Origin of the sequence: Salegentibacter flavus (genome assembly GCF_900115145.1) — a bacterium.
Classification (GTDB): Bacteria; Bacteroidota; Bacteroidia; order Flavobacteriales; family Flavobacteriaceae; genus Salegentibacter; species Salegentibacter flavus.
Genome location: NZ_FOVL01000011.1, coordinates 1 through 115,343, shown reverse-complemented (window position 1 = coordinate 115,343; position 115,343 = coordinate 1). Strand labels below are relative to the sequence as shown.

At 40.0% G+C, this 115,343-nt stretch carries 98 protein-coding genes, 2 tRNA genes and 1 rRNA gene (1 of these 101 running past the window's edge); 41 read left to right on the top strand and 60 right to left on the bottom strand.

Features of this window, described 5'->3' with window-relative positions; translation table 11 throughout:
• A protein-coding gene (locus BM266_RS10055; RefSeq protein WP_093409084.1) for a uroporphyrinogen-III synthase crosses the window boundary here: on the bottom strand, positions 1–628 show its 5' portion. Its footprint begins 125 nt before the window's first position; the window shows 628 of its 753 coding nt (coding positions 1–628); the start codon lies at positions 626–628; the stop codon falls past the left edge of the window.
• A 26-nt stretch (positions 629–654) separates the two neighbouring features.
• Entirely contained in the window at positions 655–1,314 is a 660-nt protein-coding gene (locus BM266_RS10050) for a DUF4271 domain-containing protein (protein ID WP_093409082.1), read from the bottom strand.
• Positions 1,315–1,417: 103 nt separating this feature from the next.
• On the opposite strand from BM266_RS10050, the gene BM266_RS10045 reads away from it, so the two are divergent.
• The 3 genes from BM266_RS10045 to BM266_RS10035 are packed head-to-tail and all read left to right on the top strand — an operon-like array spanning position 1,418 to position 3,994.
• Positions 1,418–2,149, top strand: coding sequence for a polyprenol monophosphomannose synthase (locus BM266_RS10045; RefSeq protein ID WP_093409079.1), 732 nt, complete (start codon positions 1,418–1,420; stop codon positions 2,147–2,149).
• Complete coding sequence (locus BM266_RS10040; RefSeq protein ID WP_093409077.1) at positions 2,149–3,492, top strand: dihydroorotase; 1,344 nt, start codon at positions 2,149–2,151, stop codon at positions 3,490–3,492. The genes BM266_RS10045 and BM266_RS10040 overlap by 1 nt, the downstream gene beginning before the upstream one ends.
• Position 3,493: 1 nt before the next feature.
• Positions 3,494–3,994, top strand: coding sequence for a DUF4296 domain-containing protein (locus tag BM266_RS10035; protein WP_139220621.1), 501 nt, complete (start codon positions 3,494–3,496; stop codon positions 3,992–3,994).
• Here BM266_RS10035 and BM266_RS10030 read toward each other — a convergent pair.
• On the bottom strand, positions 3,978–5,000 hold the full coding sequence (locus BM266_RS10030) for an SDR family oxidoreductase (protein ID WP_093409071.1): 1,023 nt from the start codon (positions 4,998–5,000) through the stop codon (positions 3,978–3,980). The two genes, BM266_RS10035 and BM266_RS10030, sit on opposite strands and share 17 nt — an antisense overlap.
• Positions 5,001–5,082: 82 nt before the next feature.
• On the opposite strand from BM266_RS10030, the gene tyrS reads away from it, so the two are divergent.
• Positions 5,083–6,378, top strand: a complete 1,296-nt coding sequence (gene tyrS, locus BM266_RS10025; RefSeq protein ID WP_093409069.1) for a tyrosine--tRNA ligase — start codon at positions 5,083–5,085, stop codon at positions 6,376–6,378.
• A gap of 222 nt (positions 6,379–6,600) precedes the next feature.
• On the opposite strand, the gene BM266_RS10020 is transcribed toward tyrS, so the two are convergent.
• The 4 genes from BM266_RS10020 to BM266_RS10005 form a co-directional block, all read right to left on the bottom strand.
• The gene (locus tag BM266_RS10020; RefSeq protein ID WP_093409066.1) at positions 6,601–7,578 is read right to left on the bottom strand and encodes a LuxE/PaaK family acyltransferase; all 978 of its coding nucleotides are present in this window, start codon (positions 7,576–7,578) and stop codon (positions 6,601–6,603) included.
• Between the two features lie 79 nt (positions 7,579–7,657).
• A complete protein-coding gene (locus BM266_RS10015; RefSeq protein WP_093409064.1) occupies positions 7,658–7,996 on the bottom strand; it encodes a T9SS type A sorting domain-containing protein in 339 nt (112 codons plus the stop codon).
• 150 nt (positions 7,997–8,146) lie between these two features.
• Entirely contained in the window at positions 8,147–10,978 is a 2,832-nt protein-coding gene (locus BM266_RS10010; RefSeq protein ID WP_093409062.1) for a TonB-dependent receptor, read from the bottom strand.
• A gap of 92 nt (positions 10,979–11,070) precedes the next feature.
• Complete coding sequence (locus tag BM266_RS10005) at positions 11,071–12,396, bottom strand: hypothetical protein (protein ID WP_093409059.1); 1,326 nt, start codon at positions 12,394–12,396, stop codon at positions 11,071–11,073.
• A 330-nt stretch (positions 12,397–12,726) separates the two neighbouring features.
• On the opposite strand from BM266_RS10005, the gene BM266_RS10000 reads away from it, so the two are divergent.
• Positions 12,727–13,410, top strand: coding sequence for a response regulator transcription factor (locus BM266_RS10000; protein WP_093409057.1), 684 nt, complete (start codon positions 12,727–12,729; stop codon positions 13,408–13,410).
• Complete coding sequence (locus tag BM266_RS09995; protein WP_093409055.1) at positions 13,410–14,507, top strand: sensor histidine kinase; 1,098 nt, start codon at positions 13,410–13,412, stop codon at positions 14,505–14,507. Before BM266_RS10000 ends, BM266_RS09995 begins: the two co-directional genes overlap by 1 nt.
• Here the strand turns inward: BM266_RS09995 and BM266_RS09990 are convergent.
• On the bottom strand, positions 14,427–15,491 hold the full coding sequence (locus BM266_RS09990; RefSeq protein ID WP_093409053.1) for a glycosyltransferase: 1,065 nt from the start codon (positions 15,489–15,491) through the stop codon (positions 14,427–14,429). The two genes, BM266_RS09995 and BM266_RS09990, sit on opposite strands and share 81 nt — an antisense overlap.
• A gap of 65 nt (positions 15,492–15,556) precedes the next feature.
• Here BM266_RS09990 and trmB point away from each other — a divergent pair, with 65 nt between their 5' ends.
• The 7 genes from trmB to BM266_RS09955 all read left to right on the top strand — a co-directional run bounded on the left by trmB (position 15,557) and on the right by BM266_RS09955 (position 20,207).
• On the top strand, positions 15,557–16,231 hold the full coding sequence (gene trmB, locus BM266_RS09985; protein WP_093409050.1) for a tRNA (guanosine(46)-N7)-methyltransferase TrmB: 675 nt from the start codon (positions 15,557–15,559) through the stop codon (positions 16,229–16,231).
• A gap of 6 nt (positions 16,232–16,237) precedes the next feature.
• Positions 16,238–16,861: a LysE family translocator gene (locus tag BM266_RS09980; RefSeq protein WP_093409048.1), complete on the top strand. Its 624-nt coding sequence runs from the start codon at positions 16,238–16,240 to the stop codon at positions 16,859–16,861.
• Complete coding sequence (locus BM266_RS09975) at positions 16,858–17,196, top strand: MGMT family protein (RefSeq protein WP_093409045.1); 339 nt, start codon at positions 16,858–16,860, stop codon at positions 17,194–17,196. The genes BM266_RS09980 and BM266_RS09975 overlap by 4 nt, the downstream gene beginning before the upstream one ends.
• A gap of 201 nt (positions 17,197–17,397) precedes the next feature.
• Positions 17,398–18,531, top strand: coding sequence for an Mrp/NBP35 family ATP-binding protein (locus BM266_RS09970; RefSeq protein ID WP_093409130.1), 1,134 nt, complete (start codon positions 17,398–17,400; stop codon positions 18,529–18,531).
• Positions 18,532–18,774 (top strand): NifU family protein, encoded by a 243-nt coding sequence (locus tag BM266_RS09965; protein WP_093409043.1) that lies wholly within the window; start codon positions 18,532–18,534, stop codon positions 18,772–18,774.
• A gap of 32 nt (positions 18,775–18,806) precedes the next feature.
• On the top strand, positions 18,807–19,868 hold the full coding sequence (locus tag BM266_RS09960) for an NAD(P)/FAD-dependent oxidoreductase (RefSeq protein ID WP_093409040.1): 1,062 nt from the start codon (positions 18,807–18,809) through the stop codon (positions 19,866–19,868).
• 3 nt (positions 19,869–19,871) lie between these two features.
• Positions 19,872–20,207, top strand: a complete 336-nt coding sequence (locus BM266_RS09955; RefSeq protein WP_093409038.1) for a 2Fe-2S iron-sulfur cluster-binding protein — start codon at positions 19,872–19,874, stop codon at positions 20,205–20,207.
• 46 nt (positions 20,208–20,253) lie between these two features.
• Here BM266_RS09955 and BM266_RS09950 read toward each other — a convergent pair whose 3' ends face one another.
• Positions 20,254–21,015, bottom strand: coding sequence for a DUF3050 domain-containing protein (locus BM266_RS09950; protein WP_175494788.1), 762 nt, complete (start codon positions 21,013–21,015; stop codon positions 20,254–20,256).
• 106 nt (positions 21,016–21,121) lie between these two features.
• Between BM266_RS09950 and BM266_RS09945 the strand changes: the two genes are divergently transcribed.
• Positions 21,122–21,322 carry a hypothetical protein gene (locus tag BM266_RS09945; protein ID WP_093409033.1) on the top strand — a complete coding sequence of 67 codons (201 nt, stop codon included), beginning with the start codon at positions 21,122–21,124 and terminating at the stop codon, positions 21,320–21,322.
• On the opposite strand, the gene BM266_RS09940 is transcribed toward BM266_RS09945, so the two are convergent.
• The 8 genes from BM266_RS09940 to rplM form a co-directional block, all read right to left on the bottom strand.
• Positions 21,319–22,494: an acyl-CoA dehydrogenase family protein gene (locus BM266_RS09940; protein ID WP_093409031.1), complete on the bottom strand. Its 1,176-nt coding sequence runs from the start codon at positions 22,492–22,494 to the stop codon at positions 21,319–21,321. The two genes, BM266_RS09945 and BM266_RS09940, sit on opposite strands and share 4 nt — an antisense overlap.
• Positions 22,495–22,543: 49 nt before the next feature.
• Positions 22,544–23,266, bottom strand: a complete 723-nt coding sequence (locus BM266_RS09935) for a tRNA1(Val) (adenine(37)-N6)-methyltransferase (protein ID WP_093409028.1) — start codon at positions 23,264–23,266, stop codon at positions 22,544–22,546.
• A gap of 39 nt (positions 23,267–23,305) precedes the next feature.
• A complete protein-coding gene (locus BM266_RS09930) occupies positions 23,306–24,286 on the bottom strand; it encodes an NAD-dependent epimerase/dehydratase family protein (RefSeq protein WP_093409026.1) in 981 nt (326 codons plus the stop codon).
• Positions 24,279–25,088: an SDR family NAD(P)-dependent oxidoreductase gene (locus BM266_RS09925; RefSeq protein WP_093409023.1), complete on the bottom strand. Its 810-nt coding sequence runs from the start codon at positions 25,086–25,088 to the stop codon at positions 24,279–24,281. The genes BM266_RS09930 and BM266_RS09925 overlap by 8 nt, the downstream gene beginning before the upstream one ends.
• Before the next feature lie 209 nt (positions 25,089–25,297).
• Complete coding sequence (gene tsf / locus BM266_RS09920) at positions 25,298–26,125, bottom strand: translation elongation factor Ts (RefSeq protein WP_093409020.1); 828 nt, start codon at positions 26,123–26,125, stop codon at positions 25,298–25,300.
• Between the two features lie 86 nt (positions 26,126–26,211).
• Positions 26,212–27,123, bottom strand: coding sequence for a 30S ribosomal protein S2 (rpsB, locus tag BM266_RS09915; protein ID WP_093409018.1), 912 nt, complete (start codon positions 27,121–27,123; stop codon positions 26,212–26,214).
• Positions 27,124–27,290: 167 nt separating this feature from the next.
• Positions 27,291–27,677, bottom strand: a complete 387-nt coding sequence (rpsI, locus tag BM266_RS09910; RefSeq protein ID WP_093409015.1) for a 30S ribosomal protein S9 — start codon at positions 27,675–27,677, stop codon at positions 27,291–27,293.
• Positions 27,677–28,132, bottom strand: a complete 456-nt coding sequence (rplM, locus tag BM266_RS09905) for a 50S ribosomal protein L13 (protein WP_093409013.1) — start codon at positions 28,130–28,132, stop codon at positions 27,677–27,679. The genes rpsI and rplM overlap by 1 nt, the downstream gene beginning before the upstream one ends.
• A gap of 380 nt (positions 28,133–28,512) precedes the next feature.
• Between rplM and BM266_RS09900 the strand changes: the two genes are divergently transcribed.
• Positions 28,513–29,088, top strand: a complete 576-nt coding sequence (locus BM266_RS09900) for a DUF5004 domain-containing protein (protein ID WP_093409010.1) — start codon at positions 28,513–28,515, stop codon at positions 29,086–29,088.
• A 79-nt stretch (positions 29,089–29,167) separates the two neighbouring features.
• Here BM266_RS09900 and BM266_RS09895 read toward each other — a convergent pair whose 3' ends face one another.
• Positions 29,168–30,772: a hypothetical protein gene (locus tag BM266_RS09895; RefSeq protein ID WP_139220620.1), complete on the bottom strand. Its 1,605-nt coding sequence runs from the start codon at positions 30,770–30,772 to the stop codon at positions 29,168–29,170.
• 281 nt (positions 30,773–31,053) lie between these two features.
• Positions 31,054–33,882, bottom strand: coding sequence for a DNA polymerase I (gene polA, locus BM266_RS09890; RefSeq protein ID WP_093409005.1), 2,829 nt, complete (start codon positions 33,880–33,882; stop codon positions 31,054–31,056).
• Between the two features lie 218 nt (positions 33,883–34,100).
• On the opposite strand from polA, the gene BM266_RS09885 reads away from it, so the two are divergent.
• Together BM266_RS09885 and BM266_RS09880 are read left to right on the top strand one after the other, a co-directional pair.
• Positions 34,101–35,324: a metallophosphoesterase gene (locus BM266_RS09885; protein ID WP_093409002.1), complete on the top strand. Its 1,224-nt coding sequence runs from the start codon at positions 34,101–34,103 to the stop codon at positions 35,322–35,324.
• A 59-nt stretch (positions 35,325–35,383) separates the two neighbouring features.
• Positions 35,384–35,680, top strand: a complete 297-nt coding sequence (locus BM266_RS09880) for a thioredoxin family protein (RefSeq protein ID WP_093409001.1) — start codon at positions 35,384–35,386, stop codon at positions 35,678–35,680.
• Here BM266_RS09880 and BM266_RS09875 read toward each other — a convergent pair.
• Both BM266_RS09875 and BM266_RS09870 read right to left on the bottom strand, forming a co-directional pair.
• The gene (locus BM266_RS09875) at positions 35,677–36,393 is read right to left on the bottom strand and encodes a polysaccharide deacetylase family protein (RefSeq protein WP_245760418.1); all 717 of its coding nucleotides are present in this window, start codon (positions 36,391–36,393) and stop codon (positions 35,677–35,679) included. The two genes, BM266_RS09880 and BM266_RS09875, sit on opposite strands and share 4 nt — an antisense overlap.
• 10 nt (positions 36,394–36,403) lie before the next feature.
• On the bottom strand, positions 36,404–39,691 hold the full coding sequence (locus tag BM266_RS09870) for a protein O-mannosyl-transferase family (RefSeq protein ID WP_093408996.1): 3,288 nt from the start codon (positions 39,689–39,691) through the stop codon (positions 36,404–36,406).
• Positions 39,692–39,915: 224 nt separating this feature from the next.
• Between BM266_RS09870 and BM266_RS09865 the strand changes: the two genes are divergently transcribed.
• The 4 genes from BM266_RS09865 to BM266_RS09850 all read left to right on the top strand — a co-directional run bounded on the left by BM266_RS09865 (position 39,916) and on the right by BM266_RS09850 (position 43,418).
• A tRNA-Gln gene (locus BM266_RS09865) sits at positions 39,916–39,988 on the top strand.
• Between the two features lie 253 nt (positions 39,989–40,241).
• Positions 40,242–41,474, top strand: a complete 1,233-nt coding sequence (locus BM266_RS09860) for a PAS domain-containing sensor histidine kinase (protein ID WP_093408993.1) — start codon at positions 40,242–40,244, stop codon at positions 41,472–41,474.
• A 52-nt stretch (positions 41,475–41,526) separates the two neighbouring features.
• The gene (locus BM266_RS09855) at positions 41,527–42,567 is read left to right on the top strand and encodes a response regulator (RefSeq protein WP_093408991.1); all 1,041 of its coding nucleotides are present in this window, start codon (positions 41,527–41,529) and stop codon (positions 42,565–42,567) included.
• An 86-nt stretch (positions 42,568–42,653) separates the two neighbouring features.
• Positions 42,654–43,418, top strand: a complete 765-nt coding sequence (locus BM266_RS09850; protein WP_093408988.1) for a universal stress protein — start codon at positions 42,654–42,656, stop codon at positions 43,416–43,418.
• 92 nt (positions 43,419–43,510) lie between these two features.
• Here BM266_RS09850 and BM266_RS09845 read toward each other — a convergent pair whose 3' ends face one another.
• The 7 genes from BM266_RS09845 to BM266_RS09815 form a co-directional block, all read right to left on the bottom strand.
• Positions 43,511–43,894, bottom strand: a complete 384-nt coding sequence (locus BM266_RS09845; RefSeq protein ID WP_093408985.1) for a group III truncated hemoglobin — start codon at positions 43,892–43,894, stop codon at positions 43,511–43,513.
• A 3-nt stretch (positions 43,895–43,897) separates the two neighbouring features.
• Positions 43,898–44,179: a hypothetical protein gene (locus tag BM266_RS09840; RefSeq protein ID WP_093408983.1), complete on the bottom strand. Its 282-nt coding sequence runs from the start codon at positions 44,177–44,179 to the stop codon at positions 43,898–43,900.
• A gap of 135 nt (positions 44,180–44,314) precedes the next feature.
• Positions 44,315–45,592, bottom strand: coding sequence for an acetyl-CoA hydrolase/transferase family protein (locus BM266_RS09835; RefSeq protein WP_093408980.1), 1,278 nt, complete (start codon positions 45,590–45,592; stop codon positions 44,315–44,317).
• Between the two features lie 4 nt (positions 45,593–45,596).
• Positions 45,597–46,175, bottom strand: a complete 579-nt coding sequence (locus BM266_RS09830; protein ID WP_093408978.1) for a YceI family protein — start codon at positions 46,173–46,175, stop codon at positions 45,597–45,599.
• 127 nt (positions 46,176–46,302) lie between these two features.
• Entirely contained in the window at positions 46,303–47,574 is a 1,272-nt protein-coding gene (locus tag BM266_RS09825) for a hypothetical protein (protein ID WP_093408975.1), read from the bottom strand.
• 34 nt (positions 47,575–47,608) lie between these two features.
• Entirely contained in the window at positions 47,609–48,181 is a 573-nt protein-coding gene (locus tag BM266_RS09820) for a YceI family protein (protein WP_093408973.1), read from the bottom strand.
• Between the two features lie 287 nt (positions 48,182–48,468).
• A complete protein-coding gene (locus BM266_RS09815) occupies positions 48,469–49,347 on the bottom strand; it encodes a cell division protein FtsX (protein ID WP_093408970.1) in 879 nt (292 codons plus the stop codon).
• 172 nt (positions 49,348–49,519) lie between these two features.
• Between BM266_RS09815 and BM266_RS09810 the strand changes: the two genes are divergently transcribed.
• The gene (locus BM266_RS09810) at positions 49,520–50,446 is read left to right on the top strand and encodes a ketopantoate reductase family protein (RefSeq protein ID WP_093408968.1); all 927 of its coding nucleotides are present in this window, start codon (positions 49,520–49,522) and stop codon (positions 50,444–50,446) included.
• Here the strand turns inward: BM266_RS09810 and BM266_RS09805 are convergent, their stop codons facing one another.
• The 6 genes from BM266_RS09805 to BM266_RS09780 form a co-directional block, all read right to left on the bottom strand.
• Positions 50,447–52,858 (bottom strand): glycoside hydrolase family 31 protein, encoded by a 2,412-nt coding sequence (locus BM266_RS09805; RefSeq protein ID WP_093408965.1) that lies wholly within the window; start codon positions 52,856–52,858, stop codon positions 50,447–50,449.
• Positions 52,859–53,007: 149 nt separating this feature from the next.
• Complete coding sequence (gene glgB, locus BM266_RS09800) at positions 53,008–54,918, bottom strand: 1,4-alpha-glucan branching protein GlgB (protein ID WP_093408963.1); 1,911 nt, start codon at positions 54,916–54,918, stop codon at positions 53,008–53,010.
• 1 nt (position 54,919) lies between these two features.
• Positions 54,920–56,188, bottom strand: a complete 1,269-nt coding sequence (locus BM266_RS09795) for a glucose-1-phosphate adenylyltransferase (protein WP_093408961.1) — start codon at positions 56,186–56,188, stop codon at positions 54,920–54,922.
• A 2-nt stretch (positions 56,189–56,190) separates the two neighbouring features.
• Positions 56,191–57,600, bottom strand: coding sequence for a glycogen synthase (locus BM266_RS09790; RefSeq protein ID WP_093408959.1), 1,410 nt, complete (start codon positions 57,598–57,600; stop codon positions 56,191–56,193).
• Positions 57,601–57,883: 283 nt separating this feature from the next.
• On the bottom strand, positions 57,884–58,114 hold the full coding sequence (locus BM266_RS17590; protein WP_139220619.1) for a type II toxin-antitoxin system RelE/ParE family toxin: 231 nt from the start codon (positions 58,112–58,114) through the stop codon (positions 57,884–57,886).
• Positions 58,114–58,335 (bottom strand): hypothetical protein, encoded by a 222-nt coding sequence (locus BM266_RS09780; protein WP_093408956.1) that lies wholly within the window; start codon positions 58,333–58,335, stop codon positions 58,114–58,116. The genes BM266_RS17590 and BM266_RS09780 overlap by 1 nt, the downstream gene beginning before the upstream one ends.
• A gap of 202 nt (positions 58,336–58,537) precedes the next feature.
• Between BM266_RS09780 and BM266_RS09775 the strand changes: the two genes are divergently transcribed.
• The 3 genes from BM266_RS09775 (at position 58,538) to BM266_RS09765 (ending at position 62,338) form a co-directional block, all read left to right on the top strand.
• Positions 58,538–61,630 (top strand): leucine--tRNA ligase, encoded by a 3,093-nt coding sequence (locus tag BM266_RS09775; RefSeq protein WP_093408954.1) that lies wholly within the window; start codon positions 58,538–58,540, stop codon positions 61,628–61,630.
• Positions 61,631–61,796: 166 nt separating this feature from the next.
• Complete coding sequence (locus BM266_RS09770) at positions 61,797–62,021, top strand: hypothetical protein (RefSeq protein WP_093408951.1); 225 nt, start codon at positions 61,797–61,799, stop codon at positions 62,019–62,021.
• Positions 62,018–62,338: a type II toxin-antitoxin system PemK/MazF family toxin gene (locus BM266_RS09765; protein ID WP_245760417.1), complete on the top strand. Its 321-nt coding sequence runs from the start codon at positions 62,018–62,020 to the stop codon at positions 62,336–62,338. The genes BM266_RS09770 and BM266_RS09765 overlap by 4 nt, the downstream gene beginning before the upstream one ends.
• 73 nt (positions 62,339–62,411) lie before the next feature.
• Here the strand turns inward: BM266_RS09765 and rimM are convergent, their stop codons facing one another.
• Positions 62,412–62,939, bottom strand: a complete 528-nt coding sequence (gene rimM, locus BM266_RS09760; protein ID WP_093408950.1) for a ribosome maturation factor RimM — start codon at positions 62,937–62,939, stop codon at positions 62,412–62,414.
• A gap of 13 nt (positions 62,940–62,952) precedes the next feature.
• A complete protein-coding gene (locus BM266_RS09755) occupies positions 62,953–63,525 on the bottom strand; it encodes a 30S ribosomal protein S16 (RefSeq protein WP_093408947.1) in 573 nt (190 codons plus the stop codon).
• Positions 63,526–63,775: 250 nt separating this feature from the next.
• Here BM266_RS09755 and BM266_RS09750 point away from each other — a divergent pair, with 250 nt between their 5' ends.
• The 6 genes from BM266_RS09750 (at position 63,776) to BM266_RS09725 (ending at position 72,158) form a co-directional block, all read left to right on the top strand.
• The gene (locus tag BM266_RS09750; RefSeq protein WP_093408945.1) at positions 63,776–64,225 is read left to right on the top strand and encodes a ferritin-like domain-containing protein; all 450 of its coding nucleotides are present in this window, start codon (positions 63,776–63,778) and stop codon (positions 64,223–64,225) included.
• A 373-nt stretch (positions 64,226–64,598) separates the two neighbouring features.
• Positions 64,599–68,990 carry a DNA polymerase III subunit alpha gene (gene dnaE, locus BM266_RS09745; protein WP_093409126.1) on the top strand — a complete coding sequence of 1,464 codons (4,392 nt, stop codon included), beginning with the start codon at positions 64,599–64,601 and terminating at the stop codon, positions 68,988–68,990.
• A 133-nt stretch (positions 68,991–69,123) separates the two neighbouring features.
• Positions 69,124–69,444: a thioredoxin gene (gene trxA / locus BM266_RS09740; protein WP_310685806.1), complete on the top strand. Its 321-nt coding sequence runs from the start codon at positions 69,124–69,126 to the stop codon at positions 69,442–69,444.
• Positions 69,445–69,521: 77 nt separating this feature from the next.
• Complete coding sequence (locus BM266_RS09735) at positions 69,522–70,451, top strand: DUF58 domain-containing protein (protein ID WP_093408940.1); 930 nt, start codon at positions 69,522–69,524, stop codon at positions 70,449–70,451.
• An 86-nt stretch (positions 70,452–70,537) separates the two neighbouring features.
• Positions 70,538–70,611 (top strand) — tRNA-Asp (locus BM266_RS09730).
• Positions 70,612–71,042: 431 nt separating this feature from the next.
• Positions 71,043–72,158 (top strand): DUF2914 domain-containing protein, encoded by a 1,116-nt coding sequence (locus BM266_RS09725; RefSeq protein WP_093408937.1) that lies wholly within the window; start codon positions 71,043–71,045, stop codon positions 72,156–72,158.
• Between the two features lie 818 nt (positions 72,159–72,976).
• On the opposite strand, the gene BM266_RS09715 is transcribed toward BM266_RS09725, so the two are convergent.
• The 16 genes from BM266_RS09715 to BM266_RS09640 form a co-directional block, all read right to left on the bottom strand.
• Positions 72,977–73,720 carry an NIPSNAP family protein gene (locus tag BM266_RS09715; protein WP_093408935.1) on the bottom strand — a complete coding sequence of 248 codons (744 nt, stop codon included), beginning with the start codon at positions 73,718–73,720 and terminating at the stop codon, positions 72,977–72,979.
• A gap of 993 nt (positions 73,721–74,713) precedes the next feature.
• Positions 74,714–75,613, bottom strand: coding sequence for a hypothetical protein (locus tag BM266_RS09710; protein WP_093408932.1), 900 nt, complete (start codon positions 75,611–75,613; stop codon positions 74,714–74,716).
• 51 nt (positions 75,614–75,664) lie between these two features.
• The gene (locus BM266_RS09705) at positions 75,665–75,982 is read right to left on the bottom strand and encodes a hypothetical protein (protein ID WP_093408930.1); all 318 of its coding nucleotides are present in this window, start codon (positions 75,980–75,982) and stop codon (positions 75,665–75,667) included.
• A 13-nt stretch (positions 75,983–75,995) separates the two neighbouring features.
• Positions 75,996–77,426 (bottom strand): NADH-quinone oxidoreductase subunit N, encoded by a 1,431-nt coding sequence (locus BM266_RS09700; RefSeq protein ID WP_093408927.1) that lies wholly within the window; start codon positions 77,424–77,426, stop codon positions 75,996–75,998.
• A 17-nt stretch (positions 77,427–77,443) separates the two neighbouring features.
• Complete coding sequence (locus tag BM266_RS09695) at positions 77,444–78,931, bottom strand: complex I subunit 4 family protein (RefSeq protein ID WP_093408925.1); 1,488 nt, start codon at positions 78,929–78,931, stop codon at positions 77,444–77,446.
• Positions 78,932–78,940: 9 nt separating this feature from the next.
• Complete coding sequence (gene nuoL, locus BM266_RS09690; RefSeq protein WP_093408923.1) at positions 78,941–80,860, bottom strand: NADH-quinone oxidoreductase subunit L; 1,920 nt, start codon at positions 80,858–80,860, stop codon at positions 78,941–78,943.
• 12 nt (positions 80,861–80,872) lie between these two features.
• Positions 80,873–81,190 (bottom strand): NADH-quinone oxidoreductase subunit NuoK, encoded by a 318-nt coding sequence (nuoK, locus tag BM266_RS09685; RefSeq protein ID WP_093408920.1) that lies wholly within the window; start codon positions 81,188–81,190, stop codon positions 80,873–80,875.
• Positions 81,191–81,210: 20 nt separating this feature from the next.
• Positions 81,211–81,801, bottom strand: coding sequence for an NADH-quinone oxidoreductase subunit J family protein (locus BM266_RS09680; RefSeq protein WP_093408918.1), 591 nt, complete (start codon positions 81,799–81,801; stop codon positions 81,211–81,213).
• A gap of 4 nt (positions 81,802–81,805) precedes the next feature.
• Positions 81,806–82,282 carry a 4Fe-4S binding protein gene (locus BM266_RS09675; protein ID WP_093408915.1) on the bottom strand — a complete coding sequence of 159 codons (477 nt, stop codon included), beginning with the start codon at positions 82,280–82,282 and terminating at the stop codon, positions 81,806–81,808.
• A 5-nt stretch (positions 82,283–82,287) separates the two neighbouring features.
• Positions 82,288–83,352, bottom strand: a complete 1,065-nt coding sequence (gene nuoH, locus BM266_RS09670; protein ID WP_093408913.1) for an NADH-quinone oxidoreductase subunit NuoH — start codon at positions 83,350–83,352, stop codon at positions 82,288–82,290.
• Positions 83,353–83,362: 10 nt separating this feature from the next.
• Positions 83,363–84,484, bottom strand: a complete 1,122-nt coding sequence (locus tag BM266_RS09665) for an NADH-quinone oxidoreductase subunit D (RefSeq protein WP_093408910.1) — start codon at positions 84,482–84,484, stop codon at positions 83,363–83,365.
• A 6-nt stretch (positions 84,485–84,490) separates the two neighbouring features.
• Positions 84,491–84,967, bottom strand: coding sequence for an NADH-quinone oxidoreductase subunit C (locus BM266_RS09660; RefSeq protein WP_093408908.1), 477 nt, complete (start codon positions 84,965–84,967; stop codon positions 84,491–84,493).
• Between the two features lie 11 nt (positions 84,968–84,978).
• A complete protein-coding gene (locus BM266_RS09655; protein WP_093408905.1) occupies positions 84,979–85,536 on the bottom strand; it encodes an NADH-quinone oxidoreductase subunit B in 558 nt (185 codons plus the stop codon).
• Positions 85,527–85,877 (bottom strand): NADH-quinone oxidoreductase subunit A, encoded by a 351-nt coding sequence (locus BM266_RS09650; RefSeq protein WP_093408903.1) that lies wholly within the window; start codon positions 85,875–85,877, stop codon positions 85,527–85,529. The genes BM266_RS09655 and BM266_RS09650 overlap by 10 nt, the downstream gene beginning before the upstream one ends.
• Positions 85,878–85,950: 73 nt before the next feature.
• Entirely contained in the window at positions 85,951–86,961 is a 1,011-nt protein-coding gene (locus BM266_RS09645) for a 2-oxoacid:ferredoxin oxidoreductase subunit beta (RefSeq protein WP_093408900.1), read from the bottom strand.
• Positions 86,962–86,963: 2 nt separating this feature from the next.
• Complete coding sequence (locus BM266_RS09640; protein WP_093408898.1) at positions 86,964–88,823, bottom strand: 2-oxoacid:acceptor oxidoreductase subunit alpha; 1,860 nt, start codon at positions 88,821–88,823, stop codon at positions 86,964–86,966.
• Positions 88,824–89,036: 213 nt separating this feature from the next.
• On the opposite strand from BM266_RS09640, the gene BM266_RS09635 reads away from it, so the two are divergent.
• From BM266_RS09635 to BM266_RS09625, 3 genes are read left to right on the top strand one after another with little or no spacing between them, the layout of a single operon-like run.
• Positions 89,037–89,387 (top strand): 4Fe-4S dicluster domain-containing protein, encoded by a 351-nt coding sequence (locus tag BM266_RS09635; RefSeq protein WP_093408895.1) that lies wholly within the window; start codon positions 89,037–89,039, stop codon positions 89,385–89,387.
• A 21-nt stretch (positions 89,388–89,408) separates the two neighbouring features.
• Positions 89,409–92,939, top strand: coding sequence for a pyruvate:ferredoxin (flavodoxin) oxidoreductase (gene nifJ / locus BM266_RS09630; protein WP_093408893.1), 3,531 nt, complete (start codon positions 89,409–89,411; stop codon positions 92,937–92,939).
• A 53-nt stretch (positions 92,940–92,992) separates the two neighbouring features.
• The gene (locus tag BM266_RS09625; RefSeq protein WP_093408890.1) at positions 92,993–93,367 is read left to right on the top strand and encodes a hypothetical protein; all 375 of its coding nucleotides are present in this window, start codon (positions 92,993–92,995) and stop codon (positions 93,365–93,367) included.
• Between the two features lie 154 nt (positions 93,368–93,521).
• Here BM266_RS09625 and groL read toward each other — a convergent pair whose 3' ends face one another.
• The 7 genes from groL to miaB form a co-directional block, all read right to left on the bottom strand.
• Positions 93,522–95,162 carry a chaperonin GroEL gene (groL, locus tag BM266_RS09620; RefSeq protein ID WP_093408887.1) on the bottom strand — a complete coding sequence of 547 codons (1,641 nt, stop codon included), beginning with the start codon at positions 95,160–95,162 and terminating at the stop codon, positions 93,522–93,524.
• 90 nt (positions 95,163–95,252) lie between these two features.
• Positions 95,253–95,528 (bottom strand): co-chaperone GroES, encoded by a 276-nt coding sequence (locus tag BM266_RS09615; protein WP_093408883.1) that lies wholly within the window; start codon positions 95,526–95,528, stop codon positions 95,253–95,255.
• A 153-nt stretch (positions 95,529–95,681) separates the two neighbouring features.
• Positions 95,682–96,020, bottom strand: coding sequence for a preprotein translocase subunit SecG (gene secG / locus BM266_RS09610; protein ID WP_093408881.1), 339 nt, complete (start codon positions 96,018–96,020; stop codon positions 95,682–95,684).
• 2 nt (positions 96,021–96,022) lie between these two features.
• Positions 96,023–96,877 (bottom strand): hypothetical protein, encoded by an 855-nt coding sequence (locus BM266_RS09605; protein ID WP_093408878.1) that lies wholly within the window; start codon positions 96,875–96,877, stop codon positions 96,023–96,025.
• Positions 96,877–97,380, bottom strand: a complete 504-nt coding sequence (locus BM266_RS09600; protein ID WP_093408874.1) for an LptE family protein — start codon at positions 97,378–97,380, stop codon at positions 96,877–96,879. Before BM266_RS09600 ends, BM266_RS09605 begins: the two co-directional genes overlap by 1 nt.
• Positions 97,381–97,398: 18 nt before the next feature.
• Positions 97,399–98,667, bottom strand: a complete 1,269-nt coding sequence (locus tag BM266_RS09595; protein WP_093408872.1) for a sigma-54 interaction domain-containing protein — start codon at positions 98,665–98,667, stop codon at positions 97,399–97,401.
• 72 nt (positions 98,668–98,739) lie between these two features.
• On the bottom strand, positions 98,740–100,185 hold the full coding sequence (gene miaB / locus BM266_RS09590) for a tRNA (N6-isopentenyl adenosine(37)-C2)-methylthiotransferase MiaB (protein WP_093408869.1): 1,446 nt from the start codon (positions 100,183–100,185) through the stop codon (positions 98,740–98,742).
• A gap of 144 nt (positions 100,186–100,329) precedes the next feature.
• On the opposite strand from miaB, the gene BM266_RS09585 reads away from it, so the two are divergent.
• Positions 100,330–101,580: an LVIVD repeat-containing protein gene (locus BM266_RS09585; RefSeq protein WP_093408867.1), complete on the top strand. Its 1,251-nt coding sequence runs from the start codon at positions 100,330–100,332 to the stop codon at positions 101,578–101,580.
• A gap of 240 nt (positions 101,581–101,820) precedes the next feature.
• Here BM266_RS09585 and BM266_RS09580 read toward each other — a convergent pair whose 3' ends face one another.
• Positions 101,821–102,426, bottom strand: a complete 606-nt coding sequence (locus tag BM266_RS09580; RefSeq protein ID WP_093408864.1) for a ribonuclease HII — start codon at positions 102,424–102,426, stop codon at positions 101,821–101,823.
• Positions 102,427–102,567: 141 nt separating this feature from the next.
• Here BM266_RS09580 and BM266_RS09575 point away from each other — a divergent pair, with 141 nt between their 5' ends.
• The 6 genes from BM266_RS09575 to BM266_RS09550 form a co-directional block, all read left to right on the top strand.
• Positions 102,568–105,696, top strand: a complete 3,129-nt coding sequence (locus tag BM266_RS09575) for a SusC/RagA family TonB-linked outer membrane protein (RefSeq protein WP_093408862.1) — start codon at positions 102,568–102,570, stop codon at positions 105,694–105,696.
• 30 nt (positions 105,697–105,726) lie between these two features.
• Positions 105,727–107,367: a RagB/SusD family nutrient uptake outer membrane protein gene (locus tag BM266_RS09570; RefSeq protein ID WP_093408859.1), complete on the top strand. Its 1,641-nt coding sequence runs from the start codon at positions 105,727–105,729 to the stop codon at positions 107,365–107,367.
• 352 nt (positions 107,368–107,719) lie between these two features.
• Positions 107,720–110,755: a SusC/RagA family TonB-linked outer membrane protein gene (locus BM266_RS09565; RefSeq protein ID WP_245760416.1), complete on the top strand. Its 3,036-nt coding sequence runs from the start codon at positions 107,720–107,722 to the stop codon at positions 110,753–110,755.
• 10 nt (positions 110,756–110,765) lie between these two features.
• Entirely contained in the window at positions 110,766–112,133 is a 1,368-nt protein-coding gene (locus BM266_RS09560; protein ID WP_093408857.1) for a RagB/SusD family nutrient uptake outer membrane protein, read from the top strand.
• A gap of 245 nt (positions 112,134–112,378) precedes the next feature.
• Complete coding sequence (locus BM266_RS09555; protein ID WP_093408854.1) at positions 112,379–114,292, top strand: putative porin; 1,914 nt, start codon at positions 112,379–112,381, stop codon at positions 114,290–114,292.
• Positions 114,293–115,050: 758 nt separating this feature from the next.
• Positions 115,051–115,343, top strand: a 16S ribosomal RNA gene (locus BM266_RS09550); the annotation flags it as partial.

Sequence of the window (115,343 nt, the reverse complement as noted above, 5' to 3'; positions counted from 1 at the left end):
TATTTCCAAAAACCGCGATGCGGGTGTCGTTTTGTTGAAAATCAGGGAAATTCTCGAACAGTGATTTAATTCCACTGGGACTAAAAAATACCAGGATATCATAAGTTACATTCCGCAAGTGAGAAAGATCGCTTACTACCGTCTTGTAAAAAGTAGCCTGTTTCCATTCAACCCCAAGTTTATTAAGGGTCTTAGGTACATCTGGTTTCAGCATATCAGAAGAAGGTAAAAGAAACTTTTCGTTCTTGTATTTCTTGATTAGCGGAGAAAGTTCGGCAAATGTTCTTTTTCCAACATAAATCTTACGCTTACGGTACACCACATATTTTTGCAGATAGTAGGCTACCGCTTCACTCAAACAAAAGTATTTTAGGGTGTCTGGCACCTTAAAGCGCATTTCTTCAGCAATTCTAAAAAAGTGATCTACGGCGTTTCGGCTGGTAAGGATTATTGCAGTATACTTGGTTAGATCAACTTTTTGTTGCCTTACTTCTTTGGAAGGAACCCCCTCAACGTGGATAAAGGGAATGAAATCAATTTTTACTCGCTGTTTTTCCTCAAGCTCAAAATAAGGTGAATTCTCTATCTTAGGTTCTGGCTGGGAAACCAAAATTGTTTTCACTTTCATATATCAATACTTTAATTTGATCCTATTTAAATTGTAATAAGCTTATACAAAATAATATAAGGGGCAATTTCGAGAGCGCAAAGGTACAAAATAAAATAGAACCAATTAGACCTAATAAGGTTTTGATTTTGTTTGTAGATGGTCGCCAGGCTTATAATATTAGTAAGAATTACCAACCCGAAAATTATATATAGAACAAGTGCTGTAGGGGGGAAGGCGTAGAAAAAAAACAATAAAGGAATGAATAACAACAGGGCGATAAAGTTCCGGTAGGCCAGCTTTTGGTAAAGGTAGTAGTCTATTATCCTGTCCAGATCAAAAATATTGGCAATAATCTTCTCTACTCCGAATTTTAACAAAATAAAACTGGCATATCCTGTTGCAATCCTTATAAAAAGAATACTTGGGCTGGCAGGTAGTGTTCCCGGCCATAGCAGTTCGAAAACCAAAAATAAAAATAAGGAAACCGATAAAATATTCACTAAAAACATTAAAATGTTAAAAGGATGAAAAGCCTTATACTCCTTTCCTCTAAACACCATAAATTTGTTCGAAGTTAACAGGGAAATAAAATCCTCAAATCGCTGTGGATAGGCGGTTTTAACAAGGCTTAATAGAATAAATGCGCCGAGTAGGATAAGGCTTGCCCAGTCTAAAGATTCTACATGTCGTTCAATTGCCTGCAAATGGATTTTTTTACAAATGTAAAATTTTGATGTTAACCCGGAGATTATATCTCTGAAGAAAATGAAGATTTAAAATGTATACATTTGTGCAAAAAAAATCGGAATGATAAAGGGGATAATCATTATACCCACCTACAATGAGATTGAAAATATAGCGAAGCTTGTTAGAAATATTTTCTCTCAAAAGCACAAATTTGATATCTTGGTGGTAGATGATAATTCTCCTGATGGAACTGCCGACAGAGTTAGAACACTCCAGGCAGAATATCACGACCGCTTGTTTCTGGAAGAACGAAGCGGCAAACTTGGATTGGGGACAGCGTATATTCATGGGTTCAAATGGGCATTGAACAAAGCCTATGATTACATTTTTGAGATGGACGCTGATTTTTCTCATAATCCTAATGATTTAATAAGATTATACAACGCCTGCAAGCGGGGAGGAGCCGATGTGGCGATAGGATCGCGATATGCAACCGGGGTAAATGTAATAAACTGGCCTATGAATCGCGTGCTTATGTCCTGGCTGGCCTCAAAATATGTGAGGTTAATCACCAGGATGAATATTCACGATACCACGGCGGGATTTGTATGTTACAACCGGAAGGTACTTGAGACAATTAATCTGGATCGTATCCAGTTTGTGGGGTATGCTTTCCAGATAGAAATGAAATTTAAAGCACATTTGCTTGGATTTAAAATTACTGAAGTGCCCGTCATCTTTACCGACAGGACGCAGGGAACTTCTAAAATGAGCGGTGGAATTATTTCTGAAGCCGTTTTTGGGGTAATATTTATGAAAATAAAAAGTCTTTTTAAAAAAGATAAATTGTAATGAAAAAGGTTTTAATCAAGAATGCTCGTATTGTTAACGAAGGGAAGATCAGGGAAGCCGATGTTTTTATTGAAGATGGGATTATTGTAGAGATTGGGGAGAGCATCAGTCCTAAATCGCCTGATGTGAATATTTTTGATGCTGAAGGCACATATTTACTGCCGGGTCTAATTGATGATCAGGTGCATTTCCGGGAACCGGGGCTTACCCATAAAGACACGATTGAAACAGGATCAAAAGCTGCTGTAGCCGGTGGGATTACTTCCTTCTTTGAAATGCCCAATACCCTACCGCAAACCACGACCATAGAACTTCTGGAGGAAAAATTCAAATTGGCTGCCGAGAGTTCATACGCCAATTATTCCTTTATGTTTGGAGGCACTAACGATAACCTCGAGGAAATACTTAAGGTAGATCCCAAAACAACTGCAGCATTAAAACTTTTCCTCGGGTCTTCTACCGGAAATATGCTGGTTGACGATGAGAAGGTTTTAGAAGAGATCTTTTCTAAATCTCCCTTGTTGATCGCGGTTCATTGTGAAGATGAGGAAACAATTCAGAAAAATCTTCAGGAATGTATAGAGCGTTATGGAGATGATATCCCCATAGAACTGCACCCAAAGATTAGAAGTGAAGAAGCTTGTTACCTGTCGTCTTCGAGAGCTGTAGCACTTGCTAAAAAAACAGGAGCCAGGTTACACGTTTTTCATCTTTCTACCGCAAAGGAAATAGGACTTTTTAGCAATAAAAAGCCTCTGAAAGATAAAAAAATCACGGCCGAGGTTTGTATTCACCATTTGTGGTTTAACGATTCAGACTACGCGAAGATGGGAACTTTTATTAAATGGAACCCTGCTGTAAAGACCAAAAAAGATCAGGAAGCCTTGCTTAAGGGACTTTTAGATGATTGTATAGATGTGGTAGCTACAGATCACGCTCCGCATACCAAAGAAGAAAAGAAAAATCCTTATACCAAAGCTCCAAGTGGGGGCCCATTGGTGCAACACGCACTCCCTGCGATGCTTCAGTTACATCATCAGGGTAAAATTTCGCTCGAAAAAATTGTCGAGAAGATGTGCCATAATCCGGCAATACTTTTTCAGATAAAGGATCGCGGATTTATTAGGGAGGGCTATAAAGCCGATTTGGTACTGGTTGATCTCAATGCGCCCTGGGCAGTGCAGCCAGATAATATTGTGTATAAATGTGGCTGGTCTCCTTTTGAGGGAGTAACCTTTAAATCCCGTGTAACCCATACTTTCGTTAATGGTAATCTTGTTTACAAGAACTTTAAACATCAGCCTTTTGCAAAGGTGGCAGAAAGAATAGAATTTGACCGATAATATGAAAAAAGGACTATTTCTTTTAATTTTCACAGTGGTTTTCTCTGCCTGCCAGAATGTTGAGAAGACTAAAAAACCTGATAATCTTATTGCTGAAGATAAAATGGTGGAAGTGTTAACCGAGATTTCCATTATGACTTCTGCCCGTAACTTTAATAAACGTAAGTTTGAAGCTACCGGCATTAAACCGGAAGAATATATTTACGAGAAATTCGAGATAGATAGTTTACAATTTGAGCAAAGCAATGCTTTTTATGCTGAAAATTATACCCAGTATGAAAATATCTATCGTCAGGTAAAAGAAAATCTCCAGAGCATGAAGGATAAACTGGATTCTATTAGGGAAGTGGAGCGGAAAGTTAATGATTCTATTCTGGCCGCCGAAGAAGGTCTTGATAGTCTTCAAATAGATTCCTTGAAGGTAAAAAGCGATTCCTTAAAACTGGAGCAGGACAGGAAATTGGATAGTCTTATCAACCCGCGTTCTATCGAGGTGCAGTAATTTCTTCTTTGTAAATAGCCGCAGTTTTTGAAATTACTTTGTCTATCGGAGTAAATTCATAATCGAGTTTCTTTTTTATCTTTTCACTGCTGTAATGGGCATCTTCAAATAGGGTTTTAATCGTGCTGGTTGTGATCTGGCGCTTAATTCCAAAGATGCTTCCTGTTTTCATGCCGATCCAACCAACCCAAAGCATCCATTTTTTCAGTTTTTTCTTTGGGACGGGTTTGTTGAGGTTGCGAGCTATTCCCTTCATCACTCTTTTGAAATTGATATTTTCTGAAACAATTACGTACTTTTCGTTTTTTATTTCAGAATTCATTAGAAGTAGCATGGTTTTAACCACATCTCCAATTCCTACAAAACCGGTGGTTTTTGAAAAATAATATTTCAAACCCTTTTGGATTCGAGTAAAGATGGGACCGCTACCAGAATCCCAAAATCCCGGACCTATAATTATTCCCGGATTTACAATAACTATTGGTACTCCTTCCTGTGAACCACGCCATACCTCGATTTCTGCACCATATTTGGAAATAGCGTAATCGCTGTGATTCCCTTCAGGATTCCATTCGGTAGTTTCGTCAATTTCAGGTTTTTTTATATCCCTGCCCAGACTGGCTACGCTGCTTACGTGGCATAGCTTCTTTATCTTAAAGGCAATACATAGGTTTACAATATTGGCAGTGCCGGTGATATTTGTTTTTCTTAGAGCCTGTGCATCAGCCGGATTAAAAGAAACCAAAGCAGCACAATGAAATACCTGTTTCACGCCCTCAAAAGCTTTTTCCAGTGCCGGGATGTCGTTAATTTCAGCTTTAACCCAATCAATTCTCTGGAAATATTCTGAGGCTTTTTCAGAAGTTGTATAATATGAAAAGATATCTTTTACACGATCCCGTTTGCTTTCACTTCGGAATAATGCCCGTATTTTTTCTTCTTTTTTCGCAAGCTCAAAGGCCAAATGTGAGCCTACCAATCCTGTTGCTCCTGTGATTAAAATCATGTCGTAAATATAGGGAAAGCCCTTAGGAAAAATAAGAGTTTATGGTATCTTTACGGCTCTTTTTGCATTCAAAAATATAATTATGACCAAGAATTTTGTAGAAGAACTTACCTGGCGGGGTATGGTTCACGATGTGATGCCCGGCACCGAAGAACATTTAGCCGAAACGATGAGGGCTGCCTATGTAGGTATAGATCCAACAGCCGATTCACTGCACATAGGTCACTTGGTGAGCGTTATGATGCTTCGTCATTTTCAGCTTTGCGGACATAAACCTTTTGCATTGGTAGGAGGCGCCACTGGAATGATTGGTGATCCCTCGGGGAAATCGGCAGAAAGAAACCTTCTGGATGAAGCGACCTTGAAGCATAATCAGGAAGCTCTTAAAAACCAGTTGTCTAAATTCCTGGATTTTGAAAGTGATGCTGAAAATGCCGCAGTAATGGTTAATAATTATGACTGGATGAAGAACTTCTCCTTTCTGGAGTTCATAAGAGATGTGGGAAAACATATCACGGTAAATTATATGATGTCCAAAGATTCTGTAAAGAAGCGATTATCCTCTGAAGCGGCTGAAGGCATGTCTTTTACCGAATTCACCTATCAACTGGTTCAGGGCTATGATTTTCTGCACTTGTTCAGAGCGCATGATTGTACTCTGCAGATGGGCGGAAGCGACCAGTGGGGGAATATTACCACGGGTACCGAGTTGATAAGAAGAATTGGTAACGGGAAAGGTTACGCGCTTACCTGTCCCCTGATCACAAAGGCCGACGGAACAAAATTCGGGAAGACCGAGAGTGGAAATGTTTGGTTAGACCCACAAAGAACTTCTCCTTATAAATTTTATCAGTACTGGTTAAATACCAGTGATGTTGATGCCGAAAGATATATTAAAATCTTTACTTTTTTAAGTAGGGAGGAAATTGAAAAACTTGTTGAAAAGCACCAGGAAGCCCCACATTTAAGACAATTACAAAAGACCCTGGCTGAGGAGATTACAGTGACTGTTCATTCCCGTGAAGATTTTGAGAATGCCGTGAAAGCTTCTGAGGTTCTCTTCGGAAAAAGTACAGCCCATGATCTTAAATCTTTAAATGAAACTACTTTTTTAGATGTTTTTGAAGGGGTTCCCCAGGCAGAGGTTTCTATAGACCTTATAGAAGATGGCCTGGATATGATCGCAGCGCTTTCCGCAGAAACCGGGTTCCTTAAATCCAACGGGGAGGCTCGACGTGCACTCAAAGAAAATTCGGTATCGGTGAATAAGGAAAAAGTAAAAGAAGATTACAAATTAACTACAGATGATTTGATAAACGGGAAATATATAATCCTGAATAAGGGAAAGAAAAATACTTACATTATCAGGGTGGTATAGTGAAAATACAAAACCCCGTAAACAGGGCGTCTACGGGGCTTGCAACTAACTAACCAATCTAATATGAAAAAATTTCACTTAGCCTGTAAGAATTGATAGAGTTTATTCTATTTACATCTTACATATATTGAGTCGATATAATTTCAGAAAATTACAGCAGATTTTCAACTTTAACGTAAAATTTACATTTGTTTAGTTGGTGTTCAGGTTTAATTCTGGTAATCAGAGGATTAGAAGGTTGCAGCCTCTAATGTCGGAATTGTCGAAACGGCCTAATATTTCTGTTTTTCCCGCTTCTGTATTCCTGCCTAGATCCTGGGTAGCGATGAATGAACAAGAGTTAAAATTGGCGAGGTCGATAACATTTATACCTCCGGTCTTTTGTTCTGGAAGGAGGCTAAGAGCATCTTCTGAATCGCGGATGAGTATTTTCATCCACGACGGACATTCAAATATTCCATCTCCGGTAGAATAAGCCTGTGACAGTAATTCTGTCATCCCATACTCGCTGTGGATGGTGGCAACTCCAAAGCCTTCACAGAGAATTTGGTGGAGTTCAGTTCTAATCATTTCCTTACGCCTGCCCTTCATCCCTCCCGTTTCCATAACAATAGTATTTTTAAGATTAAACCTGTGGCGTTCTACCAGGTCCAGCAGTGCAAAAGAGACTCCTATAAGCAGGGTTTTTTTTCCCGCTGATTCAGCTTTTTCCAATGTTTGTTTTAATTCATCGAGATTATTAAGATAAAATCCACTTTCGGGGTGTTGGCTTTTCTTTATAAGTGCATCGGCCATGTAGATAAGGGAAGATCCGGTGCGTTCCAGGTAAGAAGGTAGAAGAGCCAGGATAACTAAATCTTCAGGATTTCCATAGATATTTTCAAAAGCCTTAAAGAAGCTTTTTTCATAAATACTTAAATCTGTTACGTAATGTTTGCTGCTTTGTTTTCCAGTGGTGCCACTACTGGTAAAAACAATTTCAGGTTCTGATTTAGAAGAAATCAGGCGGTGCGATTTAAAAAATTCAATTGGCAAAAAGGGGATGTCCTCCAACTTCTTAAGCTTTCCGGGGCTCTTCTTCAACAGATCACAGAATTGACGGTAGACTTTGTTATTATGGTATTGAAAGACAAATATCTCGAGAGCCAGATCCTTGAATTCTGCTTCGTTGTTCACCGAAAATATTTTCTCTGAATACATACGCCGAATTTAAGCCGAAAAGCATAATAAAAAAGCTTCCGAAATCAGAAGCTTTTAAAATTCTATAAGTATGGCTGAATTATTTTACCACCAGTTTTCTGGTAGCCCTGTTGCCATTTTCTGTTATCTTCAAAATATAAATTCCTGGAGAAAGCGTAGAAACATCCATCTCCTTACCCCTTAATCTTGTTTTATAAATAGGTTTTCCAATTACATTATAAATCTCGATTTCCTTTTCAAGATTAAATGTGGTATTTATGTAAACCTTTCCGTTGGTAACCGGGTTAGGATAGATTGATAAACCATCTATAGAATGTTCAGTTTGACTTTTCCCATAAGCAGATTCCTGAGCCAAGGCAGGTGCCGAAACCCAAAGAAAAAGTGCCAGGAAAAAAGTAAAAAAGTAGTATTGCTTCATTCTTTTAAATAGTGGTTATTACAAATTTACAAATTAAATTTCAAAAATCCTGCCAGATTTATTGTGTATTTAATATTAATGTTTTATTAAAAAAGGCTGTCGGTGAGGACAGCCTTTTTCTTTGGCTATTTCAAAATACAACTTTAATGTCTAGAATTTGTAACTATAACTTAATGAGATTGGTGTGCCGGGTTTTTTTAAAGAAAATATCTGATCTTCTGCTCCAAACGACTGGAACCTGCTTTCTATATTATCGCCCAGAATATTGGAGATCTTTAAGGAAATAGTGGAATTTTTCTCTTCCCCAAAAGATTTATTCAAATTGAAATTAAGGCTATGAAAAGGCATAGTGTATACATCTGGAACTGTCCCTAAACCAACAAGTTCGAGGGTTTTTCCCTGGGTATTGTAAAAAACACCAGCCTGCCAACCGCTTTCGGAGTCGGTGTAATCGAAACCTGCATTTATCAGCAATGGAGACTGCCCTTGTAATTGCCTTGTGCCGTCAAATTCTTCACCTGGCCTTAAGTTGCGCTGTCTCGATTCAAATTCCCCACTTGGGCTTCGATCCATTTCTACTTTAGAATCAATTACCGATACATTTAAGTTAACGCTAAGTTTTCTTAGTCCTTCAGTGATAAATCCAAAATTCTTTCTTATTTCAATTTCAGCTCCTACAACAGTTGCGTCATTAACATTTCTGGGTTGAAAATTATCTGCTGAAAAATCGCTATAAACAGAAAGCTCAATGGGATCTGTAAATTTCTTGTAGAAAGCACTTACTGCAAAAAGCTGCGCATCGTCTCCATAAAGTTCGTAACGCGCATCAATGTTGTCTACATAAGTAGGTTGTAGGTCTATATTCCCAATAAAAGTCCTGTTGGTTAGAGGGTCGTAAATCTGGGCAATGGAAGCTTCTTTAAAAGAAGGTCTTGCCGTTGAACGACCATAAGAAAGCCTAAGATTACTATCGTTATTAAGACTGTAAATAAAGTTTGCTGAAGGAAAAAGATCGGCTTTATCTATAAGGTGTTCATCTTCCAGGATTAAATCTCCCAGGTTATTTTGCCCTGTATAGAAAAGATCGAATTTCTCAAGTCTTAAACCAAGGATAGCTTTTAGGTTTTCGGTAACATTAAATTCTTCTGAAACGTATGCCGAAGCATTGGTATTATAAGCATCATAGGTGTTAGCCGGCTCGTAGAATCCGTTTATATAAGATCCAGCCTGGTTTTCCGGAGTCCAGATATTACCGGGTGCAAGTACCTGGTTTGGATTTCCTTCAAAACGTTGACTTATGGATCCCTGAATAAGAATTTGATATTGATCTATGGTAAAATCCCTCTGCTTGTAGGTGTAGCCTCCGCCAAATTTAAGGCTTGCATTTCTCCCAAAAAGCTGATGTTCTTTTTTAAGGCCTACTTTCCCGGCCAGATTGATCTCCTCCAGGTTTCTCCAAATCCTCGTAGGACTTTCAGATGAGCTGGGGCGTATACTAAAGGTGTTATTGCTTGGATTATATTCAAAAGCAGTAATTCGCACATCTTTATCGTAAACACGGGAAAGGCTTGGTGAAAGTTTCCATTCGGTAGTCCAGCTTGCATCTTTATTGGTGTGTTTTCCGCTTAATAATGCGTTAGTGATGGAGCGCTGGGTATATTCCAGGTTATCTCTAAAAACCCTAATCGCATCAGAAACCAGAATTTCTTCTTCAAAATTACCGGCTGTAGATTCTCCATTCTGAATATGAAGTAAATTAAGTTGGTATTTGGATTGTTCGGTTTTAAAAGCAAGCCCGGTTAAAGCGCTTATTAAAGTGTTTTCTTTTCCAACATCTCCGCTTAACAATCTGGATGGGCGCAGTTCAAACTCTGAGGTCTCCCTCGGTTTTAACCAGGAATTGTTTTCAAAATCTTCAAAATACTCTGTTGTGTTCTTATAAGAAAGCGATGCAATATATCCCAGCTTATTGTTTTTTTTGCCAACATCATACTGGTTACCTGCGGTAAAACCTAGGCTAAAATCCATATTGTTTTGTTGTCTTGTACCACCTAAAGTTGGGTTGAAACGTTCGGTAAGTCTGGTGAGAGCCGCGTCATTATCAAAGGGTCTTGGGAAAGCCTGATTTCTGTTAACGGGACGGTCTCGGGTTCCATCATCAAATCCCAGGAAATCTGTGCCTCCTCCATCATATTGCAGAAAATCTGAATTGAAGTGCATAGATGGATTGTAGGTAGCACCTAGCGAAACACTGTATTCCTCACGGGTAGGGAAGTCTTTGGTAATAATATTCACCATTCCCCCGGTAAAATCGGCAGGATTATCTGCGGTTAGTGATTTTATTACCATTACATTATCCAGGATATTCGTAGGGAATATGTCCATCTGTAAAGTGTTTCGATCTGGGTCCAGGCCTGGAACGTCCATCCCGTTTAGAATAGATTTCGTGTATCGGTCTCCCAGACCTCTTACGTAAACATATTTTCCGCCTTGCACAGAAACACCGGGTATTGTTTTTACTGCTGAAGAAACTTCTCCCGCTCCAATTTTGTCGAAAGTTTGAGAAGAAAGGCCATCGGTAAGGTTTACGGCATTTCTTTGCATGTTTAATACCGAAGCCTCAGTATCCCTTGCGGTGGTGGTGGTAATTATAACTTCATCTAAAGCACCAGCAGAAGATTTCATTTCTACATTTAGGCTGGTTACTTTTCCTTCTTCTACTATAACTTCAGATACTTCTACGGTTTCGTAACCAACAAAGGAAAAAACAACCGTATAGGTTCCCGGTGCAGCATTGAGGCTGTAATCTCCTTCAAAATCTGAAGTGGTACCGGTATTGGTGCCTTTAATGGTAACATTGGCAAAAGGCATCACATCATTTGCCTCAACATCATATATCGATCCTGAAATCTTTCCGGTTTGAGCCTGCGCAAAACTTATAAATAAACAAAAGAATAAAACTACTGAAAATTGAGTTTTCATATAAATCTAGATTAACAATCTTAATATTAAATTGCCCACCTTGTAAAAAGGCGAGCAATTTGAAAAGCTTTATTTGTATTTGGCTTTAATTTCTAAAATGCATTTCTGAAGCTAGCATAAGTCCAGCCAAAAACAGATAGATCTGCACCTACAGTTTCTTGGTCTTGTTCTATTGCTGTAGCAAAATTGGTGGCGTCATTAGAGAAATCTGTACTTTCTGTGGTGTCTTCAAAGATTAAAGAAACACTGTCTACACCTTCTGGCAATACAATTTCCCAGGCAGAGAAGCTTAAACTTCCATTGGTATAGTTCGCAGCAGTTGCGTCATCATCAATTTCCACATTCTGTATGTCGTTAAAACCTCTTACGTATACATTGTTAAAGGCTCCCATTGCTCCGTCTCTTAGATCTGCTATTTGACCAGATGGAGCGGTTGCATCCCCAAGAATAGTTAGGTTCTGGATGGTAAAAGCTCCTTCAAGGGTACCTTCTGGTCCGTCAATTTCTAAAGCGTGATCAGACTCGGCACCTTGTATTGCCAATGCGTTAGTAATAGTTCCGGAGTAAGCCATGTCTATATCAAGCCCATCATCTCCTCCAGCAAATACAACAACGTTGCTCGTGTTCACTGTTCCGCCAAACCATTCAATTCCATCGTCTACATTCCCAACTACTTCTACGTGATCGATTACAGTTCCTGCACCAACACCACCAAGGGTAAGTCCATTAATTTCGTTTCCGGAACCAATTAATGCGCCCCCGTGACGAATAGATACATATTTAAATACTCCTGAATCATCATCTGGGTCGTTACCACCGAATCTTCCAAAGTCATCATCTGCAGGAATCCCTTCAATTTGAGATTCTTCAGAGTCACCCTCAAAGGAACTCGGTGCATTTCCTAGAATTAAAACTCCTCCCCAAAGGCCACGATCGTTTTCGTCAAGGTTTGAACCTTGTTTTTCTCCAAGGTCAATGTTGTCGTTTATAGAGGTGAAGATAATTGGATCGTCAGCAGTACCTTCAGCCATAATTCGGCCTCCACGGGCTACGATTAGAGCAGAAGCCAAAGAACCGGTACCTTCTTGTCCTTTTATAATTGTGCCAGGTTCAATAGTAAGGGTTGCTCCATCACCTACCACGAATTTTCCGTTTAGCTCCCAAATTATATCATTGGTTAAAGTAAAATCTTCACTTAATAACCCGGAAAGATCTTCGTCTTGTGGAACTGTACCATTGTCACCTCCATCATCATCACAAGGAGCACAAGCTCCGCCACAATCTACACCAGTTTCGTTACCGTTTTTGATTCCATCGGTACAGGTAGCAAGTTGTTCAATTGGCATATCGTCATCTTCGCTACAGCTGGTTAATCCTAAGGTGGCAATTGCAAAACCTGCAATAATCAGTTTTTTCATAAGTCAAAAAATTTAGTTTTCGTTTCTGTAATTAATTTGGAGCAAATAAACGAGCTTAGTTTAAGTGTGGTCTTAGCTTAAGTTTAAGCTTATGTTATTCTGAAATCTTTAATGTTATGATTAGGTTTATCTCAGGCACTTTCTTTTGGTAAAAAGGGGTGTTTGTTGATTATATTTTATAAGAATGGATACTGAAAAGACCTGATTATAAAAGCACTTCGAAGAAATTTGCTTATATTACCTTAAGGTTAAGACTTCAAAAGAGAGAATTATTGGGTAGTAATTTATACTTACTTTTACTTCAGAAATAAGAACACAATTTAAGTACTGATGAAAAAGAGTGACATTAAGATTCTTTTAGTAGACGATGAACCCGATATCCTTGAGATTGTGGGTTACAATCTAAAAACAGAAGGTTACCAGGTAATCACCGCTGAAAATGGTGCCGATGGGGTTAAACTTGCAAAAAAGCACAAACCCCAGCTAATCATCCTGGATGTAATGATGCCTGAAATGGATGGTATAGAGGCCTGTGAGCAAATAAGAAATATTGCCGGCCTTGAAGAAACCATCATCACCTTTTTAACTGCAAGAGGCGAAGATTACTCGCAGGTGGCAGGTTTTGATGCCGGTGCCGACGATTATATTACAAAACCTATTAAACCTAAAGTTTTGGTGAGTAAAGTTAAAGCACTCCTGAGACGCTTTAAGGAGGAATCGGGCTCTTCTAATATTTTAAAAATTGGGGAACTTGTTATTGATCGTGATCAGTATAAAGTTATTAAAGATGGACAGGAGTTGGTGCTGCCTCGAAAGGAATTTGAATTGCTTTCCCTGCTTACGTCAAAACCGGGAAAAGTTTTTAAAAGAGAAGATATTCTTGATAAGGTGTGGGGGAACGAAGTTGTTGTTGGCGGGCGTACCATAGATGTGCATATTCGTAAATTACGCGAAAAAATAGGGGATGACTCCTTTAAAACTGTAAAGGGTGTTGGTTATAAGTTTGTAATTTAATGGCTAAAAAATTTAAGCGCTCATATAAATTTGCAGTTAAAACTTCATTGTATATTACCGTTTTCCTTTCGGTGGCAGTAGCGCTTTATGCGGTTTTTACCTCAGGATTTGAGTGGTTACCGATTCTGGTCCTGGCCCTGCTCACTTATCTTTTCTCCTTTTTCATTATCCAATACCGGGTAGAACATTTTATCTATAAACGCATAAAAAAGATCTACGACAATGTTTCTCTTCTGGATTCAACAACGCTTAGTCCTAGCCAGGTAACTACAGACATGGCTTCGCTTACCCGTGAAGTGGAAAGATTTGCCGAGTATAATAAACTCGAAATTGAAACATTGAAAGTTCGCGAAGCTTATCGGAAAGAATTTATGGGAAACGTATCTCATGAATTAAAAACTCCTCTGTTTACGGTTCAGGGCTATATCCTAACCCTTCTTGACGGAGCGATTAAGGATAAAGCCGTGCGAAAAAAATATTTGCAACGAGCCAACAAAGGAGTGGAACGGCTTATCTATATCGTAAAAGATTTGGATATGATCACCAAACTTGAGGCTGGTGAACTACACCTTGATTTGGAGGATTTTAATATCGTGGAGCTGATTCAGAACTCCTTCGACCTGCTCGAGATGAAAGCTGCAAAAAAGAATATTACCCTTGTCTTCGATATGCCTTATGACAGGCCGGTTATGGTGCGGGCCGACCGTGACCGAATCCAGCAGGTGGTTTCCAACCTTATTGTAAATTCAATTAAATATGGGAAAAAGGGAGGCACCACCGAGGTTAGTATCGAAAATCTTATTAAAAATAAAGTAATCGTTCGAATTACAGATAATGGGGAAGGTATAGAAAAAGAGAATATCCCCCGGCTTTTTGAGCGATTCTATCGCGTAGACAAAAGCGGAAGCCGGAAGGAAGGTGGCTCAGGTTTAGGCCTTTCTATCGTGAAGCATATTATTGAAGCGCATAACGAAAAGATATATGTAGAAAGTGTCTTTGGAGTGGGAAGTGAATTCTCATTTACCCTCGAAAAGAGCAAAAAGACTCCTGAAGTCGGTAACAAATCCAAAGTCTCTAAAGCCGCTAAAGCCCTTTAGTCTTTTTAATTCTGTAATTTTAAATTCATCCTGGCTACAGTAAGTTGCAATTCCAAGCTTGTCTAATCGTTCTGCCAGATATTTCTGCTCAAATTGTCCTGGAGTAGGTATTAAAAATGCCTTTTTCTCAAGTTTTGAAAGGTCCATAATGCTGGTGTATCCCGATCGGCACACTACTATTTCACTAGAGTTCAAAGCTGCTTCCAGTTCCTCCCCGAAAAGATAATTTCTTATTATCAGATTAGGATTTTCACCTTCTAAAATAAGCTCATTTTCTTCCAATACCCCTCGTAAAAACAACGTCTTTTCTGAAGTATCTTTAAACTCTCTTAGCAGAATTCTTTCCAGGTAAGAGCGTTGAGGTTCTGGTCCTGATAGAATGATTATCACCTTATATTTCTGCGGAAGATCTTTTTTGCTGAACCTGCTTAACGGGCCCATGTATTTCACATCTTCAGGGGTTTTCTTCATATGGCCTAAAACTCCACTCAGGTTCTTTGAAGCGGGCAGATCGGGCACCCAGCACTCATCAAACTTCCTGATATATTTTTGATGAAGTTTGCTGCTTAACCATGTAGTGTTTCCTGAAAGCACATTGAGTTGATGGGTGATAAAAACATTTTTTAGATGTTTATAACGCACCCCCAATCGGTTATCTGAAATTATACCGTTTAGATTGTATTTTTCTACCAGGAGTTTGGTATGCTTTTTTTCGGCTTTGATTACCTGCATTATTCTGGGACTTTCCAGGAACAATTTCCACTTCAACAAATTGGGAGATTTGCTATACTCAATATTGTATGAAGGGAGTTCTTCTGCCAATAGATCAGGGAATTCTTTTTTCAACAAGGCGAGTGCAGCCCCATCAGAAGCTAAAATGGGCTCATATCCCTTAGCGATCAACCCGTTGATGAGGGGTATACATCGGGCGGCATGACCTAAGCCCCAGTTAAGTATGGCAACCAAAATTCGCTTCTTCTTCATATATGTTTTAATATACTCCTCCTGTTGGCTAATTTCCTTAATTTTGACAAAATTTCAAACAAGCTGTGGGTAGTAAAAATAAATTAAAACGATTTAAGCAAAACGAAAGCTTTGAAAATGTTATTCAACCCTCCAGAGATGTACTGGAAAAGGATGAATTCAGTTTAAAAGGAAAATGGCGAAAGGATTTTTTTAAAAATGATAATCCTATTGTACTTGAACTGGGTTGTGGAAAAGGTGAGTATAGCGTGGGGCTCGCGCAAAATTATCCCGAAAGGAACTTTATAGGGATTGATATTAAGGGAGCCCGTTTTTGGAGAGGCGCCAAGACCGCCCTTGAAGATAAACTGGAAAATGTGGCCTTCGTGAGAGCTCAAATAGAACTTATCGATAAGATCTTTGCCGAAAATGAGGTCGATGAGATCTGGATAACTTTCCCCGACCCACAAATAAAATACAAGCGTACCAAGCACCGCTTAACCAATGCAGATTTTCTGAAAAAATATAAGTATGTTTTGAAGGAAAATGGCTTGGTGAACCTTAAGACCGATAGTGAGTTTATGCATGGCTATACCCTGGGGCTTTTACATGGGCAGGGTCAGGAGATTTTATACGCTCATCACGATATTTATAAGAATGAATATTCACCTAAAGAAGTGCGGGAAATTCAAACTTTCTATGAAAAACAGTATCTTGAACAGGGAAAACCTATTACCTATATTCAATTTAAGATAAAATAGCTTCTATTGGAGGAAACTAAACTCTTTTTAATCACCTACTTTGCCGCCCTTATCGGGGTGATTCCTCCGGGGCTTGTTAATATGACAGTTGCCAAAACCTGTGTTGTACATGGGAAACGCAATGGCCTTTATGTTGCTATTGGAGCCTCCAGCGTGGTGATTTTACAGGCGCTTATCGCAGTTCTTCTTGCAAAATATATTTTTGATAATCTTTTTGTGCAAAGCATTCTTTTACGTGCCGGTCTGGTAATCTTTATGCTGTTGGGAATATATTTCCTGCTTATGGCTAAAAGACGGAGCGGGATAGAACATTCTTCTCATAAAGCCAATGCTAACAGTATTTTTAAGGGAATGCTGATATCTGTTCTTAATTTGTTTCCTATTCCATATTTTGTAGCTATTGCCGGAGCTCTCAATGTGGGAGTGGGGGTGACCTATGACTGGTCTTTGATCATAGCCTTTGTGCTAGCTGCTTCTCTTGGCAGTTTTACCACGCTTTATGTCTACGTGCTGTCATTTATGAAAATTGAAAAGTATGCCGATAGCTTTGCTAGATATTCCAATTATTTTATGGCCACACTCATGCTAATCTTAGTAATTATAACAATTATCAGGATCTATAATTTATGATTTCCGAAGAAAAGAATTTCTTTGATAAAGTTTATGAAACTGTACGGCAGATCCCTGTTGGAAGAGTCACTTCCTATGGAGCGATCGCCAGGGCTATAGGTTCGCCGCAAAGCGCTAGGATGGTTGGCTGGGCAATGAATGCCTCCCATAACCTGGAAGATGTGCCGGCCCATCGGGTGGTAAACCGTAATGGCCTTCTTAGCGGGAAACATCATTTTGGAGACAGCAATGCGATGCGAAATTTATTGGAAGCCGAAGGTGTACCTGTTAGGGAAAATAAGGTGCTGGATTTCGATGAGTATTTCTGGGATCCTTCAGCGCATCTCAATCCCTGATTCCCTATCATAAAACCAGCTTATTACTCCATAAATCAATTATAGATAAATACTTCGTTTTCTTAGCTTTTCCACCTATATTTGCGTTTAGAATCAGTCTACATAAGACTGATTTTTAAAATCTTTATTTACAGGAATCATTGTAAGGACTGGGACTTTTCTGCGGCAAATCACAGGCCTTATGCCCTAAATACAATTAAAATGAAATTAGATAGAAAAGATATCCTTAAAGCCCTTGAAACTATTTCTGTTGCCGGTGAAGGCAAAAATATAGTTGAAAGCGGCGCAGTTCAAAATGTTATGACCTTTGGTGACGAGGTGGTAGTAGACCTTGTTCTTAATACCCCCGCACTTCATATTAAAAAACGTGCCGAGGTAGATGTGCTAAAAGCCATTCATGAACACGTTTACCAAAAAGCCAAAGTAAAAGTTAATATAAAAGTAAATGCCCCCGATAAAAAGCCTGAAATTAAAGGAAAACACATTCCGGGTATCAGTAATATAATCGCTATAGCTTCAGGAAAAGGTGGGGTAGGGAAATCTACAGTTACCGCGAATATGGCGGTTTCCCTCTCCAAAATGGGCTTTAAAGTAGGTCTTTTAGATGCCGATATTTACGGGCCTTCAGCGCCTATAATGTTTGATATAGAGGCCGAAAAACCGCTTTCAGTGAATGTAGACGGGCAATCCAAGATGAAACCTGTAGAAAATTACGGCGTAAAAATTCTTTCTATCGGGTTCTTTACTCAGCCAAATCAGGCTGTGGTATGGCGTGGTCCTATGGCTGCCAAGGCGCTCAACCAAATGATTTTTGATGCTGCCTGGGGGGAACTTGATTTCCTTTTAATCGATCTTCCTCCGGGAACCGGCGATATTCACCTTTCGATAATGCAGTCTTTGCCCATCACAGGAGCAGTAGTGGTGAGTACCCCGCAAAATGTGGCCTTAGCCGATGCTAAAAAAGGAGTGGCGATGTTCCGCCAGGAAAGCATAAATGTTCCCGTTTTAGGAATAGTAGAGAATATGGCTTATTTCACTCCGGAGGAATTGCCTGAAAATAAATATTATATCTTCGGAAAACACGGTGCTAGAAATCTTGCTGAAGATCTTGACACTCCATTTCTCGGGGAGATCCCATTGGTGCAAAGTCTGCGCGAATCTGGAGATATCGGAAGGCCGGCTGCCCTACAAACCGGAACTCCAATAGAAGCCGCGTTTGAAGAGATCACCAGAAATATGGTTCAGCAAACGGTAAACCGTAACCAGAGCCTGCCGCCTACCGAAGCAATTAAGATCACCACTATGGCCGGTTGTAGTGCCGTTAATAAAAAATAGATGACAAGCGAAGAAGTAAAACTAAATGTGGAGAAAGCCCTGGCTGAAATTCGCCCCTTTCTGGAAAGTGATGGGGGCAATATTTCTTTGGTCTCCATCGAAGACGACCGGCTGGTAAAAGTCCAGCTGGAAGGTGCCTGTGTTGGTTGTTCTGTGAACCAGATGACCCTTAAGTCGGGGGTGGAAATGACTATTAAAAAATACGCTCCACAAATCGAGCAGGTTATAAATATTGAAAGGTAACCCGGCGGGTTTACCTAAAATGAAAAAGAAGAATGATTAAAACCGATATACTTATCATTGGTGCCGGGCCAACGGGACTATTTGCGGTATTTGAAGCTGGATTGTTAAAGCTAAAATGCCACCTGATCGATGCCTTAGCTCAACCTGGTGGCCAATGTTCAGAAATTTACCCTAAGAAACCTATTTACGATATTCCCGGTTTCCCTGAGATACTTGCCGGTGATCTTGTAGATAATCTTATGGAACAAATCAAGCCTTTTGAACCCGGTTTCACCTTTGGGGAAAGGGCAGAGACTATAGAAAAGCTGGAGGATGGAAGTTTTATCGTTACCACCAGTAAAGGCACAAAACACCACGCCCCCGTGGTGGTAATCGCGGGTGGACTTGGAAGCTTTGAGCCCAGGAAACCCCCTATTGCCAATATCCAGCAGTATGAAGATAACGGAGTAGCTTATATCATTCGTGATCCTGAGATATACCGGGATAAGAGGGTAGTTATTGCCGGGGGAGGGGATTCTGCCTTAGACTGGTCTATTTATCTGGCTGAAATTGCTTCGGAGGTTTCCCTGGTGCATCGTCGTAAGGATTTCCGAGGTGCCCTGGATTCAGTAGAAAAAGTGGAGAAGCTCTCTAAAGAAGGAAAAGTCAAGCTTATTACAGAATCCGAAGTGACCGACTTAAAAGGAGAAGGAAAACTTGAAAGCGTGGTGATATCTCACCGCGATAAGGCTTCAGAAAAGGAAATAAAAGGCACCGATTATTTTATTCCATTATTCGGACTTTCCCCAAAACTAGGACCCATTGCCGATTGGGGATTGGAAATCGAAAAAAATGCGATTAAGGTTGATAACACTTACGATTATCAAACCAATATCCCGGGAATTTATGCCATTGGCGATGTGAATACTTACCCCGGAAAGTTAAAACTCATTCTTTGTGGTTTCCACGAGGCCGCAATAATGTGCCAGAGTGCATATCAACGCATATTCCCTGACAAGAAGTATGTTATGAAATATACTACTGTTAGTGGGATTAACGGTTTTGACGGAAGTAAGAAAGAAGCGAAAAGAGAGATTGTAAAAAGTATAAATTAGAGGATGTCTGATATTAATATCACCATTATTGACAGAAAAGGTGAAGCTCACCGGGTAGCTGCTCCTACCGATATGAATATGAATCTTATGGAGGTTATTCGTTCCTTCGAGCTGGCTTCGGAAGGTACTATTGGAATTTGTGGCGGAATGGCTATGTGTGCTTCCTGCCAGTGTTATATGCTTAATTATGAGCATCTGCTGCCCGAGAAGAGTTACGAAGAGGAAGATATGCTGGATCAGGCTTTTTTTGTGCAAGACAACAGCCGCTTAAGTTGCCAGATACCTATTAAAGAGGAGTTAGAAGGCCTGGAGGTCAAGATAGCGCCTGTAACTCCCTGATTATACCAAGTGTTTAAAACCGGTGGAGATCACTCTCTTCCGGTTTCTATTCTGAAATGCTTCCCGTGAGTTCGGCTTCAATGCCCTCCATTAAGGTACGCTGATTTCGTAAAATTATTTCAGCAATTATTTCAGTATCTCTCCATTTGTCCATATCCTCTCCACAGAGCATTTCCAGAATTTTGAAGGATGGGTCAGAATCCTTTTCCGCTTGTAACCTCAGATAGTACTTAAATAATTTCAGATCTGCTTTTTCTACTTCCTCAATTTTTGAGATCGTTTTTATTAAAATAGGATCCCCCATTCCTTCCTTGCTATAAACAAATGCCGCAGCTATTTTATGAGGTTTATCTTCAGAAATAATATCAAAGACCGTCTTGATAAACTGTTTGATGCAAAGCGGCAGTTTGGAAGCGGCGATGATGAGAAAAATATCAGTACCATGACTCACATGTCTAAGGAAATTAGTAATGTTTTCAGTATTGGCCCCAGTGGCTGCCATCGCATCAAGATATATTTCAAATTCGCTTTGATGAGCACCGAAATAATTCTTTGCGGTTTCTTCCTGAAGAATTGTTTTGTTAATAAGAAATCTTAGTTCAGGATCCCCAATTGGCAACCACGGATTGGTTGTTTTGGTGAACTCCTCTTTTAAATAATTGAGCAAAGACATATTTGCCCATACCGCAAATACCTGATGCTCCAAATACCTCTGTAATTGCCGTTTAGTATTAATATGGTGATGAATGGGATGATTGCTGAAATGTTTTAGCTCTGACTTAAAATTTTGGTTTATTTCTTGTATCATTTTGTCTTTCTTCATATTGCTTCAAATGTAAATGCTATAGCGTGGAAATGAAAATCTTAAGGACATAATCTCTTTAATAACCAACAATTTAGGATATATTCAAATCATGAAAACTCAGGTAAAGTATTCATATAATATCCTGGTATTTTATTCCAACAAATCAAAGGATTATCTGCAGCTGGAGGAGGTGGTGGCAAAAAAGCCGAAAACTCTCAAAACCGAGTGCTGTGAAAAATACAAAAAGGGCAAACGTTGTAAGCGTTGCCCTTGTTTTGATCTTCTGGGAGATTCTGAAATATCTAATTAGAATGCAGGCATTCCTGTAATATCCATCCCGGTAATTAATAGATGAATATCGTGCGTTCCTTCGTAAGTGATCACGCTTTCAAGGTTCATCATATGGCGCATGATACTATATTCACCCGTAATGCCCATTCCGCCTAAAATTTGTCTTGCTTCCCGGGCAATATTTATAGCCATTTCCACATTATTCCTTTTTGCCATTGAAATTTGAGCAGAAGTAGCTTTGCCTTCATTTCGTAAAACTCCAAGTCTCCAGGCCATTAATTGAGCTTTGGTGATCTCTGTGATCATTTCTGCCAGTTTTTTCTGCTGAAGTTGTTTTCCGCCAATTGGTTTATCAAACTGTACCCTTTCTTTTGAATATCTTAGAGCGGTGTCATAACAGTCCATTGCAGCACCAATAGCTCCCCAGGCAATACCAAAACGTGCAGAGTCCAGGCAGCCAAGTGGGGCGCCAAGGCCGCTTTTATTTGGCATTAAATTCTCTTTTGGAACTTTTACGTTATCAAAAATAAGTTCTCCCGTAGCACTGGCACGTAGCGACCATTTGTTGTGTGTTTCAGGAGTGGAAAAACCTTCCATTCCGCGCTCTACGATGAGTCCGTGGATACGGCCCTCTTCGTTCTTGGCCCATACAATGGCAATATCGGCGAAGGGTGCATTGGAGATCCACATTTTAGCGCCATTCAGTAAATAATGATCGCCTTTATCTTTAAAATTCGTAACCATCCCTGCGGGATTCGAGCCGTAATCGGGTTCGGTAAGACCGAAGCAACCCATCATTTCGCCGCTGGCGAGTTTGGGTAGGTATTTTTTCTTTTGTTCCTCGGTTCCGTATTTAAAAATGGGATACATCACCAGGGAAGATTGCACTGAAGCCGTAGAGCGCACTCCACTGTCGCCACGCTCTATTTCCTGCATGATGAGTCCGTAGGAGATCTGGTCGAGTCCGGCTCCACCATATTCTTCCGGAATATAAGGGCCAAAAGCACCTATTTCTGCTAAACCTCCTATGATTGATTTAGGGAATTCGGCTTTTTGAGCTGCCTCTTCAATTATTGGGGAAACTTCGCGTTTCACCCATTCCCGGGCGGCATCGCGTACCATTTTATGTTCATCGGTTAAAAGCTCATCAAGATTGAAATAATCGGGAGCTTGAAATAGATCTGGTTTCATGTTGTGTAGTGTTTTACACAAATGTAGCCAAGCTTTTTATAGCAAACAATTATAATTTAAGGTAGAATGGGGAAGCCAATTGTTTGTATTCTTCTGTATAATTATGTCTGGAAATTTCTAAAATTAGTTCATCGTAAAAAGCTTCCTCTTTGCTGAAGCCTAAGTTTAAAAGGCTGCGTTTGATCCCGGAATTTTTGGTTCCTTTTACCCTGGTTATTTTCTGCGGAAATAAACCTGATCTTTCTGCTAACTCCAAAAAGTTTTCTTCCTCCCTGTAAGGAATAATACAACTGAAGATACCTTCTTCTGAAAGCAATTTAGATGCTCCTGCCAGCAATTCTGAAAAAGGCAAAGCTTCGGCAAACCTTGCTTGATTTCTCTGGGTATTTTCCGAAGTAAAATCTTCAGAATAGAAAGGGGGATTGGAAATTATAAGATCATATTTTTCTTCATCCTGCATTTCTTCAACAAACTCATCAAAAGCAGCGTGATAGCAGAAAAGCCTGTCACTCCAATCGCTATTCTCAAAATTCTCTACGGCCTGTTCGTAGGCGTCTTCATCTATTTCCAGGGCGTCTATAAGCAGGGCAGGGGAGCGTTGTGCAAGCATTAAAGCGATGAGGCCGGTTCCTGTGCCAATATCGAGGATGCTGTCTGGATGATGCTCAAGTGGAACCCAGGCACCAAGTAGGACTCCGTCTGTTCCTATCTTCATCGCGCATCGATCCTGCTCTATTTTAAATTCTTTAAACTGAAATGCTTTTTGTGACATTGCAAAAATTAATGGATTTTGTAAACGTTGCAGGATAGATTAAATGTACCTGTTTTCCTGGAACCAGTTGATGCTTTCCTTAATAGAGGAATCAATATGCGTTTCCGGCATATTTAATTCTCTTTTAGCCTTGATGTTGCTGAAATAATTTTCTAAAAACAACATACGAATATTGGTTTTGAGTAGTAAGAATTTTTTAGTCGGAAAAATTGGATAAAGACCTTCAATTGGTTTGAGTAAACTTTTCGGGATTGGAATTAAGAAGCGTGTTTCTTTTGAAATCTCAGCTATTTTTTCAAAATATTCTTTATAGGTGAGATTAACCCCGGAGAGCAAATAGCTTTCTCCGATTTTGCCCATTTTCAGGGCATTTATACAAGCCGTTGCAGCCGATGAAACTGCTACATAGCTTTTACCGCCTTTTGGATAGAAAACCAGTTTGTTTTTTAATAAATAGAGCATTAACCTGCCGCTGGAAGGTTTTATGTCGTATGGTCCAACCATAAAAGTAGGTGCTACTACAATAGCGGGGAAGTTATTTTCTTTAACTTCTTCTAAAATTAATTGTTGGGCTTTGTATTTACTATGTGCATAACCAGAATTCTTTAAAAAAGGCATAAAACCTGAATTTTCTGTGCCGGGATTTTCTTTGCTTCCCATAGTAAAAGCATTGGCGCTACTTACAAATACAAACCTTTTTATGTTTTGTTTTTTTGAAGCTTCTATCAGCAATTTTGTACTGGTGATATTTGATTCTCTGTAATCTTCAGAATCGGGAGAATCCTGAGTTGTTTTCGCAGCTGCGTGAATTACAAATTCACAATCCTGAATGGCTACTTCAATATTTTTAGCGTTACTTAAATCTCCTCTTATGATTTTGCAATTAAGGTTTTTGAGTAAACTAGTGTCGCTGCTTTTCCTTAGCAAGGCAACTACCTGATAGTTCGCCTGTATAAGCTGTTGGGTAATATGAAAGCCCAAAAATCCGCTTGCTCCTGTCACCAATACTTTTTTAGTCATTGGTGTGAATTATTGTAGCTTCAGGTTTCAGTTTACCATTGAGGATTTTAAGTTGCAGGGTAACGGGTACAAATCGCAATAAAAGAGAATTGAACCAATTAAATTTTCCGGGAATAATTACTGTTTTTTTCTGCAGTAATTTTTCCAAACATATTTCAGCTGTCTCTTCAGGTGTTAAAACCGAATATTTTACCATTCCGGTTAAAGCTTTTACTCTTCTGGCAACATTTTCATTGGTAGGCATAGGGCCGGGATGGGCTACTGCTACGTGAATATTGCTATTTTCTAATTCAGATGTAAGACCTCTGGAAAAAGAATAAACAAAAGCCTTACTTGCAGGATAAACCGTTTTAAAGGGCATAGGAGCAAATGCCGCGAGGCTGGAAATATTAAGGATATAAGCTTCTTCCTGTTGTTTTAAAATAGGTAGTAATTGGTGGGTTAAGGTTACCAGCGATATAATATTTAAGAGTACAATATCATTTAAATAATTCAGGCTAACATCTTCAAATCTATTCGCCCCGCCAATTCCCGCATTGTTGATTAGCATATTTATCCTATAGTTTTTTACAAAATCAACAACCTTAGATAAATCTTCTTTGGTAGTAAGATCTACTTCATATTGTATGGCTTCTATCCCATATTTCTCTTCTAATTCTTTAGCTAATTTCCCGTTGTTTTCATTAGGAAGAGAAATAAGGATTAGATTTTGACTTCTTCTAGCGCAAATTTCAGCAAAGGCTTTCCCCAGTCCCTGACTGGAACCGGTGATTAAAGTGTATGTTTGGTTGGTTTTTTTCATATTACGGATTAAAGAATATTTCAGAAATAAGCAAAAAGGCTTCTGAAATATTTTGCCTTTACAAGATACTGCAGGTAAATTTTTAGCGCAAATTTTTTAGATGCTCCGGAAATTTTTTCAACAAAAAAACCGCTTCGTTTAAAAGAAGCGGTTTCTGGATTTATGAAAGATTCCCGTTCGCGATAGCTATCGGGATGTGGGAATGATTATTATTCACCTAAAGCAACTCTTTTAAAACCTACAACTTCAAGGCCGGAATCTACAGATTTTACGTAATCTGAAACGCTTTGCTTGCTGTCTTTGATGTATGCCTGGTTAACAAGAGTGTTGTCTTTAAAGAATCTCTTGATCTTACCTTTTGCGATATTGTCAAGCATTTCTTCAGGTTTACCTTCCTGACGAAGTTGGTCTTTTGCGATTTCAATTTCTTTCTCGATGGTACTTTGGTCAACCCCATCTTCATTAAGAGCAACAGGATTCATTGCAGCAGCTTGCATAGAAACATTTTTAGCAGCCTCTTCAGCTCCTTCAACGTTTTTAGAAAGTGCAGTGATAACAGCGATCTTGTTACCGGCGTGAATATAAGAGCCTACGAAAGGAGCTTCAAGAGTTTTGAAGGCGCCAATCTCAATCTTTTCACCAATAACTCCGGTTTGCTCGGTTAGTTTGTCTTCAACGTTCATTCCTTTGTAATCTGCCTTAAGGAATTCTTCTTTTGAATTGTAATTAAGAGCAATATCTGCGAAGTCGTTAGCCAGTTTTACGAAATCATCGTTCTTGGCAACAAAATCGGTCTCACAGTTAAGAGAGATGATTACTCCTTTAGTGTTTTCGGTATTGGTTTTAGCGATTGCAGCACCTTCAGCAGAGTCACGATCGGCTCTTTTGGCGGCAACCTTCTGACCTTTTTTACGAAGCACTTCAATAGCTTTGTCGAAATCACCATCTGTTTCTACCAATGCTTTCTTGCAGTCCATCATTCCGGCGCCAGTAGCTTTTCTTAATTTATTTACTTCTGCAGCAGTTATCTTAGCCATAGTATTGTATTTTATTAAAAAGTCGTTTAGAATCTAACTCAGAAAGAAAGGACTAAACGACTTTTGGATTTTATAAAAATATTGGTTTATTCTTCTTCGTTAGATGATTTGGCCTTGTCAAGAGTTTCCTGCTTGTTTTCAAGCTTTACTTCTTCCTGGGCTTCTTTCATTGCTTTTTTGTCTTCAGCATCTTTAGAAGGAACTTCTACATCTTCAGTTTTGGCTACTTTGGCTTTTGGCTCTTTAGCAGCTTTTTCTTCTTTCACTTCTTTCTCTTCTTTTTCAGCTTTCTTAGTGTCTTTGCTGGCTTTTCTTTCAGAAAGGCCTTCTACTATAGCATCAGCTGCATAAGAAACTACCTTATTAATAGATTTTGAAGCATCATCGTTGGATGGAATAACATATTCTACCTCACGAGGATCTGAGTTGGTATCTACCATTGCAAAGATTGGAATGTTTAATTTCTGAGCTTCTTTAATGGCGATGTGTTCACGGGTGATATCAACTACAAACAGTGCTCCTGGAAGTCTGCTCATTTCAGAGATAGAACCAAGGTTTTTCTCTAATTTCGCTCTAAGACGATCTACCTGAAGGCGTTCTTTTTTAGAAAGTGTGTTGAAAGTACCATCTTTTTTCATTCGGTCTATAGAAGCCATTTTCTTAACAGCTTTACGAATGGTTACGAAGTTGGTAAGCATACCACCGGGCCAGCGCTCGGTGATGTAAGGCATATTTGCTTTTTCAGCTTGCTCGGCTACGATTTCCTTAGCCTGCTTTTTGGTTGCTACAAAAAGTATTTTTCTGCCGCTGGCTGCTATTTTTGCTAGGGCCTCACCGGCTTCCTGCATCTTTGCAGCACTTTTGTAAAGGTTGATGATATGAATCCCGTTGCGCTCCATATAGATATATGGGGCCATATTTGGGTTCCATCTTCTTGTAAGGTGGCCAAAATGTACACCTGCATCAAGTAATTCTTTTACTTCTACTTTGTTTGCCATTTTTGTAATAGTTTACGTTCTGTTGAGATAGCAACAAGTAAGTGGCTATTTTAAGTTAAATACGGCCTTACCTGTTTAGATGCTAAACTAACTTCCGCGGCAAGCGGAATAACAACAAAATTCTTTTTAATATTAAATGAACTTTCGGGAAATATTCCCAATAATAATTAACGTTTAGAGAACTGGAATTTCTTACGGGCTTTCTTCTGTCCGAATTTCTTACGTTCTACCATTCTTGGGTCTCTGGTCATTAAACCTTCTGGCTTTAACACCGCTCTGTTCTCTGCATCCAGTTCTACCATTACTCTTGCCAGGGCAAGACGAATAGCTTCAGCCTGACCGGTGATTCCACCTCCGTAAACATTGGCTTTAATGTCGAAGTTACCGTCGTTTCCGGTAAGATTCAACGCCTGGTTTACTTTGTACTGAAGTGTACCTGTAGTAAAGTAATCCTTAAGATCTTTTTTGTTAATGGTAAATTTTCCGCTTCCTTCTGAAACATATACCCTTGCAACCGCTGTTTTTCTACGGCCAATTTTGTGAATAACCTCCATTACTTAAATTCGTTTAAGTTAATAGTTTTAGGTTTTTGTGCGTTGTGATCGTGCTCTGATCCAACATAAACCTTTAAATTTCTGAATAGGTCGGCACCAAGTTTGTTCTTTGGTAACATCCCTTTTACTGCTTTTTCAACAAGACGCTCTGGAGCTTTGTCGAATAATTCGGCTGCTGTTAAACTTCTTTGTCCCCCTGGGTAACCGGTGTGGCGAATATATTCTTTCGCATCCCATTTCTTTCCGGTTAAGTTGATCTTTTCAGCATTGATAACAATTACGTTATCTCCGCAATCAACGTGTGGGGTAAAATCAGGCTTGTGCTTACCTCTTAGTAGCTTGGCTACTTTAGAAGATAGGCGGCCTAAAGTCTGTCCTTCAGCATCTACAAGAACCCATTCTTTTGAAACGGTAGCCTTGTTTGCCGATACTGTTTTGTAGCTTAATGTGTCCACACTAATTAAATTTACTTATTATTAAACATTCCATTCCCGTTCCCTACATGAATCATGGCGGGAAAACGGGGTGCAAATGTACAATTATAAATTCATATAGCAAATATGTGACTTATTAATTTATTCCATTGGAAATCCCTGTGACTCAAGTCATTTTAATTGCCTTTGTCTTTTAAAAGAGGCCTGTAAAATTTTATGCAAACCTGAGACGATCTTTCCCGGCAATAATTATAATCTCCAAGCTTCCGAAATCCCAGGGAAATACGACAAAATGCTTGTTAATAACGATTAACGGTATTTTTAATGTTAAAAAAGTCATAAATTCACTTAAATGTTTTATAACTTTGTCCCTGAAAAGAATTAAAATCCCCTGAATTGCTATGAATAATTTGATGAAGTACAGGAACTTAGTTTTATCTATACTGTTTGTGGTACTTTTTACCGCCTGTGAGGCTGATAGTGTAGAGGCTAATTCCGAAAATCTGCAAGTGACAAACCTTACTATTACTAAAAGTGAACTGGAAGGAGAATGGGAATTAAGCGGTATGATAGCCGAAGAGCCCGTAGACCTGAATAATGATGGAGTAGCCAGTAGAAACTTACTGGATGAAGCCTCCTGTTTTGACCGAATGAATGCTGTGTTTAATGCTGATGGTAGTTTTTCTTCCATCAATGGCCGACTTGATTTTAATTCAGGAGAAAATGGAGATAGTTTTACCTGTGGAATTGACCGTCAGGATTTTGGTGCCTGGGACCTGAAGGATGATAATATTCTAATGCTCACAATGACAATTAATGGGCAGGATTATCTCCATGAAAAAGATCTGGAGGTAGATGGTAATACCTTTTCCTTTAAAATCACCAAATTTGAGTCAGACGAATATGTAAATGATCCGGGAGATAGCCAGGCTTCACATGTAAGCATTCTTTCCCTGGAATACGCCAGAGTGAATTAGTTTTAGAAATTTTAAAATTAAAAATAGGCTGTCACTTTAAGACAGCCTATTTTTTTTGTCTGAATTAAGAATGGTTAGTCTATAATTGGTACCCTAAATCCTCCAATGCCTGTACTATTAAATCTGCATAATAAGTAGGAGTAGCTCCAGGTGTTACTCCATAGTTATACCCGAATTCAATACGGTCAGATAAGCCATAGTTGCCCGCGTAATTTCCTGTGCCATTTTCAATGTACTCTATTAGGGATTTAAAGTTTGCAAAAGGTCCCCAGGTGTCTGTCTCTACCTGGAAGATCACGCCTCTGTAATAACCTGAAGGGAAAGAATTTAATCTGGTTCTAAGAGCATCAACGTCAAGCTCATAGGTTCCTGTCCTGGTTGTGTTTTCGTCCCAGGCCCCGCCTGAATGGTAAATATATTCAGCCTCATCCTGGAAAACCAGGGATATCACATTTCCGGCTGGAGTCTCTCCCTGGAAATTCAACATATTTAAAGTTCTTTCTGAACCATCAGAAATAACTCTTACCTTATCATTGTATGCATCTTCATCGTTATCATATAACCCAATAAGAGCATCTTTTAATAAGGTGTTTCTCATAGTCTGTAAAGGTGAAAGAGTCGAGTTCATTGAACCTGAAGAGTCAAAATAGATGTAAATATTAGTATCTACATCAATTACGGGAGGGGTTCCATTATCTGTGAAGGTAGGAGAGTCTGTGGCGCAGCCAACTCCTTCTCTAAAGTGCCAGTAATCTATAGCATCTTCCCCGTCAAACAAGGTTCTTACCTGGGCATCGGTTAAGGTAAAACTGCGAATCACCTCTTCAGTAACATCTCCATAAGCATCAGAATTAAGTAAGGTGATTTCTACATAGTAATGATCTACCGTGTCCTCTCCACCTATATCTGGTAATGCTACACAAACAGTACTGCCTGAATAATCACCGTTATTATCCATTTCAACGGTATTTTGAAGATCGGAATATAATACCTCGCCGGTATCATCATTTCCACTCCAGATATTAACAGAGTACTCTGCAGGATAATGTCTTCCGTCATCATCGCAGTAATTTCCAAAAATACAGAACTCTATGGCTTGAGTTGGGTGAAGATCAAAGAATAAGTAGCCAAATTCATTAACAGTACGATCGTCAAAACAGAGTACTTCTACATCCAGGTATTTTTTGGTTCCTGCCCCCAGGTCAAACTCCATAGGAAGTGGGGTGCTTACCCAATCAATATAGTCGCTTTCTCCGTAAGGAGCAAGCCAGATAAGATTGTCATCTTCATCATACACCGCGAAGAAATCGAGGCTGTATGGTCCTGCTTCTAATTCCAGATCTGAAGACTCAAGGGTGAAATATTCTTCAGTGCCATCGTCATCAAAGTCACCGGGATTGGGATTAACCCCTACTTCTATAGGATCTTCGTAACTACCAACAGCAGTGGTGCCACTTAACACCACCTGAACATAAGATGGGACTTGATCGGAACAGTCAGGAAAAGTCATTGCTTGTTTTGTGAGCGACTGTTGATCCATCAGATCATTTAAAACGACTCCAAAACTTAAAGTGGCCATTTCAGGCTCATCTGTTGGGATGGAGTCAATTTCATCTTTACTACAGGAAATCATTAACATAGCCAGAACAGCCACATACATCAGGTAATTTTTAAATCTTTTCATAATTAAAAGTTTTTGGTTAAATATTGAATGATTAATAAAATCCAATGTTAGTTAACCATAAGAGGTAGGTATCCAAATGGACATAATTGATCTGGGAGGGACGGTGCTAAAAAAATGTAGGGGATAAAGGGGGACTCGGTTTACAAAAAAATCCAGCTTATTGATTCCTTTCAAATATAGGATTACTATTTGCCTGAAGACAATGGGGGAATGCCTGTATTATTCGGTGAAGAATACGGGAAGTTCCTTTAAAGACCGGTATTTACAGTTAGTTGGGAATATTAATGTGCTTCGAGCCAGTTTTGACCGGTACCAATTTCTACGTCAAGAGGGACTTCAAGTTGGTAGGCATTTTCCATTTCCGTTTTGATCAGTTTCCCTATTACATCAAGTTCATCCTTATGAGCGTCAAATACCAGTTCATCGTGAACCTGAAGGAGCATTCTGGTCTTGTAATTGCCTTCACTAAGTTTCCTGTGGATATTGATCATCGCAAGTTTAATGATATCGGCAGCACTTCCCTGAATAGGAGCGTTAACCGCATTTCTTTCTGCAGCACCTCTAATTACGGCATTCTGAGAGTTAATATCCTTTAAATATCGTCGCCGGCCTAAAATAGTTTGTACATACCCGTGCTCGCGGGCAAAAGCAATCTGGTCTCCAATGTAATTGGTGAGTTTTGGATAGGTTTTATAATAGGTGTCGATAAGTTCCTTGGCCTCGCTTCTGGATAAATTAGTCTGATTGCTTAAGCCGAAAGCAGAAACCCCGTAAACAATACCAAAGTTCACTGTTTTTGCATTGCTGCGTTGCTTTCTGGTCACTTCTTCAAGAGGTATATTAAAAACCTTTGCAGCCGTAGAGGCGTGAATATCTTCCCCGTTTTTAAAGGCTTTTATCATATTGTCTTCTTCACTAAGCGCAGCGATTATCCTTAATTCTATCTGAGAATAATCGGCAGCGAGCAGGATGTAATTTTCATCTCTGGGGATAAAGGCTTTTCTTACCTCGCGACCTCTTTCGGTCCTTATCGGGATATTCTGTAGGTTGGGATTATTGGAACTCAACCTCCCAGTTGCGGCTATGGTTTGCACATAATCTGTATGTACCCTTCCGGTTGACTTTTCGATCTGGTTAGGAAGGGCTGTAACATAAGTGTTTAGTAATTTCACCAATGCCCGGTAATCAAGAACATACTGGATGATTTTGTTGTCTTTTGCCAGGGTCGATAATACATCCTCACTGGTAGAATATTGACCTGTTTTAGTCTTTTTGGGCTTTTTTACCAGCTCCATTTTTTCAAAAAGAATCACGCCCAGTTGCTTTGGGGAACTTATCTTAAATTCCTCTCCTGCTTCTGTGAAGATCTTCGCTTCTAATTCGGCGATATCGTTGTGCAGGGCTTCGGTAAGGGAATTAAGGAATTTTTCGTCCAGGTTTATTCCTTCCAGTTCCATATCGGCGAGTACTCTCACCAGCGGAATTTCAATCTCATCAAAAAGTTTTCGAATATTGGCATCTTTTAATTCCTCCTCAAAGTATTTTTTAAGCTGAAGGGTGATATCGGCATCTTCAACTCCATACTCGGTTTGCTGTTCCAGCGGCACTTCCCGCATAGATTTTTGATTCTTACCTTTTTTACCAATCAATTCTGAAATGGCTTGCGGACTGTAATTCAAATATGTTTCTGCAAGAATATCCATATTGTGGCGCATATCGGGATTGATGAGGTAATGTGCGATCATGGTGTCAAAGAGTTTACCTTTGATCTTGATCCCATATTTTGCCAGTACTTTAATGTCGTATTTTAAATTCTGTCCGGTCTTTTCAATGTTTTCATCTTCAAAAAACGGTCTTAATTCTTCAATAAGCGCTTGTGCCTCTTCTCTTTTTTCAGGAAATGGCAAATAGAAACCTTTTCCTGGTTCCCATGAAAAACCTATCCCAACCAGTTCGGCCTCAAGAGCGTTTAAACTGGTAGTTTCAGTATCGAAACACACATTTTTCTGCTTCATTAGGTTTTTCAGAAACAGGCCTCTCGCCATTTCTGTAGTAAGACTTTGGTAAACGTGTGGAGTGTCTTTTAATGTTTTTCTTCCTGAAGTTGACTCTATTTTTTCAGCAGGATCAGATCCGAAAAGTGAAAACTGGCCCTCACCTGCGGTTTGCGCGTTCTTTCTTGCTGATGGAGAATTGGTGACCTGGGTTTGAGTATGTTGCTCCTCACCGCTGAAAAGTTTTATAAACTGATCTTTAAGTCTTCTAAATTCCAACTCATCAAATATTTTCTGAACTTTTTCGGCATCAGGCATAGAAAGTTCATAATCCTCGGCATGAAATTTTACATCGCAATCGGTTAAAATGGCTGCAAGTTGTTTAGACATCAGGCCTTGCTCTTTATGAGCTTCCACTTTTTCCCGCATTTTACCTTTTAGCTTATCGGTATTGGCCAGGAGATTTTCCATACTCCCAAATTCTTTGATAAACTTTTTGGCGGTTTTCTCTCCCACCCCCGGAAGTCCGGGAATATTGTCCACGGCGTCGCCCATCATCCCAAGAAAATCTATAACCTGATCTGGGGTCTCCACCTCAAATTTCTTCTGTACCTCCGGAATCCCCCAAATTTCAATGCCATTCCCCATTCTGGCAGGACGGTACATAAAGATGTTTTCGGTTACTAACTGGGCAAAATCCTTATCGGGGGTTACCATATAAACACGATAATTTTCTTTTTCGGCCTGCTGGGCTAAAGTCCCAATAATATCATCGGCCTCGCATCCCGGAAGTACAATCACCGGAATATGCATAGCATTAAGAATATCCTGGATTATCGGAATAGCCTCTTTTATGGGTTCGGGGGTGGCATCACGATTTGCTTTGTATTCAGCAAACATTTCAGTGCGCACTTCACTGCCTTCCTTGTCAAAACAAACTGCCAAATGATCTGGTTTTTCACGTCTTATTACATCAAAAAGGGAATTCATAAACCCCATGATAGCCGAGGTGTCAAAGCCTTTGGAATTTATTCTCGGGTTTTTAATAAAGGCATAATAACCGCGAAAAATCAAGGCATAAGCATCAACGAGAAAAAGACGTTTTTGGTCAGACATATAAATGGTAGTTTATTTTTTTAGAATATTTCAAAACTACAAAGATAAAATCATACCTCATCTGGGCCGGGTGTAAAAAATGAAAACAAAGGCAGGCTTTTTGTAAAGGGAACTAACAAGTAATAATTATTACGACTTATACAGGAGTTAAAACTTCTGTAACGAAGCTTTTAAAGCAGGATGTTAAAAGTATATTTGCAAAAAAAATTGAAATCTCAATGCGCTGGCTCATTTTTATAGTTTTCTACCTTATTATTGATATTTATGCCTTTCAGGTACTCCGGAATTTCACTCGTAGCAACTGGGCTCTTGGAATTTATGTTCTAATCTCTGTAGTGGTGGTAGGGAATTTTATCTACCAGTGGATGCAACCAACAGAGGGAACGGTACTTTCTATCGGGCGTGGGTATGCCTTCGGATTCCTTCTTGCTGTAATGCTTGCAAAACTATTAATGAGTCTCTTCATGTTAGGGGAAGATATATTTAGACTGGGAGCGGGAACATTAAGTAACTTTTCTTCTGAAGAAGGATTTAATATGCCTTCCCGCCGAAAATTTATCGGACAGTTGGCATTAGGGATCGCCGCTATTCCCCTGGCTTCGGTTTTGTATGGGATGTACCAGGGAAGATATAACTTCAGGGTTTTGCGGTATACGCTTTATTTTGAAGATCTTCCCGATGCCTTTGATGGATATAAAATCAGCCAGATAAGCGATGTTCATAGCGGTAGTTTCGATAATAAAAACAAGATAAAATACGGAGTAGACCTTTTAAACGAACAGGAGAGTGATCTCATCTTATTCACCGGAGACCTTGTGAATAATGAAGCTGCCGAAATGGATTCCTGGAAAGAAATGTTCTCCTCCATTAAAGCAAAAGACGGGGTTTATTCGGTGTTGGGGAATCACGATTACGGCGATTATAAAAACTGGTCTTCAGCAGAAGAGAAGTTAGAAAACCTGAATAAGCTAAAAAACACCCACGCTGAAATGGGTTGGAATCTCCTCCTCAATGAACACCGCTTTATTGAAAAAGACAATCAACGTATAGCCTTGGTTGGCGTAGAAAACTGGGGGATAGGTGGTTTTAAAAAAGCAGGTGATCTTGATGCTGCAGCAGATGGACTTTTGGCTAAAGACTTTAAAGTGTTGTTAAGTCACGATCCTTCCCATTGGCAGGAGATGGTGAAAAATGACGAAAAGAACTATCATTTAACTCTAAGCGGCCATACCCACGGGATGCAGTTTGGGATTGAGATTCCAGGCTGGTTCCGCTGGAGCCCGGTGCAGTATCGCTATAAAAACTGGGCGGGTATATACGAAGAATTTGGCAGATATATTAATGTAAACCGGGGCTTTGGATATCTTGCATTTCCCGGCCGTGTTGGTATCTGGCCGGAAATAAGCGTTATCGAGCTTAAAAAAGGCAGTAAGCCCGCTTAATAAGAAGAATTTGCTATATTTGATTAAGCCGATGCAGTACTAACTAAAAATTAAAGCTGATGTCTAAATTTGGTGAATTAGTAGATCTTAAAGTCCCTGTTTTACTGGATTTTTATACTGAAGGTAACACCGTATCGGTTTCGATGAATCCCGTTTTAAGAGATGTGGCAGCGGCCCTTGGAGATAAGGCTAAGGTTATTAAAATTGATATTGATAAAAATGCCCAGTTAGCCGAAGCCCTTCGGGTAAAAGCACTCCCAACTTTAATGATCTATAAGCAGGGGGAGATGAAGTGGCGTCAAAGTGGAGAACAGGATGCCCCAACTCTTATTGGCCTGCTTAAAGAATACGTTTAAAGGCTTTTGAACTCGTAGCCTTTGTCAGAAAAATATTTCAGGACCTTTGGTAAAGCGTATTTTAGGTTTTTTAAAGCTTTTTCGCTGTCGTGAAAAACTATAATACTCCCTTCCTTAGCATTTTTAATCACATTCTTATGGCAGGTTTCCTTTTTGATATCACTATCAAAATCCCAGCTGATCACATCCCACATTACTATTTTAAAACCTTGTTCTGTGAGTTTCCTGGCCTGAGAATTCTTTATCTTTCCAAAAGGCGGCCTGAATAGTTTCGGTTGTGGGTTTTCAGGGTATTCTTTATTGAGAAGTTCTTCGGTTATAAGCACATCTTTTATGTATTCTGAAGTTGAGGTTTTCCAGCCATTTAAATGATGAAAACTGTGATTTCCGATTTGGTGTCCTTCCGAAACCACCTGTTGGAAGACCTCAGGATGTTTCTCGATGTTTTCACCTATACAGAAAAAAGTGGCTTTAGCATTATATTTTCTTAATTGTTCAAGAACCCAGGGGGTGATCCCGGGGATAGGGCCATCATCAAAAGTGAGATAAATGCTTTTTGGCGCTTTTATACGGGAAGGCCTTTTAGGATAAAACCATCTTAGGATCGAAGGATATTTTACCAGAAACCTGTTCATATTAAAATGGGAAGAGCCTGCCTGAAAATGCTGAATTATCCCACCAAAAAAGAGGGGTAAGGTAAAATCTTCAGACAAGCTTTTTGATTTATTCAGTAGTATCTATTTGTACATCCTGGTTTTCCGGGCTTAACTCCTGCAATGCATCCTCTTCCAGGGGAACGTCTTCCGGCTCCATTTCTTCTTCATCCCCATAGAAATGCCTGAACATTCTAAGGTGTTCGTTAAATTCATCGGCTTTCTCCTGTATAATCTCTTCATCCTGATTTCTCACCAGGATGTCAACCAGGCTTCGGTAGCGCTCCATATCAGAAATTATTTCATCAGCGTAGCGGTACTGCCTGTCTACTCCCCAGGTGCTGTACCATTTCAGGTTTTCCTGGTATTTTGTGGCCACCTGTTCCCATATTTCACGGGCTCTCTCGGGCTCGCCTACTTTGTAGTAGCCATCAATATAAGGTTCTACCAGACTGTAATACCCGTAATATTCTACCGGAGTATGTTCCATAGCCAGATCAAGGATTTCTTTGGCCCGGGTGGTGTCTCCTTCATTTAGGAGGTTTTCTACTAGACGAGCAAGGTTGCTTCGGTAAGTGATAGAATTCTTACGTGTTTCCGGGTCGTGGTATATGTCTTCACTGCCCATATTTCCCCAATCCCAGCTTTTAACAATATCATACATTTTTTCGGTATTCACCTTGCCCATATCATAAGGGTTTTGGGGGTCTATTGGCGTTTTTATGGGTACGAGTTTGTAGGCGATCCCTTCAAGCTGAAGATGATCTTTCATCCATAGATAATCGTCATCGCCATAGCTTCCGCCGGTAAAATAAATAGGACGTTCCCAATTATTATTGGCAACGATGTCCAGCATCATCAATCGGTTTTTATAGAGGATCTGACTGTCTATTTGCAGATCGATATGATCTACAATCTGGTCGGCAAATTCTTCTCTAACAATCCCATTTTCCAGAACTGTTTTTTTGTCTACAGGAATGCGAACGTTTTTAGTAGGGAAAGTATTTACAAACTGCCCGCTTTGCAGTTCTGCTTTCGTGCGGGAATCATCATTTTGTATATAATTCAAAAAAGTTTTTAATGGTAGTGTATCCTGAGTGATCTCTCTAAAGAACACCGCATCATTTTTTCCGGTATAATCCTCGGCTTCAAATTGCGAAGGGATAGGATCACTATCAAAAGCCTTTCGCTTCATCTGGTCGATATACCAATCGGTAGCAAACAGACTTGTGTTTACAACTCGAACATCGGTTCTGTAGCGTTCAATTTGCTGAACATACCATAAAGCAAAAGTATCGTTATCTCCAATGGTGAAAATTATTCCGTTTTCATCTACTGAATCCAGGTACATTTTAGCCATGCTAAGAGTTGTATCCCTTCCGCTGCGGTCGTGATCATCCCAGTTTTCAGAGGCTAATATAACCGGTACGGCAAGCAAAGAAACTATTATTACCGCCGGAGCTACGATCTTTGGCTTAAGGAATTTTTTAGCCCAATCGAACAAGGCATATACTCCAATTCCTATCCAGATGGCAAAAACATAGAATGACCCTACCAGAGCGTAATCGCGTTCTCTGGGTTCAAAAGGACGTTCGTTGAGGTAAATTTTCAGGGCTATTCCAGTAAAAAGGAAAAATACCAGCAATACCCAGAAATTGTTTTTATCACGTTTGAAGTGAAATACCAACCCGATGAGGCCTAGGATAAATGGTAAAAAGTAATAAGTGTTACGGGCTTTATTGTTTTTTACATCTGAAGGTAGATTTTCCTGCGGACCAAGTCGCATTTCGTCTATAAAATTGATTCCGCTTAGCCAGTTGCCATGCAAATCGTCATATTTTCCCTGAATATCATCCTGACGGCCTACAAAATTCCACATAAAATATCTCCAGTACATATATCCTATCTGGTATTCCAGCAAATAGGCAATGTTGGAAGCAAACGAAGGTTTTTCTACGTTAATATACTCTCCAAACTGCTGTAAAAACCTATGGTAATCGGTGTTATCCAGGTTACCCCGGGAGTATTCATTTTTGAATTCCTGTATAGCCTGCATGAGCTGCTCTTGTCCCTGGTATTCTCTCTTTACCGTGAAATCCAAGGGGCCGGTAAACTCCATATAATTGGCAGCGTGTTCACTGCTCCACATTCTGGGAAGAAAAGCTTTATGGCTGTCGTCCAGGTTTTGGCGGGCATTTTTATAATCGTTTACAATAACATATTCGCCTTTTTCCTCATCCTTCTCATAATGTGGCTTGCCATCTTTATATGGATTGTCGGGGTCTAAACCACTATATATTTCTGAAAACTGAGGGCCATAGAAGAGATGGGTTTCCCCATATTGCTCCCGGTTATAATAGGCCAGTAATTCGCGGGCGTTATCCGGACTGTTCTCATTGATTACCGTTGGAGCATTTGATCTTATAGGAAGCATAACCCAGCTGGAGAAACCTATTAAGATGAACAGAATGCATAAAAAGAGCGTGTTTAGCTGAAAATATTTCTTTTTGCGGGTATAATTTATTCCGTAGTAAAAGGCGACTACTATTAATATAAAGGCTACTATGGTTCCTGTGTTAAAAGGTAAACCAAGAGAATTGGTGAAAAATATTTCTGAAACACCAAAAAATGTAAGGGTGTAGGGGAGTAATAACTTAAAAATAAACATTAGCACAGCCACTACCACGATATTGGCGATAATAAAATTTTTAACTGTAACCTTTTTGTAGTTCTTGAAGAAATATAAAAATCCGATCGCAGGGATGGTAAGTAAGCCCAGGAAATGCACACCAAAGGAAAGACCAATCACTAAAGAGATAAGGATGAGCCAGCGGTTTCCACGAGGTTTAAACATATCGCGCTCCCAAAGTAATCCAAGGTAGAAGAGTAGGGCCATGATACAGGCGGCCATGGCATAAACTTCAGCTTCTACGGCGCTAAACCAGAAGCTGTCGGTGAATGTGAAGGCCAGTGATCCAACAGCGGCACTTCCTAGCACGGCGATCTTTTTCGCTGTACTTAATTTTTCGGCTGGTCCGGCGATTTTCAGTACCAGTATACTTATGGACCAGAACATAAACAGCACTGCGAAGGCACTGGCGGTCCCAGACATAAAATTCACCATAAGAGCGACCTTGGTCTCATCGGTGGCAAACATAGAGAAGAAAGCTCCCGTCATCTGGTAAAATGGCGCCCCGGGAGGGTGTCCTACCTCCAGGTTAGCTGAGGTGGCTATATATTCTCCGGCATCCCAAAAGCTGGCGGTTGGTTCTAAGGTTAAGGTGTAAGTAGTAAGTGCGATTAAAAATACCAGCCATCCCAGTATTTTGTTCCACTTTTTAAAGCTGAAATCCCTCATTATGGTATTTTAGTTTAATCCTGAGTGGCGAATTTAGTAATAAAATTGTGAACCCTTCAACGGGAGTATCTAAATGCCCTTTATTTTTAATAAGCCTGTAAATGTGAGCACTAAAATCAGGTTTTACTGCCGCCAAAATCAGTATTAAAAATACTCTTCGAATTTATTGTAAAAAGTTTGTGTAAATAAAAGTTTGTTTTAAATTTGCATCCGCATTTAAGCATTGGCCTATGGTGTAACTGGCAACACGTCTGGTTTTGGTCCAGAAGAGTCTAGGTTCGAGCCCTAGTAGGCCAACGGAATGTAAAACCGAATTCTGAAAAGAGTTCGGTTTTTTGTTTTTCCAAGGATTTTTTGGGGCGAGAAGTTTATCCTGAGCGCAGCTCGATGAAAGAGGGCGTAGTCGAAGGGAGCCCTGGTAACCCAACAAAAATGTATAAACCTGGTTGGTAAAACGGTTCGGTTTTTAATGTTCAAAATAATTCCCTTCTTCATCCCTACTTTAGTAAATGCTTTGTAATTTAGTTTCTGCAAATTTTAAACAGCAATTGTGGACAGAGAATTTTTTAAGGAAAATCATAGTGTTTTTAATACCCTCTTCGAAGCGGCCTCAGAAGGGGTTCTCGTCGTCGACAGTAGTCAAATTATAGTAACGGTAAACCTGGCTGCCCTACAAATGTTTGGGTATGAACGTGGAGAGTTGGTAGGCCAGCATCTTAATATCCTTATCCCGCCGAATTATAAACCAAATCATTCTAAGCATTTTAAGGATTTTTTAGCCCATAGCGAGAAACGCCAAATGGGTCACGGACGGGAATTATTCGGAATAAAGAAAGATGGAAGCCAGTTTCCGGTAGAAGCCGGACTGAATCCCTTCCGGGTTGATGGGGAAGATTTTGTAATGTCCCTTATTGTAGATATCACCGTCCGCAAGGAAAATCAACAACGTATCAGGGAGTTGAATGCAGAACTTGAAGACAAAATTAAAGTTCGGACCAAAGAGCTCCGGGAAACCGTAGAAAATCTTGAAAAGGAGATCAGCAAAAGGAAAGAGGCGGAGAAGAGAATAAAACTCGCCCTTAAACAGGAAAAGGAACTTAACGAACTTAAAACAAAATTTCTATCCCTGGTTTCCCACGAATTTAAAACTCCGCTCAGTGGGATACTTACTTCTGCCACCCTTGCCGAGAAATATGTTACGGGAGAACAACAGGAAAAACGGGAAAAGCATCTTCGCACTATAAAAGATAAAGTGCATTACCTGAATAATATCCTGAATGATTTCCTTTCCCTGGAACGACTGGAATCGGGGAATGTGAATTACAAATACAGTAGCTTTAGTCTGAATAAAGTTATTAATGATGTGGTTTATAATGCCAATGTGACTCTTAAATACGGGCAGGAGATCGAATATCCCAGGGATCTGGATGAAGTAACCCTGTATCAGGATGAAAAAATACTGGATCTTGTATTGTCCAACTTAATAGGAAACGCAATAAAATACTCTCCTGAAAATTCTACAATCCATTTTAGAATTGAGGATAACGATAATATGGTTATTTTTGAGGTTTCTGATGAAGGTATGGGAATCCCGGAGAAAGATCAAAAGCATATCTTTGAACGCTATTTCAGGGCTGAAAATGCCTTGCTAAATCAGGGAACAGGGATAGGGCTTAATATTGTGAAGGTTCACGTAGAAAATATGGGTGGAAAAATTCATTTTAAAAGTGAAGAAAACAAAGGCTCAACCTTTACAGTGCAATTGCCCAATTACGAACGTTAAAGAGTTTTGTTAAATTTAGAGCCATTTTATATGGTGCTTGAAATTTATTTTGATGAAGAAAATATTGCTTATTGAAGACGATGTTACGGTAAGAGAAAATACCGCCGAAATCCTTGAATTATCAGATTTTGAGGTGGTGACCGCTTCAGATGGAAAGCAGGGAGTAACCAAGGCTAAAAGCGAATTACCCGATATAATTGTCTGCGATATTATGATGCCCGAAATGGATGGCTATGATGTATTAACAGAACTTTCCAAAACTCCTGAAACAAGCGGTATTCCATTTATATTTCTTTCAGCAAAAACAGAACATAAAGACGTGAGGCGAGGGATGGATCTTGGTGCCGATGACTATCTAACCAAACCTTTCGAGGAGACTGATCTCTTAAGCGCTATTGAAAGCCGCCTGGCAAAGGTGGAAATCCTTAAAAGCGATAAAACTGCTCAGGTGCCAAAAGAGCAGCAGCACATCCCTAATCTTACAGCTTTTAGGGAGTTAATGAAAACCGGAGAACAACTAAATTTTAAGGCTGGAGAGAGTGTTTATGAAGAAGGAAAAACCTCGGTTAACTTTTATTTGGTAGACCGTGGGGTAGTAAAAGCTCATAAATTTGATTCCCGTGGAAAGGAAATTATCACACAACTGTACAAAGATGGAGATTTCTTCGGAAGTCTTAGTTTTAATTCCAGTTCCGCATACCGCGAATTTGCCACGGCTATGGAAGACACTACTCTTTATACACTTTCAAGAGACCAGTTGAAAGATATTCTTCACGACAACAGCCGGGTAAGTATGGAACTTCTCGAAGTGATGAATGAAAATCTCTTCGGAATAAAAGAACAACTTATCGATATTGCTTACGCTTCGGTACGTAGAAAAACTGCGAAAACTATTCTGATGTTCGCCCGGGAGATAAAAAAGAACCCTTTGCATAGCATCAGGATTTCCCGTGCCGATCTTGCTGGCGTTGCGGGCATCGCCTCTGAAACACTTATCAGAACTCTTTCCGACTTTAAAAAAGAAGGCCTTATCGAAATTGAAGGTAGAAATGTTAAAATCATTGATGCCGACAAACTCGAAAAAATAGGTTAACCGGCTTTTTTTAGTATAGCTGACTGCCGTCATATTTGGCTGCGGACTTTCTCTATAATTTTACCACAAATTAGAAAAGGAAATCCATGGCCATTAATATTTTAATCTTAACCGATTATTCTGCACATGCTTATAATGCAGCCAAATATGCCCTGAATTTACCCGGTGTTGCTTCGAATTTTTACATTTTACACGCTGGAGATTCAAATAAAGAGGGCCTTAACGCTTGCATCGAAAGACTTCGTAAAGAAGCTACAGCTGACGGCCATAAATTTCATGCAATCCTGAAAAACGACAATTTGATTGATGCCACGCGAAAAGTTGTGGCCGAAAAGGATATTGATCTTATAGTTATGGGCGCGTCGGGCAGAAGCTCCGATCAAATCAAAGGTATTGGGACAAACACTTATAATGTGTTGAGAAAGGTAAAATGTCCCGTCCTTACCGTTACCGAAAACCAGGAATTCAAAGCCTGGGAAAACCTGTTCTTCCCTATCGATTATTCAGTAATGTTGCACGGCGATATGCTGGAGGTTTTTAAAAAGTTGCCCTTGTTGGCCGTCTCGGTTTTCAATGTGTGGGAAATAAACGGAAATAATCAAAACGGAAATCAGTTAGGTGTAATACGCCAGGAACTAAACACCAGATTGAGCCCCAGAGCTGTAAACTTTAATGCCATCGATCCAAATACCCAACTTGGCGGACAATTCTGGAAGGATGCTAAATCTTCTGCAAATCTTGTCGTGCTTATGGCGCGCAACCTGAAGATTTCAGATGAATTGTTATTGCATCCTCCCATACAAAATGGGGCGCAAGCCTCAAGACCGCCAATATTGATCCTTCACGGATAAAAAAGTTTCATTCATTTTAGAATAAAACGAAATTAGCCCCAAAAAACCTGTTCTACAAAGAGCAGGTTTTTTATTTACAATAAGTAAATAATTTAATTCCTGGACTGAAATATCTTCAGGTATAAGTGGGTAGACATTTTACGGGCATTATTTTTAGCACGATTGGCCAGTTCGCCTTCAAAAAGTTCATCTATGGTTTCAAACCACAGGTTAAGCCAAACTCCAAAATGTTCAGAGGATATTTTGTTGTCGTTTTTCCGGTCTACCTTTACGTGTGCCTTCTGTGGGTTTCCGCGGTAAATGCCTTTAAAGAAAAGATTGCTTTCCCAAAAATCTGTAAGCTTCTCCAGGTGCTCTTCCCAATCTGTAATGGTCTCATTAAAAAAATATCCGATTTCAGGATTCTCCCGTACTTTGGAATAAAACCGGGAAATAAGTGTGAAAACATCTTCCCGATTTTGAATGTCGTTCCTCATTGCTTAGATAATATTTATTAGGATAAAGGTTATGGAGACCGCTAAGCTAATCAATAATGTATTAAAGATAATTTTTGGTTTAAACTGTGCAAGAATAACGGCGTTAAAGCCCATACAAACGCTTACTACTGCAAAGAGCTGTAGCATATCTAAAAACCCGTGTCCCTGCATTAAAATAAGCATGGCAGCCACTGAACCCAGGCAACTGGAAGCGATTATTCCAATTGTGGAATAGCCCATAGGCATTTCTTCAAAATCTGCAAGCAGGTTTTTGTAGAGTTTCATTTTAGTGATTTTTTAGATTAGGGGTAAATTTACCCTGCTTGCTGCCGGATACTTATGACTCAAGTCATAAGTAAAAAATCAAAAAGCCTGGGAATTTCAGGTTTCCAGGCTTTTAAGACTAAAATTACAGATTTTCTAATTTTTGAATCTCAAAAAATTTTCCTTTTCCAGGGCTTCCCTGTGATCAGGATGAGCTATAGAAATTAAGGCTTTTGCCCGTTGTTTTAGGTTTTTTCCGTAGAGATTTACTACGCCATATTCGGTGGCGATGTAATGCACGTGAGCCCGGGTAGTGGTTACGCCGGCTCCTTCCTTTAGGTAAGGAACGATCTTGGAAATTCCTTTTGCGGTCACTGAAGGCATTGCGATAATGGGTTTTCCTCCTTCTGAAAGAGAGGCTCCACGAATAAAGTCCATTTGCCCGCCAACTCCCGAGTATTGATATTTTCCGATGGTATCGGCGCAAACCTGTCCGGTAAGATCTATTTCCAGGGCACTGTTTATGGCTGTAACCTTAGGGTTCTGGCGAATTATCGCAGTATCATTGGTATAACCAGCTTCTTTAAAATGAACTATAGGATTATCGTCAATGAAATCGTAAAGCTTTTGAGATCCCAGTGCAAAGCAGGTTACTATTTTCCCGGTTTTGATCTCTTTCATTTCGCCGGTAATTACCCCCGATTCTACCAGTGGCAGGACCCCTTCTGAAAGCATTTCGGTATGTATTCCCAGGCGCTGGTGATTTTTAAGATTGTTTAGGACTACATTGGGAATTCCACCGATTCCCATTTGCAGGGTGGCCCCATCTTCAATAAGTCCTGCAACGTGCTGCCCAATTTGGGTTTCAATTTCGGTGGGTGCTGGAATATTCAATGCAAATATTGGATGATCTACCTCGCAGGCAGCATCGATATTGCTAATGTGAATGTTTCCATCGCCGTGACTTCTCGGTACCTGCGGATTGATTTGTGCAATTACTTTCTTTGCTGTTTGAATGGCCGGAAGAGTTATGTCTACTGAAACTCCCAAAGAACAATATCCGTGTTTATCTGGTGGGGAGACCTGTATGAAAGCCACATCCAGTGGCAAAATATTTTTTCTGAAAAGCAGGTGCATTTCACTAAGAAATATGGGAATATAAGCTCCAATAGAAGAGTTTACAGCCTCTCTCACGTTTCCGGCTACAAAACAGCTGTTGGTGATAAAGGAATCGCTATATGGTTTTTGGGTGTACTTAGCGGCTCCTTCAGTATGAATTTGCAGGATCTCTACATCACTTAATTCCTTATATCTTTCGCTTAAAGCATCTATTAAAGTATTTGGAGTCATTGCAGCTCCCTGAAAAAATACGCGATCGCCCGATTTTACTGTCGAGACAGCTTCAGCCGCAGAGACAATTTTGAGGTTAGTCATATTGTTATGCTTTTATATTGAGTTTGAAATTAATGCTTATTTCTTCCTCGATCACAATAAGTCCAAACATTTTGCTTGGAGCTTCCAGGTCGAAATCTTTGATGTTTAAGGCCAGATTTCCTTCAAAACAGAGTTGATCATCCCCGGTGACTTTTACCGGGAAACGATAATTCTTATTCTTCCCGGCAATCTCAAAATTTAAGGTGACATGGCCATTCTGCTGGCCGTTCATTTCAATTTTCTGGATTTTCAGAATTATTTCCGGGTGCTTCTCGGTCTTTAGCAGTTCCCTGAAATCTTTATTTATTCTTCTGTTTCCACAGTCAAAATTAGTGTTTTCTAAAGGAAGAATACTGTTTCTGAAGTCAAGAATATCTCCTTTAGAAGAGTAATGAACCGTGATGTTCTGTTTATCAAAACATAGGGTGTTGAAATCACATTCAAACTGACTAATATTGGTATTCCCGGAAATACTTAAACTGCTTTCTGGCAGGATTTCTATTTCACGGGTTTCCACATTAGCTTGTGCGAAACCTGCCACACTTAATGTTAGTAGACTTAAAAAAAGTAGGTAGGTTTTCATTTGTTTTCTTTTTGAGCGATTTAAAAAAAATTAATTCTATTTAAATACTGCGAATTCCTTGCCAAAATGATATAAAAAACCCCGGGAAAACCATTTAAAGGTTTAAGCCCGGGGTCACACTCTCAACTTAGAAACTGATTACTGCTTCAATGTTGAATCCGTTGAATTGTGCGTCATCATAGACGGTTCCGGCAGGATAGTCGTTATACTGCTGGTTCACATATTCAATTTTTGCAAGAACGTTTTTGGTCAAGAACCATCCACCACCTACGTTGAAACGGTTGACAGAAACATCATCATTGCTTGCAGTATTGTAACGTGCACCTAGGTAAAAGTCTTCAGTTGCACCAAATCTGTATAGAAGCTCACCTGCAATTTGATTCCAATCATCATTTTCAGTTGATGCATTTTCATAGATTCCAAAGAACTCAAGTCCACCGAATTTTACGAATGGGTTGATCATGAAAGAAGTAAGTTCTTCTCCTTGGGCAGGGTTAATTCTACCAGCTCTGAAATCACCTTCTATTACATTGTAGTATCTTGTTCCTGCACGGTCACCACTGTAAAGGTATTGTGTAGCTCCTCTTGAACCCACAGGTCTGAATCCAGAGTGAAATACAGATCCAGTTAATCTAAATCTGAAATCTTCACTTATTTGCTTGTCATAACCAAATTTGGCAAGGTAAGAAGGATCTCTATCGCTTTTTTTGGAACTTTGGTTAATTGTACTGTTAGTAAAACCTGCCATTGCTAACCAGGGTCCGTTGAAGTAGTATACTTCAGCACCAACTTCTGTAGTAAAGCTATCCATAAGGTAGTTTCCTACGAATGGATTGTAAAGGGCCATTGCGTTGTCAGATCTTCTGAAGTGAGCGTCACCATAGTTGTTCTCCATGTGACCAATTTTAATTCTCCAGTTGTCCATGGCACCGGCCAGGTCTTCGCTGATCCACTCAAGACCATCGATCTGGATGTAACCACCTTTTACATAGGCTTCATTGTGGTGTAAAGAAGAAAGATACGTCCTTAAGTGCATTCTCATACCTGGAGCTAAAAGAACATCAAGGTCAAGGTTGGCGGTAGCAAGGTTGAAATTAGTTCCAAGTTCAGCAAGATCGTCCTCCCCTGAAGAATTTTCCTGGCTTAGTCCCTGTAATTGTATTGTGGAAGCTCCACCCACTCTTACCTGTACCCCGTTAAATTCGGTATCGGTGTCTTTTGGTGCTTCAAAATCATTGATTCCACGTTGGTCTACTTCTCTGAAGTTAGGTATGTCCCTGTCCCAAATAGTTTTGTTTTGTTCCTCTACTTCTACTTCTACTTCTACTTCCTGTGCCTGAGCCTGAAAGCCTACAGCCATTAAGAGCGCGATTCCTGAATATTTGATTAAGTTTTTCATTTTTTTAATTGTTTAAATTGTTTAATTGGATTGATTATTTAGTAAAATTTGTAGTGAATTTAACAGTTACTTCCTCCCCGGTGGTAATGGTTCCGAACATAGCAGTAGGAGGGTCTACTTTGAAATCGGTCATATTTAGAGTTTTTTCTCCAGAAATCTTGATTTTATTCCCGTTAACGTTCATTGTGAAATCAAGTGGGATTTGCTTAGTAGCTCCCGCGATCTTCAATGTTCCAACACCTTTTACTTTATAATTGTTGTTTCCGGCGTCCTGGAAATCTTTAACCTGTTCCAGATTAAACTCTATGTTTTTGTGCTTTTTGGTATTTAAAGCTTTGTAAGTATTCTTGTCCATACCACCTTTTCCGCTTTTCAAACTTTCCGCAGGGATAGTTACCTGTAAACTTTTAAGGCCGGTGATTTTACCGTCTTCAGATTCTAAAACAGCACTACCGGATTTTTGTTCGGCGTCTAATTCCCAGTCGTGAATATTTGATGTTCCTTCAACTTTTATATCGGAAGAGGATTGCATTTTAAAATTCTGACTTTGGGCTGTGCCTACTACAAAAAGAAAAAGTAATAGTGCGATTGATATTGAACTTCTCATGACATTAGGTTTTTAAGTTTGGTACAAAGTTGCAGCAGAAATCCTACAGAATTTATGACGGCAGTCAGATTTTCGCAGATTTGAGTACTGATTTGAGGAAAAATAAGATTTTTTGGAAGGATATCAAAACAACTAAAAAAGACAAAAAATAACCGAAACTGATTTAAAATGCTGAAAATCAATTTATTGAAGGGGTTTCTGCTCTTTGTAAGTGTGTAACAAAAGTATCATTGAATTTGATCTAAAAATTGTATGCATGGGAATTCAAGCTTCAGGAAGCTTTTTTCTTAATAATAAAGCTCGTCTGTCTTTAAATTCAGAAAACGGGAAGTGGCAAAGAAAGTACTAAGCCAGGTTATGAGAATGCCGGTTAGGAATACTCCGATAAACAATGCGGCCAGGATTTTAATATCTCCCGCCAGGTTGAGTTCCGGGAAACTGTTATCCAGATAATAAAGGAATGCGGCCATACCTATTAAGGCCAAAATAGCGCCGATAATCCCTAACTTTACGCTTTGCCAGATAAAAGGGCGTCTAATAAAACCTTTTGTGGCTCCAACCATTTGCATGGTTTTTATAATAAACCTCTTTGAATAGACCGAGAGTCTAATGGAGCTGTTTATAAGCAATACGGCTATAAAAGTGAACACCCCACTGGCGACAAGCACCCAGAAACTAATTTTCTTTACGTTGTCATTTAGAAGGGAAATAAGCGGTTTGTCATATGTTACTTCATCTACAAAGTTTTTTCCGGTAAGTTCTGCAGCGATCTCATCTACCTGTTCTGCCGAAACATAATCGGCGTTCATATATACATCTATAGAATTCTGCAAGGGGTTATAGCCCAAAAACTCCATAAAGTCTTCCCCAATTTCCTTACTGTGGGCCTCTGCGGCATCTTCCTTGGAAACATAAGTAGTGGACTTTGTATAATCTGCCATGGCGAGGCTTTTCTTGAGCTCCTCCATTTCTACTTCTTTAGCTGAATCTTTGAAATAAACGGTTAGGGCGATCTGTTCCTTAAAATGATCGGCTACTTTTTTGGTGTTGAGCACCAGTAATCCCAGCATTCCTAATAAAAACAGTACCAAAGCGATACTTATAACAACTGAAAAATAAGAAGAAATCAACCTGCGTTTCTGGTACTTTTCAAAAGATGTGCTCATAGGGCGACCTGGGTATTTTTTGTAAAAATAAAAAAGTTAAGCGTTCAATTTCTTTAAAACGTTTAAAGTTTGGAAAAATTAGTAAAGAACAAAATTTTCCCACCTGGAAACTGCGAAACCTTAGGTAGGTTCGTCTGGTAATTCTACTTTTATCTTTAAATGCACGAATAATATGAACATTTTAATCTTTGGAATTGGTGGTGTTGGCGGTTATTTTGGCGGAAAACTTGCCCAGGCGGGTTTTGACGTGACCATGATTGCCCGTGGAAAACATCTTGAAGCGATTAATGAAAACGGACTCGAAGTTGAAAGCATCAACGGAGACTTCAAGGTGAAACCCAAACTCGCGACCGATAATTTAGCTGAAGTTTCTACTCCCGATCTCGTAATTTTGGGAGTAAAATCCTGGCAAATTCAGGAAGTAACCAGTAAATTAGAATCTATTATTTCAGCTGAAACTATAGTGTTGCCCCTTCAAAACGGCGCCAATAATGTTGAAAAATTATTGGAAATCCTTCCAAAGAAAAATGTAATTGCGGGGCTTTGCCACATCGTGAGTTTTGTAGAAAACCCGGGAAAAATAAAACACGTTTCATTTGAACCGCGTATTACTTTTGGGGAAATTGATAATTCAAATTCAGAAAGAATTCAACAATTAAAATCGGTGTTTGATAAAGCTGAAATCGCCAATTTTATTCCCGAAAATATTCACCTGGAAATCTGGAAGAAGTTTTTATTCATCGCAACCATAAGTGGCCTTGGCGGATTAACAAGGGTTTCCATAGATAAAATACGGGAGAGCGAATATTTGTATGATTTATTACAAAAAACCGCGCAGGAAATTAAGTTGGTAGCCAATGCTAAGGGAATTCCGTTAGCAGAAGAACATTTGGAAAAAGCTTTTGAGATTATTAAAAATCAGCCATCGGGCACAACGGCTTCCACCCAACGCGATATTATGGCTGGCCGACCTTCAGAACTGGAAAATTTCAACGGATTTATAGTCAAAGAAGCCGAAAAATTAAATATTTCAACACCCGTAAATAAATTGATCTACGAGTGTTTACTGCCTATGGAACGTGAGGCTAGGAATTCATAACTATTCCCCGTTTTCCCCGGATAAATCTAATTCCGTAAAGTTTTCATCTATTATCATAGTGAGGCATCCGTTGATTTGCAAATGCTCCAAAGATTTGGTTTCATTATCCAGCTGAATGGTTTTTATTTCAAACGGTAATCCGTGAATTTGCAATTTTAAATTTTTACAATCGCCGTCAAAAGATCCTTCTTTATGTTGCTGAATAATCAACTGATTTTTCCTGCCGGTAAGTTTAAAACTCCTTAAACAAAAACGTCCCTTGGTGTAATCGTACCCGTCGTGAGCATCTTCAAAGAATTGTGAATCTTCTTTACCTTTTTTGTAATAAACCTCTAGGGTAATTTCTTCTATCTTTTTCTCACCTACGTGCTGTTGCACCGGATATTTCGGGATAATAGCACCTTCTTTAATGAAAACAGGCATACTGTCTATATCGGCATCTACCCACATTTCTTTACCGCCTGCCACTAATTCATCAGTCCAGTAGTTATACCACTTCCCACGTGGCACATACATGCGCCTTCCTCGGGCATTAGGCTCTAAAACCGGACAGGCAAGAATACTATTGCCAAAAATAAATTCATCTATTCTATAATGCGTGTTAACGTCTTCCTGATCATACATTACCAGGGATTTTATTAAAGGCACACCTCTTTCGGTGTAATCCCAGAATGCGGTATACAAATATGGTAGTAGCTGGTAGCGCAATTCAATAAATTTACGCACGATATCGGTAATATCTTCATCAAAAGTCCAGGGTTCCTGATCGCCATGGTCCCCGGAAGAATGCACCCTAAAGAAAGGATGAAAAGTCGCTAACTGAATCCACCTGGCATAAAGTTCGCCGTGGGGTTGTTCAGCAAAACCGCCTATATCACTTCCGGCAAATGAGAAGCCCGACATAGCCAGGCGCTGCACCTGCACATTGGCAATCCAAAGATGTTCCCAATTTGCAACATTATCTCCTGTCCAGGTTGAGGTGTAGCGTTGAGTGCCCGAATACGCCGCTCTTGTAATTACAAAAGGCCTTTTTGGATGAGAGAATTTCTTTACGCCCTGGTAGGTTGCCCTTGCCATTTGCATCCCGTAAATATTGTGGGCTTTTCTGTGGCTGCAGGGATTTCCGTCGTAATCGTGTCTTACATCGTGAGGAAAAGTCTTATTCGGGACCTCCATTACCGCGGGCTCGTTCATATCGTTCCAGATACCTTTTACCCCAATATCTTCAATTAATTCTTTGAATAATCCAGACCACCATTCCCTTACTTCAGGGTTTGTGAAATCGGGAAAATAACATTCGCCGGGCCAAACTTTTCCTTTTATATAAGGGCCATCTGCGCGTTTACAGAAATAATCTTTTTCAAGGCCTTCTTTATAAACCCAGTAATTTTTATCAATTTTAATTCCCGGGTCAATGATAGCCACCGTTTTAAAACCATCTTCTTCAAGTTCCTTAACCATTCGTTTTGGATCGGGAAAATAATCTTTGTTCCAGGTAAAACACCTGAAACCTTCCATATAATCAATATCCAGGTAAATAGCATCGCAAGGAATTTTCAGCTCTCTGAATTTAGCAGTGACCTCTTTTACCTTGCTTTCCGGGTAATAGCTCCATTTGCATTGGTGGAAGCCCAAAGCCCAAAGGGGCGGTAAATCTGGTTTTCCGGTAAGATCGGTGTAGTATTCCACTACATCGGTCATTTTAGGGCCATAGATGAAGTAATAATTCATCTCGCCCCCCTGCGCCCAGAAGCTGGTTACAAAACGTCGTTCCTGTGCAAAATCGAAATAAGACCTGAAGGTGTTGTCGAAGAAAATTCCGTAGGCTTTCTTATTGTGAAGCCCGGTATAAAAAGGAATAGTTTTATAAATAGGATCGGTGTCTTTTCCGTAGGCATAAGAATCGGTTACCCAATTTTCAAAGCGTTTCCCCTTAAGGTTTAAATGCCCCGGTTTATCACCAAGTCCAAAATAACTTTCCCCATCGTGCGAAACTTTGCTCATTTTTACGATATCACCACCAAACTCGTAGCTTTCTTCCCAATGGAAACCCAGCTCATCCTCGTTGATCAATGTTCCGTCTGCGCGATCATATATCTTTATTTTTAAACCCTTTTTGGAAACTTCACAGATAATTTTGGTAGTGGTAATGCTGTAACAATCTTCCTTTTCTTCTATATCCAATTGGTTGTAACCAATGCTCGCGTGTTTAGTGATCGCATATGAAAAATCATTGGCAAACCTACCGGTAGTAGAATATCTAAAACGCAGCAAGCCATCCCTGAGTATCGTGATTTGCAATGCCACATCATTTTCTGTAGCAAAATCAAGCCGATCAACATCTTTGCTGAAGGAAATTATCCTGGAAGGAAATGCATTTCCTTTTTGTTCTAACTCGGTATTAGTGATCATAATTTAAAATATTACTGGGCGGTAAAAGAACTGAATAGTTCTGATATATAAGTTGCGGTTCACAAAATATTTATAAGCGTTTATTAACTATAACGATATTAGGCTTTCAAGCCAATTTGAAACCTGCTATCATTCTATGGAGTATTTTACTAATTTGAATATTTAAAAGCAAGCATCGCCAAAGGCGGAATATCTATTACTGCTGAATTTTTTCTGGAATGCCAGGTCTTTGCGGTGGTAGTTTTAGAATTGTTCTGATAATCACCTGTTCCGAAGAATTTCTTGTTGTCGCTGTTGAAAACCTCTTTGATTTCTCCCGATTCTGGCAGTCCGATTCGGTAATTTTCCCTCGGAATTGGGGTTAGATTACACACAATAATCAAATTGTCTTTTGGCTGACTTCCTTTTCTGATAAATGTTATCACCGAATTCTCGGCGTCGCTGTAATCAATCCACTCGAAACCTTCGGGCATAAATTGTTTTTCATACAAAGCGGGCTCCGATTTATAGAATTCATTTAAAGCTTTTATCACTTCCTGAATTCCTTTATGGGATTCATATTCCAATAAATGCCAGTCCAAACTTTCCTGAAAATCCCATTCTTCACTTTGCCCAAATTCACAACCCTGAAACAATAATTTTGTTCCCGGATGAGTAAACATATAGGCATAAAGCAAGCGTAAATTAGCAAAACGCTGCCATTCGTCTCCCGGCATTCTTCCTAAAATAGAATGTTTGCCGTAAACCACTTCATCGTGAGATAGCGGAAGCATAAAATTTTCGGTAAAAGCGTAGGTGAGGGAAAAGGTGATGTCGTTTTGGTGATGTTTTCGATATACAGGTTCTTTTGCAAAATACTGAAGCGTATCGTGCATCCAGCCCATCATCCATTTCATTCCAAAACCGAGTCCACCTAAAAACACCGGTTTTGAAACGCCGCTGTAAGCGGTAGATTCTTCAGCAATAGTTTGTACGTCGGGAAATGAAGCATAAACTTCTTTGTTGAGTTCTTCCAGAAATGAAATAGCCTCCAGGTTTTTATTTCCGCCAAATTCGTTAGGTTCCCATTCGCCCTCTTCCCGGGAATAATCAAGGTAAAGAATGGAAGCCACGGCATCTACCCGAATTCCATCAATGTGAAATTGTTCTAACCAATATAAAGCATTGCTGATCAAAAACGCCCTTACCTCGTTTCGGTTATAATTAAAAATCAAACTTTTCCAATCGGGATGATAGCCTCTTTTGGGGTCTGGATGTTCGTAAAGGTGTGTACCGTCAAAATATCCAAGTCCATGACTGTCTTCCGGAAAGTGTGAAGGTACCCAATCCAGGATCACCCCAATATCATTTTCGTGGAGTTTATCTACCAGAAATTTGAATTCATCAGGATAGCCAAATCGCGAGGTGGGTGCGAAATATCCGGTGATTTGGTATCCCCAACTTGGGTCATATGGATATTCCATAATGGGCATTAACTCTACGTGAGTAAAGCCCATTTCTTTTACATAGGAAACCAATTCTGTGGCGAGTTCCCGGTAAGAAAGGGACCGGTTTTCTTCAATTTTTCTCTTCCAGGAAGATAAATGCACTTCATAAACGGAAAAAGGAGCGTTTAAAGAATTATGTTTTTTCCGCTTTTTCAGCCAGGATTTATCCTTCCATTGATAATCGTCTTCCCAAACAACAGAAGCCGTATTTGGGGGGTGTTCGCAGCGCCTGGCATAAGGATCGGCTTTTTCGGTAATAATCTCATTATGATTGCTGTGGATTTTATACTTATATAAATTCCCTTTTTCAACATTCGGAATAAAACCTTCCCAAATTCCGCTGCCGTCCCAACGCACATTCAGTTGATATTCACCGTCTTTCCAGAAATTAAAATCGCCAATCACCGAAACCTGTTTGGCGCCGGGGGCCCAAACCGCAAAATAAGTTCCTTTAACCTTATTGAGCGTGAGTGGGTGGGAACCAAATTTCTCGTATAAGCGAAAATGTTTCCCCGACTTAAATAAGTTAATATCAAATTCAGAAAATAAACTATGCGTTATAACTTTTGTCATATTATCCTATGGTTGTTCCGGGTGGAAGAATCGCTTCTTTCTTAAGCACTACAATTCCTTCTTTAATTACGTAAGCATCTGTTTCTGCATCTTCTAAATGGGGGCCGCCATTGATAGTCGTGTTATCTCCAATTCTGCAATTTTTATCGATGATAGCATTTTTAATCGTGCAATTTTCTCCTATACCAGTGAGAATTTCAATTTTATTTCCTTCCATTTCTTCTAAAGATTCATAAAAATCGCTTCCCATCATGTAACAATTTTTTATAACCGAACCTCTGCCAATCCTGGACCGGATGCCTATTACCGAAGACTCAATTTCATTGGCGTGGATTATACAACCTTCAGCAATAACAGCTTTTTTCAATGTCGTCCCTGAAATTTTTGAAGTTGGGAGAATCCTTGCCCGGGTGAAAACCCTGTTTTCCATATCGTAAAGGTTAAACTTCGGAATGTCTTCCGTTAACCCGATGTTTGCTTCAAAAAAGGATTCAATATTTCCGATATCTGTCCAGTAACCTTCGAACTGGTAGCTGCACACTTTTTTGTTCCCTATGGCCTGCGGAATTATTTCTTTACCAAAATCTATAGTGTTGGGATCGTCCATTAGTTTTTCCAACAATTTCCGGTTAAAAACATAAATCCCCATAGAACCTAAATATGATCGACCTTCGGCTTCCATTTCAGGGCCGGTTGGTGAAGTCCAGTCTGGTAAAAGTTCAGATTTTGGTTTTTCTATAAACGAAGTAATATTATTATCGTTATCGGTTTTCATTATTCCGAAGCTCGGGGCATCTTTTGCATTAACGGGAACGGTACCTATGGTAATATCGGCACTTGTATCAATATGTTGCTGGACCATTTTATTGTAATCCATATGGTATAACTGATCTCCTGAAAGAATAAGGAAATAATCAAATTTATGTTTCTTAAAATGATGCATTCCCTGCCTAACCGCATCGGCGGTACCCTGGTACCAGGTTTTGTTATTTGGGGTTTGCTCTGCCGCCAAAACATCTACAAAAGCCGAACTAAAAAAGCTGAAATGATAAGTATTTTTAATGTGCTTGTTTAACGACGCAGAATTAAACTGCGTTAACACATACATCCTTTTTAGGTTTGCATTAATGCAGTTGGAGATTGGAATATCTACAAGGCGATATTTCCCCGCAATAGGGACTGCTGGTTTAGATCTGCTTTCTGTTAATGGGTGGAGCCTTGTGCCCTGACCGCCCCCAAGAATAACTGATAATACTTTGTCATTTAACATATTTAGCCGCTTTTTATAGAGTTATACAAATCGATATACTGTTGAGCCGAAACATCCCAGGAATGATCAATGCCCATAATATGCTTTCTGGTTTTTTTAAATTCAGGTTGGTCCTTATAAAATTCAATGGCCCTGTTTAAAGTTTGAAGAATATCTCCTTCTGAAGCTTCCGTGTGAGAAAATCCGAAGCCGCCATCTTTAACATCCACAACGGTGTCTTTTAAGCCTCCAATGCTTCGCACCACGGGGATTGTACCATAACGAAGGGAATATAATTGATTGAGCCCGCAGGGTTCTACCCGGGACGGCATTAAAAGAAAATCGGCGCCGGCATAGATGAGGTGAGAAAGTTTTTCATCGTAACCAATAAAAGCATTGTAAACGCCTTTATGTTTATTCCTCAGGCTTTCTAATTCGCTTTCCACTTCTGGATTACCCGATCCTAAAATAAGGATGCTGCAATCCTTTTTTGAAAGGACTTTATCTATGACTTCCGGTAAAAGATCGGCTCCTTTTTCATAAACCAGTCTCCCAATAAAAGCGAATAATGGTTTCGAAGCTGAAAAGCCAAATTCCTTGCACAGCCATTTTTTGTTGGCTGTTTTTCCGGTTTGAATATTTTTAGCCGAATAATTTTTTATGATGAATTCATCGGTTTCTGGATTCCATACTTCGGCGTCAATTCCGTTTAGGATTCCAACACATTTTTCCTTTTCATGGCTCAGCAAACTTTCCAAACCATTTGCAGCTTGTTGCAATTCCTCTATATAACTCGGGGAAACCGTAGTTACCCGCCAGGCGCATTTTATTCCCGCTGCTAAAGGATTTATCATACCATCCCAGTCAAGCAAACCAATATGCTTAATATCAAAAGCCGGGAGATAATGTACTTTATCATGCGAAAACCAGCCCTGGTATTGGGCGTTGTGAATAGTCAGGATTACCGGAATTCCATTAAGCGGTTTATGTTTTACACATTCCTGCGCCATAAACGGAATTAATCCTGTGTGATGGTCGTGGCAATGAATTATGGAAGGTTTTTCTTTCAAGGTGAGTAACCAATCCATTACCGCGATCTGAAAAGCCGTAAAGCGCGCGGTATCATCATCTGAATAAATATAATCCTTAAATAAAAATTCCGGAATATCCACAAACAGGACTTCAATATCTAAAACATCTTCTTTTAATTTTAGGATCTTATAAGGATAAATGTCTTCACCCAGAACCAATTCCGACTCGTAAACACTTTTGAATTTGTGAGCAGCGGTGAATTTATTATCATAAAAAGGCATTACCACCCTGGCGTTGGCTCCGGCCTCCTGCTGGTATTTTGGCAAAGAACCCACAACATCACCCAGACCTCCAACTTTTGCGATTGGGTAACATTCGGCGCTTACGTGTATCACGTTCATATTAAAATCTTTGAAAGATTATTGAGTTAGTCAGGTTTTTTTGATGACTATAAGGTTGTTGTATTGTAAAAATTCAAAATAATAAACCTTGTTAACACCATTTCCCTATAAATCTACTGAAATAATAGGATAAGCTACATTAAGGAAGTCTTAAATCTCATTTGATTTCTATAGGAATAGAACCTGAATTAGAAAGGATTAAGCCTACCTCTGCAAATCTTTATATAACCTATTGGGGTGTTGCCGGGTATCGAACAATGTGACAATCTTAATTTCAGAGGAATTATACCGATAAAATATAATAGTTTGTTTTGTGCTTACGGCGCGATGTAATCCAGGTTTTGCATCGGATTTTGGAAAATATTTCAGGATAGATTCTTATGATCTCAAGATTGTGGTCTAATTTTTTAATAAATTCCTTTTTTATCCTTTCAGACCAGTTTTCACCCAAATAATCAATTAGCTCATTAAGCTTCTTCTCAGCAGTTTTGGTGATAACTACCTTTCGGGACATTATCTGTGCTTTTTAATGAATTTTTTATAAGAAGTTGTTTCCTCTCGGGCTATTTCGTTATCAGCCGCTTCAATTTCAGCTTTTTCTTCAGGTGAAAGCTTCTCCCAGAAATCTGTTGGCTCTTTTTTGCTCAAAATCTCACGAATAGATTTAATAATATCAGGATCATTAGTCTCCATTAGTAATTGAGCAAGGCTTATTTTTTCTTCCTGGATATTCATTAAAGTAATTTTAGAAGTATACTAAGATAATAAATTCGCTCTATTTAATTTAAAAACTAATATTTTAAAAGGAATTTTCAGGTAAAATCTTATCTGCTAATCCCTTCTTCCTAAATTCCCATAAGTGGTTTAAAATTGTAAATTTGCAGGCATTAATGTGGAGTCGCTTTGCGCTTAACCTGAAGGTAAGAAAAACAAAACAATGAGTTACAACTTTAACGATATTGAAGCCAAATGGCAAAAATACTGGGCCGAAAATCAAACTTTTCGTGCCAGCAATTCATCCGATAAACCTAAGTATTACGTGTTGGATATGTTCCCTTATCCTTCGGGTGCCGGACTTCACGTTGGGCACCCGCTGGGTTATATTGCCAGCGATATTTACGCGCGCTATAAACGCCATACAGGTTTTAATGTTTTGCATCCTCAGGGTTACGATAGTTTTGGCTTGCCGGCAGAACAATATGCTATTCAAACCGGGCAACACCCGGCGCTTACCACAGCGAAGAATATTGAAAGATACCGGGAGCAGCTCGACAAAATCGGGTTTTCTTTCGATTGGAGTAGGGAAGTACGCACCAGCGACCCTGAATATTATAAATGGACGCAGTGGATCTTCATCCAGCTTTTTGAATCCTGGTATGATCTCGAGGCCGATAAATCCCGACCTGTTTCTGAATTAGAAGAAATTTTTGCTTCGGAAGGGAATTCCCGGGTAAATGCCGCTTGTGATGATGATGTGGAAGAATTTTCTGCAGATGACTGGAATAATTTTTCTTCGGAAGAAAAACAAAGAATCTTTCTTAAATACAGATTAACTTATCTCGCTGAAACTGAAGTAAACTGGTGTCCGCAATTAGGAACCGTTTTGGCCAACGATGAGATTGTGAACGGCGTTTCTGAACGTGGAGGTTATCCCGTGGTTCGCAAAAAAATGACGCAATGGAGTATGCGGATTTCTGCATTTTCAGAGCGTTTATTGCAAGGCTTGGATCAACTGGACTGGACCGAAAGTTTAAAGGAAAGTCAGCGTAACTGGATTGGAAAATCTGTTGGTGCGATGGTGCATTTCAATTTATATGGTGAGACCCTGAAAAAGGTTAAGGATGACGGCAGTCTAACTGCACATCAAGCACGGATATCTGTATTTACGACAAGACCCGACACCATTTTCGGAGTAAGCTTTATGACTTTAGCTCCCGAACACGATTTGGTTAAAAAGATCACCACCCCACAGCAAAAGGAAGAGGTTGAGGCCTATGTAGCGGCCAGTGCCAAACGCAGTGAACGCGAACGTATGGCCGATGTAAAAAGCATTACCGGGGTGTTTACAGGGGCTTATGCAGAACATCCTTTCACTAAAGAACCTATCCCGATCTGGATAGGAGATTACGTGCTTGCCGGTTATGGAACCGGGGCGGTAATGGCTGTTCCTTGTGGCGATCAGCGGGATTACGATTTTGCAAAGCATTTTGAGATTCCTATTCCTAATATTTTTGAAAACGTTGATATTTCCCAGGAAGCCTTTTCAGGAAAAGAAGGAACCGTGATCGCGAATTCCGATTTCCTTAGCGGATTGGAATACAAGGAAGCCCTGCAAAAAGTTATTCTGGAACTGGAGAAAACCGGTCATGGTTACGGCAAAACCAATTACCGATTGCGTGATGCTGTTTTTAGCCGCCAGCGTTATTGGGGGGAGCCATTTCCGGTTTATTATGTGAACGGAATGCCGCAAATGATAGATGCTCAGCATTTACCGCTGCGACTTCCCGAAGTTGAAAAATATTTACCTACCGAAACCGGCGAACCGCCATTGGGCAACGCAACTACCTGGGCCTGGGATACAAAATCCAATGAGGTGGTAAGCAATGAGAAGATAGATGATATAACTGTGTTCCCATTGGAATTGAATACTATGCCCGGTTGGGCCGGAAGTTCCTGGTACCTTTTCCGTTATATGGATGCCGGAAACGACCAGGAATTTGTTTCTAAAGAAGCTCAAAAATACTGGGAGAATGTGGATTTATACATAGGCGGAAGCGAGCATGCTACAGGCCATTTGTTGTATTCCCGTTTCTGGACAAAGTTCCTGCACGACCGAGGGTTCCTCACGGTGGATGAACCTTTTAAAAAGCTGATCAACCAGGGGATGATTTTGGGGCAGAGTGCTTTTGTTTTTAGAGAGTTAGCGTACTTGGTTTTAGAAGAGAATAATACGAAAACATATCACCCAATCAAATCAAGACCAACTTTAATTTCTGAAAAATTATTTGATAAGCCGGGAGAATTTTTTGTTTCAAAGGAAAGAGAAAACACTTATTTACATTCCTTATCTGAAGAATTACCAGCACTTCCTTACTATAAATTAAAAGAATGGTTTGGGGATGATCCACTTATTCTTTCTAAGTTGGAAAGCCTTAATCGTTCGGAAATTCTTGACTTCTTTAAGAATAAAATTGAATTTCAAGTAATATCAATTCACGCCGATGTTTCCCTGGTAAACCACTCTGATGAATTGGATATCGAAGGCTTTAAAGAATGGCGTCCTGAATTTAAAGATGCTAAATTTTTAACCGAAAAAGATGGTCCTTATATAGTAGGTCGCGAAGTCGAAAAAATGTCGAAATCCAAGTATAACGTGGTAAACCCCGATGATATTTGTGAAGATTACGGCGCCGATACGCTTAGAATGTACGAGATGTTCCTCGGTCCTTTAGAACAGGCAAAACCCTGGAATACCGCGGGAATCACGGGAGTTCATAATTTCCTTAAAAAGATTTGGAAGCTCTATCACAACGGGGAGCAATTTGAAGTCTCCGAAGAAAAAGCTTCAGCCGATTCATTAAAGACTTTGCATAAAACCATCAAGAAAGTAACAGAAGATATAGAGGAATTCAGTTTTAATACTTCGGTTTCAACTTTTATGATTTGCGTGAATGAGCTTTCGGCACAAAAATGTAATAGTCGGGAAATACTGGAGCCGCTCGCTGTGCTTATCGCGCCGTATGCCCCGCATATCGCAGAAGAATTATGGAATAAGTTAGGAAATTCAGAATCTGTAGTAACAGCTGAATACCCGGTTTATGAAGAAAGATACCTCGTAGAAAGCACTAAGAACTACCCGATTTCCTTCAACGGGAAAATGCGATTTATGATTGAGTTACCGCTGGATATGCCAAAGGATGAAATTGAAAAAACGGTTCTAGCCGATAAACGCACACAAAAACAACTGGATGGCCGTGCCCCTAAAAAGGTGATCGTAGTCCCAGGAAAAATCGTGAATGTGGTAGGTTAATATCGATTTGAAAATTCAATGATTTGAAGATTTGAAAAATCCGTTTTCCCGTTTTGGGGACGGATTTTTTTGGTCGTCATTGTGAAGGAGGAATCAAGAAAGTAGTTTCAAAAACATTTATACTTCCTTAATAATATTTGTATATTTAACTGTAAATCTAGTCTTTATGAATAAGGATGTGGTCTTAAAACAAACAATCATTAACCTCTCTAAACTTTCGGATAGGCGATTAAAACAGGTTTCTGATTTTGTGGAGTTTCTTCTTCAAAAAAAAGAAGACAGAGAACTCTTAAATGATATTCAAAAAAATGCCACCGAATCTGAAACTTTTAATTTCTTAAAAGAGGATGAAGAATTGTATAATGATGATGATTTATCAGAAAAGTTTTGATTAAAAAAGGAGATATTGTTCTAGTAAGCTTTCCTTTTACTAACCTTAAAGGCTCTAAACGCCGACCAGCTGTAATTCTTTTTGTAGATGACTTAGATGTAATTGCCGTTTTTATTACTTCCAAAATAAACAATCCCAATTCAAATGAGCAATTATTAAGGCCTTCAGCAAAGAACAGGTTGAAGGTGACTTCACTTATCAAAACCACTAAGATCTGTACTCTGGATAAAAAGTTAATTCGGGGAAAATTAGGAGAATTATCGAAGGATGAATCAAAGCAATTGAATCTAAATCTAAAAAAGATTTTCAAACTTTAAGTGTGAGCGATTGACCAAATCTCACGTAGCTAGCAATGAAAAAAATCCCTGTAAACTACAAACTAAAAACCTGCTACCCAAGATACATTTCGACCAAACCTTCAGGGGTGTTCAAATAGATAGTCTTGTTGGGCTTATCTATTTTCTCGATAAATTCATCATTCATGGGAATAAGGAGATCTTTGTCGCCCTTTTTAATCTCAAACAGGGCCTGGGCAGTATAATCATTGATTCCGGTGATCCTGCCGATGTTTCCGTGTTCGGAATCGATTACCTCAAAACCAATGATCTCATGGAAATAGAACTGGTCTTCCTCCAGTTCAGGGAGCATAGTGAGGGGCAGGTAAGTGTGCGCTCCAATAAGGTCTTCAGCGTCCTGCTCGGTTTCTATGTCCTCAAATTTAACGCGAAGCAAGGTGCTTTTTTGCAGCGAACTTCTTTCAATAAAAAATGGAACCAGATTCTCATTGTATTCAATGAGAACCGATTCCATTTCTGTGTAAGCTTCAGGTTCGTCGGTGTCCAGTTTAATGAGCACCTCCCCTTTAAAACTAAATTTAGCAACGATTTTTCCTAAATAGAAACATTCATCTTTAGTCATCGCCGCCTGAGAATTAGTCTTTTTTCTCTTCTGTTTTTGCTTCTTCGGCAGTTTGTGCATCTGAAGCGTTTTCAGCCTGGGCTTCTGCAGTGTCTGCAGCAGCTTCCGCTTCTTGTTCAGCTTCCTCGGCAGCCAGAGCTTCTTTAGCTTCAGCTTCGCGTTTTTCATTCGCTTCCTTCTCAGCTGCAAGAGCTTTAGCCTTTTCAGCTTGCTGCTCTTTAGTAAGATTCTCTTTCTTGGCGTTGATCTTAGCTTCTTTTTCTTCTAACCAGGCCTGGAATTTCTTCTCAGCCTCCTCTTCAGTTAAAGCGCCTTTTTTCACTCCGCCGGCAAGGTGTCTTTTAAGCATCACCCCTTTGTAGGAAAGAATAGCACGAGCCGTATCTGTTGGTTGTGCCCCGTCTTCTAACCACTTTACCGCTCCGTCAATATCAAGTTCGATAGTTGCAGGATTGGTGTTTGGATTGTAGATCCCTAATTTGTCAAGGAATTTACCATCTCTCTTTGAGCGCGCATCTGCGGCTACGATCCAGAAAAAAGGTTTCCCTTTTTTACCGTGTCTCTGTAATCTTAATTTTACTGGCATAAAAATTAATTTGTGGGGTTCCCGACCCCGATTATTAATAAGGCTGCAAAGATACTACATTTTTCTAATTTACAAGTCTTTGCAAATACAATTGTTCCTTATGCTGAAAATCATAAATATTCTGAAGTTTTTACTGCTTTTTTTACCATTCCTGTTAAAAGCAGTTAATTAGTACTAAAGCCTGTTAAACAGCTTGTTGAATATTATTTACGAGTCTATATTTATAAATGAAAATTAATTTAAAATTACTATGAAATACCCCGAAAAAATTGCCGAAAAACTTAACCGGCTTCTTGAAAAAAATATTGATGCAGAAAAGGGGTATTGTTTTGCATCCGAAAATGTAAAAGACCCTCAGTTAAAAGCTTTTTTCGCTGAAAGGGCAGAGGAGCGCTACGATTTTATTCACCAGCTTAAAACTGAGATCAGGAATTTTGGGGAAACACCCAAAGAAAAATCCAGTCTTGCCGGGGACGCACACCGTACCTGGATGAATTTAAAAGCTGCTTTTTCTGTTAATAAAGCTGAGCCTGGCCTTGAAGAAGCTGTGCGAGGTGAGAAAGTTGCCGTAGAAGAATATAAAGAGATCCTGGATGATCCAGAGGTGCCTGCCAGTACAGCAAATATTCTGTTAAAGCAGAAAAACGATATTGTAGCGGCCTTGAATAAAGTAAAGAGTCTGAAAATTCAGGCCGGGTAACCTAAAAAACTAATATGAAAAGAACGAAAGAGGAAATGAGTGAAAAGCTCAACGAATTACTTGAGAAAAGTTATGATGCTGAAAAAGGTTTTCAATAGGTTGCAGATATAAAGATGTACGAGCAGATGTTTGATTGAAGTAGTAGTTTTTAGTGTTCGTACTGGCCTCACAGGTTTCGCAATGCGCTTTCTGTGAGGTTTTTTATTTGATTAAGTTCGATTCGTTTTTTCAGGCTTATCAAATCAGTTGATAAATCCTAAAAAGTTTCTTTTTAGTCGACATTAAAATTCCATATTTTTAGCTTTCTGATTTTTATTTGAAATTCTTATTCTGAAGGCTGGAAATCAGCCGGATGCCAAATCGTTTACTGCCCATGTACCTGATATTTGATACCGAAACTACCGGATTACCCAAACGCTGGAATGCGCCTCTTACCGATACCGATAACTGGCCAAGGTGTATACAGATAGCCTGGCAGTTGCATGACGAAATGGGAAATCTGGTGGAGAGTCAGGATTACCTGGTAAAACCCGAAGGTTTCAATATTCCTTTCGATGCTGAAAAGATTCATGGAATCTCGACAGAGTTGGCCGAACAGGAAGGAATCAGCTTAATGGAAGTTCTTGAGAGATTTCAGGAGGCTCTGGATAAGACAAAATTCGTAGTTGGCCAGAATGTGGGTTTCGACCTGAATATCATGGGCGCTGAATTCTACAGAAAAGATGTAGAAAACACTTTGCAGGAACTGCCCGTGCTGGATACCTGTACCGAGATCACGGCCGATTTATGTAAAATTCCCGGAGGCCGGGGAGGGAGGTTTAAGCTTCCCACCTTAACCGAGCTTCATGAATATCTCTTTGATGAAGCCTTCGGGGAAGCCCATAACGCTACTGCCGATGTTGAGGCAACAACCCGTTGTTTTCTTGAACTTATCCGAAGACGATCTTTTAGCACTAGCCAATTAGGAGTGCCTGCCGGCTATTTTGAACGTTTTGAAGAACATAATCCCGAGCCCTTTAAACTTATCGGTTTAAAGCATATTAATTTAAAGAAAGCTTCAGAAAGAATAAGGAAGGAACTTCAGAAACAACAGCCTTCCGATGAAATTACTACAGAGGAGATCCAGGAGAATTTACAAAAGCTCGATGAGATCCCCTTTGCACATTTACATAACCATTCGCAGTTTTCAATTCTTCAATCAACTATAAGCATAAAGGATCTCGTAGAGGTTGCTGCCAAAGAGAATATGCCGGCTGTAGCCCTAACCGATCACGGAAATATGATGGGAGCCTTTCATTTTGTAAAGGAGGTTGGGGATTACAATAAATCGGTAAAAACAAAAAACGAAGAGGCACTTGCCAATAATGAACCACCGGTGGCTAAAGAGTTAAAAGCCATTTTAGGTTGTGAATTCTTTGTTTGTGAAAATCACGCCGATAAATCCCGTAAAGACAACGGCTACCAAATTGTGATGCTCGCCAAAAATAAGAAAGGCTATCATAACCTGGCAAAAATGTCTTCAAAGGCCTATATCGATGGATTCTATTATGTTCCACGGATAGACAAGGAAATCATAAAGCAGTATAAGGAAGACATCATTGTGCTTACTGGAAACATATATGGGGAAGTGCCGGGCAAGGTACTGAACGTTGGGGAAAATCAGGCGGAAGAAGCTTTGCTTTGGTGGAAGGAACAGTTTGGAGACGATCTTTATATTGAATTAATGCGCCACGGCCAGGAAGAGGAAAACCGGGTTAATGAGGTGTTGGTTAAGTTTTCAAAGAAACATCAAGTGAAATTGGTGGCTTCCAATAACACTTATTACTGTGCCAAGGAAGATGCAAACGCCCACGATATTTTACTTTGTGTAAAAGACGGTGAGAAACAGGCAACGCCCATTGGTCGGGGCAGGGGTTACCGATACGGTTTACCTAATCAGGAATATTATTTCAAGAGTTCAGAAGAGATGAAGAATCTCTTTAAGGATCTGCCCGAAGCGATATCTAATATTAACGAAGTCGTTGATAAGATCGAGCCTTTTGAGCTGGCTAGGGATGTGCTGCTTCCGGCCTTTACTATTCCTGATGAATTCCTTCATTCTGAAGATAATTTGGATGGAGGGAAACGCGGAGAAAACGCCTATCTGAAGCATATTACTTACAAAGGCGCCGAAGGGCGTTATGGGGAACTAACCCCGGATATAAAAGAAAGATTAGATTTTGAACTTTCCGTAATTGAAAACACCGGATACCCCGGATATTTCCTTATCGTGGAAGACTTTATTCGGGAAGCCCGGAATATGGATGTTTCAGTAGGACCGGGCCGGGGGTCGGCTGCGGGAAGTGCCGTGGCTTATTGTCTTGGGATAACCAATATAGATCCGATTAAGTACGATCTGCTTTTTGAGCGTTTTCTTAATCCGGACAGGGTAAGTATGCCCGATATTGATATTGACTTTGATGATGAAGGCCGAAGCCGGGTGATGGATTATGTGATTCAGAAATACGGCGCCAACCAGGTAGCACAGATCATTACCTACGGAACCATGGCCGCGAAATCCTCGATAAGGGATACGGCCAGGGTGCTCGATCTGCCTTTAATGGATGCCGACAGAATTTCGAAGCTTATTCCGACTATGGCCAAACTGAGTAAGATCTTCGGAATGGATGAGAAAGAGCTGAAGAAGAAATTCAGAAGTGAAGAGCTCGATAAGGTAAATGAACTTCTGAATATTTCTGAAGGGGACGACCTGGAGGCGCAAACGGTTAACCAGGCAAGAATCCTGGAAGGTTCTGTGCGTAACACGGGAATTCACGCCTGCGGGGTGATTATAACACCCAGCGACATCACCAATTATGTGCCGGTTTCGGTAGCTAAGGATTCTGATCTTTATGTTACCCAGTTCGATAACTCTGTAGTGGAAAATGCCGGTCTGCTAAAAATGGACTTTCTCGGGCTTAAAACCCTAACCTTAATTAAAGACACGGTAAAGATCGTAAAAGGACGTCACGATATAGATCTTGATCCCGACAGCTTTCCGTTGGATGATGAAGAAACCTACAAGCTGTTCCAACGCGGGGAAACGGTAGGGATATTTCAGTATGAATCGCCCGGGATGCAGAAACATATGAAAGATCTGAAACCTACGGTTTTTGATGATCTTATCGCGATGAATGCTTTGTACCGTCCCGGCCCGATGGAATATATTCCCAGCTTTATCGCCCGGAAACACGGCGAGGAAGAGATTGCCTACGATTTGCCCGATATGGAGGAATACCTCCAGGAAACCTATGGAATTACGGTTTATCAGGAGCAGGTGATGTTACTGTCGCAAAAGCTTGCAGGCTTTAGCAAGGGTGAAGCTGATGTTCTTAGGAAGGCGATGGGAAAAAAGATTTTTGCCCTGCTGGAACAACTCAAACCAAAGTTCCTGGATGGAGGAGAGGCTAAAGGACACCCTCGTGAAATTCTGGAGAAGATTTGGAAAGACTGGGAGGCCTTTGCGGCTTACGCTTTCAATAAATCGCATTCTACCTGTTACGCCTGGATCGCATACCAAACCGCTTATTTGAAAGCACATTATCCGGCCGAATATATGGCAGCGGTGCTTTCTAATAATATGAATGACATCAAGCAGGTTACGTTCTTTATGGAAGAATGTAAGCGAATGAAACTTAATGTGCTTGGTCCTGATGTAAATGAATCTTATTACAAATTTTCGGTAAATAAAGAAAATGCAGTGCGCTTTGGGATGGGAGCCATAAAAGGTGTTGGCGCTGGTGCAGTAGCTACCATCGTGGAAAATCGTAAAACCGAAGAAGGCCCATACAAATCTATTTTTGATATGGCTAAGCGCATAGATCTGCGTGCGGCCAATAAAAAAGCTTTTGAAAACCTTGCCCTGGCCGGTGGCTTTGATGGGTTTGGAGATACCCACCGCGCTCAATATTTTCACGATGTGGGAGACGGAATAAGCTTCCTTGAGAAAGTTGTGAAATATGCCGCTAAATTTCAGGAAAATCAGAATTCCTCGCAGGTTAGTCTGTTTGGAGAAGCCAGTGAGGTGCAAATCCCTGAACCCGAAGTGCCGCCCTGCGAAGAATGGGGTACCATGGAAAAATTGCGTCGTGAGAAAGAAGTGGTGGGGATTTATATTTCAGGGCATCCTCTGGATGATTTCAGGTTGGAGATGAAGTATTTCTGCAATGCCGTACTCGCCGATCTGGAAGACCTTGAGCGGTGTATTAACCGTTCCCTGACCCTTGGCGGAGTGATTAGTGATGTGCAGCACCGCACCACCAAACAGGGGCAGGGCTGGGCGATCTTCACGGTAGAAGATTACCATTCATCATATGAGTTTAAGTTATTTAAAGAGGAGTATCTTAGGTTCCGGCATTTCTTGGTGCCTAATTCCTTTGTGCATATCAAGATCAACATAAAAGAAGGCTGGCATAATAAGGAAACCGGAAAGAAATTTGATCCCAAAATTCAGTTTACAGATTTCATGTTGTTACATGAAGTGATGGATACCTTCGCAAAAAAGCTCACTATTCAGCTTAATATTGACGATCTGAAAGAGGATAATATTCAATGGATGAAAGAAACCTTCAGAAATCATCGCGGAAACCACATTCTGAATTTTGTGGTTTATGAGATGAAAGAACAGGTAAAGTTGCATATGCCCAGCAGAAAACAGAAGATACAAATCTCGCAGGAATTGCTTACTGCACTGGAAGAACAACAGGTTTTATATAAGCTGAATTAGCCGTATTTACTGGAATAAAGACACCTAATGTGCTCATAATAAAATACAATATTGAGTTTGTAAGGAAACCAAAAATAATTGACTAATTTTACAATTGATTTAAACGAAACACAAAACGTTTTTAAAAACAAATATTATGGCAATTGAAATAACCGATGCTACTTTTGAAGAAAAAGTATTAAAAAGTGATAAACCAGTTTTAGTAGATTTTTGGGCTGCCTGGTGTGGACCATGTAGAATGGTTGGACCTATCATTGAAGAAATAAGTCAGGAATATGATGGTAAGGCCGTGGTTGCAAAGCTTGATGTAGATGCAAACCAGGAATTTGCCGCCAAGTACGGGGTTCGTAACATCCCAACGGTTCTTATTTTCCAAAATGGAGAAGTTGTAGGCCGTCAGGTTGGAGTAGCTCCAAAAAATACTTATGCTGAAGCTTTGGACCAACTTATGTAGTTGTTCGCAAGCAAATATAACTTTAAAAATCCCGGTCTTTCCGGGATTTTTTTATGTCTAATCGCTATCTTAGAGCAATGGATTTAAATCGGGAAATACATAGCATTTCAGGAATTTCAAATCTGGACTTATTCGCCCGTCAGGTGGTGGAAGGTTATATCTCCGGAATGCATAAGAGTCCGTTTCATGGTTTTTCTGCTGAGTTTGCTGAACATAAGATCTACAATGCGGGGGAAAGCACCAAGCATATAGACTGGAAGCTCTACGCCAAAACCGATAAACTTTATACCCGTCGCTATGAAGAAGAAACCAATTTGAGGTGTCACTTCATCATAGATAATTCGGCTTCGATGCATTATCCCCGGGTGGAAAAATTCAGAATAGATTCTTTAAATAAGATCGGTTTTTCGGCTTTGGCAGCAGCGAGTATCATGCAAATTTTAAAGCGACAGCGGGACGCAATGGGTTTGAGTATATATAGTGATGAGTTTGAGTTTTACGCCCCGGAAATGGGCAGCGAAAGGCATTATTTTATGCTGTTGAATGCCTTGGAGCAGATGCTCGCAAAGCCTGCGAAGAAAAAAGCAACAGATACTTATACTTATCTACATCAGATTGCTGAGAAACTGAAGCGGCGTTCACTGGTTTTACTGTTTACAGATATGTTTCAGGCCGATGCTGAGGAAAGCGAACTCTTTGAGGCGCTAAGACATTTAAAATACAACAGGCACGAGGTGGTGCTCTTTCACGTTCTCGATGAAGAAAAAGAACTAGCCTTTGATTTTGACAACAATCCCCGGCGTTTTACCGATGTGGAGACGGGAGCTGAGGTAGATCTTTATTCAGAAAATATTCAGGAGAATTATAGAAAAGCGGTAGAACAATATGTAAATGACCTGAAAATGGAGTGCGCAAAATATAAGATTAGCTATGTGCAGGCCGACATCAATAAAAATTTCAATAATATTCTTACTGCTTATATGCTTGAAAGACAAAAGCTTGTCTGAGGCTTTAAAAATAAGCTTGAAAAAAGTGAAAAAAAGGTTTGTGTAATCTAAAATGGGTGGTATATTTGCACTCGCAATAATGCAACGGTCTGGTAGTTCAGTTGGTTAGAATACCTGCCTGTCACGCAGGGGGTCGCGAGTTCGAGTCTCGTCCAGACCGCAAAGTTGCAAAGAAGCTCCTCTAATCGGGGAGCTTTTTTTGGCTAAAGAGTAGTTGTGTTGTTTGTCCCGATTATTCGGGATTGTGTAGTTAGCCATTGGAATTCCTGGTTCTCCAGGATTTTATGGCCGACTGATGAGAAGCTTTTTTCCGTGTATTCGGAAAGAGGCTTTTTTGTTTTTAGGACTATTCTAAATTCTCTCCATTTCGTCAAGTTGTCAAGTTTTTCTTCAGTTTCTGTACCCCATACAGTACCCCACTTTCAAAATTAATAACCAACTAAAATTAAGATAATATGAAGATTACATTTTAATACAGAAAGGGGATCAAGAGTAATTGTTGGGGGCTAAGCAAAAATATGGATCAAGAGTAATTGTTTATGAGTAATAATATCAAGGGAAATACGATACTTTTGTAGCTACTAAAATAGTATGAAAAGAGCCTTAGTAAGATATAGAAACAGTGATTTTGGAAAGACTGTTATTCGCAATCAAAAGTACGCCCCCATTCTTTTTTTTATGGGTGGCTTTATTTTTGACACCATGACTTTGGGGCGAATAGATCGCGTTTATGATACGGTGGTACTTTGCTCGCATATGATCTTATTATCGATAACGCTTTATTTGTTTAATATAGCGGATGATGGCAAGTGGAAAAACACTTTTATCGGGCGTTATTCCGAATATTTTCCGCTAGCCATACAGTTCTTCTTTGGAGCACTTTCAAGTGCTTTTGTCATCTATTTTTTTAGAAGTGTGTCATTGTCAAAAACCATGGTTTTTTTCATACTGCTGGTTATACTCTTATTTGCAAACGAGTTTCTTAAAAAGAAAATCTCCAATAAATACCTCCAGTTCAGTGTTTATTTTTTTATAAGTTTTACCTTTTTCACCTTTATGGTTCCTACGCTGATAAGGGAAATGAGTACCTTTATTTTTATTCTTTCCGGCCTTGTAAGTTTACCTTTTACGCTGGCTCTCATCCTATTTATTTACACGTCAAGCCCAAGCACAAGAGCAGAGATAAGCCTAAAAAAACTGATTAGTGTTATCCTTTCTATCTATTTAGTAATTAATGTTTTTTACTATTTCAATCTTATTCCTCCAGTACCGCTGGCTATGGAAACCGGGTTGGTGGCTCATGATGTCCAGAAAAAAAATAACAAGTACATCGTTACTTACGAGAGTAATGAATGGTATATATTTTGGCGTACGCATAACATCAATTTTCATCGTCAGGCTGATGAAAGGGTTTATGTGTTCACTTCTGTTTTTGCACCTACAGATATAAAAAAGCCAATTTTTCATCGTTGGCAATGGTACAATCCCGAAACCAGGAGTTGGGAAATAACCGAGGACATTGGCTTTGAAGTCACTGGTGGACGTGATCGTGGTTTCCGTGGATATACTTATAAAAACAACCTGACAGAAGGCAAATGGAAAGTTCATATAATTACGAAAGAGGAACTGTTTCTTGGGGTTGTGGATTTTGTAGTTAAAAACACTTCTGAACCCAATATAAAAGGAATTGAAAAGAAATCATTTTAAAAATTGTTTTCCTCAATCAAATCATGGGACTGTAAACTATATTGTGTTTTGGAAAAGGAGAACCATTTCAAATTATTATATCTAAAGAGCTAAAATACAACATATTTAGACAACGAGTTCGAGTCTCGTCCAGACCGCAAAGTTGCAAAGAGGCTCCTCTAATCGGGGAGCTTTTTTTGGCTAAAGAATAGTTGTGTTGTTTGTCCCGATTATTCGGGATTGTGTAGTTAGCCATTGAAATTCCAGTACTCCAGGGTTTTATGGCCGACTGATGAGAAGCTTTTTTCCGTGTATGCGGGAAGAGGCTTTTTTGTTTTTCTCCCTTCCGTTCTAAGGTTTATTTGGATCAAGCCTAATTGTTGTGTTTATGCAAAAATTGTTGTTAGTCTAAATAGAAAAAAATCTACGTTTCTCACTCCCCTGAACTGTGTCCTAAACGCTTTTTTTGCGTTGAAGGATCTGCCGATGCGTTTGTACTTCTGTCTGGGAGTAGTTTAAGATCGATCTATAATTTAGTTGGATACTGTTGGTGACTGTTTTGAATGCTTTTTCTTGGAAAGTTCGAATGGAAATGGATGAGCTGGAACGGCAAAATAGACTTTTAAATAAAAAAAATAAGGGAGATTAGGTTTTAGCAACTAATAGCCCGGATTTTTTATTTTTGAACTGTTAGTAAATCGTTAGGAGATCCTAATTTAGATATCTTTTGAAAGAGAATTTGGATGATCAAATAACTAAGAAAAAAATTGATATTGCCGAAAACATAGGTTCAGTATTTCAGAATTCACTTGTTATTTATTTCCTCTTAAAACGCTACCCTACAATTGAGAATATGGCAGGGATTTTAAGAATACTCTGGTTATGTTGGATACCGTATTGGTATATTCCTTCAGGTTTGAAATGCGCTGCCAGTCTGGATGCTGACCAAACTTTGCCCATGCCTCCTGATGCTTCTCTCTATTCTTAAAGGCTAGCATATAGGTTAACGAAGGCATTTGATCTCCGGAGATATTTTTTCCGAAGAAAACAGTACGCAGTCCTGCATCTTCAAAAATTTCAAATTCATCTTCATTAAACATCTTTAATTTTCGGCGCAGTGCATCTTCATTATAACTTTCATAGATCCTCAATTCAAATTGATCCAAATCATCGGCTGGTTTTACGAGATTTGGAAAACCCCAGGAGGATCTTATAAACCTACTTTCATATCTCTCAAATGGGATTTTATCGGGTGGAGTGTTCCGGTAAGCTTCCGCGGCTGATTTAAATTGATCGTCATCTTCAAGCCTATCAGCAACATCCAGATATGCCTGCATATTTTTATATGGAATTAAAAGATAGATTTTTTTAGGTAAGGCTTCTCCACTTTCTTCGAAAGCTCCCACATTCTCTATTCCCTGCCGATTCAATGCCGGGATGAGAGCATCCTCAAAAAAATCATGAAGAACGTCTGTTGATGTACCAAATTGCATATCATATACCCTTAGCTCAAAGACTTCAGACTGGGAATAAGAAGAAGTAAAAAAGAAAAAGTTCGCAATAAGGATAAGTCGTAAGATCATAATTTATCTAATTAATGCGCTAAAGATAATATATAAATCGCGTTTCACCCTTTCCTTAAGTAACAGTTTTGGTTTGAAGCTTTTGTAAAGTGGAAGAAAAAGTGGAGAATAACCATAAATGTTCCATCAGATTTACTTTGATGGGTGTAAGATCTTACAAACTGGTTACAAATAAGAATCTAGAGTCCGAATTAAACTTTTGGGTCATCGTTTCTTGTTAGCCTTCTTAAGGCTCCTAAATAATCATAGCCATATAGTTGTGACATAAATAAAATCTCCCAAAAACAGGTTGTCAACTTCAATTATAGGTATTCCTTCCTTGAAACGAAGGATTATTCAGTTTTCTTGGGCTAGGTGGATCGATCTCCGTAAACACTAATTTCTGCCCTGCGGGTATATCTCTCCCTAAAAATGCTTATTTTAATATTTACCTGAACGTTGAATTCAGGTTTTTAATCAGTCTACCTCAAGTAGTAGGCATCACCAGTGTTAGGCAATGGAAATAGTTGCAGATAGTTACATCAAATTGGTTTCACATAATAATTCCGACAATCGACAAGAAGCAATGGTAATATTTTTTCAAAAAGTGGATAATTCGGTGAATGTAAGAAACTAGCTTCTGTGATCCCTTATTTAGCTAGGAGTGCAGCGGTTAGTCATAGTCTCCTCCAGAAAGCAAATTCCGATAGCTATCGGAAGCAAGGAAGCTCCTCTAAGCGGGGAGCTTTTTTTGGCTAAAGAGTAGTTGTGTTGTTTGTCCCGATTTTTCGGGATTGTGTAGTTAGCCATTGAAATCCCTGGGATTCCAGGATTTTATGGCCGACTGATGAGAAGCTTTTTCCCGTGTATGCGGGAAGAGGCTTTTTTGTTTTTAGGATTATTCTGAAATCTCTCCTTTTTGTAAGAATGACCCAAAAAAAGGCGTTTCTTTTTAGAGATCCCTTTTAGAAATAAAAGGGACCACATTTCAAATTTGATATATAATTATATATACTATTTCACCAATTGCTCCAATGAATCCTCAATATCTCCCGGGGTCGACATTATTTTGCTGAAAGTACCCATCGTTAAATCGGGAAAGGCAATGGCAATTCTATATCTCCCATGAAGCATGTGAACTTCATTTCCGGTAACTAATACCTCGTAAGGAAGGAAAGCTGTGTGTTTAGGATTACCAATATCGATTATGGGGAGAAATTTAGCCTCTCCTTTTTCTCCGTTAATCCCAAAGCCATAAAGGGCCATGTTTTTTCCTGGGATTTCAATTTTATAAAGCATTTGCAAATTGGAGTTCTTTTCTTTGGCCGCCGATTCAACTTTATTTGTGGCTGTTTGGTAACTGTTAAAGCTTCCCAGTTCAATAGTATCATCAAAGTAAGGCATGGCAAACATATAATGATATTTTCTTAGCTTTTGTTCAGATAAACCTTTTTCTGAACCGAAGGCCAGATTTTTAAAGGAACCTGTGGCTTCCATGGCACTTTCCAGTTTGCTGCTAAGCTTTGTATAACGAGCAGAAACCTTAGGGAAGTCGTTTCTGAAATAAGCATTTCCCCAATAAACAGGATTGGTATAAGATACCAGTGTTTTCCCATTTTCACGGGTAATCGCTACCCGCAGGCTTGCAGCAAATCCGGTTAATTGGCCAACCTCTTTTACTGCCGATTTCAGTTCGGGAGATGTAAAAATAAAGATCCATCGGTTAGGATCATTTGCAGGCTGGTATTGACCTACCACTTCAATACCATTTTGTTGTAAGTTTAGGGATAACTTATCTTTTAATTCTGATATATGTTCGGTTGTTTCCAATGCCAGCACATAGGGTTTTAAATCTTGTGCATTTACCCAGTTTAATGAGAGCACCAGAAATAATAGGAGGTTTAAGAATTTCATGTTTTTTGTGTTATGAGGTTTGCAATTATTTGAAGAATATCTTCGATCAGCTTATTTCCAGTAGTGTGGATTGGTGTCTTCTGATTTCTGGTTCCAGTAATCCTGAGTGACCTTATGCCCGTCAAAGGTCTTTAAACGGCGCTCAAAAACGTATGTTGTGGGGTTGAATACCATATCTGTTACGGCTACGGTGTAGAGTTGCGGTTCTTCTTCAGATTTTCGCTTTTCTTCTTCCACGATCACCTCAAAACCGTTATGTTCCAGGAGTTTTTTCAGGAATTCCTTTCTCTCTTCGGGTATTTTCTTTTCAACAAAGCTAACCCTGGTATCTCCTATACTGCCAAATGTATGTTTTCCTTCTAGTGCCATAACTTATTATAACTTATTGATTAAAAACTGCGCTTAGTTCATAAATATAATCGTATAACGGACTGTAGAGACCCAATACCATGATACCAATTACCGTAATTCCAAGTCCTAATCTCATATAAAGCTTATTATTGAAAAATGGGATTGGGTTTTCGTTTGTGCGCAGGAACATCGCTCTTACTACCAACAGGTAATAATATAGGGAGATGGTTACGTTCACTACAGCTAAGAATACAAGCAGGTAATAGCCTTCACTTGCAGCTGCGGTATACAGGAAGAATTTTCCGAAGAATCCTGCCACTGGTGGAATTCCCGCCAGGGAGAATAAAGCCAGTAGCATTATGAGACTCAACTTAGGATTGGTTCGGTACAAACCGTTATAATCATCTATATTCTCTTTCCCTGTTTTTAATGAAATTGCCTGAACCACCCCAAAGGCGGCAAGGTTGGAAAAGATATAGATCATCACAAAATATACTACGGAAGCTGTCCCCAGTTGAGTTCCGGTTATTAGTCCCAGCAAAATAAAACCTGCCTGGGCAATTGAGGAAAAAGCGAGGAAACGTTTCATGTTCTGCTGGCGAAGAGCAAACAGGTTTCCCACAAACATTGTTGCCAGAGCAATTACGTAGATCATATTTTCCCACACCTCCATTAGAGGCTTAAGCACGGTAAACATTAGGATCATCAAGATAAATACCGCCGCACCTTTAGAAATAACCGAAAGATAAGAGGCAACGCTTATCGGCGCTCCTTCATAAACATCTGCGGTCCAGAAGTGGAATGGTACCAGGGAAATCTTGAAAGCCAATCCTGCAAAAAACAGGACAAATCCCAGGATCGTTAAATTGTTGGAGGTTATTACCTCAATGATGTCGTGAAAATATATGGAGCCTGAAGTTGCGTAGAGCATCGAAATCCCAAAAAGCGAAATTCCAGAAGCCATGGCCGCTGAAAGTATAAGTTTTATCCCGGCTTCGCTGGAACTTCTTTTTACCAGTTCAAAAGCTGCAAGAGCGGCTACCGGAATAGTGGAAAGTTCCATCCCAATATAAAACATCAGGAAGTCGCCCGCAGAGATCATAAAATACATTCCCAGAAGGGAGAAGAAAAGCAGGATAAAAAATTCGGTGCCACGGTTTAGCTTTACGATCTTTTCCTGAATCCAGTCGGCAGACTGCAGCAGGAGAATAAACACCCCGATATTCAGTACATTTTTAAAGAAGTGAATCAGGCTGTTGGTTCTAAACATCCCGCCGAACAAGCTGCTTTCTTCCAGTGGGAAAAAGCCCAGTGCAGTATGGATTCCGAAGAGAAATATAGCCAGATGAACAGCACTGGATTTTTTTTGCTTCGGAATTAAGATTTCAGCAATAATCAGGATCAGGGCTATTGCCAGGAGGACCATCTCGTGCCGCATCAGGAAAAAACTACTAAGTTCCATTTTCGTTCTTGTTTAAATTATAATACTCCCTGCAAAAAGGGTTGTAAACTTTTTAATATCATATCGCTTAGCCATAATGGAGCTACACCAATTCCCACTATAGGAAGAAGTAATAAAAGCACCCCGGTTGTCTCATACCAGGTAGCTTGTGGAAGGCTTAAGTAGCTTTCATTCTTCACAGGTCCCATCAGCATTATTCCTACTACCCGTAAAATGTACACTGCCGTAACTACGATTGCTGAAACCGAAATTATGGTGACCACCCTGTGGAACATATCTTCATTCTGAAATGCTCCCACAAAAATGTTCATTTCGGCTACAAATCCACTGAAGCCTGGCAAGCCGAGGGAAGCCAGGCCTGCGATAACATATATTACCGAAATAAATGGGATCACTTTTAAAAGCCCTCCCAGCTTGGTAATATCCCGCGTATTAGTTCTGGTGTAGATCATTCCTATTAAGGCAAAGAAAAGGGCTGTCATGAAGCCGTGGGATAATGATTGTAATATCGCTCCGTTCCAGGCGGTTTTATTCAGCATTAATAGAGCAAATAACACCAGCCCCAGGTGACTAACCGAAGAATAGGCGTTGATATATTTTAGATCGGTTTGTCTTATTGCGGCAAAAGCTCCGTAGATCACTCCGGTCGCCGATAAAATAATGAAGAACCATGACCATTCCATAGCGCCTTGAGGGAGAAGGAACATCGCCACCCTGAAGACTCCATAGCCCCCAAGTTTCATTAAAACCCCTGCGTGCAGCATAGAAACTGCGGTAGGGGCCGAGGCGTGCCCATCGGGAGACCAGGTGTGAAACGGGAATAAAGCTCCCAGCACGGCAAAACCTATAAAGATTAATGGAAAGAATAATTTTTGAGCTTCAAAAGGGATATTTACCTGTGCGATCTCCAGAATACTAAAAGTTAGTGGCCCGCCATCTGCATTTGAGTTGAAATAGATACCCAGAATTCCAACCAGTAACAGGGCAGATGCTCCCATTAACATTAGGGTTAATTTCATTGCAGAATATTCTTTGGGCCCTGAACCCCAGATTCCAATGAGGAGATACATAGGGATCACCGCGATTTCATAGAAAAGGAACATGGTAAACAGATCTATGGAAATAAAGAATCCGTAAACCCCTGTCGCCAATACCAGTAATGAAACAAAGAATTCTTTGGGCAAATCGTAGGTTTTCCAGGAAATAAATACCCCGGCCAATACGATTATAGAGGTTAAAAGAATTAGTGCGACCGAGATCCCATCAACCCCAATATTATAATGGATGTTGAATTCTTCAAACCAGACGATATCCCTGGTAAACACGAATATGCTATCGTTTATACTTTGTTCCTTCAGGTAGGCGAAAAGCAGATTTATCGCCATCCCCAACTGAATAATACTGCCTACCATAGCTATTTGCCGGGCCTGCTTTAATCCTTTCGTAAAAATCAAGGCGATGATTACGAGTACCGGAAGAACAACAAAGAGAGATAAAATGTCCATAATGATTAATTAATTAGTCCATAGGTAAATGAAAATGATTGCCAGTACTACAACCCCGCTTATAAAGCCGAAGGCATAATCCTGAACTTTTCCAGACTGTATTCCTTTAATTTTATTGGCAATAACCAAAGTTTTGTTACCAATACCTTCCATAGTCCCGTCTACAAATTTCTTATCGAAATAGGCGATTGGTGCCGAAATTCTTTTAAAGATCAGTTTACGGGTAATGAAAAGGTATAGTTCGTCGAAATAGAATTTATTGCTGGCCCATTTGTAGAAGAACCCAAAGGCATTGGCAAATCTTTCGGCGAGATCGTTTTCTTTTTTATAGAAGATCCAAGCGAAAATAATACCTAACAGTCCAATAAGTACCGCGGTTGCCGCCAGCGGATAGTTGAGGTGTGCTACAAATCCCAACTTGTCAGCGGTAACATATTCACTGAAAGGAATGAACCCAACTACAACGCTGAAAACCGCCAGGATGACCAACGGAATAGTCATAGAGCGTGGAGATTCCTTCGGTTTATGAGCATAAGTGGTCTCTTTTCCCCAGAATATTCCGAAGTAAAGCCGGAACATATAGAAAGCGGTTAATCCGGCTACCAGAATTCCTATTGAATAGAGAAACTGACTGTTTTCATAAGCCGCCACAAGGATCTCATCCTTACTCCAGAAACCTGCCAGAGGTGGAACCCCTGCGATTGCCAGTGCGGCGATGAGGAAAGTGATGTTGGTAACAGGCATATGCTTTCTCAAACCGCCCATATCCTTGAGGTAATTGCTGTGTACAGCGTGAATCACCGATCCCGCGCCAAGGAATAATAGTGCCTTGAACATTGCGTGTGTGAACAGGTGGAACATCGAGGCCATATAGCCCACTCCCTCGTGACCATCAAAGCCTGAAACTCCAAGGGACATCATCATGTAGCCAATTTGTGACATGGTAGAAAAGGCAAGCACTCTTTTGATATCGGTTTGTGTAATCGCTATGATCGCAGCAAAAAGGGAAGAAAATGCGCCCACATAGGCTACTATATTTAAGACAAAACCTTCTTCGACAAAATAATACATCGGGAAAAGCCGGGCAACCAGGTAAACTCCGGCAACCACCATGGTGGCCGCGTGTATTAAAGCCGAAACCGGTGTTGGCCCTTCCATCGCATCGGGAAGCCAGATGTGTAAAGGGAACATAGCCGATTTCCCCGCACCTCCTATAAAGATTAGTATCAGGGCCCAGGTTAATACCGATAAGCCCATAAAGGAGGTAGAAGCCCAGTTTGCAATTGCAGCGCCTTCAGGATTGTTTAAAGTTTCAAAATCCCAGGTGCCGGTATAGAAACCAATTATCAGGATTCCAATAAGGAAACCAAAATCAGCAAATCTGGTAACGATAAAAGCCTTTTTGGCCGCGGCAACTGCCGAGTTCTTCGTATAATAATAGCCGATTAGTAAGAAAGAGGAAACCCCTACCAATTCCCAGAAAATGTAGATCTGGAAAAGATTGGTAGCCAACACCAAACCATACATAGAAAAGGTGAAAAGCGAAAGAAAAGCAAAGAATTTGGTATATCCCGGGTCCCCTTTCATATATCCGCGACTGTAAATATGAACCATCAGGGAGATGGTAGAAACTACGATAAGCATCATTATGGAAATAGGATCAACAAGGATCCCGAGATCTATATGAAGCGTATCTGTGAAGTTCATCCAGACCGTTTTTTCAGTGAAGGTCTGGTAAGCACCATCTAATTTTCCGATAACAAAGAAATACTGAAAAGCGGCATAAAATGAAAGTAAGGTGGAGGCGGTGAGTCCTGCAACACCAACCCATCCCGAAATGGCCGGTTTGATCTTTTTGTTGAAGATTCCCAAAACCAGAAAGACAGCCAGAGGAATAATTGGGATTAAAAAGAGATAACTTATGTTCATAGCTTCCGTCTTTTAATACTTCAGAGTTTCAGTTTCTTTTACCTCTACAGAGCTTATTTGCTTGTAGAGGTTGATGATTATTGCTACTGCTAAAGCAGTTTCTGCAGCTGCCACAGCAATTATAAATATTCCATAAACCACCCCTTGTAAAAGTTCAGGGTAGAGGTATTTGTTGATAATCACAAAATTTATCACCGTAGAGTTCAGGATGATCTCTACCGAGATCAACATTGAAATGAGATTGGTTCGGGTAATGAATCCATAAATTCCAATGAAGAACAGGATAGAGGTGAGAGTGAGAATTTCTGTTATGCTAATGCCGGGTATCATGATTCTTATTTTTAATTCAATTAAACAGTTACCTCGTTTTCCAGAAGTTCTTTCTTCTTTTCAACCGGTTCTTCTTGTTTTACTATAGGAGGTTCTTTTGGTTCCTCTTCAGTGTCATCTTCTCCCTTGGCGATCACAATAGCTCCTATCATTACCGCCAGCAGGAGAATACTTATCACTTCAAAAGGCAGAATAAAACCGCCTGCTTCAGTGCTTAAAAGAGCAAAGCCAATATCTGCCGTGGTAGTGGTTACAGCTGTAGTGGTTTCAACAAATGGATGAGAATAAATTGTGGTTAGAAAAACGCCTAAACCAATTAAAGAGGCTAATGCCGTGATAATTCGTTTGGATTTTTTAGCGACTTCCAGTTCCATATCGATATGATGCACCAGCAAAACCGAAAAAATGATCAACACAATTATTCCTCCGGCATAAACGGTAAGTTGAATGGCAGCTAAAAAGTTATAGTCTGCCATAAAATAAATTCCGGCTATGCCTATTAAGACAAAAAGCAGATAAACCACCGAGCGCAACATCTTCCGGCTGCTCACCGAGGCTATGGCAGAGATTATCATTATTAAGGCTAAAACATAAAAAATATACTTTTCCATATCCTTATTCTTCTACACCGGCTCTTACTTTGGATCCGGGTCTATTTAAAACTCTTGTAAGCTGACTCCTGTCGTAAACTGCATTTTCGAAATTTTGCGCCCATTTTATTGCGTCTGAAGGGCAGGCATCAATGCATAACCCGCATTGAGTGCACATTCCCAGGTGATAGATATGCTTATCTATCAATTTTTTCTTTTTCCCGGTCTCGGGATCTACCTGACGGTCCCAGATTATTTCTATACTGCCGTTAGGGCAGGCGATCTCACACTTCTGGCAACCGGTGCAGCTGTGTTCATTATTTTCATCGTGAGGCATTACCACCTCTCCCCGAAAACGCTCAAACATTTTCAGCGTGTCGCGATTATCCGGATATTGTTGGGTGATGGCTCCTTTTCTGGAGTGCAGGAAATACTTTCCTGTTACGCCCATACCGGTTAGCAGGGTTCGTATTCCGTGGTATATGTCTGAAAAATAACTCATAATTTCTAAAATTGAATTGTGAAATTAAGCCATATTATTATTGCCATTAGCACGATGTTAAACAGGTTGATGGGCAATAGATACTTCCATTCCAGGGTGAGGAGTTGGTCTACTCTAAGCCTGGGGAAGGTCCACCGGAACCACATCATTAAAAACACCAGGGCAAAAGTTTTGATCATGAACCAGAATACACCGAGCCACGGAATTGATTCTGTTATTCCAAATGGCGACAACCAACCCCCGAAGAATACTGTAGTCCCAATAGCGGCTATGATAAACATATTGATGAATTCAGCTAAAAAGAAATAAGCGAATTTCATCCCTGAGTACTCGGTGTGGAAACCGGCTCCCAGTTCCGATTCGGCTTCTACCATATCAAAGGGTGCCCGGTTGGTTTCTGCGGTTCCCGCGATCATATAGATCATAAAGGCAATCACTGCGGGAATATGCCCCTGGACAATGAGCCACCCGCTTTTTTGTACTTCTATTATTTCTGAAAGTTGCAGGCTACCGGTAAGCAGGATCATGGTAAGCAAGGAAAGTCCTACTGAAAGCTCATAGCTAATAGTCTGAACTCCGCTACGCATCGCTCCGATTAATGCAAATTTGTTGTTACTGCTCCAGCCGCCCAGTAATATCCCGATAACTCCAATAGAGGAGATAGCAATAAGGAAAAAGATCCCAATATTTATATCGAAGGCCTGAAGATTTTTGGAAAATGGAAAAACGGCCAGGGCCATCAGTGAGGAAATAATCAGAAAATAAGGAGCTAAATTATAAAGGAATTTATCCGCTTTATCTGTGCCGGTGAGCTCTTTTGATAGAAGTTTAAGTGCATCGGCTATGGTCTGGAACATTCCGAAAAAACCAACCCTGTTTGGGCCAATCCTTAACTGGAACCAGGCGGCTACCTTTCTTTCCATTAAAACCAGGAATAAGCCCAAAACAGCAAAAAGTGTCAGGTAGGCCAGGGCGATCATTATCATTTCGATAATACCTGTTGCCGCTGCCGGCATCCAACTTAAAACCCAGCTGTGAATATTGTTTGTTATGATAAGGGAACTATACATTGTTTCAGTTTTAACGATCAATATCTGGTACAACAATATCTATGGTGGCCATCGTGGCAACCAGATCTCCAATTTTTCCGCCTACAGTTATATGGTTTAACAGGGAAAGATTTGAAAGCCCCGGAGAACGGAATTTCATCCTGTGCGGATTCTTTCCTCCCGTACTTATAATATAAACTCCCAGTTCGCCTCTTGCAGTTTCTACCTTTTGATAATATTCTCCCTTCGGAAGCTTGATCACAGCCTTGGTAGCAACCTTGAAGTCCCCTTCCGGAATATTGTCAATGAGTTGTTCAATGATGGAAATTGATTCCCACATTTCCTGAATTCTTACCAGATACCGGGCATAAGAATCACCTTCGGTATGTAAGGCTTCGTTGAAAGTGATTTTATCCAGAGCGCTGTAGGGGTGATATTTTCTTACATCGCAGGAATAACCCGAACCTCTTGCCACAGGGCCGGAAGCCCCAAAAGCGATAGCATCTTCTTTGCTCAGCACACCTACACCTTTTGTCCTCTTCTGAAAAATGATGTTTCCGGTAAGCAGTTTATCGTATTCAGGTAATTTGGTTTTGAAATGAGCGATGAATTCTTTTACCCTTTTAACAAAATTAGGATGTATGTCCTGCATCAGGCCGCCCGGAATATTATAATTCATAGTTAAACGGGCACCGCAGGTTTCTTCAAAAATATCGTTGATCAATTCCCGGTCCCGAAAGCCATAGAAATAGGAGGTAAGGGCCCCCACATCCATTCCCATAACCCCCCACCAAAGCGTGTGGGAAGAAATTCGGGTTAATTCGTCTATAATGGTCCTTATTACTTTTACCCGCTCGGGCACTTCAATCTCCAGGGCATTCTCAACGGCGAGACAAACAGCTTCATTATTAATGTGGGAGGATAAATAATCCATCCTGTCGGTAAGGTGTACGATCTGCTGATAACTGTCGCGTTCACACATCTTTTCTATGGATCGGTGGATATATCCCAGGTCTGGTTCTACCTTTTTTATAATCTCTCCATCTATGGTGAGTAAAAGTCGCAATACCCCGTGAGTTGCAGGGTGTTGAGGTCCCATATTGATGAAGTATTCCTCAGATTTAAAGCTGTTATTTATAGTATCAGTTTCCATATTTCTTTATTTAACAACCATATTTACTTCATCTACGTAATCCTTTCTAAGCGGAAAGCCTTCCCAGTCTTCTGGCAAAAACAAGCGTTTTAAATTGGGATGGCCTTTAAATTTTATTCCGAAGAGGTCAAAAACCTCTCTTTCGTGGAAGTTGGCAGTAGGCCATATATCCTGAACTGAATCAAAAACCGGATTTTCTCTGTCTGAAGTTTGCACTTTCACCACCAGAATATGACGGTGCGTGGTAGATTCCAAGTGGTAGACTACCCCAAGTTCTTTTCCCCAGTCTACCCCGGTAAGGCAAAAAAGGTAGTCGAAACTGGTTTTATTATTTGTCTTCAACCAGGACATTAGTTCGTGCAGATAATCGGGATCTATGCTAAGATTCAGAAACTGGGAACCTTCTTCTGTAAATTCCAGGTGGGCGCTTTCAGGGCCGGAAAACCAGCTGGTAATCAATTCCTGTAATTCTTGATTTGTCATAACTAGCTTCTTTAAAGTCCTTCATCAAAACCTTCCACAGGATTTTTCCTGTTTTTTATGCTCTCTGTACGAATTTTATCCTGGAGCTTGAGCATCCCGTCAAGTAAAGCTTCCGGTCGCGGAGGGCATCCGGGAACATATACATCTACAGGAATCACGTGATCTGCACCTTTTACTACCGAATACGAATTGTAAAAGAAAGGACCGCCCGATATTGCGCAGGCACCCATGGCGATCACGTATTTCGGTTCTGCCATCTGGTCGTAAAGCCGGCGTAGTACCGGAGCCATCTTATTCACGATAGTTCCGGCAATGATGATCAGGTCGGCCTGCCTTGGGGAAGGTCTGGCTACCTCAAAGCCAAATCTTGAATAATCATGTCGGGCAGCTCCGGTTTGCATCATTTCTATGGCGCAGCAACTTGTCCCGAAGTACAGCGACCACAACGAATTGGATCGCCCCCAGTTAATGACCTTGTCCAATGAGGTTATAATGATATTCGCTCCATTCCCTGCCGGTAAAACCTGGCCTGGAAAATCTTCTGGTACTTTTTGATTTTCTACTTCCATTTTAATGCTCCTTTTTTCCACGCATATGCCAAACCTAATCCCAGAATAGACAGAAAGATGATGATCTCCACCAAAGCCACGGTTCCTACTTCCTGATACACTACGGCCCAGGGAACCAGAAAAGCTATTTCTACATCGAAGATTAAAAATAGGATTGCGAAGAGATAAAAACCGACCTTAAACTGAACCCAGGTAGGACCTATAGTAGGCATCCCACTTTCATAAGGTTCCCTTTTCTGCGGATTATCTGATTTGTGTGATATTAAATTTGAGATAAAATTCGCGCCGGCGACCAGGACAACGCCGGCGAGAAAGAATACTATCAGTGCTTCTGAACCCATATTATAGTTCTTAATATGTTAATAAAATTAACAGTTTTCAAAACATTAAAAACTGATGGCCATCAGGTATGTGTTAATTTACCTGATAGGTTTCTCCTGAAAAGAATAGGTCGTTGGTTTTCCTGAATTCAGATTTTGCTTTTATCTGTGCGGTTAACGCGTCCTCTCTTTCTTCCAGCGTAACATCCTGAAAACTTCGTATAATTCCAGTCACTAAGGGATCCTCCAGCCTTACAAGCATCTGGTGCATAGTAGGATCTTCGGTTTTTGCGTCGTGAATAAGAATATCCTCCTCTGTAATTCCGTTCTCACCTATGGTGACTGTTTCCAGTTTAAGTCCGTTTAGTACCAGTCCCTGATCTTTGTTTTTTCCGAAAATCATAGGTTTTCCATGCTCAACAAAAAGTTGTTTGTCTTCGCGCACTTTCTTATCGGTATATTTAACGTAGCAACCATCATTGAAGATCACACAGTTTTGAAGCACTTCAACTAATGAGGTGCCTTTAAATTTCTGAGCTTCAATAAAGATGTCGGTCATTTCCTTAGGAGCATTTCCTCCTATTCTTGCAAAAAATCTGGCTTTTGCACCTATAGCTAATTCACCGGGTTGAAACGGTGGCTGGGTGTTCCCATAAGGTGAAGATTTGGTTTTTTGTCCTACCAGCGAGGTTGGCGAGAACTGTCCTTTGGTAAGTCCGTAGATCTCGTTGTTAAACAGAATAATATTAAGGTCAATATTCCGTCTTAGAACATGTATGAAATGGTTTCCTCCAATAGCCATACTGTCTCCGTCTCCTGTGATTACCCAAACGCTTAGGTCTGGATTAGCCAGCTTCACTCCTGAGGCGATGGCGGGAGCTCTCCCGTGAATGCCATGCATCCCATAGGTTCCCATATAGTAAGGGAAACGCGAAGAACAGCCAATTCCTGAGATAAAGACCACATCTTCTTTTTTAACTCCTGTTTCAGGAAGTGCCTTTTGTACCGAGCGTAAAATAACATAGTCATCACAGCCCGGACACCATCTTACTTCCTGGTCATTTGCAAAATCTTTGTAAGTATATTTCTCTACAGTTGTTTCCATGATTACTTTGCTATTTGTTTGAATTTTTCGATGAGTTCGCTGTTGGCGAAAGGCAAGCCCTGAATTTTATTAAACTGATGGAATTTTTGTTCTTCAAAGTTCATTCGGAGCACATTCACAAACTGTCCGTTATTAAGTTCACAAACAAGTATTTTCTTATATCTGCTTAGAACCTCTCCCGTGTTTTTAGGAAGTGGATTTATATAGTTGAAATGAGCAAAACCTATATTGTTGTAACCTTCCTCTTCCACTATTTGCTTAACTGCTGAATGCAGCGAGCCGTAAGTTCCTCCCCAACCAATCACCAGTAGTTCTCCTTCCTGGGCAAACTCAGGCTGAATCTCGGGTATATAATTCTCCACTCTTTTTACTTTCTCGGCCCTGGTATGGGTCATGATTTCGTGGTTTTCCGGAACGTGAGATACATCGCCCGTAATGCGGTCTTTTTCAAGTCCACCAACGCGATGTTCCAGTCCTGGCGTTCCCGGGATTGCCCAGTTTCTTGCCAGGGTATCTTCGTCACGATCGTAGGGGTGCCAGTTTTCCTTAACCTCATTAACCAGGTTGTTTTTGATCTCGGGCATTTCTTCGAGACTTTTTATCTTCCAGGGGGCCGAACCATTGGCGATATATCCATCGGTGAGTAATACCACCGGAGTCATATGTTCAAGGGCAAGTTTTGAAGCCTGGTAAGCGTAGTTGAAACAGTTGGCCGGGGTGCTCGCGGCGATTACGATCACCGGACTTTCTCCGTTGCGGCCGTACATTGCCTGCATAAGATCAGATTGTTCTGTTTTAGTGGGTAGTCCTGTAGACGGCCCGCCACGCTGAACATTCACAACTACAAGGGGTAATTCTATCATTACTGCAAGACCTAAGGCTTCTCCTTTCAAGGCGAGACCGGGTCCTGAGGTTGTAGTGATGGCAAGATCGCCGGCAAAGGAAGCGCCTATAGCCGAGCTTATACCTGCTATCTCATCCTCGGCCTGAAAAGCTTTTACACCAAAATGCTTGTGTTTTACCAGCTCGTGTAAAATATCTGTCGCTGGAGTAATAGGGTAGGAGCCTAAAAATAACTCTCTCCCCGATTTTTCGGCTGCAGCCAGGAAACCCCAGGCGGTAGCCGTATTACCCATAATGATCCTGTAAGTTCCCTCCTTCATTTTTGCGGGAGAGATGCTATAGGAGTTAGGAATTAACTCTATGGTTTCTGCATAAAAAAAGCCGGCATTCAATACTTTGGTGTTGGCTTTGATTAAATGAGGTTTGTTTTTGAATTTTTTCTCAAAGAACTCGATAGTATGCTCGGGATTCCTGTCGTATAACCAGTAAACCATCCCCAGGGCAAACATATTCTTGCTTCGGGTGATGCTTTTATTATCCATACCTTCAACATCCTTTAAAGCCTCTTTGGTTAAAGAGGTCATTGGCACCTGAACAACCCTATAGTTTTCAAGACTTCCGTCTTCCAGAGGATTGGTTTCATATTGTGCTTTTTCAAGATTCTTCTTGGTAAAGGAATCGCTGTCTATTATTATAGTATTACCCGGTTTTACCGCGTACAAATTGGTCTTTAAACCTGCGGGGTTCATCGCCACCAGCAGATCTAAGTTATCACCTGGGGTGCTAACCTCTACACTCCCAATATGTACCTGGAACCCTGAAACTCCGTATAAACTCCCTTGGGGAGCCCTTATTTCAGAAGGATAATTAGGAAAAGTAGCCACATCATTACCAAACATGGCCGAGGTGTCAGAAAACTGGGTGCCGGTTAATTGCATTCCGTCACCTGAATCGCCTACAAAACGAATTACAACAGCATCCAGGGCTTCAGCATTGGGATTCTTTTCAAGTGTAATCATAAACCTAGTATTTTTAATACCATCAGTTCATTTACTGATAGTAGATGATCTGTACCAAATTTAAATTTACCCTTGCCTTTTAAATATGATTGCCATCATAAAACCCCTTTTTCATTGCTGATTTTCAATTATTAAAAAATATGATGATTGTCATAATTTGAGAGGATGATGCTCTCTAACTTTATGGGATAGTTTAACATAATAAAAATATCTATGGCACTTTTTATAACAGAGGATTGCATCAACTGTGATGCGTGCATTTCAGAATGTCCAAACAACGCAATTTATGAGCCAGATCAGGAATGGTCTTATTCCGATGAAACTTCTTTAAGCGGAACTGTAACTACGCCAAGTGGCAAAGAGGTAGACGCCGATGAAGAAAATGAACCGATTTCAGATGAATTCTACTTTATCGTTTCAGATAAATGTACTGAGTGTCAAGGATTCCACGATGAGCCTCAGTGTGCATCCGTTTGTCCTGTAGACGCATGTCTGCCAGATCCCGGGCATGAAGAAACTGAAGCACAGTTACTGGAGAAAAAAGAATGGCTACACGGAGCATAAATTTTTTAAAAAAGATGTAAAATGATCGAAAAATTTCCCAAACTCATTTGTGATGCCAATGAGGCGGTTGCAAAGGTGGCGCATAAAACAAATGAAGTCTGTGCTATTTATCCTATTACCCCCGCTTCGCCTATGGGGGAGCACGTTGATATTTTCAGTTCAAAGGGCCAAAAGAATATCTGGAATAACATCCCGCGCATTGTGGAAATGCAAAGTGAAGGAGGTGCCGCAGGTACCGTACATGGCTCTTTGCAGGCTGGTGCTCTTACTACCACCTTTACTGCTTCGCAGGGGTTGTTGCTTATGATTCCTAATATGTATAAAATAGCCGGGGAATTACTGCCCACGGTAATTCACGTGGCAGCCAGGACGATAGCTACTCACGCGCTTTCTATTTTCGGAGATCATTCTGATGTTATGGCAGCCCGGCAAACGGGCTTTTCTATGCTCTTTGGTGGCTCTGTACAGGAGGCGATGGATTTTGCTCTTATCTCCCAGGTGGCTACTTTGCGTAGCCGTGTTCCGTTTATGAATATTTTTGATGGATTTAGGACCTCCCACGAAATATCAAAGATCGATGGGATCACCGATGATATCATTAAAGAAATGATGCCGGAAGATAAGATCATGGACCATAAAAACCGGTCTCTTGATCCCGATAGGCCGGTGATTAGAGGGACTTCTCAAAACCCTGATGTTTTCTTCCAGGCCAGAGAAGCTTCCAATTTACATTATGAAAAGGTGCCGGGTATCGTTCAGGATGTGATGGACGAATTTTATGCTCATACTGGTCGTCGATATAACCTTTATGACTATGTAGGCCATCCCGAAGCTGAAAGACTTATTATTATTATGGGCTCCGGGGAAGGTGCGGTGAAAGAAACCGTGGAGACCCTGCTCAATGATGATGAAAAAGTTGGAGCTTTATTTATTCGTCTTTACAGGCCTTTCTCTATGAAGGATTTTATGGATAAGATTCCATCCAGCGTTAAAAAGATCGCTGTTTTAGACAGGACCAAAGAACCGGGAAGTATCGGGGAACCTTTATATCTTGACGTAATCACTGCTTTTGTTGAAAGCGATCGGGCAATGCCTCAGATTATTGGTGGTCGTTATGGATTGTCTTCCAAAGAATTCAATCCTGCGATGGTAAAAGGTGTTTTTGATGAAATGTTCAAAGCCGAACCCAAGAACCACTTTACTATAGGTATTAATGATGACCTTAGTTTTAAGAGTTTGCTTTATAACCCGGTTTTCAAAACCAAAAAAGCGACCTTCAACTGTATGTTCTATGGGTTAGGGTCTGATGGTACTGTAGGTGCAAACAAAAACTCCATTAAGATCATTGGAGAAACTACTGATAATTACGTTCAGGGATACTTTGTTTATGACTCCAAAAAAGCCGGAGCTCAAACCGTTTCCCACCTTCGTTTTGGCCCGGAACCTATCTTTTCAAGTTACCTTATAAATACCGCTGATTTCATTGCCTGTCATCAATTTAATTTCATTGAAAAATATGATATTCTGAAGAAGGTGAAAAAGGGCGGAACCTTCCTTCTCAACGCTCCCTTCTCTAATGAAGAGATCTGGGATGAACTTCCGCAGAAAATGCAGGAGGAGATTGTGGAAAATGAACTTGAATTCTACGTAATAGATGCTACTAAAGTAGCTCACGAAGCAAAACTGGGGAAAAGGACCAATACGGTGCTGCAAACCTGTTTCTTTGCTATTTCCGGCGTGCTCCGAAAAGATGAAGCGATTCAGAAGATCAAGGATGCTATCGTTAAATCTTATTCCCACAAAGGAGATAAGATCGTGAAGATGAATTTTGACGCGGTAGACAGCTCTCTAGCAAATCTTCAGAAAGTAGAATACCCAAAACAAATAACAAGTACCCGTGGTCTTACCCCGATGATGACAGGTGATGCCGATCCTTTTGTGAAAGAGGTTCTCGGTAAGATCCTGGCAGGAGAAGGAGATGGCTTGCCGGTAAGTGCTTTTCCGGTAGACGGAACTTTCCCCACCGGTACCACCCAATTTGAAAAACGCGGGATCGCCGATTTCGTTCCTGTTTGGGATGGAGAAGATCTTTGTACCCAGTGTAATAAATGTGTGGCTATCTGTCCGCACGCCGCGATAAGGTCTAAGGTTGTTCCTAACGAGCAACTGGCCGATGCCCCGGGCACCTTTAAGGCAGTTCCTGCCAAAGGTCGTCCATTTGACAGTAAGGCTGAATCCTATATTCTTCAGGTTTCTCCTGAAGACTGTACAGGCTGTGATCTTTGTGTTGCCGTTTGTCCTGCTGAAAGCAAGGAGATCGAAAACTTTAAGGCTATCAATATGCATAGCAAACTCGATGTTGCTGCTGAACAGAATCAGAACTGGGATTACTTCACAGAATTACCTTACTACGATCGTTCAGAACTTCAGATCACAAACCTTAAAGGATCACAATTCCTTGAGCCATTGTTTGAGTTCTCAGGAGCCTGTTCCGGATGTGGGGAAACACCCTATATTAAAATGCTTACCCAATTATATGGGGATAGTATTTTAATCGCGAATGCTACTGGTTGTTCCTCAATTTATGGAGGTAACCTGCCTACCACTCCTTATAAAACCAACGAGTTTGGAAGGGGACCGGCTTGGGCTAACTCCCTTTTTGAAGATAATGCCGAATTTGGTTTAGGTATGAAGTTGGCTCTGTCTAAGAAACAGGAAATCGCCGTAGATCTGCTAAATGAACTGGAACCGGTAATTGGAAAAGAACTTGTAGCTTCTATTCTGAATAATACTGAAGAAGATGAAACTCAGAAGAAACAGAAACACGCTCATATAGCCGAACTTAAGTCTATTCTGGAAACCATCGATACCGATGAGGCCCGAAAACTGAACCAGCTTACCCAATACCTGCGCAAAAAAGCGGTATGGATCTTAGGTGGCGATGGCTGGGCTTATGATATTGGATACGGTGGCGTAGATCACGTTCTGGCTTCAGGAGAAGATATCAATATCCTGGTAATGGATACTGAGGTTTACTCAAATACCGGAGGGCAAATGTCTAAAGCGACTCCTCTGGGAGCAAGTGCCAAGTTTGCGGTTTCAGGTAAAAAATCCTCTAAAAAGAGCTTGGCCTTGCAAGCGGTTTCTTATCAAAATGTATATGTAGCACAAGTTGCTATTGGTGCAAAAGACCTTCAGACGCTTAAAGCCATTGAGGAAGCGGCAGCTTATCCCGGTCCTTCTATCATTATCGCGTACTCTCATTGTGGAGAACACGGTTACGAACTGAAACACGGGGTTACTCAACAGGAAAAAGCGGTTGAAACCGGCTACTGGCCGTTGTTCAGGTTTAATCCTGCCCAGCCAAAAGGCAAGCGGTTTAAACTGGATTCTAAAGCTCCTGCAGCTCCGTTAAGCGAGTTTATGTATAAGGAAACCCGATTTACCCGGGTAGTAAAGGAGAACGCTGAAATGGGTGCTGAACTTTTAAAACGTGCCCAGGAAGAAGTGGAAACCAAATGGGAGAAACTTCAGCTCTTTAGAGATATGTAATACAAATTGTAAGTTGACCCTTTAGAAAGAATCAATATTTTAAAATCATACAAATGAAAGCCAATAACAATTTTTTTGATGAGGCTCTGGAAAAATTAAGTCAGGCTAACGACGAATTTTTCAGGCCAGAGGAGGATCTTGTAACCTATTCGGTTTGTAAGAATGCACAATTCTCCATTGAGAACTTTCTAAAGGGTTACCTTCTGAAGCACCAGGTTGAGGTAGATGATTGTAAAACCCTGGATTGCCTGTACGAGAAATGTTTAAACATTAATAAAAATTTTGCGCAGCTGGATTTAAGTGCGCTTCAGTGTGGATCCCATACTTTGAATACCCGGGATTGCAGTGATGTGCCTAAAGTGAGCAAATGTTTAAATGCAGCCAATAAACTGGAGGCTCTTCTAAAACAAGAGCAGGTTATTGTCTGAGTTTTCGTTGATTATCTTTGACCTTTAATCTTTGAGGTTTAATTTGGAAGGAGCTTTCTGTCTGTGCCAGGTGGAAAGCTCCTTTTTTATATAAGACAAAAAAATCCCGCTCAAGAAGAAGCGGGATTGATTATTTACCTACAGGTTTAGCCTGTTACATCATTCCGGGCATGCCTCCGCCCATTCCTCCGGGCATACCTCCGCCGCCTTTGTCATCCTCTGGGATGTCGGTAAGGGCGCATTCGGTAGTTAGGATCATTCCGGCAACTGAAGCAGCATTTTCAAGAGCTATTCTGGTTACTTTCTTAGGATCTATAATTCCGGCTTTCATCATATCTACAAAGGTGTTGGTTTTGGCATCATAACCAAAGTCTTTGTCGCCTTCCAGTACTTTATTGATCACTACTGAACCTTCGCCTCCTGCGTTTTCAACGATAGTTCTAAGCGGAGACTCTATAGCGCGTATTACGATCTGGATACCGGTTGCCTCATCGGCATTTTCAACTTTAAGGCTTTTTAGTACTGCCTGAGCGCGTACAAGAGCGACTCCACCTCCGGCAACGATTCCTTCTTCTACAGCCGCTCTCGTAGCGTGAAGGGCATCGTCTACACGGTCTTTCTTCTCTTTCATTTCTACTTCTGAAGCAGCGCCTACATAAAGTACGGCAACACCTCCGGCTAGTTTAGCCAAACGCTCCTGAAGTTTTTCTTTATCGTAATCTGAAGTAGTAGACTCGATCTGAGACTTGATCTGGTTCACCCGGTTTTCAATAGTAGCATTGTCTCCGGCACCATTTACGATAGTAGTGTTGTCTTTATCGATAGCTACTTTTTCAGCAGTACCAAGCATATCGATGGTGGTATTTTCAAGAGTGAATCCTCTTTCTTCAGAAATTACTGTTCCACCGGTTAAGATAGCGATATCTTCAAGCATTGCTTTTCTTCGGTCTCCAAAACCTGGAGCTTTCACTGCAGCGATCTTAAGCGAGCCACGTAGTTTATTCACTACAAGAGTTGCAAGGGCTTCCCCGTCTACATCTTCAGCAATAATCAAAAGCGGCTTTCCTGATTGAGCTACCGGCTCAAGAACTGGTAAAAGATCTTTCATCGCAGATATCTTCTTGTCAAAAAGAAGGATATAAGGATTTTCAAGATCGGCAGTCATTTTCTCGCTATTGGTAACAAAGTATGGAGAAAGATAACCACGGTCAAACTGCATACCTTCTACTACATCTACGTGAGTTTCAGTACCCTTTGCTTCTTCTACGGTAATCACCCCTTCTTTTCCAACTTTTCCGAAGGCCTCGGCGATAAGTTCTCCGATGTGCTCGTCGTTGTTGGCAGAAATAGATGCAACCTGCTTAATTTTTTCAGAAGAGTCTCCTACTTCTTTGGTTTGTTTTTCAAGATCTTTGGTTAGCGCTATAACTGCTTTGTCGATCCCGCGTTTAAGGTCCATTGGGTTAGCACCGGAAGCAACGTTCTTAAGGCCTTCTTTTACGATAGCCTGTGCAAGAACAGTAGCAGTAGTAGTACCATCACCGGCAAGGTCGTTGGTTTTTGAGGCTACTTCCTTAACCATTTGAGCACCCATATTTTCAAGAGCGTCTTCCAGCTCTATTTCTTTTGCTACAGTAACACCATCTTTGGTTACGGTTGGAGCACCAAAAGATTTACTGATAATTACGTTACGTCCCTTTGGTCCAAGGGTTACTTTTACGGCATTCGCCAATGCATCTACACCGCGTTTAATCCCGTTTCGGGCTTCGATGTCATATTTTATATCTTTGGCCATAGTTAAATTTAATTTAGTTAATTCCGCGAAGGCGGAATGCTATTAATATTAGTGTTTTTATTGAAAATTCCCATTAGGAAAAGCGAAGTCTTATACTATTGCAAGTATATCATCTTCCCGCATAATAAGGTAATCTTTACCTTCCAGTTTAAGTTCGGTACCGGCGTATTTTCCGTAAAGAACCATATCACCTTCTTTTACCGTCATGTCGTGATCTTTGTTGCCTTTACCTACAGCTACTACTTTCCCGCGTTGAGGTTTTTCCTTGGCTGTTTCAGGGATGTAAATTCCCGAAGCGGTTTTTGTTTCGGCTGCTGCCGGTTCGATAAGTACCCGGTCTGAAAGCGGTTTAATGTTTAGTCCCATTTTTTATAAATTTATTTTTAAGGTTAATTAAATTTTTAAGTGAATACTGGAGTTTCTAAAATTGTGCCATCGGATAATTACTGACATATAGAAACAAAAAATGCCAGCTTGTCATAAGCTGGCATTAAATTTTTTATGATGTATCGCTAATCCCTAATTGTTGTCAGCTTCAGGATCAACTGGTGCCTGAATAGGAGCAGGGATATTTGTTTCTATTTCTTCGTCACCTTCAAATACACGTGATTCACTAATTCCACTGCCATCCATGATCGTAATGTTGGAAAGCAGGATCAAAACCAATAATAAAGTAGCCAGGGTCCAGGTACTCTTATCTAAAAAGTCGCCCGTCTTTTGAACGCCACCAACCTGTTGACCTCCGCCGCCAAAAGAAGAAGATAAACCGCCACCTTTAGGGTTTTGTACCATAATTACTACTATCAGTAAAAAGGCTACAATAATAATTAGTGCTAAAAAAATAGTGAATGTGCTCATTCTTATGTGTTATTATTTTCTTGTAATTTCTCTATTGCCCGAATTTGGTCTGCAAAGAAACCACTTTTTTCGGGATTTTTCAAAATTAAAATTTTATAAGCCTGTATGGCTTTAATGTAGTTTTTTTGCTCCAGGTAAACTTTCGCCAAAGTTTCGGTCATCAGGGCTTCGGGGGAGGTTATACTGCGTTCGGCAAGGTTGCTTTTCTTAGGGGTTTTTCCCGGTTTTATCTTTGGACTTTTGGAAATGAATTCGTCTATGAGTTCAAATTTTCTGGTGATTTCTTCTGAAGGCTTTTCCGTTTCCCGTACCGGTTCGGCTGAAGTGAGTTTCAACCATTCTGAAAATGAGTGTGACTCAGATGAATTAAATTCCAAAGGATCTCCAATTCCAAGCTGCTCTTCGGCTGAAGTTTCATTTTCTTCTTCATCTTCCTTCTTAGGGCTCGTTTCCTGGAAAAGACCGGGATCCATCACCCGCTCCGATTCCGTTTTTTTCATCTTAATGGCTTCGTCTATGGCGATGCTTCTTTTGCCAAAAACCTCCTGGGCTTCGTAAACCACTATGTTTTTTAAATCTTCTTCCTGCTCTTTTATCTGTTTGGCTATCTTGTTCTGGTTGAACTCTGCCGAAGTAATAAAATCAAAAAGCACACTTCTGTCTGTAGTGTAAGCTGCAGTTCGTCTAAGTGCCGAATTATAGCTTAAGGCATTATGATCTTTAAGACCTTTAAGCCTTAAAGCCCGGGCGGTTTGAAAATAGGGAGCTTCGGCTAAAATACTCTCCAGCGCTCTTGTCTGGGCTTCGGTGATCGAAGCAGGCTGTTCCAGTATTTTTATAAACTCCTGTTTTTCCATTACCAGTCAGTTAGTGCAGCGTTAAAAATATCCTGTGTTAACCTGGAATATATCTCTTCTATGGCCGAGTCTAAATTTGCACCAACAAGCTGTTGATTGGCAGGATAATCATAATAAAAAGAGAATCTGCGTTCAAAATCTTTTTCGGGTTCCAGGGTGTTGTAGTACCTTACCTGTACTGCAATGGTCAGTCGGTTTTGGGCCGCAGTATTATCGGCGGTGGCGGTCATAGGTGCTATGTAAAAATCTATGATCTCGCCTTCAAAAATAAGGTCGGCGTTATCATTAGCCAGGTTCAGGCTGGTTTGGTTCTGAATAAGGTCCTGGAGTTGCAAGGTAAAGGTTCTGTCTATACCAGGTTCTACAAGGTCGGCCGTATTCTGAAAGTAGTTAACCTGAAAGGTTTCAGCCTCACCGGTATCGGCGCCGGTGAAGGAATACATTCCGCAGGATTGCACGGCGAAAATCAATAAAAAACTAAACAGAAATAGGCTTCTTTTCATAATAATGTTAACTCCCGGTTAGAGGTTATATTGTTTGATCTTGCGGTATAAAGTACGCTCACTTATGCCGAGTTCTTCGGCTGCTGCCTTGCGCTTGCCATTATGGCGTTCCAGTGATTTTTTGATGAGTTCCAGCTCTTTGTCCTGAAGGGAAAGTGTTTCTTCTTCCTCGATCTCCTCAGCGAAATAGTATTTATCATTTTCGGGCTTTTGAGCGGCTTTTGGACTCTGCTGTGGGATTTGTAAAACTTCCATCTTTTCTGCCATTAGTTCTTCTGATTCGGCATCTTCCTCATCTTCATCCCCGTAAATTTTATTGATAAGGCTTTCGTTTTCATCGCGTACCTTTTCTGTATTTCCGTGCTCCATCAATTTAAGGGTGAGGCTTTTCAGGTCGTTTAAATCATTTTTCATATCGAACAACACCTTATAAAGGATTTCGCGTTCATTGCTGAAGTCGCCTTCCTTTTTCTTCCCGGCAATCACCGCAGGCAGGTTACTGCCAATATCCGGAAGATATTCCTTGAGGTTTTCAGCAGTGATAACCCGTTCCTGTTCCAGCACCGAGATCTGTTCGGCGATATTTCTTAACTGCCTTATATTTCCGCCCCATCTGTATTTCTCAAGCAGTTTTACTGCTTCATCGTCCAGTTTGATGGTAGGCATCTTATATTTCAATGCAAAATCTGAGGCGAATTTTCTGAATAAAAGATGGATGTCTCCCTTGCGCTCCCGGAGGGGAGGCAGGTGAATATCTACTGTGCTTAAGCGATAATACAGGTCTTCCCTGAATTTTTCTTTCTTTATGGATTCCTGAATGTCTATGTTGGTGGCGGCCACGATGCGAACATTGGTTTTCTGAACTTTGGAAGAACCAACCTTCATAAACTCTCCATTCTCCAATACTCTTAACAAACGCACCTGGGTGGGAAGGGGCAGTTCCCCAACCTCATCTAAAAAAATGGTACCCCCGTCGGCTACTTCAAAATAACCGTTTCGGGTTTGAGTGGCTCCGGTGAAGGCACCTTTTTCGTGCCCAAAAAGTTCACTGTCAATGGTGCCCTCTGGAATCGCTCCGCAATTAACAGCGATATATTTGCCGTGTTTTCTGTGGGAAAGTGAATGTATGATCTTGGGAATACTTTCTTTCCCAACCCCGCTTTCTCCCGTTACCAACACCGAAATATCGGTTGGGGCAACCTGTATGGCCTTTTCAATGGCCCGGTTCAGTTTAGGGTCGTCCCCAATGAGGCCAAACCTTTGTTTTGTTGCTTGTATCGATTCCATAAACTTATTCAATGTCACTCCCCCGCAAGCGGAAACCTATCTCTATCTCTGTCATTCCCGCGAAGGCGGGAATTAATTATTTTCACTGTAACCAACCGGCTCCCCAATAAGGGTGGCACTGGTACAATCGTTTATTTTTACATTCACGAAATCTCCAATCTCGTAGTTTTCTTTTGGGAAGACCACCACGGTATTTTGAGTGTTTCGTCCACTCCAGTGTTCACTGGATTTTTTGGATTCCTTTTCAATAAGGACTTCTACTATTTTTCCTATAAACTGCTGAGTCCGGTATAAACTGTGCTCCTGCTGAAGGCTTACGATCTCGGTGAGCCTTCGTTTTTTTATTTCTTCAGGTACATCATCTTCAAATTTTCTTGCAGCCATAGTACCTGGTCTTTCAGAGTAAGCGAACATAAACCCGAAATCATATTTTACATACTTCATCAATGAAAGGGTATCCTGATGATCTTCTTCGGTTTCGGTAGGGAATCCGGTGATGATATCGTGGGAGATCCCGCAATCGGGAATTAATTCTTTGATATTATTGATAAGACTGAAATATTCCTCCCGGGTATGCAAGCGATTCATTTTTTGAAGGATCCTGTCGCTCCCGCTTTGAACCGGCAGATGAATATACTTGCAGATGTTTGGATATTTGGCCATTGCTTCAATTACATCCAGGGTCATATCCTGTGGATTGGACGTTGAGAACCTGATGCGCATCTTTGGTTGGGCTTCAGCAACAAGTTTCAGGAGACCGGCAAAATTGGTAGCCGTAGCTTTCTGAATTTCAGAAGCATCCTTGAAGTCTTTCTTCAGTCCGCCGCCGTACCATAAATAACTATCTACGTTCTGCCCTAAAAGGGTGATCTCTTTATAGCCTTTTGCCGCCAGGTCGTTCACCTCTTCTACGATGCTCTGCGGGTCGCGGCTGCGTTCCCTTCCGCGAGTGAAAGGAACCACGCAAAATGTACACATATTGTCGCAACCCCTGGTAATAGAAACAAAAGCAGAAACGCCATTGCTCTGTAAACGTACCGGCGAAACATCGGCGTAGGTCTCTTCTTTTGAAAGAATTACGTTTACCGCATTTCTTCCGGCTTCAACTTCATTTATCAGGTTAGGCAGGTCCTTATAAGCATCTGGCCCAACCACCAGGTCTACTATTTTTTCTTCCTCGAGGAATTTGTCTTTTAACCGCTCGGCCATGCAGCCAAGCACGCCTACTTTCATTCCCGGATTTATGCGTTTTACGGCATTATATTTTTCAAGGCGTTTTCTAACAGTTTGCTCGGCCTTTTCTCTTATTGAACAGGTATTTACCAGTACAAGATCGGCTTCCTCCAGATTCTGGGTAGTGTTAAAACCTTCTTTGGAAAGAATAGAAGCCACGATCTCAGAGTCACTGAAATTCATCGCGCAACCATAACTTTCTATAAAAAGCTTTCGGGTGTTTTGTTTCTTTGGCTCTAGTACAAGACTGTTGCCTTGTTGTTTTTCGTCAATTATCTTCTCCATAATACTTTTCTGGCCTTTTAAGACTTTAAGATTTGCAAAGATAGGACTTAAGCTGTTTCTGACAAAGTGACAGAAATTTTTTTATCACTCTTACGCAACCTTTCCCTGTTTTATGCATCTAATAGGAAACTAACCTCCACTATTATGAGAATTTTCTACTCTCTTATCACTGTACTCCTGATGGCTTTAATGACTTTGTTTACTTCCTGTGAGAAAGAAGAAGATGCCGGGAATGTAGAATTGGTTGCTGTTCCTGTAACTATATCGGTAGCCGATTTCAGATCTTCGGTATATATCCAGGAGCCAAAGGAAATTGAACAGGCCGGAAAGATTTATGTCTATAAGAATTTTGTCTTTATTAATGATGTTAATCGCGGAGTGCATATTATAGATAATTCCAATCCTGAAAATCCTCAGAAAATAAAATACCTGAAGATTCCGCAAAATACTGATGTCGCTATAAAGGGGGATATGCTTTTTGCAAACAGCGGGATGGACCTGGTTGTTTTCGATATAAGTGATGTCAATAATATAAGACAACAGGAAAGGCTTGAAGATGTTTTTGAGAATTATCAACCTTCAACCCCTGTTGGTGCCGCATTTGTTGATACGGAAAACCTCGATTTTCAGAAAGAAGTAATTATTGGCTATGTATTAGAGCGCAGAAAGATCGAAATGGTTCGGGATGATAGAATGATCATGGCGGCTGAATCTTTTAATTCCAGTGCTTCGGGAGATGCCTCTACAGGGACAGGAGGCTCTATGGCTCGTTTCAATATTAAGGATAAGTTTCTATATGTGGTAGGCAACCAGTCTTTGTCGGTTTTTGATATCTCCAGCCTTTCCAGTCCGGAATATATTTCTACCGATTATATTGGCTGGCAGATAGAAACCATCTTTAACCAGGACGATTACCTCTACCTGGGTAGTTCTGCCGGAATGTATATCTATAGCATTGAAGATCCCTTAACGCCGGCATTTGTGTCCAGGCTTCAACATGTGCTGGGCTGTGATCCTGTAGTAGTAGATGGGGATATGGCTTACGTGACTATTCGGGGCGGGAATGAATGCGGACAATCCTGGAGCCAATTGCAGGTAATAGATGTTGCCGATAAACAAAACCCCGAACTACTGGCTACCTATGAAATGGATAGCCCTTACGGTCTGGGCGTAAAAGACGATTTGTTATTCGTTTGCGATGGCGACTCCGGACTTAAAATCTATGATAAAACACAATCCCCCGGTTTAACCTTAACAGACCACTTTCAGGACATTAACACCTATGATGTAATCCCTCTGGAGGAGGTGCTGTTGATGGTTGGGGATGATATTCTGCATCAGTATTCCTATGCAGACAATAATATCAGGCTGCTGAGTTCCTTCAGTCTGGAATGATCCTTTTTGTTTGGTTTTTTAAAGGTGGGGCCGCGGAGTTATCTTCGCGGTCTCTTAATTTAATGAAGCCCCACTTCGCAAAGCCGAAGGCTAAGCGAAGTGGCTGGCTGAATTAACCCCGCGGCAGGGCGGGGTCTCATAATTTTTTTCATTCGTTGTTTTTGATCGAGTTGTTGTGAAGATTCGTAAAGCGCCCCAGGCGCATTTTTCAATCAGAAATTTTTTAAATAAAAAAAGTTTCTATATCTCCAGTTTCAATTGCTCTTCGGGTAAAAGTTTAAAACTTTGTCGGTGATATTTAGTGCTGCCGTATTTTAAGATCGCAGCCCGGTGCTCGGCGGTAGGGTAACCTTTGTTCTGTTTCCAGTTATACATTGGGAATTCCTCGTGGATCTTCTCCATATAAGCGTCGCGATAAGTTTTTGCCAGAATTGATGCGGCGGCGATACTCAAATATTTTCCATCTCCTTTAATAATACAGGAATGGGCTATACTGGCGTAAGGCTTAAATTTATTCCCATCTACCAAAATATAATCGGGGTCGCATTTCAGTTGGTCTATTGCCCTGTGCATACCCAGAATAGAAGCGTTAAGAATATTGATCTCATCAATTTTCTCCATAAACACATGTGACACCCCAAATGAAGTGCAATCTTTTTCTATAATGCTCCTTAATAAATTCCGGGTTTGAAGTTTGGTTTGTTTGGAATCGTTTAAAAGCTCATTCCTGAAACCTTTAGGTAGTATAACTGCCGCAGCAGTTACAGGTCCTGCAAGGCAACCCCGCCCGGCTTCATCGGTGCCGCATTCATTAAGATTAGTATTGTTAAAATAAGGCAGGAGCATTTCGATAGCTTTGGGTCAAATGTAAAAAAAAAATGAAGTATACGCTTGCCCTTAAATTTAAAGTAAGAAAAAAATAAATTTTTGTTAAGATTTGTTTTATTAAGGTTTTATTAAGAATTTAGTTAATTAAAATTAATAAATATGAAAAAAAGACTACATGTAATGCTAACATTACTGTTGGCGTTTGTTGTGCAGATTTCCTTTGCACAGGAAAAAACCGTAACCGGAACGGTTGTGGACGAAGAAGGTTTGCCGCTGCCGGGGGTTAACGTGATTGAGCAGGGCACAAATAATGGAGCTCAAACTGATTTTGATGGAGTCTATTCTATTTCAGTAGAAGCAGGGGATGTTTTGGTTTTTAGTTATATAGGCTATGAGGCCAGGGAGATAACTGTTGGTGCCGCTAATGTTTACGATGTAGAACTTTCTGTAGATGCCGCGGCTCTCGAAGAGGTAGTAGTTGTCGCCTATGGAAGTTCTAGTTTAGAAGCATTTACTGGATCAGCATCTGTAATTGGATCAGAAGAACTATCCGACAGAAATGTTACGTCTCCTATCGCTGCTATCGAAGGAAAAGCTACGGGAGTTCAATTTACTTCAGCTTCAGGTCAACCAGGGTCTTCTCCAGGAATTGTGATTCGTGGGGTAGGTACATTAAGCGGGGGTGCAGCACCTCTTTTTATAGTTGATGGAATGCAATATGAAGGGGATCTGAATACCATTAACCAGGAAGATATTGCATCGTTTACAATTTTGAAAGATGCTGCTTCAACATCTTTATATGGTTCCAGAGCGGCAAATGGTGTGGTTTTAATAACTACAAAAAGCGGCCAGAAAGGAGAGGTTAGAACCAATGTTTCAAGTCAGTTTGGTTTGGTGATGCAGGGTATTCCTAATTATGATGAGGTAAGCCCGGGAGAATATTACGAAACTATGTGGGAGGCATTAAGGAACTCAAGTGCTGGTGGTGGAGACCCTGCATATGCTTCAGCTAACATTTATAACCAATTAGGTTATAATCCGTTCAACGTTCCAAATGATCAGATTGTTGGAACTGATGGACGTTTGAATCCGAATGCAGATGTTATTTATAAAAGCTTAGATTGGTATGATGTTCTGCAACAAACCGGTGTTAGACAAAATTATAATGTTAATGTATCTGGTGGAGGAGAAAATAACAAAGTCTTCTTTTCAACTTCCTATTTAGATGAAGAAGGTTATGTTATTACTTCAGAATTCAATCGCTTAACTACCCGTTTAAATGGAGATTTTGAAATTAATGATTGGATAACAACCGGGGGTAGTGCTAATATAACAATTACAGAATCCAGAGGTCCGGCATCGGCTGGTACCACAAGTATTGTTAACCCTTTTGGTTTTGCTAAAAATATAGGTTCGGTTTATCCTGTATACGTAAATGATTTAGATGGCAATTTGGTTCTTGATGCTGGGGGGAATCCCGTATTTGATTCTGGAGAAGGATTTCCTGACTATAACATTGGGTCAAGACCGGTAAGTCAAGGACGTCATGCGCTACAGGAGTTGCTATTAAATGATGAATTAAATCGGGATAATACTTATGGATTTAGATACTATGCCGACTTTAGAATAATTGATGGTCTTAACTTCAGAGTAAATTACGGTAGAGATATCAATGAAGGTATTAATAAAAGTTATGAGAATAACATTATAGGTGATGCACAACCTACGGGTAGGTATGGTGAAACAAGATTTAGAAGAGAAGTAGAGAATTTCAACCAAATCTTAACCTATTCTAATACATTCAATGATTTTCATAATATAGATATTACAGCTGGTCATGAAAGTTTTGACAGACAATTTTCATCAAATTTTGGAACAGCTATAGATCAAACCGCTGAAGGTATTTTTGAATTTGCAAACTTTGCAACCCCTGTAACTTTAGGTGGGTCTACAACCAACAAAACAATTGAGGGATATTTTTTAAGAGCCAATTATAATTTCGACGATAAATATTACTTAAGCGCCTCTGCAAGAAGAGACGGGTCGTCTGTTTTTGGTAGTGATTCCAGATGGGGTAACTTCTATTCTGTAGGTGCTTCCTGGAGAATGGATAAAGAGGAGTTTATTCAGGAATTATCTTTTATAAATAAACTAAAATTAAGAGGATCATTTGGTCAGGTAGGAAACGATGATTTAGGTGACTTTTTCTTATCACAACCAAGATATAGCTTAACTTCCAATGCTGGTAATCCTGCAATAATTTGGACTGATATAGGTAATGCCGATTTACAATGGGAAACTGTAGATAGCTGGGATGTAGCCCTGGAATTTGGTTTATTTGACAACTTTGTAGATGGAACTATAGAATATTACAAAAGAAATTCTACAGATCTTTTGTATAATTTACCAATAGCACTTAGTAATGGATTGAATTCATATCCGGCAAATATTGCAGATATGTACAATTCTGGTTGGGAGCTTGGTTTAAATTTTGATCTTGTAAATGCCAGTGACTTTAATTGGGATTTAACATTACAGGCTTCAACCTTTAAAAACGAAATCACCAGCATTCCAGATCCTTTTGTAAACGGATCTAAGAGATGGGAAAAAGGAAGATCTAGATATGATTACTTCATACTCCATTCAGCTGGGGTGGATCCCGAAACTGGTGATCAATTATTTTATAAATTTGAATTAGATGATGACGGTAACAGTGTACCTGTTTTAGGTGCAAATGGGGAACAGGAAACTACTAATGACTGGCAGGATACTGAGAGAGCCTATACTGGCGACAGTTCAATCCCTGATTTATTAGGGTCTGTGGCAAATAGCTTTAGTTACAAAGGTTTTAGCTTAGATGTATTAATTACTTACGGTATAGGTGGTAAGTTTTTAGATTACGGATATGCAGCAATGATGCATAGTGGGAACTTTGGAAGCTCTTATCATCCTGACATATTAGACGCATGGCGCGAACCGGGTGATATCACAAACGTTCCAAGATTAGAGAGCGGTAACCCAGATTTAGTACGCTCTCAATCAACCAGATTCCTAACAGATGCTTCTTTTTGGTCACTTAGAAATGTTAATTTAGGTTACACTTTTGATAGTGCAATAACAGGCAATCTTGGAATAGATAACCTTACCCTTTCAGTTATTGGAGAGAACTTATACCTTAAGAGCGAAAGAGAGGGATTAGATCCTCAATATAGTTTATCTGGAACTCCGGCTGGTAACGATTACAACCCCGCAAGACTTGTATCTTTAGGGTTGAATATCGGATTTTAATAAGAAAACAATAAATTAAAACATTTCATTATGTTAAGAAAAATAAACTTAATGCTATTATCTATAGCATTCCTCACCCTAACGTCTTGTGAAGAGGAATTTCTTGAAACAACACCTACAGACGCTATCTCTGAAACTGATGCCTTTGCAACCGCAGAGAACATGGCGTTGATACTAAATGGTATGCATAGATTTTTGTATGCACAAGCTCAAATTATTCCAGGCGGAACTTCCTATAGATCAGGAAATCAGTATTGGACTCCACTTGATGATAATATACCTGGTGGGGTAATACATACTGCCAGAGCCAATAATTTAGGATGGCAAGATGAGACACAATGGATTTCTCATACACAAGAGACATCCACAACATCTGAACAATTATGGTATCAGCGCTATCACATCATAGCCAGTGCTAATGCCATAATCGAAAAAGCCACAGATGGTAGTTTGGTTGAAGATGCCAGATTGAAAGAAATAATTGGGCAAGCATATGCTTACAGAGCATGGGCCTACCACTCATTAGTTTCTCATTATGCAAAAGGCTATTTAATAGGAAATCCATCGACTGATCCAGGAGTGCCTTTGTTATTCAAATCTGAATCTCCTTTCACTAGTGCACCAAGATCCACAGTTGAGGAGGTTTACAATCAAATTCAAGACGATATCAATACGGCCATAACCTATTTTGAGGATGCTACCTCAAGACCAACAGGAAGTGCAGCTGGTAAATCCCAACTAAATATTGATGTTGCTTACGGTATTAAAGCGCGTATAGCATTAAATAAAGGAGACTGGCGAACTGCTGCAGATGCTGCTAAATTGGCAAGAGCAAATTATCCACTTATGAGTGAAAGTGATTATAAGTCAGGATTCAACTCCAATCTTCTTCCTGAAGTTATTTGGGGTAGTAATGTTATAACTACAGAAACTACATTTTTCCGTTCTTATTTTTACTTAATCGCTAATACATTCAATGGAAGTCAAAATAGAAATAACCCAAAAATTATAGATAAAAGATTATACAATCAAATCCCTGATACAGATTATAGAAGAGATTTATTCTTAGCTGATGCTCCAAATACCAACAGCTCAGCTGCAAATGGAGAAGGTGGTTTTGAAAATGATCCTAACTATACAGATCGGGACCTTTTTGAGGCCAAAATACAAGAGTATACTGATAAATATGGTTGGACTTCTCGTCATAATTTGCATCCATATATGCATGTAAAATTTTTACAACAAAATCCAGGATCTATTGATCCCGATGATATCATCTATATGCGTACTTCAGAAATGTATTTGATAGAAGCTGAAGCTGAAGCAATGTTAGATAATGTAACTGCTGCACAGGATGCTTTAAGACCTTTGGGCGAAATGCGTGACAGTGCTTATGATCCAACGATTTATACTTCTAAAGATGCATTAATGGAACATATTAAGTTTCAACGCAAGATAGAGCTATGGGGAGAAGGCTTTTTATACACAGATAAAATACGATGGGATGAAGCAATTGATCATGCTGCAGATGGCGGTTCTGGAGCTTCAGCCATACTCTACCAGGATGGATTTTTTCAAGAAAGACCCTCACTTAATGATAACTGGATCTTTAAAATTCCTCAAGGGGAAATTGATGCGAATCCAAATATTGGACCTGGCGATCAAAATTAATAAACTGTCTCGTACTGAATAATCGATACAGATTCTTATTTAAAACACTAACAGGGGCCTCGGCCCCTGTTTTTCAACCTATTTCTTAAGCAGAATGTTATTCCACCGGAGGCTGGAGATAAATTAACTTAATATTTGTAATGAAAAGGTCGCCTGAAAGGGCGGCTTTTTTTATAATCAAAAAACGCGATTCAATTATAGATAGGCGCTCCGGATAATTGTAAAACTTCACAAAAATTTAAAAAGCTTTTACCGGTATTTTACTATTTAACTACTCTTAAGTATAATTTTACTTGTTTTATTAAGAAATTATTATGATTTTTGGCTCAGGCTAATTCAAATTAACTTAATAATGAAAAACAAATTACATGGAATTCTTACGCTACTCTTAGCGTTTGTAGTGCAAATTACCTTTGCACAGGAAAAAACGGTTACCGGAACGATAACCGATGAAACAGGTTTACCTCTCCCGGGGGTGAACGTAATTGAAGAAGGTACATCGAATGGTGCTCAATCAGATTTTGATGGAAATTATTCTATTTCTGTTGAGCCGGGTGATTTGCTTGTATTTAGTTATGTGGGATTTGAAACACAGAGTATTGTGGTAGGTTCTTCTGATGTTTATAATGTTACTATGGCTGTTAGTGCTGCCGCTTTAGAGGAGGTTGTTATAACAGGTTATGTTGCTCAGCGAAAATCAGACATTACTGGTTCTTTAGTGGAAGTTGATGCAGGGAAACTTAGTGAGTACGCTGCCGCTTCTGTAGACCAGGCGTTACAGGGTAATGTTGCAGGTTTGACTGTTTCTCAATCTTCTGGTACGCCCGGATCTGTTGCGAACATAAGGATTCGAGGGTTAAGTTCTATAACGGCTGGTAATGAGCCATTATATGTTATAGATGGTGTTCCTGTTAATAATGGGAATGTAAGTGCAAGTACTGCTACTTCTAGTATTAGTGCTTTAGCTGCGATAGATCAGTCTACTATTGAATCCATAACAGTTTTAAAAGATGCATCTGCTACGGCTCAATATGGTGCAAGAGGAGCTAATGGTGTTATATTAATTAATACCAAGAGTGGAAAATATGGTAAAACTGTATACAACTTTAGTTCTCAGGTTGGATTCCAAAATGATGCTACTAAAGGTCCTACTCCTTTGACTAGTGCGCAAAGATTGGAGCTGGCTTCTGAAGCATACTATAATGATGGATATTTTGATTCTGAGCAAGCGGCCGAAGACTATATATTGGGGAATATTGGTTTATTTACTCAATGGGATGAAGATGGACGTCCAGAATCTAATTGGAGTGAAGCTGTTGCTAATGACGATGCATTATACCAGCAACATAGTTTATCAGCTTCTGGAGGAGGTGAGGATAATCGTTTTTTCGCATCTATAGGTTATCTTCAACAAGAGGCAACGGTTATTGGGTCGGATTTTGAAAGGATATCGGGATCTTTGAATTTTTCTAAAGATTTTAGTCCAAGTTTGAAGTTTTCTTCAAACAATTCTGGAGCGTATACCCTTCAGAATGCATTTTTGGAGCAAAGTGCTTACTTTGCAAGTCCTAGAACTGCTAAATATTTCATGAATTCCCTTAGGTATCCTTATAATGAAGATGGTTCTCCTGCAGAAATTGGAGGAGCTTTACCGAACCCACTAATTGGTGCCAGGGATGATTTTAATGAAAACCGTTTCACTCGTATAATTTCTGGAAATTCCTTGGATTGGGATATAGGTAGTGGCTTTAAAGCTGGAACTAAATTCAATGTGGATTTGCAACTTTATAATTATAGAACTTATGGTAATAGGAATTATGGTTATGGAGTACCAGTTTCAGGAGAAGCTTCTCAGTATGACAGAACAAATGCGTTTTACGTTCTTCAAAATTATTTAGAATATGATTTTGAAATAAATCAGGATCACGCTTTTAATTTAAAAGCTGTGCAGGAATACCAGGCTAGTCGTAGCTATTTCTTGGGTGGTGATGGTAACAATTTTGCGGATGATGGTTTATTTTACTTAGCAAGTGCAGGTACCCCACTTTCGGTTACTTCGAGTTTCTCTGACTGGTATATGGGTGCATATTTAGGTTTACTTCAATATTCAGCTTTTGATAGTAAGTATGTTCTGAATTTATCCTATAGAAAGGAAGGAAATTCAAGATTTCAGGAAGAGAATAGATGGGGTGATTTCTATTCTATAGGTGCAGCCTGGAATTTGCATAAGGAAAACTTCCTAAGCTCATCAGATGCAATTGATTACCTTAAATTAAGAGGTTCTTATGGTGTTACAGGTAATGCTAATATTGGGTTGAATAATTATCAATCTTTATTTACTTATGGTGTAGATTATAATGGAGAGGGAGCCCAGGTAGTAGATACTTTTGGTAATGAAGAACTGTCTTGGGAGATCAATAAAACATTGGATGTTGGGGTTGAATTTGGTCTTTTTCAAGACGCGTTAACTGGTAACGTCGCTTATTTTAGAAGAAACTCTGAAGATCTGTTGTTGGATGTGCCACTTTCCCAAACCACTGGGTTTAATACGCAAACCCGGAATATAGGGGCCTTAGTTAATGAAGGTTTAGAAGTTCAATTAAATGCTAATATTGTTAACACAAAAGATGTTAGTTTTAGTATTGGTGGAAACTTCACTACTGTTGAAAATGAGGTTACTAAACTGCCTTTAGATCCTAATGGTGTTGAAAGAACCATTACCACAACTATAACCCGAATAGAAACTGGGCATCCTGTTAGAGAATTCTACATGCCTACATGGGCAGGTGTTAACCCAGAAACTGGTATGGAAGAGTTTTACGTCAATGGGGTAGATGGTGAAACAACTACTAACTTTAATGATGCTGAAGCTGTTTTTCAGGGTTCAAATGCAATTCCTACTTTAACAGCCGGAATGAATTTGAATTTTAGTTTCAAAGGATTTTTTGTAAATGCAAATGCTTATTATGCCGGAGGTCATAAGATATATGAAGGATGGCATTTATATTTACACCAAACAAATGGTTACCCAATCTTAGCTTATAACGGTTATCAGTCATTGATGGATAGATGGCAGGAACCTGGTGATATTGCCAGACACGGTAAATTTACATCTGCAGGTGAACCATGGCAGAGGCATTCAAAATACCTATATGATGCAGACTTCTTAAGACTTAGAACTGTAACAGTTGGTTATGACTTACCTAGTTCGGCAATGGAGCAAATTGGAATGACTTCCGTAAGGGTATTCCTAAGAGGAAATAATTTGGCAACATGGGTGAAGGATGATAATTTGCTTTATGATCCAGAACAGGATCTAGGTGGCGAAACCGGATTGGAAACACCTCCAACCAAAGCATTCTTAGTAGGTCTTAATTTAACTTTTTAAAAATAAATTGATGAAAAATTATAAATATAAGGTATTGATAATGGCTTTTGTAGTAGCCATATCATCCTGTACAACTGATGATTTAGAGCCAACGCTGGCGCAAAGTAAAAGTGTTGAGCAGAGTGTAACTAAGGTGGATAACCTTTACAGTATACTTAAAGGTATCCATAGCCTTATGTCTGGTAGCGGCTATTATGGACAAGATGTTATTATTACCAATGAGGTGCGGAGTGATAATACGTTTTCTACTGGTAACTCTGGTAGATTTACAACCGAAAGCCAGTTCCTGTATAATAATAATTCCGATCTCATCTGGAATAATGCTTATGAAGTAATTGCCAATACCAATATTATTATCACTGCTGACCTAGAAAATCTTGAGGGAGACACTGATTATGGTCGTCATATTCAGGGCCAGGCACTGACTATTAGAGCTTTAGCACATTTTGATTTGTTGCGAGAGTATGGACAACAACATACTGGAAGTGGTAATCTTGGCGTTCCTGTAATAACGGAATATAAGGGAGAAGATCTTTTTCCATCTAGAAATACTATCGATGAAGTTAAAGCAGCGGTGTATAACGATCTGGAAACTGCATTTTCTATGATGGATTCTCAGTACGATAATACAAATGTTATCGTCTCAAAATATGTAGCTAAAGCTTTAGAAGCTAGGGTAGCGGTGTATTTTGGAGATTGGCCTCGAGCAGTGACTGCTTCTGAAGAAGTGATTAATTCTGGTCTATTTTCAATTATCCCAGCTGATTCGTATGTTAGCAGTTGGGCTGCTGATGGAGGTCCCAATGTGATGTTTGAATTAGCTGCAACTCAAACGGATAATGCTGGTATTAATGGTTTGGCTTATATGTATCAGATCAATGAAGATGGAAGTGGGTATGGAGATGTTGTTGCTACGCCAGAAGTTTTGGATATTTATGAAGATTCAGATGTTCGTCTTAATATTATGGATACTGAGGGAGAGTTTATCAGAAATGTTGGGAAATATCCTGATAATGTGAATTTCACGAGCAATATTCCTCTGTTTCGATACGAAGAAGTAATATTAAATTATGCAGAAGCTTTATTTGAAACAGGGGGAGATGCATTAATACAATTAAATAAAATCCCTGCTAATAGAGGCGCATCCTTATATTCGGAAGCTACAAAGGAAAATATTCTTTTAGAAAGACGCAGAGAATTAATCTTCGAAGGATTTAGGTTTGACGATATGCTTCGTACTGGTATGAATATGGAGGCTATTGGAACTAATGGTGTGGTAGTTGAGGTTATCGATTATCCTAGCTATGTTTTTGCATGGCCTATTCCTCTTTCTGAAATGAATGCGAATTCAAACATGGTTCAGAATGACGGCTATTAAGTCGGGACAATATTAATTTAGAAGAGGCTGTCTGAGAAGACAGCCTCTTCTAGTTTTAAGGATATTTGAATCTTTTAATATCCGAGTACAAATCGTATGTCACTTATGAAAGCTTTATGTTAAATCTGCTCTTGGGATTTAGTTACCGTAAGTCCGGATATAATTAGAATTGCCATTTCCCAAAACTTTCTACAAAACAGGCTTTGTTTTTTGAAATAATATAACTTTGTTGCAAATCCTCTTGAATGAAGAATCTGCTTCTTTTATTGATATTTATACCTTCTTTGGTTATTGCTCAGGATCGACTTCCCACTCGGGATCAACAGGGAGGTCAGCAGCAAACCCAAACCGATAGCCTGGCAAAGGCTCCCATTGAAGATTACAGGATAATTTCTGTAGAAAGTGATACTACATTTGTGGATACTACCCTTAATATCCATAAAGATTATAAATTCAATTACCGCCGAAAGGATAATTTCGAATTACTAAGCTTTCCAAATACAGGCCAGACTTATAATTCCTTAAGTCTGCGACGTGAAACCGATAAACTAATGCCTGGATTCGTGGCAGGAGCAAGGCACTTTGGTTTTATGGAGGTCGAAGATATTTACTATTATCGTGTACCTACTCCGTTAACCGAATTATATTTTAAGACCGTGCCCGAGCAGGGGCAGCAGCTTGATGCTTTTTTTACAATCAATACTTCCGATAGACTTAATTTCTCTATAGCCCATAAAGGGGTTCGGGCTTTAGGTAAATATCAGCATCAATTAACGAGCACCGGAATGTTTAGAACCACGCTTAATTACCAAACCCTGAATAGAAAATACCAGCTGAAGTCACATTTTGTTTCCCATAAGCTAATGAACCAGGAAAACGGTGGGTTTAACCCGCAGGCGATGGAACAATATATCAATAAAGAAGAAGAGTTTGAAGATCGTTCTCTTTTGGAAATGAATTTTGAGAATGCACAAAGCACCCTCTATGGGAAGCGGTTTTACCTTGACCATCTTTATCATTTGGCCGAGCCGCGTCCGGATAATACCAGCGCATTAACTTTCGGGCATATTTTTAATTTTGATTATAAAAAATTTCAGTTTGAGCAGGCCAATGCGATGAACAATATTTTCGGGGAATCCTTCGATAGTGCTAACCTTAATGATGTGGTTCGCCTGGAGGAACTTACCAACGAAGCCTACGCCCGGTTCACCAATGAAGTTTTGGGCGACCTTAAGGCCAAAGCTTCAATCACTACCTATAATTACGGCTACAATACCGTTTATTATACTACCGAAGGCAGGATCGATAACAGATTGAAAGGCACAAATTATGCCGCCGGCGGTGAATACGAAAATAGCCTGGGTGGCTTTAGTGTAAAGGCCGATGCAATGCTGAGTTTTGGTGGCGACTTCAACTCAAATTATCTGAACACCTCGGCTGCCTATGCCTTCAACGAAGAAAACGAGATCGAATTCGGTTTTAACCAGAATAGCAGGCTTCCCGATTATAATTTTATGCTTTATCAAAGCAATTACCTTAATTATAACTGGCAAACAGATTTCGATAATGTAAATACCCAGCAGCTTTACTTTAAATCGAAATCAAAAAAACTAGTCGATATTGATGCCGAAATTACCCAGGTGCAGAATTTCACTTATTTCGGATTGAATGAGGAAGGGATGGTAAAGCCTTTTCAGCATGATGACCAGTTGCGCTATTTTAAACTGAAAGCCTACCGCGGTTTCGACCTCGGGGTTTTTGGTCTCGATAATACTATAATGTATCAGAATGTCCTGGATGGGACTTCAGTATTAAAAGTACCGGCTTTTGTGACCAGGAACTCTGCCTACTATCAGGATCACTGGTTCCGGCGGGCTTTATTTCTCCAAACCGGGTTCACCTTTAAATACTTCAGTGAATACGAAGCCAACGCCTATGACCCCGTTTTAGCTGAATTTTATGTGCAAAACCAAAAGGAGATCGGGAATTATCCGGTTGTAGATTTCTTTTTTAACGGGAAAATAGACCAAACCCGTATCTTTTTTAAGCTGGAGAATGTGAATTCCCTAATTGACGGGAACAATAATTTCGTAGCGCCGGGCTATCCCTACACCGATTTTCTGATAAGATTTGGCCTGGTCTGGAACTTTTTTATGTAATCTTTTGCTGAATCTTTATCTCTTCGGAAGCGGTTTTATCTAAAAGTTCCACCGATTTGATTTGTTTCCTCCATCATTTTCTGAGAATTTTTATGCTGAAGCTAATTATAGGATAAGAATCTCATAAAAATCATCTGATTTCAGAAATGTCTTGTGTAATGAAAAAACAGATGTATATTTGCAGCCGCTTACAAGGATAACGAGAGTTGTGGATTAGGCGGGAGTTCTTTAACAACGTGGATTGAGAGGAGGTTTTGAGAGCTTTTTCGGGGTGATAAAAAAAATAAAACTTTTTTCTTGCCATAAAGAAAAAGCATAGTATATTTGCATCCGCAAAAACAGCTAGCAAGGCGTTCTTTTGAGACTGAGATTTACTTTAAAATTTTCCAAAGATTTTATTTGGTAGTAAAGGAAAAACAGTTGTATATTTGCAGCCGCTTTCAGCGAGACTGGCGGCGGAGTTCACGAAGAGATATTGACAGGAAATCCCGGGTGGGTAAGTAAAAAGAGAGGTTCGAGTCCTTTAATTTCAACAAGAAGGAAGCCCCCTTCCTGTTCCCCTGAAGGGGGGAATGATTTAAAGAGTGGGGTTTTAAGTTCATTGATTTATTGAATTGACAGCGCGTATATAGTCGCTTGAGTCATTTCCGCGAAGGCGGAAATCTTAAGAGAGACTATTTACAAATAATTTAGAATTAAGACTAGAGTAGTCGTCTTTGAGTGCAAACTTTAGATAGTTGTTATTATATTAAGAAACAACGATGAAGAGTTTGATCCTGGCTCAGGATGAACGCTAGCGGCAGGCCTAACACATGCAAGTCGAGGGGTAACAGGAATTAGCTTGCTAATTTGCTGACGACCGGCGCACGGGTGCGTAACGCGTATACAACCTACCTTTTGGAGGGGAATAGCCCAGGGAAACTTGGATTAATGCCCCATAGTATAGTGATCTCTCCTGAGATTATTATTAAACATTTATGGCCATTAGATGGGTATGCGTCCTATTAGTTAGTTGGTAAGGTAACGGCTTACCAAGGCTACGATAGGTAGG

What these genes read in the sequence shown, in the direction of transcription:
- BM266_RS09770 (WP_093408951.1), top strand. Translation starts at nt 61,797, where the DNA reads ATGAATAAGGATGTGGTCTTAAAACAAACAATCATTAACCTCTCTAAA.
- BM266_RS09655 (WP_093408905.1), bottom strand. Translation starts at nt 85,536, where the DNA reads ATGGAAGTAGAAAATCAAAAAGTACCAGAAGATTTTCCAGGCCAGGTT.
- BM266_RS10005 (WP_093409059.1), bottom strand. Translation starts at nt 12,396, where the DNA reads ATGAAAAAACTGATTATTGCAGGTTTTGCAATTGCCACCTTAGGATTA.
- BM266_RS10035 (WP_139220621.1), top strand. Translation starts at nt 3,494, where the DNA reads ATGAAAAAAGGACTATTTCTTTTAATTTTCACAGTGGTTTTCTCTGCC.
- nifJ (WP_093408893.1), top strand. Translation starts at nt 89,409, where the DNA reads ATGATCGAAAAATTTCCCAAACTCATTTGTGATGCCAATGAGGCGGTT.
- BM266_RS09870 (WP_093408996.1), bottom strand. Translation starts at nt 39,691, where the DNA reads ATGAGGGATTTCAGCTTTAAAAAGTGGAACAAAATACTGGGATGGCTG.
- BM266_RS10015 (WP_093409064.1), bottom strand. Translation starts at nt 7,996, where the DNA reads ATGAAGCAATACTACTTTTTTACTTTTTTCCTGGCACTTTTTCTTTGG.
- BM266_RS10045 (WP_093409079.1), top strand. Translation starts at nt 1,418, where the DNA reads ATGATAAAGGGGATAATCATTATACCCACCTACAATGAGATTGAAAAT.
- BM266_RS09580 (WP_093408864.1), bottom strand. Translation starts at nt 102,426, where the DNA reads ATGCTCCTGCCTTATTTTAACAATACTAATCTTAATGAATGCGGCACC.
- BM266_RS09825 (WP_093408975.1), bottom strand. Translation starts at nt 47,574, where the DNA reads ATGAAAAACTTAATCAAATATTCAGGAATCGCGCTCTTAATGGCTGTA.
- BM266_RS09675 (WP_093408915.1), bottom strand. Translation starts at nt 82,282, where the DNA reads ATGAGTTATTTTTCAGACATATACCACGGAATACGAACCCTGCTAACC.
- BM266_RS09970 (WP_093409130.1), top strand. Translation starts at nt 17,398, where the DNA reads ATGAAATTAGATAGAAAAGATATCCTTAAAGCCCTTGAAACTATTTCT.
- BM266_RS09700 (WP_093408927.1), bottom strand. Translation starts at nt 77,426, where the DNA reads ATGGAACTTAGTAGTTTTTTCCTGATGCGGCACGAGATGGTCCTCCTG.
- BM266_RS09975 (WP_093409045.1), top strand. Translation starts at nt 16,858, where the DNA reads ATGATTTCCGAAGAAAAGAATTTCTTTGATAAAGTTTATGAAACTGTA.
- BM266_RS09650 (WP_093408903.1), bottom strand. Translation starts at nt 85,877, where the DNA reads ATGGGTTCAGAAGCACTGATAGTATTCTTTCTCGCCGGCGTTGTCCTG.
- BM266_RS09735 (WP_093408940.1), top strand. Translation starts at nt 69,522, where the DNA reads ATGGATTTAAATCGGGAAATACATAGCATTTCAGGAATTTCAAATCTG.
- BM266_RS09600 (WP_093408874.1), bottom strand. Translation starts at nt 97,380, where the DNA reads ATGAAAAGAAGCCTATTTCTGTTTAGTTTTTTATTGATTTTCGCCGTG.
- BM266_RS09640 (WP_093408898.1), bottom strand. Translation starts at nt 88,823, where the DNA reads ATGATTACACTTGAAAAGAATCCCAATGCTGAAGCCCTGGATGCTGTT.
- BM266_RS10040 (WP_093409077.1), top strand. Translation starts at nt 2,149, where the DNA reads ATGAAAAAGGTTTTAATCAAGAATGCTCGTATTGTTAACGAAGGGAAG.
- BM266_RS10000 (WP_093409057.1), top strand. Translation starts at nt 12,727, where the DNA reads ATGAAAAAGAGTGACATTAAGATTCTTTTAGTAGACGATGAACCCGAT.
- BM266_RS09660 (WP_093408908.1), bottom strand. Translation starts at nt 84,967, where the DNA reads ATGACAAATCAAGAATTACAGGAATTGATTACCAGCTGGTTTTCCGGC.
- BM266_RS09995 (WP_093409055.1), top strand. Translation starts at nt 13,410, where the DNA reads ATGGCTAAAAAATTTAAGCGCTCATATAAATTTGCAGTTAAAACTTCA.
- nuoK (WP_093408920.1), bottom strand. Translation starts at nt 81,190, where the DNA reads ATGATACCCGGCATTAGCATAACAGAAATTCTCACTCTCACCTCTATC.
- BM266_RS09605 (WP_093408878.1), bottom strand. Translation starts at nt 96,877, where the DNA reads ATGGAAAAACAGGAGTTTATAAAAATACTGGAACAGCCTGCTTCGATC.
- BM266_RS09810 (WP_093408968.1), top strand. Translation starts at nt 49,520, where the DNA reads ATGAACATTTTAATCTTTGGAATTGGTGGTGTTGGCGGTTATTTTGGC.
- secG (WP_093408881.1), bottom strand. Translation starts at nt 96,020, where the DNA reads ATGAGCACATTCACTATTTTTTTAGCACTAATTATTATTGTAGCCTTT.
- BM266_RS09615 (WP_093408883.1), bottom strand. Translation starts at nt 95,528, where the DNA reads ATGGGACTAAACATTAAACCGCTTTCAGACCGGGTACTTATCGAACCG.
- BM266_RS09900 (WP_093409010.1), top strand. Translation starts at nt 28,513, where the DNA reads ATGAATAATTTGATGAAGTACAGGAACTTAGTTTTATCTATACTGTTT.
- tyrS (WP_093409069.1), top strand. Translation starts at nt 5,083, where the DNA reads ATGACCAAGAATTTTGTAGAAGAACTTACCTGGCGGGGTATGGTTCAC.
- BM266_RS09645 (WP_093408900.1), bottom strand. Translation starts at nt 86,961, where the DNA reads ATGGAAACAACTGTAGAGAAATATACTTACAAAGATTTTGCAAATGAC.
- dnaE (WP_093409126.1), top strand. Translation starts at nt 64,599, where the DNA reads ATGTACCTGATATTTGATACCGAAACTACCGGATTACCCAAACGCTGG.
- BM266_RS09925 (WP_093409023.1), bottom strand. Translation starts at nt 25,088, where the DNA reads ATGAAAAAAACCAACCAAACATACACTTTAATCACCGGTTCCAGTCAG.
- groL (WP_093408887.1), bottom strand. Translation starts at nt 95,162, where the DNA reads ATGGCCAAAGATATAAAATATGACATCGAAGCCCGAAACGGGATTAAA.
- glgB (WP_093408963.1), bottom strand. Translation starts at nt 54,918, where the DNA reads ATGACAAAAGTTATAACGCATAGTTTATTTTCTGAATTTGATATTAAC.
- polA (WP_093409005.1), bottom strand. Translation starts at nt 33,882, where the DNA reads ATGTCTGACCAAAAACGTCTTTTTCTCGTTGATGCTTATGCCTTGATT.
- BM266_RS09710 (WP_093408932.1), bottom strand. Translation starts at nt 75,613, where the DNA reads ATGAAATTCTTAAACCTCCTATTATTTCTGGTGCTCTCATTAAACTGG.
- BM266_RS09585 (WP_093408867.1), top strand. Translation starts at nt 100,330, where the DNA reads ATGAGAATTTTCTACTCTCTTATCACTGTACTCCTGATGGCTTTAATG.
- BM266_RS09625 (WP_093408890.1), top strand. Translation starts at nt 92,993, where the DNA reads ATGAAAGCCAATAACAATTTTTTTGATGAGGCTCTGGAAAAATTAAGT.
- BM266_RS09775 (WP_093408954.1), top strand. Translation starts at nt 58,538, where the DNA reads ATGAGTTACAACTTTAACGATATTGAAGCCAAATGGCAAAAATACTGG.
- BM266_RS17590 (WP_139220619.1), bottom strand. Translation starts at nt 58,114, where the DNA reads ATGTCCCGAAAGGTAGTTATCACCAAAACTGCTGAGAAGAAGCTTAAT.
- BM266_RS09780 (WP_093408956.1), bottom strand. Translation starts at nt 58,335, where the DNA reads ATGAATATCCAGGAAGAAAAAATAAGCCTTGCTCAATTACTAATGGAG.
- BM266_RS09830 (WP_093408978.1), bottom strand. Translation starts at nt 46,175, where the DNA reads ATGAAAACCTACCTACTTTTTTTAAGTCTACTAACATTAAGTGTGGCA.
- BM266_RS09845 (WP_093408985.1), bottom strand. Translation starts at nt 43,894, where the DNA reads ATGAGGAACGACATTCAAAATCGGGAAGATGTTTTCACACTTATTTCC.
- BM266_RS09935 (WP_093409028.1), bottom strand. Translation starts at nt 23,266, where the DNA reads ATGTCACAAAAAGCATTTCAGTTTAAAGAATTTAAAATAGAGCAGGAT.
- BM266_RS09855 (WP_093408991.1), top strand. Translation starts at nt 41,527, where the DNA reads ATGAAGAAAATATTGCTTATTGAAGACGATGTTACGGTAAGAGAAAAT.
- BM266_RS09725 (WP_093408937.1), top strand. Translation starts at nt 71,043, where the DNA reads ATGAAAAGAGCCTTAGTAAGATATAGAAACAGTGATTTTGGAAAGACT.
- BM266_RS09840 (WP_093408983.1), bottom strand. Translation starts at nt 44,179, where the DNA reads ATGAAACTCTACAAAAACCTGCTTGCAGATTTTGAAGAAATGCCTATG.
- BM266_RS09635 (WP_093408895.1), top strand. Translation starts at nt 89,037, where the DNA reads ATGGCACTTTTTATAACAGAGGATTGCATCAACTGTGATGCGTGCATT.
- BM266_RS09945 (WP_093409033.1), top strand. Translation starts at nt 21,122, where the DNA reads ATGAAAACTCAGGTAAAGTATTCATATAATATCCTGGTATTTTATTCC.
- BM266_RS09880 (WP_093409001.1), top strand. Translation starts at nt 35,384, where the DNA reads ATGTCTAAATTTGGTGAATTAGTAGATCTTAAAGTCCCTGTTTTACTG.
- BM266_RS09665 (WP_093408910.1), bottom strand. Translation starts at nt 84,484, where the DNA reads ATGGAAACTGATACTATAAATAACAGCTTTAAATCTGAGGAATACTTC.
- BM266_RS10010 (WP_093409062.1), bottom strand. Translation starts at nt 10,978, where the DNA reads ATGAAAACTCAATTTTCAGTAGTTTTATTCTTTTGTTTATTTATAAGT.
- BM266_RS09990 (WP_093409053.1), bottom strand. Translation starts at nt 15,491, where the DNA reads ATGAAGAAGAAGCGAATTTTGGTTGCCATACTTAACTGGGGCTTAGGT.
- BM266_RS09705 (WP_093408930.1), bottom strand. Translation starts at nt 75,982, where the DNA reads ATGGCACTAGAAGGAAAACATACATTTGGCAGTATAGGAGATACCAGG.
- BM266_RS09695 (WP_093408925.1), bottom strand. Translation starts at nt 78,931, where the DNA reads ATGGACATTTTATCTCTCTTTGTTGTTCTTCCGGTACTCGTAATCATC.
- BM266_RS09815 (WP_093408970.1), bottom strand. Translation starts at nt 49,347, where the DNA reads ATGAGCACATCTTTTGAAAAGTACCAGAAACGCAGGTTGATTTCTTCT.
- BM266_RS09680 (WP_093408918.1), bottom strand. Translation starts at nt 81,801, where the DNA reads ATGGAAAAGTATATTTTTTATGTTTTAGCCTTAATAATGATAATCTCT.
- BM266_RS09595 (WP_093408872.1), bottom strand. Translation starts at nt 98,667, where the DNA reads ATGGAATCGATACAAGCAACAAAACAAAGGTTTGGCCTCATTGGGGAC.
- BM266_RS09795 (WP_093408961.1), bottom strand. Translation starts at nt 56,188, where the DNA reads ATGTTAAATGACAAAGTATTATCAGTTATTCTTGGGGGCGGTCAGGGC.
- BM266_RS09555 (WP_093408854.1), top strand. Translation starts at nt 112,379, where the DNA reads ATGAAGAATCTGCTTCTTTTATTGATATTTATACCTTCTTTGGTTATT.
- BM266_RS09955 (WP_093409038.1), top strand. Translation starts at nt 19,872, where the DNA reads ATGTCTGATATTAATATCACCATTATTGACAGAAAAGGTGAAGCTCAC.
- BM266_RS09940 (WP_093409031.1), bottom strand. Translation starts at nt 22,494, where the DNA reads ATGAAACCAGATCTATTTCAAGCTCCCGATTATTTCAATCTTGATGAG.
- BM266_RS09960 (WP_093409040.1), top strand. Translation starts at nt 18,807, where the DNA reads ATGATTAAAACCGATATACTTATCATTGGTGCCGGGCCAACGGGACTA.
- rpsB (WP_093409018.1), bottom strand. Translation starts at nt 27,123, where the DNA reads ATGGCAAACAAAGTAGAAGTAAAAGAATTACTTGATGCAGGTGTACAT.
- BM266_RS09950 (WP_175494788.1), bottom strand. Translation starts at nt 21,015, where the DNA reads ATGATACAAGAAATAAACCAAAATTTTAAGTCAGAGCTAAAACATTTC.
- tsf (WP_093409020.1), bottom strand. Translation starts at nt 26,125, where the DNA reads ATGGCTAAGATAACTGCTGCAGAAGTAAATAAATTAAGAAAAGCTACT.
- BM266_RS09965 (WP_093409043.1), top strand. Translation starts at nt 18,532, where the DNA reads ATGACAAGCGAAGAAGTAAAACTAAATGTGGAGAAAGCCCTGGCTGAA.
- BM266_RS09805 (WP_093408965.1), bottom strand. Translation starts at nt 52,858, where the DNA reads ATGATCACTAATACCGAGTTAGAACAAAAAGGAAATGCATTTCCTTCC.
- BM266_RS09895 (WP_139220620.1), bottom strand. Translation starts at nt 30,772, where the DNA reads ATGAAAAGATTTAAAAATTACCTGATGTATGTGGCTGTTCTGGCTATG.
- rpsI (WP_093409015.1), bottom strand. Translation starts at nt 27,677, where the DNA reads ATGGAGGTTATTCACAAAATTGGCCGTAGAAAAACAGCGGTTGCAAGG.
- miaB (WP_093408869.1), bottom strand. Translation starts at nt 100,185, where the DNA reads ATGGAGAAGATAATTGACGAAAAACAACAAGGCAACAGTCTTGTACTA.
- BM266_RS09565 (WP_245760416.1), top strand. Translation starts at nt 107,720, where the DNA reads ATGAAAAACAAATTACATGGAATTCTTACGCTACTCTTAGCGTTTGTA.
- BM266_RS09850 (WP_093408988.1), top strand. Translation starts at nt 42,654, where the DNA reads ATGGCCATTAATATTTTAATCTTAACCGATTATTCTGCACATGCTTAT.
- nuoH (WP_093408913.1), bottom strand. Translation starts at nt 83,352, where the DNA reads ATGTATAGTTCCCTTATCATAACAAACAATATTCACAGCTGGGTTTTA.
- BM266_RS09560 (WP_093408857.1), top strand. Translation starts at nt 110,766, where the DNA reads ATGAAAAATTATAAATATAAGGTATTGATAATGGCTTTTGTAGTAGCC.
- BM266_RS09820 (WP_093408973.1), bottom strand. Translation starts at nt 48,181, where the DNA reads ATGAGAAGTTCAATATCAATCGCACTATTACTTTTTCTTTTTGTAGTA.
- BM266_RS09755 (WP_093408947.1), bottom strand. Translation starts at nt 63,525, where the DNA reads ATGCCAGTAAAATTAAGATTACAGAGACACGGTAAAAAAGGGAAACCT.
- BM266_RS09790 (WP_093408959.1), bottom strand. Translation starts at nt 57,600, where the DNA reads ATGAACGTGATACACGTAAGCGCCGAATGTTACCCAATCGCAAAAGTT.
- BM266_RS09570 (WP_093408859.1), top strand. Translation starts at nt 105,727, where the DNA reads ATGTTAAGAAAAATAAACTTAATGCTATTATCTATAGCATTCCTCACC.
- BM266_RS10020 (WP_093409066.1), bottom strand. Translation starts at nt 7,578, where the DNA reads ATGTATTCAGAGAAAATATTTTCGGTGAACAACGAAGCAGAATTCAAG.
- BM266_RS09715 (WP_093408935.1), bottom strand. Translation starts at nt 73,720, where the DNA reads ATGATCTTACGACTTATCCTTATTGCGAACTTTTTCTTTTTTACTTCT.
- BM266_RS09885 (WP_093409002.1), top strand. Translation starts at nt 34,101, where the DNA reads ATGCGCTGGCTCATTTTTATAGTTTTCTACCTTATTATTGATATTTAT.
- BM266_RS09750 (WP_093408945.1), top strand. Translation starts at nt 63,776, where the DNA reads ATGAAATACCCCGAAAAAATTGCCGAAAAACTTAACCGGCTTCTTGAA.
- BM266_RS09930 (WP_093409026.1), bottom strand. Translation starts at nt 24,286, where the DNA reads ATGACTAAAAAAGTATTGGTGACAGGAGCAAGCGGATTTTTGGGCTTT.
- nuoL (WP_093408923.1), bottom strand. Translation starts at nt 80,860, where the DNA reads ATGAACATAAGTTATCTCTTTTTAATCCCAATTATTCCTCTGGCTGTC.
- BM266_RS09575 (WP_093408862.1), top strand. Translation starts at nt 102,568, where the DNA reads ATGAAAAAAAGACTACATGTAATGCTAACATTACTGTTGGCGTTTGTT.
- BM266_RS10030 (WP_093409071.1), bottom strand. Translation starts at nt 5,000, where the DNA reads ATGATTTTAATCACAGGAGCAACAGGATTGGTAGGCTCACATTTGGCC.
- BM266_RS09835 (WP_093408980.1), bottom strand. Translation starts at nt 45,592, where the DNA reads ATGACTAACCTCAAAATTGTCTCTGCGGCTGAAGCTGTCTCGACAGTA.
- rimM (WP_093408950.1), bottom strand. Translation starts at nt 62,939, where the DNA reads ATGACTAAAGATGAATGTTTCTATTTAGGAAAAATCGTTGCTAAATTT.